Origin of the sequence: Blastococcus sp. HT6-4 (genome assembly GCF_039679125.1) — a bacterium.
In the GTDB taxonomy this organism is placed as follows: domain Bacteria; phylum Actinomycetota; class Actinomycetes; order Mycobacteriales; family Geodermatophilaceae; genus Blastococcus; species Blastococcus montanus.
On the sequence record NZ_CP155551.1, the window covers coordinates 2,270,340 to 2,382,977 of the forward strand.

109 protein-coding genes and 4 riboswitches (2 of these 113 running past the window's edge) are annotated in these 112,638 nt (G+C 75.0%); of the genes, 68 read left to right on the forward strand and 41 right to left on the reverse strand.

What is annotated here, in order from left to right; translation table 11 throughout:
- The 11 genes from ABDB74_RS10935 to galK all read left to right on the forward strand — a co-directional run.
- Positions 1 to 92, forward strand: the final stretch of a protein-coding gene (locus ABDB74_RS10935; protein ID WP_346618495.1) for an IclR family transcriptional regulator. The gene continues 736 nt to the left of window position 1, outside the view; 92 of the gene's 828 nt are visible here — the last part of the coding sequence; the start codon falls outside the window, past its left edge; it ends in the stop codon at positions 90 to 92.
- A gap of 135 nt (positions 93 to 227) precedes the next feature.
- A complete protein-coding gene (locus ABDB74_RS10940) occupies positions 228 to 1,208 on the forward strand; it encodes an alpha/beta hydrolase (protein ID WP_346618497.1) in 981 nt (326 codons plus the stop codon).
- Between the two features lie 7 nt (positions 1,209 to 1,215).
- Positions 1,216 to 1,770 (forward strand): antibiotic biosynthesis monooxygenase, encoded by a 555-nt coding sequence (locus ABDB74_RS10945; protein WP_346618499.1) that lies wholly within the window; start codon positions 1,216 to 1,218, stop codon positions 1,768 to 1,770.
- A 120-nt stretch (positions 1,771 to 1,890) separates the two neighbouring features.
- On the forward strand, positions 1,891 to 2,445 hold the full coding sequence (locus ABDB74_RS10950) for a quercetin 2,3-dioxygenase (protein WP_346618501.1): 555 nt from the start codon (positions 1,891 to 1,893) through the stop codon (positions 2,443 to 2,445).
- Positions 2,446 to 2,709: 264 nt separating this feature from the next.
- Entirely contained in the window at positions 2,710 to 3,636 is a 927-nt protein-coding gene (locus ABDB74_RS10955) for an alpha/beta hydrolase (RefSeq protein ID WP_346618503.1), read from the forward strand.
- Entirely contained in the window at positions 3,633 to 4,484 is an 852-nt protein-coding gene (locus tag ABDB74_RS10960; RefSeq protein WP_346618505.1) for a fumarylacetoacetate hydrolase family protein, read from the forward strand. The genes ABDB74_RS10955 and ABDB74_RS10960 overlap by 4 nt, the downstream gene beginning before the upstream one ends.
- A 2-nt stretch (positions 4,485 to 4,486) precedes the next feature.
- The gene (locus ABDB74_RS10965) at positions 4,487 to 5,740 is read left to right on the forward strand and encodes a DUF3500 domain-containing protein (protein WP_346618506.1); all 1,254 of its coding nucleotides are present in this window, start codon (positions 4,487 to 4,489) and stop codon (positions 5,738 to 5,740) included.
- A 187-nt stretch (positions 5,741 to 5,927) separates the two neighbouring features.
- The gene (locus ABDB74_RS10970; RefSeq protein WP_346618507.1) at positions 5,928 to 7,583 is read left to right on the forward strand and encodes an FAD-dependent monooxygenase; all 1,656 of its coding nucleotides are present in this window, start codon (positions 5,928 to 5,930) and stop codon (positions 7,581 to 7,583) included.
- On the forward strand, positions 7,580 to 8,761 hold the full coding sequence (locus ABDB74_RS10975) for a family 1 glycosylhydrolase (RefSeq protein ID WP_346618508.1): 1,182 nt from the start codon (positions 7,580 to 7,582) through the stop codon (positions 8,759 to 8,761). Before ABDB74_RS10970 ends, ABDB74_RS10975 begins: the two co-directional genes overlap by 4 nt.
- 4 nt (positions 8,762 to 8,765) lie before the next feature.
- Positions 8,766 to 9,779: a UDP-glucose--hexose-1-phosphate uridylyltransferase gene (locus ABDB74_RS10980; RefSeq protein ID WP_346618509.1), complete on the forward strand. Its 1,014-nt coding sequence runs from the start codon at positions 8,766 to 8,768 to the stop codon at positions 9,777 to 9,779.
- Positions 9,779 to 10,945 (forward strand): galactokinase, encoded by a 1,167-nt coding sequence (gene galK, locus ABDB74_RS10985; protein WP_346618510.1) that lies wholly within the window; start codon positions 9,779 to 9,781, stop codon positions 10,943 to 10,945. The genes ABDB74_RS10980 and galK overlap by 1 nt, the downstream gene beginning before the upstream one ends.
- Positions 10,946 to 10,955: 10 nt before the next feature.
- On the opposite strand, the gene ABDB74_RS10990 is transcribed toward galK, so the two are convergent.
- From ABDB74_RS10990 to ABDB74_RS11030, 9 genes are all read right to left on the reverse strand, one after another.
- Complete coding sequence (locus ABDB74_RS10990; protein WP_346618511.1) at positions 10,956 to 11,711, reverse strand: SDR family oxidoreductase; 756 nt, start codon at positions 11,709 to 11,711, stop codon at positions 10,956 to 10,958.
- Between the two features lie 202 nt (positions 11,712 to 11,913).
- Positions 11,914 to 13,383 (reverse strand): rhamnulokinase family protein, encoded by a 1,470-nt coding sequence (locus ABDB74_RS10995; RefSeq protein WP_346618512.1) that lies wholly within the window; start codon positions 13,381 to 13,383, stop codon positions 11,914 to 11,916.
- Positions 13,384 to 13,385: 2 nt separating this feature from the next.
- Complete coding sequence (locus ABDB74_RS11000; protein WP_346618513.1) at positions 13,386 to 15,422, reverse strand: bifunctional aldolase/short-chain dehydrogenase; 2,037 nt, start codon at positions 15,420 to 15,422, stop codon at positions 13,386 to 13,388.
- 49 nt (positions 15,423 to 15,471) lie between these two features.
- Complete coding sequence (rhaI, locus tag ABDB74_RS11005; protein ID WP_346618514.1) at positions 15,472 to 16,641, reverse strand: L-rhamnose isomerase; 1,170 nt, start codon at positions 16,639 to 16,641, stop codon at positions 15,472 to 15,474.
- The gene (locus tag ABDB74_RS11010; protein ID WP_346618516.1) at positions 16,638 to 17,021 is read right to left on the reverse strand and encodes an L-rhamnose mutarotase; all 384 of its coding nucleotides are present in this window, start codon (positions 17,019 to 17,021) and stop codon (positions 16,638 to 16,640) included. The genes rhaI and ABDB74_RS11010 overlap by 4 nt, the downstream gene beginning before the upstream one ends.
- A gap of 92 nt (positions 17,022 to 17,113) precedes the next feature.
- The gene (rhaS, locus tag ABDB74_RS11015) at positions 17,114 to 18,202 is read right to left on the reverse strand and encodes a rhamnose ABC transporter substrate-binding protein (protein WP_346618517.1); all 1,089 of its coding nucleotides are present in this window, start codon (positions 18,200 to 18,202) and stop codon (positions 17,114 to 17,116) included.
- Between the two features lie 88 nt (positions 18,203 to 18,290).
- On the reverse strand, positions 18,291 to 19,322 hold the full coding sequence (locus ABDB74_RS11020; protein ID WP_346618519.1) for an ABC transporter permease: 1,032 nt from the start codon (positions 19,320 to 19,322) through the stop codon (positions 18,291 to 18,293).
- Positions 19,312 to 20,376: an ABC transporter permease gene (locus ABDB74_RS11025; RefSeq protein WP_346618520.1), complete on the reverse strand. Its 1,065-nt coding sequence runs from the start codon at positions 20,374 to 20,376 to the stop codon at positions 19,312 to 19,314. The genes ABDB74_RS11020 and ABDB74_RS11025 overlap by 11 nt, the downstream gene beginning before the upstream one ends.
- Entirely contained in the window at positions 20,373 to 21,911 is a 1,539-nt protein-coding gene (locus ABDB74_RS11030) for a sugar ABC transporter ATP-binding protein (RefSeq protein WP_346618521.1), read from the reverse strand. The genes ABDB74_RS11025 and ABDB74_RS11030 overlap by 4 nt, the downstream gene beginning before the upstream one ends.
- Positions 21,912 to 22,071: 160 nt before the next feature.
- Between ABDB74_RS11030 and ABDB74_RS11035 the strand changes: the two genes are divergently transcribed.
- Genes ABDB74_RS11035 through ABDB74_RS11050 form a run of 4 tightly spaced genes read left to right on the forward strand, consistent with a single transcriptional unit; the run spans position 22,072 to position 26,031 of the window.
- Positions 22,072 to 23,178, forward strand: coding sequence for a LacI family DNA-binding transcriptional regulator (locus ABDB74_RS11035; protein WP_346618522.1), 1,107 nt, complete (start codon positions 22,072 to 22,074; stop codon positions 23,176 to 23,178).
- Complete coding sequence (locus tag ABDB74_RS11040) at positions 23,175 to 23,948, forward strand: (Fe-S)-binding protein (protein ID WP_346618524.1); 774 nt, start codon at positions 23,175 to 23,177, stop codon at positions 23,946 to 23,948. The genes ABDB74_RS11035 and ABDB74_RS11040 overlap by 4 nt, the downstream gene beginning before the upstream one ends.
- Entirely contained in the window at positions 23,945 to 25,405 is a 1,461-nt protein-coding gene (locus ABDB74_RS11045) for a LutB/LldF family L-lactate oxidation iron-sulfur protein (RefSeq protein WP_346618525.1), read from the forward strand. The genes ABDB74_RS11040 and ABDB74_RS11045 overlap by 4 nt, the downstream gene beginning before the upstream one ends.
- Entirely contained in the window at positions 25,402 to 26,031 is a 630-nt protein-coding gene (locus ABDB74_RS11050) for an LUD domain-containing protein (RefSeq protein ID WP_346618526.1), read from the forward strand. The genes ABDB74_RS11045 and ABDB74_RS11050 overlap by 4 nt, the downstream gene beginning before the upstream one ends.
- A gap of 7 nt (positions 26,032 to 26,038) precedes the next feature.
- Here the strand turns inward: ABDB74_RS11050 and ABDB74_RS11055 are convergent, their stop codons facing one another.
- Complete coding sequence (locus ABDB74_RS11055; RefSeq protein WP_346618528.1) at positions 26,039 to 26,548, reverse strand: MarR family transcriptional regulator; 510 nt, start codon at positions 26,546 to 26,548, stop codon at positions 26,039 to 26,041.
- Positions 26,549 to 26,622: 74 nt separating this feature from the next.
- Between ABDB74_RS11055 and ABDB74_RS11060 the strand changes: the two genes are divergently transcribed.
- Entirely contained in the window at positions 26,623 to 27,552 is a 930-nt protein-coding gene (locus ABDB74_RS11060) for an ABC transporter ATP-binding protein (protein ID WP_346618529.1), read from the forward strand.
- On the forward strand, positions 27,549 to 29,153 hold the full coding sequence (locus ABDB74_RS11065) for an ABC transporter permease (RefSeq protein ID WP_346618531.1): 1,605 nt from the start codon (positions 27,549 to 27,551) through the stop codon (positions 29,151 to 29,153). Before ABDB74_RS11060 ends, ABDB74_RS11065 begins: the two co-directional genes overlap by 4 nt.
- A gap of 46 nt (positions 29,154 to 29,199) precedes the next feature.
- On the opposite strand, the gene ABDB74_RS11070 is transcribed toward ABDB74_RS11065, so the two are convergent.
- The 4 genes from ABDB74_RS11070 to ABDB74_RS11085 all read right to left on the reverse strand — a co-directional run bounded on the left by ABDB74_RS11070 (position 29,200) and on the right by ABDB74_RS11085 (position 34,166).
- Entirely contained in the window at positions 29,200 to 30,255 is a 1,056-nt protein-coding gene (locus ABDB74_RS11070; protein ID WP_346618532.1) for an ABC transporter permease, read from the reverse strand.
- Complete coding sequence (locus ABDB74_RS11075; protein WP_346618533.1) at positions 30,252 to 31,856, reverse strand: sugar ABC transporter ATP-binding protein; 1,605 nt, start codon at positions 31,854 to 31,856, stop codon at positions 30,252 to 30,254. The genes ABDB74_RS11070 and ABDB74_RS11075 overlap by 4 nt, the downstream gene beginning before the upstream one ends.
- A 65-nt stretch (positions 31,857 to 31,921) precedes the next feature.
- Positions 31,922 to 33,085 carry a substrate-binding domain-containing protein gene (locus ABDB74_RS11080; protein WP_346618534.1) on the reverse strand — a complete coding sequence of 388 codons (1,164 nt, stop codon included), beginning with the start codon at positions 33,083 to 33,085 and terminating at the stop codon, positions 31,922 to 31,924.
- Positions 33,086 to 33,170: 85 nt separating this feature from the next.
- A complete protein-coding gene (locus ABDB74_RS11085; protein ID WP_346618535.1) occupies positions 33,171 to 34,166 on the reverse strand; it encodes a LysR family transcriptional regulator in 996 nt (331 codons plus the stop codon).
- A gap of 75 nt (positions 34,167 to 34,241) precedes the next feature.
- Here ABDB74_RS11085 and ABDB74_RS11090 point away from each other — a divergent pair, with 75 nt between their 5' ends.
- The 7 genes from ABDB74_RS11090 to ABDB74_RS11120 are packed head-to-tail and all read left to right on the forward strand — an operon-like array spanning position 34,242 to position 40,669.
- Complete coding sequence (locus ABDB74_RS11090) at positions 34,242 to 35,234, forward strand: cyclase family protein (RefSeq protein WP_346618536.1); 993 nt, start codon at positions 34,242 to 34,244, stop codon at positions 35,232 to 35,234.
- A 23-nt stretch (positions 35,235 to 35,257) separates the two neighbouring features.
- Positions 35,258 to 36,388 (forward strand): FAD-dependent oxidoreductase, encoded by a 1,131-nt coding sequence (locus ABDB74_RS11095; protein ID WP_346618537.1) that lies wholly within the window; start codon positions 35,258 to 35,260, stop codon positions 36,386 to 36,388.
- A gap of 29 nt (positions 36,389 to 36,417) precedes the next feature.
- On the forward strand, positions 36,418 to 37,356 hold the full coding sequence (locus ABDB74_RS11100; protein WP_346618539.1) for a VOC family protein: 939 nt from the start codon (positions 36,418 to 36,420) through the stop codon (positions 37,354 to 37,356).
- Positions 37,356 to 38,324 (forward strand): fumarylacetoacetate hydrolase family protein, encoded by a 969-nt coding sequence (locus tag ABDB74_RS11105; RefSeq protein WP_346618540.1) that lies wholly within the window; start codon positions 37,356 to 37,358, stop codon positions 38,322 to 38,324. The genes ABDB74_RS11100 and ABDB74_RS11105 overlap by 1 nt, the downstream gene beginning before the upstream one ends.
- Positions 38,321 to 39,079, forward strand: coding sequence for an SDR family oxidoreductase (locus ABDB74_RS11110; protein ID WP_346618541.1), 759 nt, complete (start codon positions 38,321 to 38,323; stop codon positions 39,077 to 39,079). The genes ABDB74_RS11105 and ABDB74_RS11110 overlap by 4 nt, the downstream gene beginning before the upstream one ends.
- A gap of 22 nt (positions 39,080 to 39,101) precedes the next feature.
- Positions 39,102 to 40,277 (forward strand): alpha/beta fold hydrolase, encoded by a 1,176-nt coding sequence (locus ABDB74_RS11115; protein ID WP_346618543.1) that lies wholly within the window; start codon positions 39,102 to 39,104, stop codon positions 40,275 to 40,277.
- Between the two features lie 11 nt (positions 40,278 to 40,288).
- Positions 40,289 to 40,669, forward strand: coding sequence for a VOC family protein (locus ABDB74_RS11120; RefSeq protein ID WP_346623873.1), 381 nt, complete (start codon positions 40,289 to 40,291; stop codon positions 40,667 to 40,669).
- Positions 40,670 to 40,880: 211 nt separating this feature from the next.
- Here the strand turns inward: ABDB74_RS11120 and ABDB74_RS11125 are convergent, their stop codons facing one another.
- Positions 40,881 to 41,711 carry an acyl-CoA thioesterase domain-containing protein gene (locus tag ABDB74_RS11125; protein ID WP_346618544.1) on the reverse strand — a complete coding sequence of 277 codons (831 nt, stop codon included), beginning with the start codon at positions 41,709 to 41,711 and terminating at the stop codon, positions 40,881 to 40,883.
- A gap of 180 nt (positions 41,712 to 41,891) precedes the next feature.
- Between ABDB74_RS11125 and ABDB74_RS11130 the strand changes: the two genes are divergently transcribed.
- The 8 genes from ABDB74_RS11130 to ABDB74_RS11165 all read left to right on the forward strand — a co-directional run bounded on the left by ABDB74_RS11130 (position 41,892) and on the right by ABDB74_RS11165 (position 49,204).
- The gene (locus tag ABDB74_RS11130) at positions 41,892 to 42,758 is read left to right on the forward strand and encodes a siderophore-interacting protein (RefSeq protein ID WP_346618545.1); all 867 of its coding nucleotides are present in this window, start codon (positions 41,892 to 41,894) and stop codon (positions 42,756 to 42,758) included.
- A gap of 34 nt (positions 42,759 to 42,792) precedes the next feature.
- Positions 42,793 to 43,263: a heme-degrading domain-containing protein gene (locus tag ABDB74_RS11135; protein ID WP_346618546.1), complete on the forward strand. Its 471-nt coding sequence runs from the start codon at positions 42,793 to 42,795 to the stop codon at positions 43,261 to 43,263.
- Positions 43,264 to 43,417: 154 nt separating this feature from the next.
- The gene (locus ABDB74_RS11140; protein WP_346618547.1) at positions 43,418 to 43,822 is read left to right on the forward strand and encodes a universal stress protein; all 405 of its coding nucleotides are present in this window, start codon (positions 43,418 to 43,420) and stop codon (positions 43,820 to 43,822) included.
- Between the two features lie 41 nt (positions 43,823 to 43,863).
- Positions 43,864 to 44,193 (forward strand): hypothetical protein, encoded by a 330-nt coding sequence (locus tag ABDB74_RS11145; RefSeq protein WP_346618548.1) that lies wholly within the window; start codon positions 43,864 to 43,866, stop codon positions 44,191 to 44,193.
- 106 nt (positions 44,194 to 44,299) lie between these two features.
- On the forward strand, positions 44,300 to 44,899 hold the full coding sequence (locus tag ABDB74_RS11150; RefSeq protein ID WP_346618550.1) for a helix-turn-helix domain-containing protein: 600 nt from the start codon (positions 44,300 to 44,302) through the stop codon (positions 44,897 to 44,899).
- 6 nt (positions 44,900 to 44,905) lie between these two features.
- On the forward strand, positions 44,906 to 47,104 hold the full coding sequence (locus tag ABDB74_RS11155) for an MMPL family transporter (protein ID WP_346618551.1): 2,199 nt from the start codon (positions 44,906 to 44,908) through the stop codon (positions 47,102 to 47,104).
- A gap of 250 nt (positions 47,105 to 47,354) precedes the next feature.
- A complete protein-coding gene (locus ABDB74_RS11160) occupies positions 47,355 to 47,696 on the forward strand; it encodes a WhiB family transcriptional regulator (RefSeq protein ID WP_346618553.1) in 342 nt (113 codons plus the stop codon).
- A 50-nt stretch (positions 47,697 to 47,746) separates the two neighbouring features.
- Positions 47,747 to 49,204 (forward strand): protein adenylyltransferase SelO, encoded by a 1,458-nt coding sequence (locus ABDB74_RS11165; protein ID WP_346618554.1) that lies wholly within the window; start codon positions 47,747 to 47,749, stop codon positions 49,202 to 49,204.
- Here ABDB74_RS11165 and ABDB74_RS11170 read toward each other — a convergent pair.
- The 3 genes from ABDB74_RS11170 to ABDB74_RS11180 form a co-directional block, all read right to left on the reverse strand.
- Positions 49,180 to 49,809 (reverse strand): AAA family ATPase, encoded by a 630-nt coding sequence (locus ABDB74_RS11170; protein WP_346618556.1) that lies wholly within the window; start codon positions 49,807 to 49,809, stop codon positions 49,180 to 49,182. The genes ABDB74_RS11165 and ABDB74_RS11170 overlap by 25 nt on opposite strands.
- A 112-nt stretch (positions 49,810 to 49,921) precedes the next feature.
- On the reverse strand, positions 49,922 to 50,797 hold the full coding sequence (locus ABDB74_RS11175) for an alpha/beta hydrolase (RefSeq protein WP_346618558.1): 876 nt from the start codon (positions 50,795 to 50,797) through the stop codon (positions 49,922 to 49,924).
- A gap of 169 nt (positions 50,798 to 50,966) precedes the next feature.
- Positions 50,967 to 51,566 carry a DsbA family protein gene (locus ABDB74_RS11180; protein WP_346618559.1) on the reverse strand — a complete coding sequence of 200 codons (600 nt, stop codon included), beginning with the start codon at positions 51,564 to 51,566 and terminating at the stop codon, positions 50,967 to 50,969.
- Between the two features lie 303 nt (positions 51,567 to 51,869).
- Between ABDB74_RS11180 and ABDB74_RS11185 the strand changes: the two genes are divergently transcribed.
- The 3 genes from ABDB74_RS11185 to ABDB74_RS11195 all read left to right on the forward strand — a co-directional run bounded on the left by ABDB74_RS11185 (position 51,870) and on the right by ABDB74_RS11195 (position 54,889).
- Entirely contained in the window at positions 51,870 to 53,657 is a 1,788-nt protein-coding gene (locus tag ABDB74_RS11185; RefSeq protein WP_346618560.1) for a helicase-related protein, read from the forward strand.
- A 69-nt stretch (positions 53,658 to 53,726) separates the two neighbouring features.
- Positions 53,727 to 54,665 (forward strand): acyl-CoA thioesterase II, encoded by a 939-nt coding sequence (locus tag ABDB74_RS11190; protein WP_346618561.1) that lies wholly within the window; start codon positions 53,727 to 53,729, stop codon positions 54,663 to 54,665.
- Between the two features lie 68 nt (positions 54,666 to 54,733).
- A complete protein-coding gene (locus ABDB74_RS11195) occupies positions 54,734 to 54,889 on the forward strand; it encodes a hypothetical protein (protein ID WP_346618562.1) in 156 nt (51 codons plus the stop codon).
- Positions 54,890 to 54,926: 37 nt separating this feature from the next.
- On the opposite strand, the gene ABDB74_RS11200 is transcribed toward ABDB74_RS11195, so the two are convergent.
- Positions 54,927 to 56,879, reverse strand: a complete 1,953-nt coding sequence (locus tag ABDB74_RS11200; RefSeq protein WP_346618564.1) for a protein kinase domain-containing protein — start codon at positions 56,877 to 56,879, stop codon at positions 54,927 to 54,929.
- Between the two features lie 151 nt (positions 56,880 to 57,030).
- Here ABDB74_RS11200 and ABDB74_RS11205 point away from each other — a divergent pair, with 151 nt between their 5' ends.
- Positions 57,031 to 57,348, forward strand: a complete 318-nt coding sequence (locus ABDB74_RS11205) for a hypothetical protein (RefSeq protein ID WP_346618566.1) — start codon at positions 57,031 to 57,033, stop codon at positions 57,346 to 57,348.
- A gap of 56 nt (positions 57,349 to 57,404) precedes the next feature.
- Here the strand turns inward: ABDB74_RS11205 and ABDB74_RS11210 are convergent, their stop codons facing one another.
- The 3 genes from ABDB74_RS11210 to ABDB74_RS11220 all read right to left on the reverse strand — a co-directional run bounded on the left by ABDB74_RS11210 (position 57,405) and on the right by ABDB74_RS11220 (position 61,139).
- A complete protein-coding gene (locus ABDB74_RS11210; RefSeq protein ID WP_346618567.1) occupies positions 57,405 to 58,313 on the reverse strand; it encodes a hypothetical protein in 909 nt (302 codons plus the stop codon).
- A gap of 268 nt (positions 58,314 to 58,581) precedes the next feature.
- Positions 58,582 to 58,731, reverse strand: a riboswitch (cyclic di-AMP (ydaO/yuaA leader).
- Between the two features lie 147 nt (positions 58,732 to 58,878).
- Positions 58,879 to 60,528: a bifunctional 3'-5' exonuclease/DNA polymerase gene (locus ABDB74_RS11215; protein WP_346623874.1), complete on the reverse strand. Its 1,650-nt coding sequence runs from the start codon at positions 60,526 to 60,528 to the stop codon at positions 58,879 to 58,881.
- 53 nt (positions 60,529 to 60,581) lie between these two features.
- A complete protein-coding gene (locus ABDB74_RS11220; RefSeq protein ID WP_346618569.1) occupies positions 60,582 to 61,139 on the reverse strand; it encodes a hypothetical protein in 558 nt (185 codons plus the stop codon).
- A 126-nt stretch (positions 61,140 to 61,265) separates the two neighbouring features.
- Here ABDB74_RS11220 and ABDB74_RS11225 point away from each other — a divergent pair, with 126 nt between their 5' ends.
- The 5 genes from ABDB74_RS11225 to ABDB74_RS11245 all read left to right on the forward strand — a co-directional run bounded on the left by ABDB74_RS11225 (position 61,266) and on the right by ABDB74_RS11245 (position 65,121).
- A complete protein-coding gene (locus tag ABDB74_RS11225; RefSeq protein WP_346618571.1) occupies positions 61,266 to 61,466 on the forward strand; it encodes a hypothetical protein in 201 nt (66 codons plus the stop codon).
- Positions 61,467 to 61,721 (forward strand): OsmC family protein, encoded by a 255-nt coding sequence (locus ABDB74_RS11230; protein ID WP_346623875.1) that lies wholly within the window; start codon positions 61,467 to 61,469, stop codon positions 61,719 to 61,721.
- 167 nt (positions 61,722 to 61,888) lie between these two features.
- The gene (locus ABDB74_RS11235; RefSeq protein ID WP_346618573.1) at positions 61,889 to 63,142 is read left to right on the forward strand and encodes a globin domain-containing protein; all 1,254 of its coding nucleotides are present in this window, start codon (positions 61,889 to 61,891) and stop codon (positions 63,140 to 63,142) included.
- Between the two features lie 72 nt (positions 63,143 to 63,214).
- A complete protein-coding gene (locus ABDB74_RS11240) occupies positions 63,215 to 64,354 on the forward strand; it encodes a globin domain-containing protein (protein ID WP_346618574.1) in 1,140 nt (379 codons plus the stop codon).
- On the forward strand, positions 64,351 to 65,121 hold the full coding sequence (locus ABDB74_RS11245) for a DivIVA domain-containing protein (protein WP_346618575.1): 771 nt from the start codon (positions 64,351 to 64,353) through the stop codon (positions 65,119 to 65,121). Before ABDB74_RS11240 ends, ABDB74_RS11245 begins: the two co-directional genes overlap by 4 nt.
- 45 nt (positions 65,122 to 65,166) lie before the next feature.
- Here the strand turns inward: ABDB74_RS11245 and ABDB74_RS11250 are convergent, their stop codons facing one another.
- Positions 65,167 to 66,399 (reverse strand): saccharopine dehydrogenase NADP-binding domain-containing protein, encoded by a 1,233-nt coding sequence (locus tag ABDB74_RS11250; protein ID WP_346618576.1) that lies wholly within the window; start codon positions 66,397 to 66,399, stop codon positions 65,167 to 65,169.
- Between the two features lie 135 nt (positions 66,400 to 66,534).
- On the opposite strand from ABDB74_RS11250, the gene ABDB74_RS11255 reads away from it, so the two are divergent.
- Entirely contained in the window at positions 66,535 to 68,166 is a 1,632-nt protein-coding gene (locus ABDB74_RS11255; RefSeq protein WP_346618577.1) for a glycoside hydrolase family 13 protein, read from the forward strand.
- 94 nt (positions 68,167 to 68,260) lie between these two features.
- Here the strand turns inward: ABDB74_RS11255 and ABDB74_RS11260 are convergent, their stop codons facing one another.
- Positions 68,261 to 69,094: a CoA ester lyase gene (locus tag ABDB74_RS11260; protein ID WP_346618578.1), complete on the reverse strand. Its 834-nt coding sequence runs from the start codon at positions 69,092 to 69,094 to the stop codon at positions 68,261 to 68,263.
- A 146-nt stretch (positions 69,095 to 69,240) separates the two neighbouring features.
- On the opposite strand from ABDB74_RS11260, the gene ABDB74_RS11265 reads away from it, so the two are divergent.
- Positions 69,241 to 69,459: a hypothetical protein gene (locus ABDB74_RS11265; RefSeq protein WP_346618579.1), complete on the forward strand. Its 219-nt coding sequence runs from the start codon at positions 69,241 to 69,243 to the stop codon at positions 69,457 to 69,459.
- Positions 69,460 to 69,506: 47 nt separating this feature from the next.
- Here the strand turns inward: ABDB74_RS11265 and ABDB74_RS11270 are convergent, their stop codons facing one another.
- The 3 genes from ABDB74_RS11270 to ABDB74_RS11280 form a co-directional block, all read right to left on the reverse strand.
- Positions 69,507 to 70,535, reverse strand: coding sequence for an Atu2307/SP_0267 family LLM class monooxygenase (locus ABDB74_RS11270; protein ID WP_346618580.1), 1,029 nt, complete (start codon positions 70,533 to 70,535; stop codon positions 69,507 to 69,509).
- A gap of 113 nt (positions 70,536 to 70,648) precedes the next feature.
- Entirely contained in the window at positions 70,649 to 71,266 is a 618-nt protein-coding gene (locus ABDB74_RS11275) for a hypothetical protein (RefSeq protein WP_346618582.1), read from the reverse strand.
- A gap of 113 nt (positions 71,267 to 71,379) precedes the next feature.
- Complete coding sequence (locus ABDB74_RS11280; protein WP_346618583.1) at positions 71,380 to 72,015, reverse strand: hypothetical protein; 636 nt, start codon at positions 72,013 to 72,015, stop codon at positions 71,380 to 71,382.
- A gap of 229 nt (positions 72,016 to 72,244) precedes the next feature.
- On the opposite strand from ABDB74_RS11280, the gene ABDB74_RS11285 reads away from it, so the two are divergent.
- Entirely contained in the window at positions 72,245 to 72,967 is a 723-nt protein-coding gene (locus ABDB74_RS11285; RefSeq protein ID WP_346618584.1) for a GAF and ANTAR domain-containing protein, read from the forward strand.
- Between the two features lie 159 nt (positions 72,968 to 73,126).
- Here the strand turns inward: ABDB74_RS11285 and ABDB74_RS11290 are convergent, their stop codons facing one another.
- A complete protein-coding gene (locus tag ABDB74_RS11290) occupies positions 73,127 to 73,615 on the reverse strand; it encodes an SRPBCC family protein (protein ID WP_346618585.1) in 489 nt (162 codons plus the stop codon).
- 59 nt (positions 73,616 to 73,674) lie between these two features.
- Here ABDB74_RS11290 and ABDB74_RS11295 point away from each other — a divergent pair, with 59 nt between their 5' ends.
- From ABDB74_RS11295 to egtD, 6 genes are all read left to right on the forward strand, one after another.
- The gene (locus ABDB74_RS11295) at positions 73,675 to 74,106 is read left to right on the forward strand and encodes a DUF1622 domain-containing protein (protein ID WP_346618587.1); all 432 of its coding nucleotides are present in this window, start codon (positions 73,675 to 73,677) and stop codon (positions 74,104 to 74,106) included.
- Positions 74,103 to 74,450, forward strand: coding sequence for a DUF1622 domain-containing protein (locus ABDB74_RS11300; RefSeq protein WP_346618588.1), 348 nt, complete (start codon positions 74,103 to 74,105; stop codon positions 74,448 to 74,450). The genes ABDB74_RS11295 and ABDB74_RS11300 overlap by 4 nt, the downstream gene beginning before the upstream one ends.
- Before the next feature lie 136 nt (positions 74,451 to 74,586).
- Positions 74,587 to 75,852 (forward strand): ergothioneine biosynthesis glutamate--cysteine ligase EgtA, encoded by a 1,266-nt coding sequence (egtA, locus tag ABDB74_RS11305; protein WP_346618589.1) that lies wholly within the window; start codon positions 74,587 to 74,589, stop codon positions 75,850 to 75,852.
- Positions 75,849 to 77,144: an ergothioneine biosynthesis protein EgtB gene (gene egtB / locus ABDB74_RS11310; RefSeq protein WP_346618590.1), complete on the forward strand. Its 1,296-nt coding sequence runs from the start codon at positions 75,849 to 75,851 to the stop codon at positions 77,142 to 77,144. The genes egtA and egtB overlap by 4 nt, the downstream gene beginning before the upstream one ends.
- Positions 77,145 to 77,146: 2 nt before the next feature.
- Positions 77,147 to 77,851, forward strand: coding sequence for an ergothioneine biosynthesis protein EgtC (gene egtC, locus ABDB74_RS11315; RefSeq protein WP_346618592.1), 705 nt, complete (start codon positions 77,147 to 77,149; stop codon positions 77,849 to 77,851).
- Complete coding sequence (gene egtD, locus ABDB74_RS11320; RefSeq protein WP_346618593.1) at positions 77,848 to 78,816, forward strand: L-histidine N(alpha)-methyltransferase; 969 nt, start codon at positions 77,848 to 77,850, stop codon at positions 78,814 to 78,816. Before egtC ends, egtD begins: the two co-directional genes overlap by 4 nt.
- 33 nt (positions 78,817 to 78,849) lie before the next feature.
- Here egtD and cobN read toward each other — a convergent pair whose 3' ends face one another.
- A complete protein-coding gene (gene cobN, locus ABDB74_RS11325; RefSeq protein ID WP_346618594.1) occupies positions 78,850 to 82,476 on the reverse strand; it encodes a cobaltochelatase subunit CobN in 3,627 nt (1,208 codons plus the stop codon).
- Positions 82,477 to 82,528: 52 nt separating this feature from the next.
- Positions 82,529 to 82,592: riboswitch (cobalamin riboswitch) on the reverse strand.
- Between the two features lie 134 nt (positions 82,593 to 82,726).
- Here cobN and ABDB74_RS11330 point away from each other — a divergent pair.
- The 4 genes from ABDB74_RS11330 (at position 82,727) to ABDB74_RS11345 (ending at position 87,777) form a co-directional block, all read left to right on the forward strand.
- A complete protein-coding gene (locus ABDB74_RS11330) occupies positions 82,727 to 83,515 on the forward strand; it encodes a DUF4383 domain-containing protein (RefSeq protein WP_346618595.1) in 789 nt (262 codons plus the stop codon).
- A 282-nt stretch (positions 83,516 to 83,797) separates the two neighbouring features.
- The gene (locus ABDB74_RS11335; RefSeq protein ID WP_346618597.1) at positions 83,798 to 85,144 is read left to right on the forward strand and encodes a reverse transcriptase family protein; all 1,347 of its coding nucleotides are present in this window, start codon (positions 83,798 to 83,800) and stop codon (positions 85,142 to 85,144) included.
- 54 nt (positions 85,145 to 85,198) lie between these two features.
- Positions 85,199 to 86,359 carry a precorrin-3B synthase gene (cobG, locus tag ABDB74_RS11340; protein WP_346618598.1) on the forward strand — a complete coding sequence of 387 codons (1,161 nt, stop codon included), beginning with the start codon at positions 85,199 to 85,201 and terminating at the stop codon, positions 86,357 to 86,359.
- Between the two features lie 188 nt (positions 86,360 to 86,547).
- Entirely contained in the window at positions 86,548 to 87,777 is a 1,230-nt protein-coding gene (locus ABDB74_RS11345) for a DUF222 domain-containing protein (RefSeq protein ID WP_346623877.1), read from the forward strand.
- 295 nt (positions 87,778 to 88,072) lie between these two features.
- Here the strand turns inward: ABDB74_RS11345 and ABDB74_RS11350 are convergent, their stop codons facing one another.
- The 4 genes from ABDB74_RS11350 to ABDB74_RS11365 form a co-directional block, all read right to left on the reverse strand.
- Positions 88,073 to 88,615 (reverse strand): hypothetical protein, encoded by a 543-nt coding sequence (locus ABDB74_RS11350; RefSeq protein ID WP_346618599.1) that lies wholly within the window; start codon positions 88,613 to 88,615, stop codon positions 88,073 to 88,075.
- A 186-nt stretch (positions 88,616 to 88,801) separates the two neighbouring features.
- Positions 88,802 to 89,356, reverse strand: a complete 555-nt coding sequence (locus ABDB74_RS11355; RefSeq protein WP_346618600.1) for a hypothetical protein — start codon at positions 89,354 to 89,356, stop codon at positions 88,802 to 88,804.
- A complete protein-coding gene (locus ABDB74_RS11360; RefSeq protein ID WP_346618601.1) occupies positions 89,353 to 89,871 on the reverse strand; it encodes a SigE family RNA polymerase sigma factor in 519 nt (172 codons plus the stop codon). Before ABDB74_RS11360 ends, ABDB74_RS11355 begins: the two co-directional genes overlap by 4 nt.
- A 332-nt stretch (positions 89,872 to 90,203) precedes the next feature.
- The gene (locus ABDB74_RS11365) at positions 90,204 to 90,581 is read right to left on the reverse strand and encodes a hypothetical protein (RefSeq protein WP_346618602.1); all 378 of its coding nucleotides are present in this window, start codon (positions 90,579 to 90,581) and stop codon (positions 90,204 to 90,206) included.
- A gap of 170 nt (positions 90,582 to 90,751) precedes the next feature.
- Between ABDB74_RS11365 and ABDB74_RS11370 the strand changes: the two genes are divergently transcribed.
- Genes ABDB74_RS11370 through ABDB74_RS11380 form a run of 3 tightly spaced genes read left to right on the forward strand, consistent with a single transcriptional unit; the run spans position 90,752 to position 94,157 of the window.
- Positions 90,752 to 91,372, forward strand: coding sequence for a precorrin-8X methylmutase (locus tag ABDB74_RS11370; protein ID WP_346618604.1), 621 nt, complete (start codon positions 90,752 to 90,754; stop codon positions 91,370 to 91,372).
- A gap of 5 nt (positions 91,373 to 91,377) precedes the next feature.
- Positions 91,378 to 92,886, forward strand: coding sequence for a precorrin-2 C(20)-methyltransferase (locus tag ABDB74_RS11375; protein ID WP_346618605.1), 1,509 nt, complete (start codon positions 91,378 to 91,380; stop codon positions 92,884 to 92,886).
- Positions 92,887 to 92,933: 47 nt separating this feature from the next.
- The gene (locus ABDB74_RS11380) at positions 92,934 to 94,157 is read left to right on the forward strand and encodes an MFS transporter (protein ID WP_346618607.1); all 1,224 of its coding nucleotides are present in this window, start codon (positions 92,934 to 92,936) and stop codon (positions 94,155 to 94,157) included.
- Positions 94,158 to 94,164: 7 nt separating this feature from the next.
- On the opposite strand, the gene ABDB74_RS11385 is transcribed toward ABDB74_RS11380, so the two are convergent.
- Both ABDB74_RS11385 and ABDB74_RS11390 read right to left on the reverse strand, forming a co-directional pair.
- The gene (locus tag ABDB74_RS11385; protein WP_346618608.1) at positions 94,165 to 94,530 is read right to left on the reverse strand and encodes a hypothetical protein; all 366 of its coding nucleotides are present in this window, start codon (positions 94,528 to 94,530) and stop codon (positions 94,165 to 94,167) included.
- A gap of 43 nt (positions 94,531 to 94,573) precedes the next feature.
- Positions 94,574 to 95,311: a cobalt-precorrin-6A reductase gene (locus ABDB74_RS11390; RefSeq protein ID WP_346618610.1), complete on the reverse strand. Its 738-nt coding sequence runs from the start codon at positions 95,309 to 95,311 to the stop codon at positions 94,574 to 94,576.
- Positions 95,312 to 95,337: 26 nt separating this feature from the next.
- On the opposite strand from ABDB74_RS11390, the gene ABDB74_RS11395 reads away from it, so the two are divergent.
- Positions 95,338 to 96,429, forward strand: a complete 1,092-nt coding sequence (locus ABDB74_RS11395; protein WP_346618611.1) for a cobalt-precorrin-5B (C(1))-methyltransferase — start codon at positions 95,338 to 95,340, stop codon at positions 96,427 to 96,429.
- On the opposite strand, the gene cobM is transcribed toward ABDB74_RS11395, so the two are convergent.
- The 4 genes from cobM to ABDB74_RS11415 all read right to left on the reverse strand — a co-directional run bounded on the left by cobM (position 96,426) and on the right by ABDB74_RS11415 (position 99,514).
- Complete coding sequence (gene cobM, locus ABDB74_RS11400) at positions 96,426 to 97,169, reverse strand: precorrin-4 C(11)-methyltransferase (RefSeq protein ID WP_346618612.1); 744 nt, start codon at positions 97,167 to 97,169, stop codon at positions 96,426 to 96,428. The genes ABDB74_RS11395 and cobM overlap by 4 nt on opposite strands.
- Positions 97,166 to 98,398 carry a precorrin-6y C5,15-methyltransferase (decarboxylating) subunit CbiE gene (gene cbiE / locus ABDB74_RS11405; protein ID WP_346618613.1) on the reverse strand — a complete coding sequence of 411 codons (1,233 nt, stop codon included), beginning with the start codon at positions 98,396 to 98,398 and terminating at the stop codon, positions 97,166 to 97,168. The genes cobM and cbiE overlap by 4 nt, the downstream gene beginning before the upstream one ends.
- Positions 98,399 to 98,481: 83 nt before the next feature.
- A complete protein-coding gene (locus ABDB74_RS11410; protein WP_346618615.1) occupies positions 98,482 to 98,919 on the reverse strand; it encodes a hypothetical protein in 438 nt (145 codons plus the stop codon).
- Positions 98,912 to 99,514: a TetR/AcrR family transcriptional regulator gene (locus tag ABDB74_RS11415; RefSeq protein WP_346618616.1), complete on the reverse strand. Its 603-nt coding sequence runs from the start codon at positions 99,512 to 99,514 to the stop codon at positions 98,912 to 98,914. The genes ABDB74_RS11410 and ABDB74_RS11415 overlap by 8 nt, the downstream gene beginning before the upstream one ends.
- Positions 99,515 to 99,649: 135 nt before the next feature.
- A riboswitch (cobalamin riboswitch) is annotated at positions 99,650 to 99,778 on the forward strand.
- Positions 99,779 to 99,850: 72 nt separating this feature from the next.
- Here ABDB74_RS11415 and ABDB74_RS11420 point away from each other — a divergent pair.
- The 10 genes from ABDB74_RS11420 to ABDB74_RS11465 all read left to right on the forward strand — a co-directional run bounded on the left by ABDB74_RS11420 (position 99,851) and on the right by ABDB74_RS11465 (position 111,184).
- Positions 99,851 to 101,956 carry a putative cobaltochelatase gene (locus ABDB74_RS11420; protein ID WP_346618617.1) on the forward strand — a complete coding sequence of 702 codons (2,106 nt, stop codon included), beginning with the start codon at positions 99,851 to 99,853 and terminating at the stop codon, positions 101,954 to 101,956.
- Complete coding sequence (gene cobO / locus ABDB74_RS11425) at positions 101,956 to 102,570, forward strand: cob(I)yrinic acid a,c-diamide adenosyltransferase (protein ID WP_346618618.1); 615 nt, start codon at positions 101,956 to 101,958, stop codon at positions 102,568 to 102,570. The genes ABDB74_RS11420 and cobO overlap by 1 nt, the downstream gene beginning before the upstream one ends.
- Positions 102,564 to 103,946, forward strand: coding sequence for a cobyrinate a,c-diamide synthase (locus ABDB74_RS11430; protein ID WP_346618619.1), 1,383 nt, complete (start codon positions 102,564 to 102,566; stop codon positions 103,944 to 103,946). Before cobO ends, ABDB74_RS11430 begins: the two co-directional genes overlap by 7 nt.
- The gene (locus ABDB74_RS11435) at positions 103,933 to 104,625 is read left to right on the forward strand and encodes an energy-coupling factor ABC transporter permease (RefSeq protein WP_346618621.1); all 693 of its coding nucleotides are present in this window, start codon (positions 103,933 to 103,935) and stop codon (positions 104,623 to 104,625) included. The genes ABDB74_RS11430 and ABDB74_RS11435 overlap by 14 nt, the downstream gene beginning before the upstream one ends.
- On the forward strand, positions 104,622 to 104,927 hold the full coding sequence (locus tag ABDB74_RS11440; RefSeq protein ID WP_346618622.1) for an energy-coupling factor ABC transporter substrate-binding protein: 306 nt from the start codon (positions 104,622 to 104,624) through the stop codon (positions 104,925 to 104,927). Before ABDB74_RS11435 ends, ABDB74_RS11440 begins: the two co-directional genes overlap by 4 nt.
- A complete protein-coding gene (cbiQ, locus tag ABDB74_RS11445) occupies positions 104,924 to 105,661 on the forward strand; it encodes a cobalt ECF transporter T component CbiQ (protein WP_346618623.1) in 738 nt (245 codons plus the stop codon). The genes ABDB74_RS11440 and cbiQ overlap by 4 nt, the downstream gene beginning before the upstream one ends.
- Complete coding sequence (locus ABDB74_RS11450) at positions 105,658 to 106,503, forward strand: ATP-binding cassette domain-containing protein (RefSeq protein ID WP_346618624.1); 846 nt, start codon at positions 105,658 to 105,660, stop codon at positions 106,501 to 106,503. The genes cbiQ and ABDB74_RS11450 overlap by 4 nt, the downstream gene beginning before the upstream one ends.
- The gene (cobA, locus tag ABDB74_RS11455; protein ID WP_346618625.1) at positions 106,500 to 108,131 is read left to right on the forward strand and encodes a uroporphyrinogen-III C-methyltransferase; all 1,632 of its coding nucleotides are present in this window, start codon (positions 106,500 to 106,502) and stop codon (positions 108,129 to 108,131) included. Before ABDB74_RS11450 ends, cobA begins: the two co-directional genes overlap by 4 nt.
- 155 nt (positions 108,132 to 108,286) lie before the next feature.
- Positions 108,287 to 108,429: riboswitch (cyclic di-AMP (ydaO/yuaA leader) on the forward strand.
- A 14-nt stretch (positions 108,430 to 108,443) separates the two neighbouring features.
- Entirely contained in the window at positions 108,444 to 109,706 is a 1,263-nt protein-coding gene (locus ABDB74_RS11460; RefSeq protein ID WP_346618626.1) for a C40 family peptidase, read from the forward strand.
- Between the two features lie 248 nt (positions 109,707 to 109,954).
- Positions 109,955 to 111,184 carry an MFS transporter gene (locus ABDB74_RS11465; RefSeq protein WP_346618627.1) on the forward strand — a complete coding sequence of 410 codons (1,230 nt, stop codon included), beginning with the start codon at positions 109,955 to 109,957 and terminating at the stop codon, positions 111,182 to 111,184.
- A gap of 7 nt (positions 111,185 to 111,191) precedes the next feature.
- Here ABDB74_RS11465 and ABDB74_RS11470 read toward each other — a convergent pair whose 3' ends face one another.
- Together ABDB74_RS11470 and ABDB74_RS11475 are read right to left on the reverse strand one after the other, a co-directional pair.
- On the reverse strand, positions 111,192 to 112,028 hold the full coding sequence (locus ABDB74_RS11470; RefSeq protein ID WP_346618628.1) for an ABC transporter permease: 837 nt from the start codon (positions 112,026 to 112,028) through the stop codon (positions 111,192 to 111,194).
- On the reverse strand, positions 112,025 to 112,638 hold the 3' portion of the coding sequence (locus ABDB74_RS11475; RefSeq protein ID WP_346618629.1) for an ATP-binding cassette domain-containing protein. 376 nt of this gene lie beyond the right edge of the window; the window shows 614 of its 990 coding nt (coding positions 377–990); the start codon falls outside the window, past its right edge; the stop codon is at positions 112,025 to 112,027. The genes ABDB74_RS11470 and ABDB74_RS11475 overlap by 4 nt, the downstream gene beginning before the upstream one ends.

The window sequence follows — 112,638 nt, forward strand, 5'->3', positions numbered from 1 at the left end:
CGGCCGTGCGGACCGCAGCCCGGTCGATCAGCCGAGGCCTCGGCGCGCGGCGGTCCATCGGGCACACCGGAGCACCCGCCCCCCGGACCTGAGCCGCCTGCCATTCAATGGCAGGGGTATGTGACCGCCGGTACCGGTCGGTGAGTCTCACGGAGCGCCCGTGGCGGGCGCGCCGATCGAGCCCGCCACGGATCGCCAGTCGTACCGGCCTGCCATCAGGAGCTCCCGTGCCCGTCCACCCCGCCGTAGCGTCGAAGTTCCACCTCCTGGAGGGCATCGAATCGTTCGAGGCCGGTCTGGCCGACCCGGCCACCCGCCGCCGCCTCGACGAGTTCATGTCGATCACCGACGCCCCGGCTCCCCCAGCGGTCGACCTCCGCGACGACAGCGCGCCCGGCCCGCACGGGCCCGTCCCGGTGCGTGTCTACACGCCGGCCGGCGGGGGCGTCGACCTCCCTTGCCTCATCTGGCTGCACGGCGGGGCCTTCCGCATGGGCGACCTCGACATGCCCGAGGCCGACTGGACCGCCCGGCAGATCAGCGACCGCGCCGGCGCGGTCGTGGTCAACGTCGACTACCGGCTCTGCGTCAACGGCGTCACCTACCCGGTCCCGCACGACGACGTGGTGGCCGCCGTCCGCTGGGTCCGCGACACGGCGGCCGATCTCGGCGTCGACGCCACGCGCATCTCGCTCGGCGGCGCCAGCGCCGGTGGCAACCTCGCCACCGGGGCCGCGCTGAAGCTGCGGGACGCGGACGCATGGCTGCCGGCCGCGCTGCTCCTCGCCTACACGACCTTCCACGCGGTCGTCCCGCCGGCGGCGCCGTCGCTGGCACCGCTCCTGGACGACATCCCGCGGATCCTGCGGTTCCTGCCCGAGGTCCGCCGGAGCATCACCCAGAACTACCTCGGCGGCCCGGCCAGCCGGGCCGACGGCTACGCGATGCCGGCCAACGCGGTCCTCGAGGGCCTCTGCCCGGTCGTGCTGATCAACTCCGAGTACGACGACCTGCGCGCCTCGGCCGAGGTCTTCGCCGGACAGCTCGCCGTGGCGGGCGTCGACGTCCGGCAGGTGCTGGCGCGCGGCATGCTGCACGGCTTCCTCAACCTGCACCCGGGGATCGGGCCCGTGGACGAGGCGCTCGAGCTGATGGCCGAGGTCGTCGCCCGGACCGGCCGCCCGGCCGTGGCCCCTCTCCCGAAATGACGCGCCGATGGCCATGACGGGTACCGACGGCATCACCGTCGTGGTGGCCCGTGAGGTGGCGCCCGGCCGCGAGGACGAGTTCCACCACTGGGTCGACGATCTCCTCGCGGCCGCGCAGCGATGCCCGGGCTTCCTCGGTTCGGGCCTCCTCGAGCCGGCGCCTGGTGGCGCCGTGTGGCACGTCGTCTACCGCTTCGACTCCCCCGAGCACCTGGCGGCGTGGGAGGGCTCGGCGGAGCGGGCGCGGCTGCTCGAGCACGGGGCGGAGTTCGTGCACACCGTCGCCGTCCGGCGGCTGGACGGCATGGACGCCTGGTTCGCCGCGCCCGCCGGACCACCCGCACGGCCACCGCGGTGGAAGACGTTCCTCATGACGGCGACCGTGATCCTCGTCCTCCAGTTCGTCCTGTCGTCCCTGCTCCGGCCGCTGGTCGGCGACTGGCCCCTGCTCCTCCGCACGGCGGCCGTGATCATCCCGCTGGTCGCGCTGATGACCTGGGTCGTCATGCCGCGGCTCTCGCACTGGCTCGCGGGGTGGCTCTACCGGTCGAGACCGTCCTGAGCGCAGGACGGCGAACCGCCCCGCGGATGATCGTTGCCGCTCAATGGCACAGGCGTGGGATCGGGTGACGCCGGTCACCGATGCTCGACCCGTCACCGTCGACCGCATCCGGGAGCAGCCATGAGCTTCGAGTACCTGATCGACCCCGCCAACGGCCCGCAGTGGAAGGACGCGCTCCCCGGCAAGCCGGTGCCCTACGTGCTCCGCAAGGGCGAGGGCGAGACCGCCATGCTCTTCCGCGACCTGTTCACCGTGCTGCTCTCGGGCGACGAGACGCAGAACCAGTTCGGGATCGTCACCGCCGACTCCCCCGCCGGCGACGTCATCCCGACCCACTCGCACAACGAGACCCACGAGACCTTCTACGTGCTCGAGGGCAAGGTGAAGCTCTTCTTCGAGGACGCCGAGGGGCAGAAGCAGTCGTCGCTGCTCACCCCCGGCGACTTCGGCTACGTGCCGGCCGGCTTCGCGCACGCCTACCAGATCGTCGAGGACGCCCGGATGATGGGCACCCTCTCCGGCGGCTTCGAGCGGTTCTTCCAGCACATGGGCACCCCGACCGACCACGCCACGACGGACCAGCCGCCGTTCATCCCCGACTTCCCGCGCATGCAGGCGGCGGCGCAGCAGCACAACATGCAGTTCATGCCGGATTACACGTGGCCGGACGCGTGATGACAGGGCCGGGAGCATCGCAGCGAGGAACGAGCGAGGAGCGGACCGGCCCGCGGAATCACGCCACGGACATCGCGTGATGACAGGGCCGGGAGCATCGCAGCGAGGAACGAGCGAGGAGCGGACCGGTCCGCGGAATCACGCCACGGACATCGCCTGATCCCGGCCGCGGCTCGGAGTTGATCATCGTCTCCGGGCACGCGACTCGGCCGGACACGCCGGCGCCATGCGCCCGCAGACGCTGATCAACTGCTGAGGAGAGCCGTGTCCACCCCTGCCCTTCCGCTGCCGCCCCCGGCGCACGAGCAGCCGCTGCCCCCGGCGCTGCCCGGCCCGGGCGGCATCCGGCTGCTCGTCGGCGTCCCGTACGCCGCGATGCCGGGCATCCGCCCGCTGGAGCTGGACCTGTACCTGCCCGCCGGCGCCGACATCTCGCCGGTCGTCGTCTTCCTGCACGGCGGCGGGTGGCGGCTGGGCAGCCGGCACGGCGCCGGCCCGATGTACCGGGACGCCTCCCCTACGCCGTTCGAGCGGGTCGCGCAGGCCGGGATCGCCGTCGCGAGCGTCGACTACCGGCTCTCCGGCGAGGCGACCTTCCCGACGCAGCTGCACGACGCGAAGGCCGCCGTCCGCTGGCTGCGTGCCAGGGCCGGCGAGCTCGGGGTCGACCCGGACCGGGTCGCCGCCTGGGGCGAGTCGGCCGGTGGGCACCTGGCGGAGCTGCTCGCCCTTACCGGGGACGCCGCCGCGCTGGAGGGGGACGTCGGATTTCCGGAGCCCTCGAGCCGGGTCAGCGCGGTCGCGGCCTGGTACGCGCCGAGCGACGTCGCCGCGGTGGCGACCGACACCGGTGCCGACCCGGGCGACCCGGACACCCGGGAGGCCCGGCTGCTCGGGGCGCCGGCCCGCGACGTCCCCGACCTCGCGGCCCTGGCGAGCCCGGTCACCCACGTCTCCCCCACCGCACCGCCGGCCCTGCTGCTGCACGGCCAGGACGACCGGTTCGTCCCGTGCGTGCAGAGCGAGCGGCTTCGCGACGCCCTGGCCGCCGCCGGAGCCGACGTCGAGCTGCACACCTACCCCGGCGCCGACCACATGTGGCTCGGTGCCCCCGACGCCGCGGCCGACGCGTTCGACCGCACCGCCGCGTTCCTGCGGCGGCACCTGATCGACGGAGGAGAACAGTCATGAGGATCGTCGGCATCCGCCGGGAGGGCGGGCCGGTCGAGGTCGCTTCGCTCTCGGACGACGGCACGCAGGTGACCGTCGTCGCCGGGCTGGACGAGTTCTGGTCCGACGCCGCCGGCCTCCTCTCCCGGGAGCCGGCCGGGCCGCCGGTGCGCGTGGACGCGGTGGAGCAGGTGCCCCCGGTCCTCCCCGGCGCCCGGGTCGTCTGCATCGGGCTGAACTACCTCAAGCACGTCGCGGAGGGCTCCTTCCGCGACCAGGAGATCCCGCCGTACCCGACGCTCTTCGCCCGGTGGACGCAGTCATTGACGGTCGGCGGTGCGGAGGTGCCGGTGCCGGCCGACGAGGACGGCCTGGACTGGGAGGGGGAGGTGATGGCGTACGTGGGCGCCCCCCTGGTCGACGCCACCCCGGACGAGGCGCTGGCCGCCGTCGTCGGCTACTCGACGTTCAACGACCTCACCTCCCGGCGGGCGCAGAAGCTCACCAGCCAGTGGATCCTCGGCAAGAACGGCGACCGCTCCGGCCCGCTCGGCCCGATGGTCCCCGCCGCGGAGGTCGGCGACCTGCGCGACGGGCTGCGGGTGCGCACGCGAGTCAACGGCGAGACCGTCCAGGACGCCCGGACCGACGAGATGGTCTACACGGTCGGCGACACCCTGGCGCACATCTCCCGCACGTTCACCCTGCGCCCGGGCGACCTGCTGGCCACCGGCACGCCGTCGGGCGTCGGGTACGCCCGCACGCCTCCCTGGCTGCTGCAGCCCGGCGACGTCGTCGAGGTCGAGGTCGACCGGCTCGGCGTGCTCCGCAACTCCGTGGTCGGCACCGAGGCGCGGAAGGCGGTCTGACGATGTCCGGCGAGTTCCGTCAGTACCTATTCCCGCACGACCACCCCCGGCTGGCCGAGGTGCGGGGCATGGACCCCTACGCCTACCGCGAGCACGCCCGGACGCCGGGCACGTTCACCGGAGGTCTGGTCGAGGGCTGGACCCCGCTCTACCGCAACGAGTTCCGCGGCGTCACCGAGGACGGCACGCTGCGGGAGGGGCTGTACCCGTTCGAGCCCGCCCGCCCGGGCGAGGAGGCGCCCGTCGAGGCGATGGTCGATGCCGCGCACGACCTGCTCGCCGTCCTGGACGACGAGGGCCGGGAGCGGATCAGCTTCGCCGTCGACGCCGTCGAGTGGCAGACCTGGGCCAACCCCGAGTTCATGCAGTTCGACACCGGGCTCCGGCTGGACCTGCAGCCCGAGGTCGTGCGCGAGAAGGCGCTGGCCCTGATGCGCGCCTCGCTCTCCCCCGAGGGCTACGAGCTCGCGCACGCCATGATGCTGATCAACGGGTTCCTCGGCGAGGTCGTCGACCTCGAGACGGTCCTCGACGAGTTCAGCTACAACATCGCCCTCTACGGCGTCCCGGACCTGCGGGCCCCGTGGGGCTGGCAGCTGTTCGGGCACCACTGCGCGGTCAACTGCCTGGTCGTCGAGGGCCGGATGGTGGTCTCCCCCGTCTTCCTCGGCGCCGAGCCGGACGAGATCGACGACGGTCCGCACGCCGGCCTCGCCTACGTCTTCGCCGACCGGATCTCCCTCGGTACCGACCTCATGGCCGCCCTGTCCGAGGAGCAACGCCGGGCGGCCACCGTCTACGAGCAGATGGTCGACCCGGCCATGCCCCCGGGCCGGGTGCACCCCGGCGACGAGCGGCACCTCGCCGGCGCCTTCCAGGACAACCGGGTGATCCCGTTCGAGGGCGTCCGGGTGGCCGACATGCCCGCCGAGGCGCAGGAGATCGCCCGCCGGATCGCCGAGGCGTTCGTGCGGTTGCTGCCCGAAGGCCCCCGGCGGGCCCGCATGCGGGAGATCGAGCAGCACCTCGACCGGACGTGGTTCTGCTGGATCGGCGGCTCCGCGCCCGGCGACGTCTTCTACTACCGCCTCCAGTCGCCGGTCCTGATCGCCGAGCTGGACCACCACTGCGGCGTCTTCCTGGACTACGACACCCCCCAGCCGTTCCACATCCACACCGTGCTGCGCACCCCGCACGGCAACGACTACGGCCGCGCCTGGCTGCGGCAGTGGCAGGAACGCGCCGCGGCACGGTGATCGCGGACCTCGCGGTCTCGCACTGCCGCTCAATGGCAACGGGGTACGTCGGCGTGACCGGCGCCACCGATCCTGGACGAGCGCCGGCCCCGCGCCCCGACCGGGGCGGCACCGCCGGGCCGACGCCCCGCTGCTCCCTCCGCACGTCCGCTCGCCGAACGAGCGGTGCCCCATGACAGGAGAACCGATGACCCCCGTGCCAGCCCGCGTCCCGGTGCTGATCGCCGGCGGTGGGCCCAGCGGCCTGGCCGCCGCCATCGAGCTCGGCCGCCGCGGCGTCGAGGTGCTCGTCGTGGAGCCGCGCACCGAGCTCGACCCGCTGCGTCCCCGGGCGAAGACGACCAGCGCGCGCACCATGGAGCACCTGCGCCGGTGGGGCATCGCCGACCGGTTGCGCTCGGTCGCGCCCCTGCCGGTCGGGCACGCCCAGGACGTCGTCTTCGTGACCGGCCTCTTCGGCCACGAGATCACCCGCTTCCCCGAGGCCTTCGGGCTCTGGGAGGGCAAGCGCGACCTGGCGGCCGAGGCCGGGCAGCAGGCGCCGCAGCCGCTGGTCGAAGAGGTCCTGCGCGAGGCGGCCGCCGCCCTGCCGAGCGTCACCCTGCTGACCGGCTGGCGGGTCGCGTCGGTCCTGGACGGACCCGACGAGGTCCACGCGGTCGTCGAGGACCCGTCCGGCGGACCGCACCGGATCTCCGCCGACTACCTGCTCGGCTGCGACGGCAGCGGCGGGATCACCCGCACGGCCATCGGCGCCCGGTACGACGGCTCCTCGGGCACGCTGCCCAACGTCAGCATCACCTTCCGCAGCCGGGCGCTGGAGGAGCGCGAGCTGTGCGCCCTCGGCGTGCACTACTGGGTGATCGGCGCCGAGTACGGCGGGCTCATGGGGCGGCTGGACCTCGACGGCACCTGGTGGGCGATCGTGCAGGGCGTCGACGGCCGGTCCGAGGCCCTCGACCCGGTGGCGCTCGTGCGGGCGCTGGCGGGTGCCGACATCGACGTCGAGGTGCTCGCCACCGATCCCTGGTCGGCGCGGATGCTGCTGGTCGACCGCTACCGCGGCTCCCGGGTCCTCCTCGTCGGCGACGCCGCGCACCTCAACCCCCCGTGGGGCGGGCACGGCTTCAACACCTGCGTCGGCGACGCGGTCAACCTCGGCTGGAAGCTCGCCGCCGTCCTGCAGGGCTGGGCGCCCCCGGCGCTGCTCGACAGCTACGAGGCGGAGCGCCGGCCGGTCGCGCTCCGGACCATCGGCGCCGCCGGGGAGCAGGAGTCCTTCCTCGCGCCGGCCTTCGCCGAGTCCGACCTGGACGACGAGGGAACGGCCGGGCAGCTCCTGCGCACCGGCCTGGCCCGCCGCCTCGAGGTCAAGGACAGCGAGTTCCACAGCCTCGGCCTAGTCCTGGGCTACGACTACGCCGGCTCCCCCGTCGTCGTCCCGGACGGCCGGCCGGTGCCCGGGCCGACGCTGCGGGACTACGCCGGCTCGGCCCATCCGGGCGCCCGGCTACCCCACGCCTGGCTGCCCGACGGGACATCGGTGTACGACCTGCTCGGCGACGGCTTCGCCCTCCTCCGGCTCGCGGGCGGCGGCGCCACGGCGGACCTGACTGCGGCGGCGGAGCGGCTGCGGATCCCGCTGCGCACCGTCGACCTGACCCACCTGCCGGAGCTGCGCCCGCGGTACGCCGCCGACCTGGTGCTCGTGCGGCCCGACCAGCACGTCGCCTGGCGCGGGGACCGGATCACGGACCCCGAGCACCTGCTGCACGTCGTCGTCGGGGACGGCGGCCGCACCCCCCTTCCCGTCCCTTCCGCGCTCGAGGAGCTCGCCCGATGACCGGTCCCTTCCCTGACGGCTTCCTCTGGGGCGCCGCCACCGCCGCCCACCAGGTCGAGGGCGGCAACGTCAACAACGACCACTGGGAGCTCGAGCACGCCGAGCACTCCCCCTTCGCCGAGCCGAGCGGTGACGCCTGCGACTCCTGGCACCGGTGGCCCGAGGACCTCGACCTCGTGGCCGGCGCCGGCCTGAACACCTACCGGTTCAGCCTCGAGTGGAGCCGCATCGAGCCGGCCGAGGGCGAGTTCTCCCGGGCGAACCTGGACCACTACCGGCGGATCCTCGACGGCTGCCGCGACCGCGGGCTGACCCCGATCGTCACGCTCGTCCACTTCACGATGCCCCGCTGGCTGCTGCACGACGGCGGCTGGACCGGCGCCCGGACCGGCGACCGGATCGCGCGGTTCACCGAGTACGTGGCCCCGGCCCTGCGCGACGCCGGCTACATCGCCACGATCAACGAGCCGAACCTCATGGCGGCCCAGCCGGTGATGGGCGCGATGGCGCGCCGCGGCGAGCCGATCAAGGGCCTCCCCCGCCCCGACCAGGGCGTCGCCGACGCGCTGCTCGAGCTGCACCGCCGCAGCACGGAGGTGCTGCGCGGCGCCGGCTCCCCGCCTGCCGGGATGACGCTGGTCGGACGCGAGCACCTCGCCGAGGACGGCGGCGAGGAGCGGATGCGCGAGGAGCGCGCGGCCTTCGAGGACCAGTTCTTCACCGCCGCGGCGGACGACGACTGGCTCGGCCTGCAGGTCTACACCTGCGCGCGCTTCGGCCCAGACGGGCTGGTCGCCCCTGCGCCGGAGCTGCAGACCCTGGCCCACGGCATGGAGCGCCGGCCGGAGGCGCTGGGCGCCGCGGTCCGGCGGGCGGCCGAGGTGCTGCCGGACCTGCCGCTGCTGGTGACCGAGAACGGCATCGCCACGGCCGACGACGAGGACCGGATCCGGTTCACCGACGAGGCGCTGCGCAGCCTGGCCGGAGCGATCGCCGACGGCGCCGACGTCCGCGGCTACGTGCACTGGAGCCTGCTGGACAACTTCGAGTGGATGCTGGGCTACCGGCCGACCTTCGGCCTCGTGTCCGTGGACCGGCAGACCTTCGCCCGGACGCCGAAGCCGAGCCTCGCGTGGCTGGGCGGGGTCGCCCGCCGCAACGGCCGCACGGCATGCTGACCAGGTGTTCGACACGACGCACCGGCGGCTGAACCGGCTCACCGGCGAGTGGGTGCTCGTCTCCCCGCACCGCACGGCGCGGCCGTGGCAGGGGCAGGTGGAGGACGCGCGGGTGCCCGAGCTGCCCGCCTACGACCCGGAGTGCTACCTCTGCCCGGGCAACGAACGCGCGGGCGGGCATCGCACCCCCGCCTACGACGGCACGTTCGTCTTCGACAACGACTTCGCCGCGCTGACCCCCGGCGTCGCGCAGGCGGTGTCGGACCGGGGTGGGCTGCTGGTCGCCGAGAGCGAGCGGGGCGTCTGCCGGGTGGTCTGCTACTCGCCGCGGCACGACCTCCCGCTCGGGCAGCTGCCGGTCGAGCGGATCCGCGCCGTGATGGACACCTGGGCCGACCAGTACACCGAGCTCGGCGGGCTCGACTGGGTGAGCTGGGTGCAGGTGTTCGAGAACCGCGGCGCGGCGATGGGCGCCAGCAACCCGCACCCGCACGGCCAGATCTGGGCCGAGGAACGGCTGCCCACCGAGGCCGTCCGCGAGCTCGCCGCGCAGGAGTCCGCCGCCGCGGCCGGGAGCTGCCTGCTGTGCGACTACCTGGCGGTCGAGGAGGCCGACGGCGCGCGGATAGTCCTCCAGGACGAGCACGTCACCGTGCTCGTCCCGTTCTGGGCGGTCTGGCCGTTCGAGACCCTGGTGCTGCCACGGGGCCACTGCGGCGCGCTGCCCGACCTCGACGGCGCCCGGCGGGACGCCCTCGCCGACGCCCTCCGGCGACTCTCGCGCCGGTACGACTCGCTCTTCGGCGTGCCGTTCCCGTACACGATGGGGCTGCACCAGCGCCCGACCGACGGCGGGGCGCACCCCGGGTGGCACCTGCACGGCCACTTCTACCCGCCGCTGCTCCGCTCGGCCACGGTGCGCAAGTTCATGGTCGGCTACGAGCTGCTGGCCCAGCCGCAGCGCGACATCACGCCGGAGAGCGCGGCGGAGCGGCTGCGCGCAGCGGTGGAGCGCTGATGACCGGGGCCACGCTGCGGGCGGAGTTCACCCGGCTGACCGGGGAACCACCGGCGCTCGTCGTCCGGTCGCCGGGCCGGGTGAACCTGATCGGCGAGCACACCGACTACAACGACGGCTTCGTCCTCCCGGTGGCGCTGGACCGGGGCACGGTCGTCGCGGCCCGTCGCCGACCGGACGGCCGGCTGCGGACGACGGCGCTGCGGATGGGCGGCACGGACGAGCGGTCGCTGACCGGCCTGGACCCGCGGGAGGGGCCGGACTGGTCCCGCTACGTGGCCGGCGCCGCCGCCGTTCTGCAGGAGAGCGGTCACGACGTGCCGGGCGCGGACCTGGTCGTGGACAGCGACCTCCCCATCGGCGCGGGGCTCTCGTCGTCGGCCTCCCTGGAGCTCGGCGTGCTGGTGGCGCTGCTCGCGCTGACCGGCGATGCGCTGGCGCCGGAGACGCTGGCCAGGCTGGGGCAGCGGGTCGAGAACGAGGTCATCGGCGTGCGCAGCGGCATCATGGACCAGCTCGCGGTCGCCTGCGGAACGGCCGGTCATGCGCTGCTGGTCGACTGCCGCACCCTCGGCACCCGGGCGGTGCCCGTGCCCGCCGGGACGAAGATCCTCGTCCTCGACAGCGCCGTCCCGCGCACCCTCGCCGGGTCGGCGTACAACCAGCGGCGCGCCGAGTGCGAGGCCGCCCTCGAGGCTCTTCGCGCGGTGGATCCCGGCCTGTCGGCGCTGCGCGACGTGACGCCGGAGCTGCTGGCGGCGCACGGGCACCTGCTCGACGACGTGCTGCTGCGCCGGGCCCGGCACGTCGTGACGGAGAACGCGCGGGTGCTCGCCGGCACGGCCGCGCTCGAAGGCGGCGACGCCGCGGCCTTCGGCGAGCTGATGGCGGGCTCGCACGCCTCGCTGCGCGACGACTACGAGGTGAGCGTGCCGCAGCTGGACACGCTGGTCGAGATCGCCGTCGGCACGCCCGGTGTGCTCGGCGCCCGGCTGACCGGCGCCGGCTTCGGCGGCTGCGCCGTGGCCCTGGCCACGGCCGACCGGGCGGTGGACGCCGCCGCCGAGATCACCACCCGGTACCGCGAGGCCACCGGCCGCCCGGGCGAGGCGACGGTCTGCGTCCCGTCGGACGGCACCGGGGTGGTCTGGCCGCCAGCTTTCTGAGCCGGTACCCCTACGGCCATCCCTGCTCGAGCAGCGGGGTGACGGTGACCTCGTTGAGCACCACGTCCGGTGGGGCGGCGGCGATCCAGCTGATCAGGTGGGCGACGTGATCGGCCGCCAATGCGTCGGCGGGCGGGGTCGGCTCAGCAGAGCCGGTCCGATGTTCGGGTGCCCATACGCCCCAGTTGGTGTCCATGGCACCGGGGAAGAGCACGCAGGCGCGGATGCGGTGCGGCCTGCCTTCGGCCGCGAGGGCCTGGGTGAGGCCGGTGAGCCCGAACTTGGCGGAGCAGTAGGCCGCGGCGTTCGCCCAACCGCGCCGTCCCGCCACCGACGACACGTTGAGGATGGTCCCGCCGCCGTTCTCGGTCATGTCCGGCCAGACCGCCTTGGCAAGCAGGAACGACGCGCGCAGGTTGACCGCGAGCACCCTGTCCCATGCCGCGACGTCGAGGTCGGCCACCGGACCGGGCACGTCGGTCCCGGCCGCGTTCACCAGGACGTCGACCCGGCCGAGCTCGGCGCGCACCTGGCCGACCGCCCGCTCGATCGCGTCGGCATCGGCGAGATCCACCACGACCGCGGTCGCGCGCACTCCGCGGGCACGGACCTGCTCGGCGGTTCGGTCCAGGTCGCTGGATCCGCGGGCCAGCACCGCGACGTCGGCGCCGTCCGCAGCCAGGGCCAGAGCCGTTGCTCGGCCCAGGCCGCTGCTGCCACCGGTCACCAGCGCGATCCGCCCGCGCAGCGCTCCCGACCCGCTCACTTCTGCCTCCGGTCCCGGCGTCACGGCCGCCGGGACCAGCCTGCCCGCTACGGGCGCCTGATGCCGGGTGGATCCCGAACGGTGTTCACCGTGACCGTCCGGATGCCGTCGACCCGAGGGGAGCCGACGGCATCCGTGGGCAGGGCACGGATGCCGTCGGTGACCCCGATCCGCCATGGCCGGCTCCCCGTCCGCATCGGTCTCAGCCCAGGCGGCGCTCGGCCGAGGCCCAGGCGTCGGCCGGACCCGACGGGCGGTAGGTGCGCATCTCCTGGGTCGCCCGCAGCAGCGACCGCAGCTCCGGCAGCCCGCCGGACACCACGCCGGTGGCCCGCGCCTGCACCAGGGCGTTGCCCAGCGCAGCGGCCTCGACCGGTCCGGCGACCACGGGCAGCCCGCACGCGTCCGCGGTGAGCTGGCACAGCAGCGCGTTGCGGGCGCCGCCCCCGACCAGGTGCACGACCTCGACGTCGCGGCCGGACAGCTCCGCGGCCCGCCGGACGCTGCGCCGGTAGGCCAGCGCGAGGCTGTCCAGGATGCAGCGGACCGTCTCGGCCTGGCTCTGCGGCGGCGTCTGCCCCGTCTCGGCGCACACCTGCGCGATGCGGGCCGGCATGTCCCCCGGCGGCAGGAACCGCGCGTCGTCCGGATCCACGACGGCGGTGAACGCCGGGACGTGCGCCGCCGCGGCGAGCAGGTCGGGCAGGTCGGCGGGCAGGCCGGCCGCCGCCCACGTCCGCAACGACTCCTGCAGCAGCCACAGGCCCATGACGTTGCGCAGGTACCGGACGGTGCCGTCGACGCCGAGCTCGTTGGTGAAGCCGGCGGCCCGGCTCTCCTCGGTGAGCACCGGCGCGTCCAGCTCCACGCCGACCAGCGACCAGGTGCCGCAGGAGATGTAGGCGAACCGGTCGGAGTCGGCCGGCACGCCCACCACCGCGGAGGCGGTGTCGTGGGAGCCCACCGCGGTCACCGGGACCGGCCCGGTCAGCCCCGTCTCTGTCAGCACCTCGGGGGTCAGCTCCCCCAACCGCTCCCCCGGCTGCCGCAGCGGCGGGAGGAGCCGCCGGTCGAGCCCGAGCCGGTCGACGACGTCCGCCGCCCACTCCCGGGTCGTGGCGTCGAGCACGCCGGTGGTGGAGGCGTTGGTGACCTCCGCGCCCACCGCACCGGTCAGCCAGTACGTCAGCAGGTCCGGGATGAGCAGCATCGTCCGCGCCGACGCCAGCTGCGCGGTCTCCCGGGCGGCCGCGAGCTGGAACACCGTGTTGAACGGCAGGTGCTGCAGCCCGGTGATCCGGTACAGCTCCTCGGGCGGGACGACCCCGTGCACGGCCGGCACCGCGGTGGCGTGCCGGGCGTCCCGGTAGTGCACCGGGTTGCCCAGCAGCGCCCCGTCGGCGTCGAGCAGGCCGACGTCGACCGCCCAGCTGTCGATGCCGACGCCGTCCACCCGCCCGGCCTCCCGGCCGGCGGCGCGCAGCCCGTCGAGCACGCCGGCGTAGAGGCCGAGCACGTCCCAGTGCAGGGTGCCCGCGGTGCGCACCGGCCGGTTGGGGAACCGGTGCACCTCCTGCAGGACCAGCCGGCCGGGGCCGACCCGCGCGGCCATCACCCGCCCGCTCGAGGCGCCGAGGTCGACCGCCGCGAAGACGGCCCCGTCCGTTCCCACGGTCAGCGCAGGAAGGCGCCGGCGACGCCGGAGTCGACCGGGACGTGCAGGCCGGTGGTGCGGGTCAGGTCGCCGCCGGTGAGGGCGAAGACGGCGTCGGCCACGTGGTCGGGCAGGACCTCGCGCTTGAGCAGGGTGCGCTGGGCGTAGAACTCGCCGAGCTTGTCCTCCTCGACGCCGTAGACCGCCGCCCGCTGAGCGCCCCACCCGCCGGCGAAGATGCCCGAGCCGCGGACCACGCCGTCGGGGTTGATCCCGTTCACCCGGATCTGGTGCGGGCCCAGCTCGGCCGCCAGCAGCCGCACCTGGTGCGCCTGGTCGGCCTTGGTGGCGCCGTAGGCCAGGTTGTTCGGCCCGGCGAACAGGCTGTTCTTGGAGGAGATGTAGACGATGTCCCCGCCCATCTCCTGCTCGATCATGAGCCGGGCCGCCTCGCGCGAGACGAGGAAGCTGCCCTTGGCCATGACGTCGTGCTGCAGGTCCCAGTCGGCCTCGGTGGTCTCCAGCAGCGGCTTGGAGATCGACAGGCCGGCGTTGTTGACCACCAGGTCGACCCCGCCGAAGGCCAGGCAGGCCGCGCGGAACGCGGCGGCCACCGCCTCGGCGTCGCTGACGTCGGCGGCCACGCCGATCGCGACGTCGGAGTTGCCGATCTCCGCTGCGGCGTCGGTCGCCTTCTGCAGGTCGAGGTCGGCGACGACGACGCAGGCGCCCTCGCGGGCCAGCCGCTCGGCGATGGCCTTGCCGATCCCGCTCGCCGCACCGGTGACCAGCGCGACGCGGGACGCCAGCGGCTTGGGCTTGGGCATCCGCTGGAGCTTGGCCTCCTCCAGCGACCAGTACTCGATCCGGAACTTCTCGCTCTCGTCGATGGGCGCGTAGCTGGACACCGCCTCGGCGCCGCGCATGACGTTGATGGCGTTGACGTAGAACTCGCCGGCCACGCGGGCGGTCTGCTTGTTGGCGCCGAAGCTGAACATGCCGACGCCGGGCACGAGCACGATCGCCGGGTCGGCACCGCGCATCGCCGGGCTCTGGGCGGTGGCGTGCCGGGAGTAGTAGGCCGCGTACTCGGCGCGGTACTCCGCGTGCAGCTCCTTCAGCCGCGCGACGACGTCCTCGACCGGCGCGGACGCCGGCAGGTCGACGACCATCGGCCGGACCTTGGTGCGCAGGAAGTGGTCGGGGCACGACGTGCCGAGCGCCGCCAGGGGCGTGAGCTTCTCGCGGGAGAGGAACTCCAGGACGACGTCGGAGTCGGTGAAGTGGCCGACCTGCGGCTTGTCGGTGGAGGCCAGCCCGCGGACCACCGGCGCGAGGGCGGCGGCCTTGATCCTGCGCTCCGCCTCGGGCAGCGGCTCGAAGCCGGGGACGACGGCGCCGAACGGCTCGGCCACACCCTTCTCGGCGAGGAAGGTCTCCGCGGTGCGGATGATGTCGAGGCTGTTGGCCTCGCACTCCTCGCTGGTGGCGCCCCACGCGGTGATGCCGTGGCCGCCGAGGATGCAGCCGATGGCCTGCGGGTTCTTCTCCTTGATCGCGGCGATGTCGAGCCCCAGCTGGAAGCCGGGTCGCCGCCAGGGCACCCAGACGACGCGGTCGCCGAAGCACTCCCGGGTCAGCGCCTCGCCGTCGGCCGCCGTCGCCAGGGCGATGCCGGAGTCGGGGTGCAGGTGGTCGACGTGCGCGGCGTCGACCAGGCCGTGCATCGCGGTGTCGATCGAGGGGGCGGCGCCGCCGCGGCCGTGCAGGCAGAAGTCGAAGGCGGCGACCATCTCGTCCTCGCGGTCGACGCCGGGGTAGACGTCGACGAGCGAGCGGAGCCGGTCCAGCCGCAGCACGGCCAGGCCCGCCTCCTTCAGGGTGCCCAGGTCACCCCCGGAGCCCTTCACCCAGAGGAGCTCGGCCGGCCGGCCGGTGACCGGGTCGGTCTCGGTGCCCTTGGCGGAGGTGTTGCCGCCGGCGTAGTTGGTGTTGCGCGGGTCGGCGCCGAGCCGGTTGCTGCGCTCGATCAGCTCGCTGACCACAGGGTTCGTCACGTTCGTTTCCTTCCGGGTGTCCGGTGTGTGGCGGGGTGGGGCGGTCGGGTCAGGCGCCCCAGCCGGCCTGCTGGCCGCCGACGCGCTCGCCTTCGATGCGTTCCTGGTAGCCGCTGCGGGCGAAGGCGGCGTAGGGGTCGGCGTCCAGCCCCTGCGACTCGCGGAACTCCCCAAGCAGCGGGCGGACGTCGGTGCTGAACGCATCCATCAGCACCGAGTGGGCGTCGAGGACCTCACCGCTGCGCTGGGCGGCCGCGAGCGCCTCCCGGTCGACCAACAGCGCCTTCGCCGTCGCCTCCTGCACGTTCATCACCGAGCGGATCTGCCCCGGGATCTTCTTCTCCAGGTTGTGGCACTGGTCGAGCATGAAGTTGACCCCCGACTCCGGCCGGTGCGCGCCCTGGGCGACGATCTCGTTCATGATCCGGAACAGCTGGAACGGGTCCGCCGAGCCGACGATCAGGTCGTCGTCGGCGTAGTTGCGGGAGTTGAAGTCGAACGCGCCGAGCCGGCCGACCCGCAGCAGCTGCATCACGATGAACTCGATGTTCGTGCCCGGCGCGTGGTGGCCGGTGTCGAGCACCACGGTCGCCTGGTCCCCGAGGGCCATGCAGTGCAGCAGCGAGGTGCCCCAGTCGGGGATGTCCATCGCGTAGAAGTGCGGCTCGAAGAACTTGTACTCGAGCAGGATGCGGTGCTCCGCGTCGAGCATTGCGTAGATCTGCTGCAGCGAGTCGGCCAGCCGCTCCTGCCGGGAGCGCAGGTCGTCCTGGCCGGGGTAGTTGGTCCCGTCGGGCAGCCAGATCTTCAGGTCGGTGGACCCGGTCTGCCGCATGACCTCGATGCACTGCGCGTGGTGCGCGACCGCCCGGCGCCGGATCTCCGGGTCGGCGTGGGTGAGCGAGCCGAGCTTGTACTCGTCGTCCTGGAACAGGTTCGAGTTGATCGCGCCGATCTGCACGCCGAGGTCGCGGGCGTGCGCCGCCAGCTTTCCGTAGTCGTCGACGAGGTCCCACGGGATGTGCAGCGAGACCCGCGGTGCCACGCCGGTGTAGCGGTGCACCTGGGCGGCGTCCTCGAGCTTCTCGTAGGGGTCGCGGGCGACGCCCGGCTGGCCGAACACCTTGAACCGGGTGCCGGAGTTGCCGAACGCCCAGGAGGGCAGCTCGATGGTCTGGGTGGCCAGCGCCGCGAGGGCGCCGGTGCGGAGGTCGGTCACGGGCGGGCTCCGTTCGAGTGCGGGGGTGGTGCCTGCTCGATCGCCGCGAGCTGGGCGTCGAGGTCGAAGACGAGGTCGAGCTGCTGCTTGGCGCGGCCATCCGACGACTCGCCGCCGCCGGGGAGGTCGAAGAAGGGCGCCATCTCGGCTTCCCACCGGGCGCTCACCCCGGTGGCGTCCATGGCCGCCTGCGCGGCGGCGAGGTCGTCGGCGACGACGGTGCCGACGAGCAGGCCGTCCTCGCGCAGGAAGAGCTGGTAGTCGTGCCATCCGGCGTCGCGCAGCGCGTGCAGCATCTCCGGCCAGACGGCGGCGTGCCGTTCCCGGTACTCGGCCAGCCGGTCGGGCCGGACCTGGAGGGTGAAGCAGACGCGGGGCACGGACGGGTTCCTCTCGGGTTCGGGCGCGTGGCCCGGGCCTGCCGCCGCCGGCCGGACGGGCGGCCGGCGGCGGCAGGCGGGGTGGGACCGACTCAGAAGTCGAACTCGCCGATGTTCTCGGCGGTGAAGACGGTGGGCTCGCCGAGGACGACGACCCCGCCCTCCTCGACGGTGTACTCGCCGAGCTCGCCGGCCTCGAAGGTCTCGCCCTCCTGGCCGGTGATCTGGCCGGCCGCCAGCGCGGCGCCGGCGTAGGAGGCCAGGTAGCCCAGCTCCTCCGGGTTCCACAGCGCGAACGCCTGGACGGTGCCGTCCTCGACGTACTCGCGCATCTGGTTCGGCGTGCCGAGCCCGGTCAGCGCGACCTCGCCCTTGTACTCGGAGCTGGACAGGTAGCGGGCCGCCGCGGCGATGCCGACCGTGGTCGGCGAGATGATGCCGTCGAGATCGGGGTAGGTGGCCAGGAGACCCTGGGTCTCCTGGAAGGACTTCTGGTCCTCGTCGTCGCCGTAGACGGTCGCCACGATCTCGATGCCGGGGTACTCCTCGGCGGCGTAGGACTCCATCATCTCGATCCAGGCGTTCTGGTTCGTGGCGTTGGCCGTCGCCGAGAGGAAGGCCACCTGGCCCTCGCCGCCGATCTGCTCGGCGATCAGGTCGATCTGGGTCTGCGCGATGCCCTCGGCCGTCGCCTGGTTGATGAACAGGTCGCGGCACTCCGGGTCGGTGTCGGAGTCGAAGGTGACGACGCTGGCGCCGGCCGAGCGGGCCTGGTCGAGTGCCCCGCAGATCGCGTTCGGGTCGTTGGCCGAGGTCAGGATGACGTCGGCGCCCTGCTGGGTGAGCGTGTTGATGTAGCTCACCTGCGAGGACGCGCTCGCCTCCGACGGCCCGGTGACCGTGAGCTCGCCGTCGAACTCGGAGACGGCGGCCTCCGCACCCTCGGCGGCGGTGTCGAAGTACGGGTTGTTGACCTGCTTGGGCAGGAAGGCGACGGCGAGGTCGGCCGGGATCTCGGCGTCCGGGTTTGCCTCGGCGGCCGCGCCGCCTCCACCGCCGGTGGTCTCCTCGTCGCCGCGGGTCGTGCCGCCGCAGGCGGCCGTCGCGAGGACGAGGGCGGCGACGGCGACACCCGTCATGCCGCCGCGCAGCGGCCGGCGGCTGGTCAGGAAGCTGGTCATCGGTTCCCTCTCTGGAGTGCGCCGGCGCCGGAGCGGCCGGAGTCGGTGGGACGGACGGGCACCCGTCGGTGGGTGCACGGAGGTGGGGTCACGCGGATCGGCTCCGGGCGGCGGCACGCCGCCGGACCCACGCGGTGACCTGGGGGGCGACCACGGCGGCGATGAGCAGCACGCCGGTCACGATGTTGAGGACGTCGGCGGGCACGCTGGCCAGGCGCAGCGCGTTGCGCACCGCACCGAGCAGGAGGGCCCCGGCGAGGACGCCGACCATCCCGCCCCGGCCGCCGAAGATCGAGACCCCGCCCAGCAGGATGGCCGCGACGACCTGGAGCTCGAGCCCGGTGGCGTTGTCGGCCCGGGCGCTGCCGTAGCGAAGGGTCCAGTAGATGCCGCCGAGCGCGGCGATCACACCGGTGACGACGAACAGCCAGAACTTCGTGCGGGCCACGTCGATGCCGCTGAACCGGGCGGCGTCCTCGCTGTTGCCGATCGCGTACAGCGACCGCCCGATCGGGGTGGCGTGCAGGACCACGCCGAAGACGAGGACCAGCACCGCGAGCGGGACGACCGCCACGGGGATGCCGGTGTCACCGATCGTGCTGATCGCCCAGCTGGTCCACGCCCGGGGGAAATCGGCCACCGCCTGGTCACCGAGCACGACGAACGCCAGGCCGCGGTACAGGGCGAGCGTGCCGATGGTGACCGCCAGCGACGGGAGGCCGAGCCGGGTGACCAGCAGGCCGTTGACCGCCCCCAGGACGGCGCCCAGGAGCAGGCACAGCGGGACGATCAGCTCCAGCGGGAGGCCGGCGATCCACAGCTGGCCCATCACGGCGCCGGTCAGCCCGACCGTGCTGGCGACCGACAGGTCGATCTCGCCGGTGATGATCACCATCGTCAGCGGCAGCGCGATCAGCACGATCACGACCACGTCGAGCAGCAGGAACCCGGTGTTGCGGGCGGTCGCGAAACCCTCCACCGCGAGGGAGGCCACCAGCACGAAGGCGACCAGCACCAGGGTGATCACGCCGTCGCCGGTACCGAGCAGCCGCATCCGGTCCGACAGCGTCCGCGGCGGCGCCTGGTCCTCGGCGGGCGGGGCGATGGTCTCAATGGCCACGGGAGCTCCTCCTCCGCAGGCGGCCGGCCAGGCGCAGCGCGAGCACCCGGTCCAGCGCGATGGCGGCGATGATCAGGGCGCCGACGGCGGCGTTGCGCCAGAACGGGTCGATGCCGAGCTGCGGCAGGGCGGTGCCGATGGTGGTCAGCAGCAGGGCGCCGAGCGCCGCGCCGACGACCGAGCCGCTCCCGCCGAAGATGGCCACGCCCCCGACGACCGCGGCGGCGACGACGGTCAGCTCGTACCCGCTGCCGGCGGTCGCGTCCAGCGTCTGGAAGCGGGCCGCGTACAGCACCCCGGCCAGCCCGGCCAGCGCCCCGTTGACCACGAAGGCGGTCAGCACGCGCCGGCCGACCGGGATGCCGGAGAGCCGCGCGGCCTCCGGGTCGGAGCCGATGCCGTACATCTCCCGGCCGCTGCGGTAGCTGCGCAGGTAGTAGCCCACGACGAGGACCACCAGGACGGCGACGAGGAAGAGCACGGGGATGCCGAGCAGCCGGGCGGTGCCCAGGGACTTGAACCCGGTGGGCAGGTCGGCGGCGTTGATCTGCAACCGGCCGCTGGTGCTGGCCCACAGCGCGTCGAGACCCCGGAAGACGTACAGCGTGCCCAGGGTGACCACCAGCGAGGGCACCTTGGCGACGGCGACGATCACGCCGTTGACCAGGCCGGCGACGGCGCCGACCGCCATGCCGACGAGGAGTGCCAGCAGGACCGGTGTACCCGGCTGGGTGGCCAGCAGCGTCCCGGTCGCGTAGGCCGACAGGCCGAGGGTCGAGCCGACGGACAGGTCGACGTTGCGGGTGATGATCACCATCGTCTGGCCCGCCGCCAGCACGGTCAGGATCGACGCGGAGAGCAGCAGGTCCCGGATGTTCTGCTGGGACAGGAACCGCGGCTGGACGACCACCGTCACGACGACGAGCAGCAGCAGCGCGGCGAGGATGCCGAACTCGCGGACGGCGAACAGCCGCTGCACCAGGGAAGCGCCGCCGGTGCCGCGGCCGGAGGTCTCCTCCGAGGCGGCGGGCGGCCGGGTCACCGCGGTGCTCACGAACCCACCGCCGTCCGGGTCGCCTGGCCGGTGGCCGCGAGCATCACGTTGCTCTCGTCGGCCCGGGCGCGGGGGATGTCGTCGACCAGCCGGCCCTCGTGCATGACGAGGACGCGGTCGGCCATGCCCAGCACCTCCGGGAGCTCGCTGGAGACCATGACCACCGCCAGGCCCTCGGCGGCGAGCTGGGACATCAGCCGGTGCACCTCGGACTTGGTGCCGACGTCGATGCCGCGGGTGGGCTCGTCGACGATCAGCACCTTCGGCCCGGTGGACAGCCACTTGGCCAGCACGACCTTCTGCTGGTTGCCGCCCGACAGGGTGGAGACCGGGTCGCTGAGCCTGCCGGCCTTGACCTGCATCCGCCGGGTCCAGTCCGCCGCGGTGTCCCGCTCGCGCCGGGCGGACAGCCAGCCCAGCCGCGACAGCGCCCACCGGCGGGTGAGCGTGGTGTTGCGCTCGACGGAGAGCTCCATGACCAGGCCCTGCTGACGGCGGTCCTCGGGCACCAGCGCGACGCCGGCGGCCATGGCGGCCGCGGGGCTGCCCCGGCGCAGCTCCTGGCCGGCGACCCGCACGCTGCCGGCGTCGTAGGGGTCGACGCCGAAGACGGCGCGCACGACCTCGCTGCGTCCGGCCCCGACCAGACCCGCCAGCGCGACGATCTCACCGGCGCGCACGTCGAAGGAGACGTCGGTGAAGACCCCTTCCCGGGTCAGCCCGCGGATCTCGAGCAGCACCTCACCGGGCTCGACGTCCTGCTTCGGGAAGAGGGTCGCGACCTCGCGGCCCACCATCGCGTGCACGACCCGGTCGACGGTCAGCTCCGAGGTGGGAGCGGTGGAGACCCACTCGCCGTCGCGCATGACGGTGATCCGGTCGCAGAGGTCGAACACCTCGTCGAACCGGTGGGAGATGAACAGCACGGCGGCACCGGCCTCCCGCAGGGCCCGGGCGACGGCGAACAGCCGCTCGACCTCCACGCCGGACAGCGCGGCGGTCGGCTCGTCCATGACCAGCACCCGCGCGTCGAACGACAACGCCTTGGCGATCTCGACCATCTGCTGGTCGGCGATCGAGAGGCCCCGCGCGGGTCGGTCGGGGTCCATGTCGACGCCGAGGCGGTCGAACAGCTCCCGGCACTGGGCGGCCATCGCCGAGCGGTCGATGCGCCGGCCGGAGGTCAGCGGCTGCCGCCCCATGAAGATGTTCTCCGCGACCGAGAGGTCGGGGAACAGGGTGGGCTCCTGGTAGATCACCGCGATGCCCGCGGCCCGCGCCGTCGCCGGGCTGTCCAGGCGGGTCGGCTCCCCGTCCAGGAGGACCCGTCCGCCGTCGGGGGCGTGCACCCCGGCGAGGATCTTCACCAGCGTCGACTTGCCCGCGCCGTTCTCGCCGACCAGGGCGTGCGCCTCACCGGCGCGCAGCTCCAGCCGGGCGCCGCGGAGCGCGGCGACCGCCCCGAAGGACTTGCTCACGTCCTCCAGCGCGAGGACGACGGCGCCGGTCGCCGCCGGCTCCCTCGTGTGGTCCACAGTGACCGCCTCCGTGTCCGTGTCGCCGCGCATGAATCGTTTCATCCGGGGTGTGACGGCCACCATAGGAACACCCCGAAAGGCGTGTCAACCACCACTCCGTACGGCGTGACCGCAGTGTGATCCGGGCGGGCGAGCCGCGGTTGACACGTTTCAGGCGGTGGCCGCATCATGGCCGGCACCGGGCCTCGGGCGAGGTCCGTCGACACGCGTCCGAGGAGGACCACTGACCGCCAGCATCCGGGACGTCGCCGGCCGGGCAGGCGTCTCGGTGGGTACGGTCAGCAACGTCCTCAACCGGCCGGACATGGTCAGCGCCGCGACGCGCGAGCGCGTGCTCACCGCGATCGCCGAGCTGGGCTTCGTCCGCAACGAGTCCGCCCGCCAGCTGCGGGCCGGCCACAGCCGCACGATCGGGCTGGTCGTCCTCGACATCGCCAACCCCTTCTTCACCGACGTCGCCCGCGGGGTCGAGGAGATCGCCAACGCCCAGGGGCTGGCGGTGATCCTGTGCAACTCCGACGACCTGCCGGCCAAGGAGTCGGCGCACCTCGAGGTCCTCGCCGAGCAGCGCGTGCAGGGAGTGCTCATCACGCCGACCGCCGAGTTGAGCCCCGGCCTGGACACGCTGCGCAACCGCGGGGTCCCCGTGGTGCTCCTCGACCGGCGGGCCCCGGGGCCCGACCAGTGCGCCGTCGCCGTCGACGACGTCCACGGCGGGCGGCTGGCCGCCGACCACCTGCTCGAGCGGGGCCACCGGCGGATCGCCTTCGTCGGGGGCGCGTCGGGCCTCCCGCAGATCCAGGAACGGCACCACGGGGTGGAGGAGGCCGTCCTCGACGCCTGCGGCTCCGACGACGCCCTCACCGTCTTCTCCCCCGCGAAGCTCACCGTGGCCGCCGGGCGCGAGGCGGCCGAGGCGATCATCGGCATGCCGGCCGCCCGCCGCCCGACCGCGGCGATCTGCGCCAACGACCTGCTGGCGCTCGGCATGCTGCAGGAGATGGTCCGCCACGGGGTGCGGGTCTCCGACGAGTTCGCCATCGTGGGCTACGACGACATCGACTTCGCCGCGGCCGCCGCCGTCCCGCTCTCGTCGGTGCGCAAGCCGCGGCAGGAGCTGGGGCGCCGCGCGGCGGAGCTGCTGCTGGACGAGGCGCGCAACCGCGAGCACCTGCACGAGCAGCAGCTGTTCGAGCCAACCCTCGTCGTCCGCGAGTCCAGCATGGCGCGCCGCCCGGCGGGCGCGCGGAAGGGAATCGCGTGAGGGTCGCCCTCTTCGCCACCTGCCTGGTCGACACGATGGTGCCGCAGGTCGCCCGCGCCACGGCGGTGCTGCTGCAGCGGCTCGGCCACGAGGTGGTCGTGCCCCCGGGCCAGAGCTGCTGCGGGCAGATGCACGTGAACACCGGCTACCGGCGGGAGGCGGTGCCCGTCGTCGCCAACCACGTGCGCGCGTTCGCCGGCGCGGAGGCGATCGTCGCGCCGTCGGGCTCCTGCGTCGCCTCGATCCACCACCAGCAGGCGGCCGTCGCCCGCCGGGCCGGCGAGCACGCCCTGGCCGACGAGGCCGCCGCGCTCGCCGAGCGCACCTACGAGCTCTCCCAGTTCCTGGTCGACGTCCTGGGCGTCACCGACGTGGGCGCGTACTACCCGCACCGGGTCACCTACCACCCGACGTGCCACTCGCTGCGCATGCTGAAGGTGGGCGACCGGCCGCTCCGGCTGCTCCGCGCCGTCCGCGGGCTCGACCTGGTGGAGCTGCCCGCCGCCGACCAGTGCTGCGGGTTCGGCGGCACGTTCGCGGTGAAGAACGCGGAGACCTCCACGGCGATGCTCACCGACAAGATGGCCAACGTGCTCTCGACGCACGCCGAGGTCTGCACCGCCGGCGACGCCTCCTGCCTGATGCACATCGGCGGCGGACTGTCCCGGCTGCGCTCGGGCACCCGCACCGTGCACCTCGCCGAGATCCTCGCCTCGACGGAGGACGCCGTGAGCCCGCACCAGGCAACCACCCCGGCGGTGTCCGCATGACCGCCGTCTTCCTCGGCATCCCGACCGCTCCCCCGGGCGTCGGCCACCTGCGCGGCGACCGGTCGTTCCCCGACGCCGCCCGCGACTCGCTGCGCGACGGGCAGCTGCGGGCCAACCTCGGCCACGCCACGGCGACGATCCGGGGCAAGCGGGCCGCCGTCGTCGGCGAAGTGCCCGACTGGGCGGAGCTCCGCGAGGCCGGCCGTGCCATCAAGGCGGCCACGATGGCTCGGCTGGACGAGCACCTGATCGCCCTCGAGGAGCAGGTCACCGCCCGCGGCGGAACGGTGCACTGGGCCCGGGACGCCACCGAGGCCAACGCGATCGTGACCCGGCTCGTGCAGGCGACCGGCGCCGACGAGGTGGTCAAGGTCAAGTCGATGGCCACCCAGGAGATCGGGCTCAACGAGGCGCTCGAGGCGGCCGGCATCGCGGCCCACGAGACCGACCTGGCCGAGCTGATCGTCCAGCTGGGCGAGGACACGCCGTCGCACATCCTGGTGCCGGCGATCCACAAGAACCGGGCCGAGATCCGCGAGATCTTCCTGCGCACCATGCCGGGCGTCGACCCGGAGCTCCCCGACGACCCGCGCCGGCTCGCCATGGCCGCCCGGGCGCACCTGCGCGAGCGGTTCCTCCGGGCGCGGGTGGCGATCAGCGGCGCGAACTTCGCCGTCGCCGAGACCGGCACGCTCGCCGTCGTGGAGTCCGAGGGCAACGGCCGGATGTGCCTGACGCTGCCGCAGACCCTCATCACGGTCATGGGCATCGAGAAGGTGGTGCCGACCTGGCGCGACCTCGAGGTGTACCTGCAGCTGCTCCCCCGCTCCTCCACCGGAGAGCGGATGAACCCCTACACCTCGCTGTGGGCCGGCGTCACGCCCGGCGACGGGCCACAGGACTTCCACCTGGTCCTGGTCGACAACGGGCGGACGGCGGTGCTCGCCGACGAGGTGGGTCGCGAGGCGCTGCACTGCATCCGCTGCTCGGCCTGCCTCAACGTCTGCCCGGTGTACGAGCGCGCGGGCGGGCACGCGTACGGCTCGGTCTACCCCGGGCCGATCGGCGCCGTGCTGTCGCCGCAGCTGACCGGGGTCGAGGACAACGCCTCGCTGCCGTACGCGTCGTCGCTGTGCGGCGCCTGCTACGACGTCTGCCCGGTGGCGATCGACATCCCGTCGATCCTGGTGCACCTGCGCGCCGAGCACGTCGAGGCCCAGACCCGGACGACGCCCGAGGCGCTGGCGTTCCGGGCGCTGTCGACGGCCATGTCGCATCCCCGGCTGTGGCGGCTGGCCCAGCGGGCCGCAGGCCTGGGCCGGTTCCTCGCGCGTGGGCGACCGACCCTCCCCGCCACGCTGCCCCCGCCGGCGTCGAGGTGGACCCGGTCGCGCGACCTGCCCACGCCACCGGCGGAGACCTTCACGCAGGCCTGGGCCCGGGAGCACGGCGGATGAACGCCCGCGAGGAGATCCTGGGCCGGATCCGGACCGCACTCGGTCCCGACCGTCCCGCACCGGCCGAGGTGCGGCGCGACTACCGGCTCGCCGACGGCCGACCGCCCGGCGACCCGGCCCTGCTGGACCTGCTGATCGACCGGCTCGAGGACTACAAGGCCTCGGTCGTGCGCTGCGCGCCGCCCGACGTCGCGGTCACCGTCGCCGGTGCGCTCCGGGGCGCGCTCGGCGAGCACTCCCCCGCCGGCGTCGTCGTCGCCCCCGGCGTGCCCTCGGGCTGGCGGCCGGACGGCGCGGTCGAGGACGACGGCCGCCCCGCCGTGGCCCTGGCCGAGCACGCTGCCACCCTCACCGGCGTCTCCGTGGCGATCGCCGAGACCGGCACGCTGGTCCTCGACGGCAGCCCGCTGTCGGGCCGGCGCGCCCTCTCGCTGCTGCCCGACTGCCTGGTCTGCGTCGTCGAGGCGGCCCAGGTCGTCGGGAGCGTCCCGGAGGGGCTCGCCCGGCTCGACCCGCTGGCTCCGCTGACGATGATCAGCGGGCCGTCGGCGACCAGTGACATCGAGCTGCAGCGCGTCGAGGGCGTGCACGGACCGCGCACCCTCGTCGTCGTCCTCGTCGGCTGACCGGAGGTCAGCCGGCCTCCCGGTCGGCCGCCCGGCGCGCCCGCTCCGCCGGCCAGCGGGCCACGGCGTCCGCGAGCTCGCCGTGCAGGAAGGCCATGAAGTCGCGGGTCTCGGCCAGACGGCGGCCGCCGGGGCGGTCGACGCCCAGCGCCGACACCCCCGACGCCACGGCGTCCCCGAACCGCTGCAGCGCCGCGAGCTCGGAGGCCATGAAGCGCGACCACAGATCGGTGTCGTCGAGCACATAGAGGTCGCTGCGCGTCCCGGGCTCCCGCTCGCGCACCAGGAGACCCACCTGGACGAGCTGACGCACGGCGCCGCTGATCGCGGCCGGACTCACCTGGAGCCCCTCGGCGAGATCGGTGGCGGTGTAGCGGTCGGCGTCGTCGGCCAGGGCGTAGGCCAGGACCCGGGCCGGCATCGGAGACATCCCCGACTCCCGCAGGACCAGGGCGAACCGCTCGACGAACCGCAGGAGGGCGGCTCGCTGGGTCTCCTCGTCGTCGACGCTGGTCACCCCGCCACGGTACCGGAGCGTTGCGTACGTAGGAAGCTTCACAACATTGTGAAAGCTGTGTACGTTCCGGGCTCGTGACCACAGCCATCTCCGTGTCCGGCCTGGTGAAGACCTTCGGCGCCACCCGCGCCATCGACGGCCTCGACCTCGAGGTCGCCTCGGGCGAGGTGCACGGCTTCCTCGGCCCGAACGGCTCCGGGAAGTCCACGACCATCCGCGTGCTGCTGGGCCTGCTGCGCCCGGATTCCGGCCACGCCGAGCTGCTCGGCGGTGATCCGTGGCGCGACGCCGTCGCGCTGCACCGGCGCCTCGCCTACGTCCCGGGCGACGTGACCCTGTGGCCGACCATCAGCGGCGGCGAGGCGATCGACCTGATCGGCGCGCTGCGCGGCGGCCTCGACCCGCGCCGGCGCGCGGAGCTGCTGGAGCGCTTCGACCTCGATCCGCGGAAGAAGGCGCGCACCTACTCGAAGGGCAACCGGCAGAAGGTCGCCCTGGTCGCGGCGCTCGCCTCCGACGCCGAGCTGCTCATCCTCGACGAACCCACCTCGGGTCTGGACCCGCTCATGGAGGCGGTGTTCCAGGAGTGCATCCGCGAGCTGCGCGCCGAGGGCCGCACGGTCCTGCTGTCCAGCCACATCCTCGCCGAGGCCGAGGTCCTGTGCGACCGGGTGAGCATCATCCGGCTCGGCCGCACCGTGCAGAGCGGAACGCTGGCCGAGCTGCGGCACCTCACGCGGATGTCCATGACGGTGGAGACCGAGCGGCCCGCCGACGGCCTGGACTCCCTGCCCGGGGTGCACGACCTGCGCCGCGAGGACGGCCGGGTGCACTTCGACGCCGACACCGACGCGCTGGACGACGTGCTCCGGCACCTCGCCCCCCTGGGCGTGCGCGGCCTGACCAGCACCCCGCCCACGCTGGAGGAGCTGTTCCTGCGCCACTACGGCGACGAGCTCGAGGCCGACGGCGTTCCGGTCGCCCAGGAGGCGGGGCGGTCATGAGCACCGGGTCGGGCACGCTCGCCGGCACCGGGCGGCTGTTCCGGTTCACCCTGCGCCGGGATCGGCTCCGCCTGCCGGTGTGGATCGCCGCCGGCACGTTCATGGTGGTGACCCAGTCGGTCGCCAGCCAGGCGCTGTACGAGACCCCCGCCGACCTCGCCGCCTACCGGGCGTCGGTGGGCAGCAACGCGGCGACGATCGCGCTGGCCGGCCCCCCGGTCGGGCTCGACACCGTCGCCGGCGCGGTCGCCTTCGAGATCTCCGCGACCGTCATGCTGATCGCCGCGCTGATGGCGATGTTCACCGTCACCCGGCACACCCGCGCCGACGAGGAGGCCGGGCGCACGGAGCTGCTCCGGTCGGCGCGGGTCGGGCGGCACGCGCCGCTCCTGGCCGCCGTCCTGCTCTCCTCGCTGGCGTGCGGCCTGCTGGCGCTGGCCATCGGCGCGGCGACGACGGCGACCGGGCTGCCGGCCGCCGGCTCGTTCGTGCTCGGCGCCGCGGTGGGCGCGTGCGGCCTCGTCTTCACCGGGGTCACCGCCGTCGCCGCGCAGGTGACGGGCTCCACCCGGTCCGTCTACGGCCTGGTCGGCGGGCTGTTCGCGGTCGCGTTCGTGCTCCGCGCGATCGGTGACATCCAGGGCAACTGGGTGGTCCGGACCTCTCCGATCGGCTGGGCGCAGGCCACGCATCCGTACACCGACGACGCCGTCGCCCCGCTGCTGCTGTGCCTGGTCGTGGCCGCCGTCCTGGTCGTCGCCGGTGTCGCGCTGCTCGACCGCCGCGACCTCGGCTCCGGGCTCGTCCAGCCGCGGCCCGGCCGGCCCGCCGCCCGACCGACCCTGCTCTCCCCGCTCGGCCTCGCCGTCCGGCTGCACCGCGGCGCGCTGACCGCCTGGACGGCCGGGCTGGCGCTGCTGGGCGTGGTCTACGGCACCCTCGCCGAGTCGGTCGAGACGCTGATCGGGGAGAACGAGCAGGCGCTGGCCATGTTCGGCGACCCGGACGTCGACCAGCTCGTCGACGCCTACCTGGGCACGACGTTCGCCGTCACCGCGCTGCTCGCCTCGGCCTACGCGGTCTCTGCGGTCCTGCGGGCCCGCAGCGAGGAGTCGGGCGACCGGGCCGAGGTGCTGCTGGCCACGGCGACCAGCCGCGCGTCCTGGCTGGGCAGCCACGTGCTGGTCGCCCTGCTCGGCTCGGCGCTGGCCATGGCCGTCGCCGGGGTCACCACCGGGCTGGTGCGGGTCGCGCAGACCGGCGAGGGCGCGGCGCTGGGCCGGATGGTCGGGGCCGCGGTGTCCTACGTCCCCGCCATCTGGGTCGTGGCCGGCGTGGCCGTCGCGCTGTTCGGGCTGCTCCCCCGCCTGGCGACGACGGTGGCGTGGACGGCGGTGGGCCTCTTCCTGCTGATCACCATGTTCGCCGAGTCGTTCGACTGGCCGGACTGGGTGAGCGACCTGTCGCCGATCAGCTGGATCCCGACCCTGCCGCTGGAGGAGTGGACGCTCGCCCCCCTGGCCGGGCTGGCCGCCGTCGCCGCCGTCCTCCTCGCCGCCGGCTTCACCGGGTTCCGGCGGCGGGACATCGCCCTCGGGTGACCCCGCCCCGGGGGCGTCCGCACCGTGCGGACGCCCGCGGGGTGGCTCAGCCGGTCCGCGCCCCCCGGTGACGGCCCAGGTAGTGCGACAGCCCGACGGCGACCAGCAGCGCGGCCCCGTTGAAGACCGGGCTGGCCCAGGCGCTGGCACCGGAGAGGGTCAGCCCGCTGACCGCCACCGAGACGAACAGCACCCCGATGATCGTGCCGACCGCGTTGAAGAATCCGGGCACGACGGCGGTGGCCCCGAGGAACGCGGCGGCCAGCGCGGGGAAGAGCAGGCTCGTGCCGTTGTCGGCCGTGGCACTGCCGGCCCGTGCCAGCGCGAGCACGCCGGTGACCCCGGCGAGGGCGCCGGCCAGGACGAACGTCGCCCACACCGACCGGTCGACCCGCACCCCGACCAGCCGGGCGGACCGGGGGTTCGACCCGATCGCGTAGAGGCTGCGGCCGAACGGGGTCTGGGACAGCAGGTACCAGAGGGCCACCGTGGCCAGCGCCACCACGAACACGACCCGCGGGAGCCCGAGCCAGGTGGAGCCGCCGAACCTCGGCAGCGCCGGGTCGATGCCGGCGAGGATCGTCTGCCCGCCGGTGTACCACTGGATCAGGCCGCCCAGCAGCGTCGCCATGCCGAGGGTCGTGACGAAGCTGTTGAGCCCGAACCGGGTCACCAACAGGCCGTTGATCCCGCCGATGACCGCGCCGACCCCCACGCCGACCGCGATCGCCACGCCCAGCGGCAGGCCGGAGAAGCTCATCAGCCCCGCGGTCAGGACGCTCGACGTCGCCGCGATGGCGCCGAGGGAGAAGTCGAAGTAGCCGGTGACCAGCGGCAGGATCACCGCCAGGGCGAGGAGGGCCACCACCGACTGGTTGCCGAGCAGGACGCCGGCGTTCTGCGTCGTGAAGAAGGTGTCCGAACTTCCGGGGTACAGCGCGAAGAAGGCGATGACCGCCAGCAGCAGCGCGAGCAGCGCGTTGCGTTCGGCGAACCCCTTGAGCCCGGACGAACGGGCCGCCGGCGGCTCCTCCACCGGTGCGGTCGCCCCCGGATCGGCCGGCGACCCGGTCTCGACGTGCTCGGTGTTGGTCAGGCTCATCGCTGGGCTCCTGGGGCCGGCGCGGGGCCGGGCGTCTCGTCGGTGCTCTGGGTCAGTTCGGTCAGCCGGTCGGCGGTCAGGTCCGCGCCGTGCACCTCGGCCGCGACGCGGCCGTCCCGCAGCACGAGCACGCGGTCGCACAGCGCGCACAGCTCCATCAGGTCGGAGGAGGCGACCAGCACCGCACAGCCGCCGGCGGCGGTCTCCCGGACGGTGCGGTAGATGTCGGCGCGGGACATCACGTCCACGCCCTGGGTCGGCTCGTCGAGCAGCAGCAGCGACGGCGACCGGCGCAGCCACCGGGCCAGCACGGCCTTCTGCTGGTTGCCGCCGGACAGCGCCGCGAACGGCACCTCCGGCGACGGCGCCTTGATGCCGTGCTCGCGGATGAGCTCGGCCGCCTCGGCGCGTTCCTGTCGGGCGGCCATGCCCCACGGCCGCCAGTACCGGCGCAGCACGGTGGCCGAGAGGTTGTGGCGGACGGTCAGGTCCGCGAAGGCGGCCTCCCCGCCACGGTCCTCCGGCACGTAGGCCACGCCGGCCGCGATCCGGCGGGGAGTGCCCTTGCCGGCGTCCGCACCGGCCGACCCCGAGGCGATCCGCAGGGTGCCCGCCTCCGGCTCGTGCTCGCCGAAGACGGTCTTCAGCAGGGAGGTGCGCCCGGAGCCCACGAGCCCGGTGACGCCGACGATCTCGCCCCGCCGGACCTGCAGGTCGACCCCGCGCAGCGGCCCCCCGGCCAGCCCCGCCACGTCGAGGACGACGTCGGAGTCGTCGCCGCGAGCAGCCGAGCCCGTCCGGGGACCCGGCCGCTCGGCCGCTGTCGCCGAGCCGGTCATGAGCGCGACCAGCTCGCGCTCGGTCGGCTGCGAGTCCACGACCGTGGCCACCGTGCGCCCGTCCCGGAACACGGTGAAGTCGTCGGACACCGCGAGCACCTCGGGCATCCGGTGGCTCACCATCAGGACGGTCTGGCCGTGGTCGGCCCGTCGGCGCACCGCCTCCAGGAGCACCTGGGACTCGTGCTGCGGCAGCGTGGCGGTGGGTTCGTCGAGGACGAGGACCAGGTGCCGGTCGCTCTCCTGGTCCTGCAGCGCCCGGGCGATCGCGACCAGGGTGCGCTGCGCCGGGCGCAGTGCCATGACCGGGGTCGTGGGCGCCGCGTCGATCTCGTAGTCCGCCAGCAGCCCGGCGACGCGCCGGTGCAGGGCGCGCCAGGAGACCCGCCCCGCCGTTCCCCGGGGGTAGCCCGCGTCGAGCGCGACGTTCTCCGCGACCGACAGCTCCGGGAACAGGCCGAGGTCCTGGTGGACGAAGCGGAGGCCGGCGGCCCGCCCGGCCCGCGCGTCGTAGTCGGCGGCCGTCCACGAGGAGCCGGCCACCTCGATGCGTCCGGCGTCGGCCCGGTGGACCCCGGCCAGCACCTTGATGGTCGTCGACTTGCCGCACCCGTTGCCGCCCACGAGGGCGTGCACGGTGCCGCGCCGCAGCGCCAGCTCGGCGCCGTCGAGGGCAAGGGTCGCCCCGAACCGCTTGGTCATGCCGGAGACGCGCAGGACGACGTCCGTCGCGGCCGCCGGCGGGGTCGCCGTCGTTGTCATGGAAGTCCTCTCACCGGTGGCCGCCCGGGACACGGGCGGCCACCGGTCTCGGCGGGAGAAGGGGGTCAGACCCCCCATGCCTCCTGGTAGGCGGCGCGGTAGTCGACCGGTTCGAAGTCCTGACCCTGGGGCGGCAGGTTGTGCTCCGCGTCCACGACCTGGAAGCCGTCGCCCTGCACGAGCGGCTCCTCGCCGTTGAGCACCCGGATGGCGGTGTCCACCGAGCCCCAGCCGCCCCACTGCGTCGGGTAGCCGACGATCGCGTCCTGGCCCCCGTCGCTGCGGATGAGCTCCATGTTGGCGACGTTGCCGAGGCCGCTGATGACGTCGAGGTCGGCCGAGCGGCCCGAGGACACGACCGCCTGGGCGAGACCGGCGGGCATCCAGCCGCCGAGCGGCACGAACACCGAGTCGACGTCGGGCGCCTGCAGCAGGGCGGTGGAGAACTTCTGCGGCAGCGCGCCGGTCATGACGTCGTTGTTGGAGACCTCGAGGGTGCCCACGATCTCGCAGCCGGCGCAGGTGGCCAGCTCCTCCTCGAAGCCCTCCGCCAGCCAGGGGCCCCACAGCGGGTCGGTGAAGACCAGGTGCAGCACCTTCGCCTCGCCACCGGTGGTGCCGATGAGCCAGTCGGCGGCGAGCTTGCCCTGGAGCTCGAAGTTGTCGCGGACGCTCATGCCCTCGAGCTGGATCCGCTCGCTGGCCCAGAGCGCCTCGCCCCCGACCTCGTCGCAGTCGGCGCCGCCACCGCCGATGACGGTCACGCCGGCGGCCTTCGCCTCCTGGAACGGCTGCTGGATGCTCGCGCAGTCGATCCCCACCGGGACGATCACGTCGGCGTCGGCGCTGATCGCCTGGCGGACGCAGTCGCCCCAGCCGTTGGGGTTGAGCTGGCCGTCGCACAGCCGCACGTCCCAGCCCACGGCCTCGGCCGCCTCCTGCACCGCGGCCGTCGGCGTCGAGCAGCTGGGGATCTGCTCACCGCAGGAGATCGCCCAGAGGGTCACGTCCTCCGGTGGCGTCGTCGCGGTGGTGGGCGGGGTGCCCATCCGCCCTTCGTAGGCGACCTGCAGCGCGTCCGCGGCGGCGGCGGAGCCGCTGTCGGCGGTGCTGGCGGGGCTCCCCGAGCTGACGGCGTCCTCGTCCGTGGACCCGCAGGCGGCCAGGCCCACGGTGGCGGCCAGCGTGAGGACGGCGGTCACGCCGAGCCGGCGCATGGAGTGGGTCATGAACTTCCCTTCGACGCAGACGCCCCTCATCGGTGACGGGCGTCACTGCCGCCGAAGTGTCAGCACCTGCACGCCGGAGCGGAAATCACTTCTCCTGGGGGTGATCATCACCGCTGTCGATAACGCCTGCGCCGAGGCCGGTCGACTGCCGCGTCGCGCGCAGCACGAGGTCCCGGAAGTAGATGTGGTCCGGGTCGTCGTCGAACACCGGGTGCCACCACATGGCCTCGACCAGCGGGCCGGCGTCGAAGGGGCACGGCAGGGCCCGGATGCCGATGTTGAGCGGCAGCAGCTCGACCAGGCGGCGCTGCAGCAGCGCGATCCGCCCACTGCCCGCGATCAGGCCCGGCACGGTCAGGAAGTTCTCGGTGACCACCTGCACCCGCGGCTCGATGCCGAGCATCCGCATCTGCCGGGCGGCCGGCGTGGAGGCGGTGGGGCCGTGGAACGTCACCACCCAGGGCATGGCCTCGAGATCGGCGACGGTCAGACCCCGCTCGACCAGCGGGCTGTCGGCGGAGACGACGCACACCCACTCGTCCCGGTACAGGTCCTGGTGCGACAGATCGGTGAGGAAGCCGTGCGGCAGCACCAGCAGGTCGGTGCTCAGCAGCACCTGGTCGGCGCGGTCGACCACGGTGGGGGTGTTCGCCGACAGCCGCAGCCGGGTGTGCGGGGCCTCCTCGGCCAGCAGTTCGGCGATCGTGTCGCCCAGCACCGCGACCCCGTAGTCGCTGACCACCACCGAGAACTCGCGCCGGGACGATGCCGGGTCGAAGACCGGCTGGGCGGTGAAGACCCGCTCCACCCCGGTGAGGGCCATCCGCGCCAGGTCCTTGAGCTGCACCGCCAGCGGGGTCAGGCGGTACTCGTTGCCCGCCCGGCTGAGCAGCTCGTCGTCGAAGTGGCGGCGCAGCCGGGCCAGCGACGCCGACAGCGCCGGCTGGCTCAACCCCATCTGGGCCGCGGCTCTGGTGACGCTGCGCTGCTGGAGCAGCGCATCGAGCGACACCAGCAGGTTGAGGTCCAGGCTCGCCAGGTTCACCCGGCGCACTGTATCGACGCCGTTGATGCCTGTCATCAGACATCTCGTCTTCCCGGGTGAGGGGTCGGTCCCGCAGCGTGATGCGCGTCGCAGTCCGAGGAGAGGACCCCCGTGCTCACGCCCGACCAGCTCGACCCGACCGACCCCGAGGGCGCCATCGCCGCTGCGGCGAAGCGCTGCTCGAACTGGGGACGCTGGGGCGCCGACGACGTGCTGGGCACGCTGAACTTCCTGACCGAGGACAAGCGCGTCGAGGGGGCCCGGCTGGTCCGCCGCGGGGTGAGCTTCTCGCTGTCCCAGCGCTTCGACATGGACGGCCCGCAGAAGGGCTGGCGGCGGCGCACCAACCCGGTGCACACCATGCTCGACACCGGTACCGACGCCGAACGCGGTCAGGGGTTCCCGCACGGCCTGGGCGGCGCCGACGACGTCATCGCCATGCCGCTGCAGTCCTCCACCCAGTGGGACGGGCTCGGCCACATCTTCGACCACGGCAACGCGTGGAACGGCCGGCGCGCCGGGAACGTCGTCACCAGCGCCGGCGACGCGGTCACCGGCATCGAGACCGTCGCCTCGCTGATCACCGGCCGCGGCGTGCTCCTCGACGTCGGCCGCGCCCTCGGGACCGACGGCGAGCTGCCCGACGGCTTCGCCATCACCGCCGAGCACCTGCAGGCCACCATCGCCGCGCAGGGCGACAGCGCCCGCGTCGGCCGCGGCGACCTCCTGCTGGTGCGCACCGGTCAGCTCACCCGCGCCCGCCGCGACATCGCCGAGGGCCGCGGGTGGGGCGAGTACGCCGGCGGCCCGGCCCCCGGCCTGTCGTTCACCACCGCCGACTGGCTGCACGGCACCGAGATCGCCGGCATCGCCACCGACACCTGGGGCTTCGAGGTGCGGCCCAACGAGTTCGAGGTCGCCTTCCAGCCGCTGCACCAGGTCGCCATCCCCCACATCGGCCTGTTCCTCGGCGAGATGTGGGACCTCGATGCACTGGCCGCCGACTGCGCCGACGACGGCGTCTGGGACTTCCTCCTCACCGCCGCGCCCCTGCCCGTGACCGGCGCCGTCGGCGCCCCGGTCAACCCCATCGCCGTCAAGTGACCACCGGACGAAGGAGTCCTGACATGCCCGCCGTCAACACCGTGCTCGTGGTCGGTGCCGGCCTCGCCGGCACCGCCACCGCCATCCGCCTGGCCGAGGCCGGTGTGGCCGTCGAGATCGCGGAGATCAAGCCCGACGTCGCCGCCATCGGCTCAGGCATCACCCTGCAGGGCAATGCCCTGCGCGAGCTGCGCACCCTCGGCGTCTGGGAGCAGGTCCAGGAGAAGGGGTACGCCTTCGACACCACCGGGATCCGGGCGCCGGACCCCAACGGGACCGTGGTCGCCGAGATCGCCGACGCCAAGACGGGCGGCCCCGACCTGCCCGCGGTCATGGGCATGCCCCGCCCGGAGCTGGCCCGCATCCTCTGCGAGCGGGCCACCGGGGTCGGCGTGAAGCTGCGGTACGGCACGACGCACACCGAGCTGCGCCAGGACGCGGACGGCGTGGACGTCACCTTCGCCGACGGCTCCACCGGCCGCTACGACCTGGTCGTCGGCGCCGACGGCATCCGCTCCTGGACCCGCCGCGCGCTGGGCATCGACCTGGAGACGAAGTCGGTCGGCATGGGGATCTGGCGGGCGTTCGGCCCCCGGCCGGCGAGCGTCACCCGCACCGACCTCTACTACGGCGGCCCGTCGTTCATCGCCGGCTACTGCCCGACCGGCGAGGACAGCCTCTACGCCTACATCGTCGAGCCCGCGCAGGACCGGTCGACGCTCACCCCGGACGAGCAGCTCGCCGTGATGAAGGAGCTGTCGCGGGCCTACCACGGCCCCTGGGACGAGATCCGCGAGACGCTGACCGACCCGGGCCGGGTCAACTACACCTGGTTCGGGACGCACATCCTGCCCGCGCCGTGGAACCGCGGTCGCGCGGTGCTGATCGGCGACGCCGCGCACACCTGCCCGCCCACGATCGCCCAGGGCGGCGCGCAGGCTCTGGAGGACGCCTTCGTCCTCACCGACCTGCTGCTCACCCGGGAGGCACTCGACCAGGACCTGTGGGACGCCTTACACGCCCGTCGCCTCGACCGGGCGACGGCCGTCGTCGACGCGTCGAACCAGCTGGCCCGGTGGCAGCTGGAGCACGTGCAGGGCGACGCCCCCGCCCTCTTCCGCTCGATCGCCCAGCTCACCAGCCGGCCCGCCTGACCCCTGCGACACCGACCGAGGACGCACCGATGACCCAGCGCCTGATCACCCACCTGCGGCACGTCGACCTGGCCGTGCCCGACTTCGCCAAGCAGCTCGACTTCTACTCCGGCACCTGGGGTCTGAAGACCGAGCACACCGACTCCGGCCTGGCGTTCCTCGCCGCCGAGGGCTCGCCGGAGCAGTACATCGTCCGGCTGCGCGAGGCCACCGACAAGCGGATCGACCTGATCTCGTTCGGTGCCGCGAGCGCGGCCGACGTCGACACCCTCGCCGGGCAGCTCGCGGCCGACGGCGTCCGGCTGGTCACCGAGCCCGGCACCCTGCAGACCCCCGGCGGCGGCTACGGGTTCCGGTTCTTCGACAACGAGGGGCGCACGATCGAGGTGAGCTCGGACGTCGAGGTGCGGCAGCACCGGAAGATCGAGGAGGGCGAGTCCATCCCGGTCCGGCTGTCCCACGTCGTCATCAACTCCGCCGACCCCGAGGGCGCCCTGGCCTTCTACGAGAAGCACCTCTCGTTCGCTCTCTCGGACACGCTCATGCACCCGCGGATGGGCAGCATGATGTGGTTCCTGCGGACCAACGCCTGGCACCACAGCATGGCCATCGCCCGGGGGCCGCACCCGTCGCTGCACCACGCCAGCTTCGAGATGCGCGGCATCGACGAGTACATGCGCGGCACCGGCCGGCTGCTGCGCCAGGGCGTGGAGAAGATCTGGGGCCCGGGCCGGCACATGGCCGGCAACAACACCTTCAGCTACTTCCTCGACCCGCACGGCAACACCGTCGAGTACACGACCGAGCTCGAGGTGCTGGACGAGGACACCTGGCACCCGAACGTCTACGACTTCAGCAACCCCGAGGTCTCCGACCAGTGGGGCACCGCCAACGCGATGAACGAGTTCGTCGCCCAGCGGTCGTTCAACGACCCGGACAAGGGCCTGTTCGTGGCCCCTCCCGTCTGATGCGGTTCGCCACCTGGGAGACCGAGGGCCGCGTGCAGGCCGGCGCAGTCGGGGTCGCGGGCCTGCACGCACTCCCCGGCGACCGCACGATCCTCGACCTCGTCCGCGCCGGGCTGCCCGCCGCGCTCGAGGCGGGTGCCGAGGCGCTGTCCGCCCCCGCCGTGCCGGTGGAGTCGGTGCGGCTGCTGCCGCCGCTGCAGGCACCCACCGTGCGCGACTTCGTCGCGTTCGAGGAGCACGTCGAGGGCGTGGTGAAGAGCGTCGGGGACGGCGCCGGCGTCGTGCCGGAGTGGTACGAGGCGCCCACCTTCTACTTCACCAACCCCTACGCCCTGGTCGGCGCGCACGACGACGTCGCCGTCCCACCGGGGTCGCACCTGCTGGACTTCGAGCTCGAGGTCGCCGTCGTCGTCGGGAAGGACGGCGCCTCGCTCACCCCCGAGCAGGCCCGCGACCACGTCTTCGGCTACACCGTGTTCAACGACTGGTCGGCCCGCGACCTCCAGCGCCGGGAGATGAAGGTCAACCTCGGCCCGGCCAAGGGCAAGGACTCCGCCACCACCCTCGGCCCGTGGCTGGTCACCGCAGACGAGCTGGAGCCCTACCGCGACCCCGACGGCTTCCTCGCCCTGGACATGCGCGTCTCGGTGAACGACGTCGAGATCGGCCAGGACCTGCTGTCGAACATGGGCTGGCCCTTCGAGGAGCTCATCTCCTACGCCTCCCGCGGCACCTGGCTCCGCGCCGGCGACGTGCTCGGCTCCGGCACCTGCGGCAACGGCGGCTGCCTGGCCGAGCTGTGGGGACGCCGCGGCGAGCAGACCCCTCCCCCGCTGCAGCCCGGCGACGTCGTCGAGATGACCGTCGAGGGCATCGGCACCATCCGCAACCGCGTCGTCCCCGGGCTGGACCTCCCGCCCGTCGCCCCGGCCCGTCCCCGGCCACGGGTCCGGAAGCGCACCGCGTGAGCGGCCGGGTCGCGGGGAAGGTCGTCGTCGTCACCGGTGGCGGCCAGGGGCAGGGGGCGGCCGCGGCCCGGTTGCTGGCCGCCGAAGGCGCGACCGCCATAGCTCTCGACCTCGGGGAGGCGCCCATCGAGGCCCTCCCCGGGGTCGAGTACCACCGGCTCGACGTCACCGACGCGGGCGGCTGGGCGGCGCTCGCCGCCGACCTGCGGGAACGCTTCGGCCGCGTGCACGGGCTCGTCGCCAACGCTGGCGTCACCTTGCGGGCACGGCTGGCCGACGTCGACCCCGCCGACCTGGCGCGGGTGTCGGAGGTCAACGTGACCGGCACCCTGCTGGGCATCCAGGCCCTCACCCCGCTGATGCCCGCAGGCGGCTCGGTCGTCGTCGTCGGCTCCGCCGCCGCCCTGACCGGCCACTTCCCCGTCGCGTACACGGCGAGCAAGTGGGCGCTGCGCGGGCTGGCGAAGGCCGCCTGCCTGGAGCTCGGGCCGCGGGGCATCCGGGTCAACACCGTGCATCCCGGCTACATCGAGACACCGATGACCGCCTCGGCGGCGCCGCCCTTCCGGGCGGCCAACGTCGCCGAGACGCCGCTCGGCCGGACCGGGACCGTCGGCGAGGTCGCCCCGCTGGTGCTCTTCCTCGTCAGCGACGAGGCCTCCTTCATCACCGGCGCGGAGATCCCCGTCGACGGCGGCATGACCGCGCACGGCGGCGTGAAGTCGATCAGCGACGCCGTCCGCACCGCTTCCTGAGAACGACCCGAGAGGACCACCTGTGTTCGAGTACTTCCCCACCGGCCCCTACACCTGGAACCTCGGCGTCGTCGCGACGCTGAACTCCGGCGGGCTGATCGACGAGGTCGACCGCGCCTGCCGGCCGATCAAGGAGGCCGCGAACGCCGGCGAGGACGCCGGGACGCCGGACTTCCTGCGCGCCTGGCGGGCGCTGACCGACCAGCTGGTCGGCCAGGCCGAGGCGGCGGAGAAGGCCGGGCACGTCCGCACCGCGGGGCAGCTGTGGTTCCGGGCCAGCAACTACCTCGCCCAGGCCGAGCGGATGCTCGCCCACTCCGACCCGAACCGGGTGCCCACCTACCGGCGGATGCTGGAGCTGGCGCAGAAGGCCTTCGACACCCACAGCCCGCGCGTCTCCCGCGTCGAGATCCCCTACGAGGGCACCACGCTGCCGGCCTACTTCAGCCAGGCGCCGGCCACCGACGACGGCCCCGCTCCGGTCGTCGTGCTGGTCAACGGGCTGGACTCCACCAAGGAGCACATGTACGCCTCCAACCACTGGGAGGAGCTCGCCGCCCGCGGCATCTCCTGCCTGATGCTCGACCAGCCCGGCACCGGTGAGGCGCTCCGGCTGCAGGGGCTGACCGCCCGCATCGACACCGAGGTCTGGGCCGGCGCTGCCGTCGACTGGCTGGAGACCCGCGACGACGTCGACGCCTCCCGGATCGGCATCGTCGGCTGGTCGCTGGGCGGCTACTACGCCCCCCGCGCCGCCGCGTTCGAGAAGCGGTTCGCGCTCTGCGTCGCCTGGGGCGCCAACCACGACTGGGGCGCGGTGCAGCGCCGCCGCAAGGAGCGCGAGGGCGAGCGTCCGGTCCCCCACTACTGGGAGCACGTCCTCTGGGTGTGGGGCCAGGAGGGCGACGAGAAGAACCTCGACGCGTTCCTCGACTTCGCCGACGCCGTGAACCTCGAGGGCGTCGTCGAGCAGATCACCGTCCCGTTCCTGATCGCGCACGGCGCCAACGACCGGCAGATCCCGCTGGAGATGGCGCACCGCTCCTACGACCAGGCGGTCAACTCGCCCAAGCGCGAGCTCCGGGTCTTCACCCCCGAGGAGGGCGCCACCGAGCACATCGGGCTGGACCACCTCTCCTACGTCAGCACGTTCATCGCCGACTGGGTGAGCGACACCTTCGCCGAGCTGAAGAGCTGACCGCCGTGCCCATGCTGTTCGTGACGCTGCCGGTGCGAGACCTGCCGGCGTCGAGGGATTTCTACGAGGCTCTCGGCTTCAGCATCAACCAGCACTCCTCCGACGAGCACACCACGGCGGTGGTCATCGACGACAACATCGTGGTGAAGCTGCTGACGCGGGACTCGTTCCCCGTTCCGCCGGGCGACCCCGCGGCCGGTCCGACGGTCGTCAACTGCCTGACCGTCGAGGGCCGGACGGAGGTCGACGACCTCGTCGGGAAGGCGCTCGCCTCGGGCGGGAACCCACTCCCCGTCCGGGACGATGCGTCGACCTACTCCGGGTGCTTCGCCGATCCCGACGGTCACGTCTGGCAGGTCAGGTGGATGGACCAGCTGCACGTGGTCGACTGACCGGCTCGCTCGCACCCCTCGATGGCAGCCGACCCGCGGTCGACCGCTCGAGGGGGCGGGTGCGTGGCCGGGGCTCGGCAGGACAACTCGAGCGCCGCCGGCGTCCGCCCGGTGGACTGCCCAGGAGGCGTCGCATCCAGCGGCGGTGCCGCCCTGCTCGCCCACCTGCACCGACGCCTCGACGACGGCGCGGGCGACGTGCGGCGTGGGGCTATCCGCGCTCGGGGCGGAAGGGGTTCCTGCCCGGCCGGAAGAGGGTCTCCTGCACGAAGCTCGCCGCCAGCGCGCCGGCCGGCGTGAAGATCGACCCGGTGTACCAACCACGTCCGGCGGCGACGGTGCGCGGGGTCATGTCCATGAGCACCCAGTCGTCGAGCCGGGCGTGGCGGTGGAACCAGACCGCGTGGTCGAGGCTCGGCCCCGGGCTGGCCTCGTCCTCGGGGAGCGCGGAGAGCCCGGTGCCGATGTCGGACAGGTAGGCCAGCACGCAGGCGTGCACGAGCGGGTCCTCGGGCAGCGGCACCGTCGCGCGCGCCCAGAACCGGGTGGGCCAGTGCCCCGACGGGAAGGGCTGTGGCGGACGCCGGCTCTCCATGGAGAACAGCCGGGGCATCTCGAGGTCCGCGGACTCGTCCGGCGGCTCGGCGCCGGGCGCCTCCTGCACCTGCAGGTCCGGGCCCGGGCCCGCGACGTGGAAGGAGGCGGACATGCTGAAGATGACCTCGCCGCCCTGGAGGGCGACCACGCGGCGGGCGGAGAACGAACCGCCGTCCCGGTCCCGGTCCACGCGGAAGACCGTGGGCCGCGCCGCGTCACCGCTGCGCAGGAAGTAGCCGTGCAGCGAGTGCGGCAGGCGGTCGGGGCCGACGGTCCGGCCCGCGGCGTGCAGGGCCTGGGCGGGGACCTGGCCCCCGTAGAGCGGGAACGGATCGGCGAACACCAGGGTGCTGCGGTAGAGATCGCGGTCGATCTCCTCGAGCGTCAGGACGTCGAGGACGGTCGGCTCTCGCCCTTCGTCGATGCCGGGAGCCGCGGTCTGCACCTCGGGAATCTAGCCCGCGCCGGTCGGGCAGCCGCGCCCCGGCCGGGCGTGGTCCCGAGACGTGCGAGCACTGGTGACGCACCTCTCACGTGATCACGCGGCGATCTCCCCGGATACTCGGCGCACACCCAGAGACGTCGAGACGGCGGTCGACGCGCACGACCGGAGAGCGGAGCACGGATGAGCGAGCCACGACGGAACGGCGACGGGCGACCGCCGCGCAAGCGGACGCCGCGGGTGGGTGAGGTCGTCCGCACCTCGTGGATCACCCCGCACATGGTCCGCGTCGTGCTCGGGGGCGAGGGCCTGGCGACCTTCCCCACCGGAGAGTTCACCGACCGCTACGTCAAGCTGCTCTTCCCGCCGGCCGGCGCGTCGTACGGCGTGCCCTACGACGTCGAGCAGGTGCGGGCCGAGCTGCCGCCGGACCAGTGGCCGGTCACCCGCACCTACACCGTGCGCGCCTGGGACCCGGTGGCCGGCGAGCTGACCATCGACTTCGTGCACCACGGCGACGAGGGGCTGGCCGGTCCCTGGGCGGCCGCCGCCCGTCCGGGCGACCGCATCCAGTTCATGGGCCCGGGCGGTGCGTACGCACCCCGGCCGGACGCCGACTGGCACCTGCTGGCCGGCGACGAGGCGGCGCTCCCGGCGATCGCGGCCACGCTCGAGCAGCTCCCGGCCGGCGCGCGCGTCCTGGCGTTCGTCGAGGTGGCCGGACCCGAGGAGGAGCAGCACGACGTCGTCGCCGGCCCGGGCGTCGAGCTGCGCTGGCTGCACCGGGGCGACGCCGCGCCCGGCGAGGCCCTGGTCGAGGCCGTGCGGGGCGTACCCCTCCCGGCCGGCAACGGGCACGTCTTCGTCCACGGCGAGGCGCACGCCGTCCGCGAGCTGCGCCGGCACCTGCGGGCCGAGCGCGGGCTCGACCCGGAGTGGACGTCGGTCTCCGGCTACTGGCGGCGCGGGGACACCGAGGACCGCTGGCAGTCGGGCAAGCGCGAGTGGAACGCCGCCATCGAGGCCGAGGAGTCCGCCGCCGCACGGTGAGCGGGTCCGGGGCGGCCCACGGTAGGAAGGGGCCATGCCCGAGTCGTTCCCGCCCCTCGCCGAGCTCGCCGCGGACGAGGACGAGCTGCAGTTCACCTCCTTCACCAACGACGACGCCTGGGAACTGGGCTGCGCGCTGGTCGCCGCCGCCCGCCGGGACGCCGCGCCGGTCGCCGTCGAGATCAGCCGCAACCACCACCGGCTGTTCTCGGCGGCGCTGACCGGCGCCACCCCGGACAACGCGTCGTGGATCGAGCGCAAGTCCCGCGTCGTGCACCGCTTCGGGCACAGCTCCCTCTACGTGCGGCAGGACAGCATCGCGCGGGGCACGACGTTCGAGGAGGAGTTCGGGCTGGACCCGTCCCGGTACGCCGCGCACGGCGGCGCCTTCCCGCTGCTGGTGCGCGACGTCGGCCCGGTCGGCGTCGTCGCGGTGTCCGGGCTGCCCCAGGTCGACGACCACCGCATGCTCGTCGGCGTCCTCCGTCAGCACCTGGGCCGCTGAGCCCCGTCGCTCACGGCCGCGATCCGGCGCCGGCGGCACCGATCTCTGGCACGCTGCTGGGCGTGGTCCGGCCGGCCCCGGTTCTCCCGGCGATCGGCACCGCACTCCCCCGCCGGCGATCCGCCGAGCACCCGAGCGACACCGAGGAGCTGTCATGACGGTCCTGGTCGGTTACGTCCCCACCCCGGAGGGCGAGGCAGCGTTCACCGCGGCCCTCGTCGAGGCGCGGCGGCGGTCCGAGGGGCTCGTGGTGCTCAACACCGCCCGCAGCGGCGCGGCGGTGAGCGTCGACGTCGCGCCCGAGGACGCGATTCGCGAGATCACCGAGCGCGCGGCAGGCGAGGGTGTGGAGCTGGACCTGCGCCAGACGTCGCACGGCGGTGACGCCGCCGACGAGGTCCTGCGGGTGGCCCGGCAGGTCGACGCGTCGGTGATCGTGATCGGCCTGCGCCGGCGCTCCCCGGTCGGCAAGCTGCTCATGGGCAGCAGCGCCCAGCGCATCCTGCTCGAGGCCGACCGGCCGGTGCTCGCGGTCAAGCCCGTGCAGCGCGGCGGCTGACGGGCGTTCCACCGGGCGTGTGACGTGCCGATGAGGGAGGCATGCGCCCCCGCCACGTCGCCACCGCCCTCGCCGCATTGACCGCCGGGATCGCCGCCGGCGCGGCCCTGCACCGCCGCGCCGGCGGGGACCGCCCCGGGACCACCGCCACCCCGGTACGCCCCGCCCCCGCACGCCCCGCCCCGGTCGACGCGCGCACCGACGCCGTCGTCCTGCCTTTCGTCCGCCCGGGCGCCGGCGCGCCCGCGGACCGCCGGCCCGACGCCCCGGCCCGGTGCGGCGACAGCGGGGGCCGGACGAAGGCGGGCGCCCCGTGCGCGGCGCGGGCCGCGACGAGCGGCCGCTGCCACCACCACCCGCTGGCGGCCTGAGCCCGACCCGCACCTCGCGGCCGCAACCGTCCGGTGTGACCAACGCTACCGACCGAATCGGTCGGTGGGCCTACCGATCCGGTCGGCGGCTCGTACCCTTGTCCGCGTGACGCGACCGTTCCGGCAGCAGATCGACGAGGGCATCCTCGATCGGGCCGCAGCACTGTTCGCCCGGCGTGGCTTCGGAAAGACGTCGGTGCAGGACATCGCCGACGCCGTCGGCCTGTCCAAGGCGGGCCTCCTGCACCACTTCCCCAGCAAGGACGCCCTCTACGAGGCCGTGCTCGCCCAGGCCGGCACGCTCGGGCAGCGCGTGCTCGACCAGGTCGCCGCGCTCCCCCTCGGCCCGGAGCGCGACCGGCGGGCCCTCGACGTGCTCGTCGACGTCGCCCTGGCCCACCCCGGCACCGTCGCCCTGCTCCTGGCCCCCCTGACCCAGGGCGGCGCCGACGCCGGGCCGACCGAGCTGGACGCCGCCGGCGCCACGGCGCTGCAGGCGTTCGGCGTCGACCTCGGGGCGCCCGTCACCGACCGCACCATCCGCGCCGTCGGGGCGCTGTCGGCGCTCGCCGTCCTCACCCTCGCCGCGCACTGCCAGGACGAGCCCGCCACCTGGCGCGCCGCCATCGTCGCGACCTGCTTCGACGCCCTCGGTCATCGCCGTCCGGGCGCTGCTCTTCCCCGTTCCGTCCAGGTGGAGGCCTGATCCCGCATGGCTGTCTTGTTGTCCCGCATCGGTGCCTTCTCGCACCGGCACCGGCTGACCGTGGTCGCCGTCTGGCTGATCCTCCTCGTCGGTGGCGGGGTGGGTGCGGCCACGCTGGCGGGCGAGACCTCGAGCACCTTCTCCATCCCCGGCCAGGAGTCGACCACCGCGCTCGAGCGGATCGGCGAGGAGTTCGGCGGCGTCGGTGACGGGGCCACCGCCCGCGTCGTCGTGCAGGCACCGGACGGGGAGACCGTCACGACGCCGGAGAACGCCGCGGCCCTGGTCGGGCTGGTCGCCGAGCTGGAGCAGCTGCCCGGCGTCGCCTCCGCCAGCAACCCCCTCGACCCGACCGCGCCGGCGGTCAACCCGGAGCTGACCACCGCCTACAGCACGGTCACCTACGACTCCGCCCCCGGCGAGGTCACCCCCGAGCAGCAGGAGGCTCTGCTGGAGACGGTCGAGGAGGCCGGCGCCGGCGACCTCACCGTCGAGGTGTCCGGCCAGGCGACCCAGGAGGCCCCGCACGTCGGCGGGGCGAGCGAGGTCATCGGCGTCGTCGTCGCCCTCGTGGTCCTGGCGGTCACCTACGGCTCGCTCGCCGTGGCCGGCATGAACCTGCTCACCGCGGTCGTCGGCGTGGGCATCGGCGTGCTGGGCGTGACCATCGCGACCGGCTTCATCGACCTGTCCTCGACCACGCCCACCCTCGCCGCGATGCTCGGCCTTGCCGTCGGCATCGACTACGCGCTGTTCATCGTCACCCGGTACCGGCAGGAGCTGCGCAGCGGCGCCGACGTCCCGACGGCGATCGGCACGGCCGTGGGCACCGCCGGCTCGGCCGTGGTCACCGCCGGCCTCACCGTCGTCATCGCGCTCACCGGCCTCTTCGTCGTCGGGATCCCCTTCCTGACCCAGATGGGTGTGGCCGCCGCGTTGACCGTCGTCATCGCCGTGCTGGTCGCGCTCACCCTGGTGCCCGCCGCGCTGAGCTTCCTGGGCCACCGGGCGCTGCCCCGCAAGCAGCGTGCCGCCGCCAAGGAGGCGACCGCCGGCACCGCGGCCCCGGCCGGCGGCCGTGGCTTCCTCGCAGGCTGGGGGACGACGGTCACGCACCGCCGCGTGCTGTCCCTGCTGCTGACGATCGTGGCCCTGGGCGTCATCTCGATCCCGTTCTTCTCGATGCAGACCACGCTGGTGCAGAACCCGCCGGAGGGCTCCACCCAGGCCCGCGCGGAGCAGCTCCTCGCCGAGGGCTTCGGCGCGGGGGTCAACGGCCCGATCACCGTCCTGTTCGAGGGCGACGGCGCTCCCGCGGCGGCCGCGGCGGCCACCGGCGCGATCACCGGGCTCGATGACGTCGCCCTGGTGACCCCGCCGGTGCCCAACGCCGACGGCAGCGCGGCCCTGCTCACGGTCATCCCCGAGTCGGGCCCCACCGACCCGGCGACCGAGCAGCTGGTGGCCGACATGCGCGCCGAGCTCGCCGACCTGGACGGCGTCGAGGCGTCCGTCACCGGCGCCACCGCGGTCAGCGTCGACGTCGCGCAGAGCCTCGAGGAGGCGCTGCCGGTCTACCTCGCCCTGGTCGTGGGCCTGGCACTGGTGCTGCTGGTGCTCGTCTTCCGGTCGCTGCTGGTGCCGCTGGTCGGCGTGCTGGGCTTCCTGCTCACCATCGGCGCCTCACTCGGCGCCACGGTGGCGGTGTTCCAGTGGGGCTGGCTCGCCGGCCTGGTCAACCTGGACACCACCGGACCGCTGATCAGCCTCACCCCGATCCTGGTGATCGGCATCCTGTTCGGGCTGGCGATGGACTACCAGATCTTCCTGGTGTCCCGGATGCACGAGGCGCACAGCCACGGTGCCGCTCCGCTGGAGTCCATCCGCACCGGTTTCCGCCAGGCGGCCCCGGTCGTCGTCGCGGCCGCGCTGATCATGTTCTCGGTGTTCGCCGGCTTCGTGCCGGCGGGCGAGGCGACCATCAAGTCGATCGCCTTCGCCCTCGCCGCCGGCATCCTCTTCGACGCCTTCGTCGTCCGGATGGTGCTCGTGCCGGCCGCCCTCGCGCTCCTGGGCGAGCGCGCCTGGTGGCTGCCGCGCTGGCTGCGCTGGCTGCCCACCCTCGACGTCGAGGGCGCCGCCCTCGAGAAGGCGGCACCGGCCGGCAGCGGTTCCCGCGAACCGGTCGGCGCCCCTCGGCGCTGACCGGGGCGCGGCCCGGCCGCCCGCCCCGGCACGACCGCGCGGCCCGCCTCCGGGAGGCGGGCCGCGCCGTACGGCGCACACCGGCGCACGCGAGGTCGATACGTCGACACATCACACCAAGGAACCGGTCGGTTTCGTTCACTTTCTGCCAGTGCCCGCCGGGCGTCGGTGCCCGTAACGTCACGGTGAGCAATCGCGTCTTTCCGGCAGGTCATGTCGGCGCACCGCACGCCTACTCGAGGAGCCTCCCGTGTCGTCCCTGCCCCGCCCGTCCCTGACCCTGCTCACGGAGTTCGGGCCCGCCTCGCCGGCGCCGCGGCCCGTCCCCGCCCCCGAGTGGCCGGAGGCGTTCGCCCCCGACGACGAGTGGCGGCTCGACGCCCTCTGCGCCGAGACCGACCCCGAGGCCTTCTTCCCCGAGAAGGGCGGCTCCACCCGCGACGCCAAGCGCGTCTGCGCCGGGTGCCCCGTGCGGGACGAGTGCCTCGAGTACGCCCTCGCCTCCGACGAGCGGTTCGGCATCTGGGGCGGGCTGTCCGAGCGCGAGCGTCGCCGGGTGCGCCTGCAGCGACGGGACGCGATCAGCGCCTGACCCCGGCCGCACACGGGCCGGCCGCCGGTTCCGCTCGTACCCTCGGACGGGTGGACCTCGCACCGGCACCCGTGCTCGGCAACAGCTTCGCCCGGGACGTCCCCGAGATGGCCCTGCCTTGGCAGGCCGACGACGCTCCCGAGCCGCGCCTGCTGGCGCTCAACGAGCCCCTCGCCGCCGAGCTCGGGCTCGACGCCGCGGCGCTGCGCAGCCCCGGAGGGCTGCGCCTCCTCGTGGGCACCGCCGTCCCCGACGGCGCCACCCCGGTGGCCCAGGCCTACGCGGGCCACCAGTTCGGCGGGTTCGTCCCCCGGCTCGGTGACGGGCGCGCACTCCTGCTCGGCGAGGTCGCCGACGCCGACGGCCGGCTGCGCGACCTGGCCCTGAAGGGCTCCGGGCGCACACCGTTCGCCCGGGGCGGCGACGGGCTGGCCGCCGTCGGCCCCATGCTCCGCGAGTACGTGATCAGCGAGGCGATGCACGCCCTCGGCATCCCCACCACCCGCTCGCTCAGCGTGGTGGCGACCGGGCGGCCCGTGCGCCGGGAGACCCTGCTGCCCGGAGCGGTGCTCGCCCGCGTCGCCAGCAGCCACCTGCGGGTCGGCAGCTTCCAGTACGCCCGCGCCACCGGCGACGCCGACCTGCTCCGCCGGCTCGCCGACCACGCCATCACGCGGCACCACCCGGCCGCCGCGGACGCGGAGCGGCCCGCCCTCGCCCTGTACGAGGCCGTCGTGGCCGCGCAGGCGTCGCTGGTGGCCCGGTGGATGCTGGTCGGCTTCGTGCACGGCGTCATGAACACCGACAACATGACGATCTCCGGCGAGACCATCGACTACGGGCCGTGCGCCTTCATGGACGCCTACGACCCGGCCACCGTCTACAGCTCGATCGACACCGGCGGGCGCTACGCCTACGGCAACCAGCCGGTGGTGGCCCAGTGGGACCTCGCGCGGCTCGCCGAGGCCCTCCTCCCCCTCCTGCACGAGGACGAGGAGCAGGCCGTCCCCCTGGCGGTCGAGGCGCTCGGCGCCTTCGCCCCGCAGTACGAGGCCGCGTGGACCGCCGGGATGCGCGCCAAGCTCGGCCTGCCCGACGACGTCGACGACGCCGCCGTCCGGGCGCTGGCCGAGCAACTGCTCGCCCTGCTGCACAGCGGCCACGTCGACCTCACCTCGGCGTTCCGGCTGCTCGGCGGGGCGGCCCGCGACGACGCCGAGCCCGTCCGCCGCCTGGTGCTCGACCTCGCGGCGTTCGACGACTGGCTGGCGCGCTGGCGCGCCCTGGGCCCGGACCCAGGCCTGATGGACCGGGTGAACCCGGTGTACGTCCCGCGCAACCACCTCGTCGAGGAGGCCCTCGAGGCGGCCACCGACGGCGACCTGGCGCCGTTCGACCGGCTGCTCGACGCCGTCACCTCGCCGTACGTGGTCCGGCCCGGCCTCGAGCGCTACGCCGCCCCGGCCCCGCAGGACTTCGGGGTCTACCGCACCTTCTGCGGCACCTGACCGCTCACTGTCGGCAGCTCGGCGAGGATGTCGGCCAGGGTGAGCCGGCGGGCCGCTGCCCGGTCGACGGCGAGCACGTCCGCGGTGCCCCGTCCGCCGCCGGTCCCCGCCGGGCCGGCGAGCAGCGCCGCCCAGCGTGCGGCGTGCCGCTCCATGCGGCGTTCGGAGATGCACCGCCCCCGGGCCTCCTGCCCGCGCACCGCCTCCCCGGGTGAGACCTCGAGCAGCACCACGCGCACCGATCGGGAGGCCCGCCGGGCGGCCCGCAGCACCGCCGCCCGCCACCGGGGACCGGTCCACGGATCGGTGAGGACGACCACCGGCGTCGAGCCGGCGACCGCCCGCAGCACCCGCCACCGGTGCCAGAGGTGCACCGCGGGCCGCAGCAGGCGGTAGGGGGCGCGTACCCCGGCGGCCCGCACCCGCGCGGCCACCTGCTCGGAGTCCACCCCCGTCATCCCGGGCACGCGCTCGGCCGACAGCCGCCGCAGCAGGGTCGTCTTGCCACTGCCGGGCAGCCCGGCGACGACGACCAGGACCGCGCCACGGTCGGCGCGGGCCGGCCGGACCCGGCGCTCGCCCGCGGGCGGCGATGCGACGGCCATGCGGACCTCCTCTGCGTCGGGACCGACATTCCACGCCGATCCTGCCGCTCCCGTGCCCGCACGCTGGGAGGTTGCTGTGCGCGCCCCTCGACGGCCGAGCGCCTCCGGGGGCTCAGCCGGCCGTCGGCACCACCCGGTCCAGCCAGGCGAGCAGGTCGGCGACGACCTCGTCCCGGTTGGTCTCGTTGAAGACCTCGTGCCGGGCACCGGCGTAGGCCTGCAGCGTCACGTCCTGGAGACCGGCCTGTCGCAGCCGGTCGACCAGCGCGTGCACGAGGGCGAGCTGCCCGTTGAGCGGGTCGGCGTCGCCCACCGCGATGTAGACCGGGAGGTCGCCCCGGAGCCCGCGCAGCCGGTCGGCGTCGGCCAGTTCCCGCCCGGAGACGAACATCTGCCGGCTGTCCTCGGTGGCCAGGCCGAAGCCGCAGCGCGGATCGGCGACGTAGGCATCCACCTGCGCCGGGTCGCGCGAGAGCCAGTCGTACTCGGTCCGGGCCGGCTCGAACGGGGCGTTGAACGCCGACAGATCCGTCGGACCGTCGAGGTCGACCGCAGGCTCGAGGAGGTCCAGCAGCGTCGTCCCGGTGAGCACCAGCCCGGCGAGCTCCGCGCTGTGGTCCAGGACGTACTGCTGGGCGGCGAAGGAGCCCATGCTGTGGCCGAGCAGCACCAGCGGCAGGTCCGGGTGGTCGCCGCGCACGGCAGCGCTCAGCCGGCCGATGTCGCGGACCAGCTCGCCCCACCCGCCCGGGCCCAGCTCGCCCCACCGCCCGTCCTGCACGGTCGCGCCGTGGCCTCGGTGGTCCTGCCCGACCACGAGGAACCCCGCGCCGGTGAGCGCGGTGGCCAGCGGCTCGTAGCGCAGCAGGTGCTCCCCCATCCCGTGGGTCAGCTGCACGATCCCGCGCGGCCGGCCGGCCGGCTCCCAGCGGTAGGCGGTGACGGCGACCCCGTGGGCGGAGGAGATCTCGAACGTCTGCGTCGGCATGGCGGCACGCTACGACGTCCGGCTCCGCGGTGTCCCGGCAGACGCCCGGGCGGCGTCCGCCCTCGGCCCAGGTCCGGCGACGACGCGCGCCGGCCTCTCGATGGCACCGGTCGGAGGACGACGGCCGGGCGGGGAACCCCAGCGTGCCCGCGTGTCGCCGGGCGGCGGGTCAGCCGGTGCCCCGGGCGCCCTTGAGCTCGCTGAACCCCGGCACCGAGGTCACGAGCGCCAGCCCGTCGAAGAGCCGGAGCGCGTCCTCCCCCGCCGGTGTGTCGTCCACGATCGGGCCGAAGAAGCCCCGTCGGTCGGCGAAGGCGGTGATCGGCGACCCCGATTCCGTGCCCACCCGGTCCTGGCCCTCGGCGTGCGAGGCCTCGACCGCCGCCTGGTGGGTGTCATCGTCCCCGGCGGCGGCGAGGTCGGCCGGGAGCCCGGCGGCGGCCAGCGCCTCCCGGTGGAGCCCGGTGTCGACGTCCCGCCCCTGCTCGTGCAGGCGGTCGCCGAACTCGGTGTACAGCCGGGCCAGGGCGTCCGGTCCGTGCTCGGTGGCCACGGCCGCGAAGAGCCGGGTGGTGACCAGCCCCTGGGCGCGCCGCCGGCGGATGTCCTCGGGGGCCTCCTTGCCGGCGTTGAGCACCGCCAGGCTCATGAGGTGCCAGTGCACCGGGACGCCGCGCTCGGCGGCGGCCGACACCAGCCAGCGGCTGGTGCGCCAGGTGAAGGGGCAGGACGGGTCGAACCAGAAGTCGACGTGGTCGGGAGCGGTCACGGCGATGTCCTTCCAGGGTCGGGGCTTCCAGGATCGGGGTCTGCGGTGGGGTCGGCACGGCGGCCGGACCATCGGTACCGGCGTAGGGGGAAACCTGGACCGCCAGCCCACCACGCGGGCGGACCTGCCGTCACCGGCCCGCCGGTGGGCTCGGCGGAGGGCTGGACGAAGAGCCGGGCGCCGAGCGGGGGCGGACCCCGAGGGCATGGATCACGGACCCGCGGTGTTGTCTGTGTGACGGTCCGCCTCCGCAGGGGCGTCGACCCGCCCCAGCCCCCGGCCATCGAAGGACGCAGCTTGCCCGTGCCCCACTCCCAGCCCGCTCCCTCCCCGCGTCGCCGCGAACGATCCGCGGCCCGCCAGTCGACGGCGCAGCAGGCCGCACGCGAGGAGAGCCGGGCCCAGCAGAGCTGGGTCGAGGGTGCGGCGCCCGCCCTGCCGGTCCGGGCGACCCCGCCCGCCGAGGTGGTGTTCCACCTCGGGCCGACGAACTCCGGCAAGACCTACGAGTCCCTGCAGGCGCTGGCCGCCACCGGCTCCGGCGTCTACGCCGCCCCCCTGCGGCAGCTCGCCCACGAGGCCTACGCCAAGCTCTCGGCGCAGCTGCCGGAGGGCACCGTGGGCCTGTCGACGGGCGAGGAGGAGATCGACCCGTTCGCGCCCATCGTCTGCTGCACCGTGGAGAAGGCCCCCGACCGCGGCCAGATGCTGGTGCTCGACGAGGCCCACTGGGTCACCGACCCCGACCGCGGCCACCACTGGGCCCGCCTCCTGCTCACCGGCGAGTACCGCCAGATGCACCTGATCTCCGCCGCCGAGGCGTACCTGGTGCTCAAGCCGCTGGTCTCCGACGCCGAGCACGTGGAGGTCGTCAACCACAAGCGGCTGTCCCGGCTCGACGTGCTCCGGGCCCCCGTGCGACCGGCGAACGTGCGGCCGCAGACTCTCGTCGTCGCCTTCTCCCGCAAGGCCGTCTACGCCGTCGCCGCCGAGCTCGACCAGCACCGGCCCGGCAAGGTCGGCGTCCTCTACGGCGCGCTCCCCCCGGCCACGCGGCGCGAGGTCATCGAGCGGTTCACCAGAGGTGACCTCGACGTGCTGGTCACCACCGACGTCATCGGTCACGGCATCAACGTGCCGGCCACCACGGTGCTGTTCGCCGAGACGACCAAGTTCGACGGCCAGGAGATGCGGCCGCTGCGCACCTGGGAGACCGCGCAGATCGCCGGGCGGGCCGGGCGCTACGGCCTCACCGGGCACGGCGCGGTCGGCATCCTGATCGGCGTCAGCGGGCTCAAGCCGGTCGCGTCCCTGGTCGGAGCCGGCGCCGCCGTCGCCCGCGGCGACGAGATGAGCGACCTGCCCAAGCGCGCGCCCCGGCTGCGCCCGGAGCTCGAGGACCTGGGCGCGATGGAGGCGGTCGACCTGCCCGAGGCCCTGACCCGGTGGATGGCGTGGGCGCGGGCCGCCACCCGAGACGAGGCCATGACCGCCGACGACGTCACCAGTCTCGTGCTGCGGGTCCACGCGCTGCTGCCGCTGCTGCGCGGACCGCTCGGGGCGGCCGGCGACCTGGACACCGTCTGGCGGCTGGTCAACCTGGCCATCGACTACAACCCGCCCCGGCGCACCCGCTGGCTCGTCCTCGCCAAGGCCGCGCTGCAGCACGCCGTGGGCCTGCCGGTGCCGCCGGAGACGGTGCTGCCCGACGTGCCTCGCGGGGGCAGCGTCGAGGAGTACGAGCAGGCCGCCGCCGCGGCCCGCGACGCGCAGACGCTGCTCCGCCAGTTCCCGGGCGTCGCCGGCCTGGACGCCGACGACGCCGCCTGGGTCGAGGAGGAGTGCGCGGAGATGATCACCGAGCTGCTCCCCGACGCCATCGCGCTGGGACGCTCCGGGAAGTGCGTCGAGTGCGGCAGCGCGATCGCCCCCTGGTTCACCACCTGCCGGCCGTGCAGCGCTCCGGCCGGACGCCGCGGCGACGAGCGGGACCGCCGTCCCGCCGGTGGCCGCCGGACGGCCGGCCGCGCCGCCGGCCGCGCGCTCGGCGGACGGCAGGGCGGGCCGCGCGGACGGGCCCGCCGCGGCTGATCCGCCCGGTCGCCGGCGGCTCCCGGTCCACGTGCCCGTACATCGAGGGTGCTTGAATCCACCGGTCCGGTGACGGCGGCGCGAGAGGGCGGGGCACGCATGCAGGTCGGCGACGTCCCGGCGACGGGGACCGCGGCAGCCGCGGCCGGGCCCACCGGCCTGGCCGCCCTGTTCGACCTGACCCGGCTCGAGGAGACCCTCTTCCGCTCCGGGCCGCGAAGCACGGTGGCCGAGCACGCCTTCGGCGGCGCCGTGGCGGCGCAGTCGCTGCTCGCCGCCGGCCGCACGGTGCCACCGGAACGGGCCGTCCACTCCATCCACGCCCACTTCCTGCGGCCCGGCGACACCACCGCGCCGACCGACTTCCGGGTGACCCCGGTCCGCGACGGCGCCAGCTACACGAGCCGCCAGGTCACGGCGGAACAGCGTGGCAAGGCCATGTTCGTGCTGACGGCGTCGTTCCAGGCGCCCGAGGAGGGCTGGGCGCACCAGCTGCCCGAGCTCGACGCGCCCGCCCCCGAGGAGCTCCCCCGGCTCGAGGACGCGGTCACCGTGACCGAGGGGCCGGTGCGGCAGTGGCTCGACTGGCTCGCCGGGCGCCACGCGTTCGACTTCCGGTTCGCCGGGGAGCTGCCCCGGGTCGCCGCCGCCCGTGGCGAGCGCACCCAGCCGCGCCAGCGGTTCTGGCTGCGCAGCCGTGACGACCTCCCCGACGAGCCGCTCCTGCACAGCTGCGCCGCCGCGTACGCCTCCGACATGCTGCTGCTGTCGACGGCCCTCGCGCCGCACGCGACGGTCATCGGCTCCCCCGGCGTCGCGGCGGCGAGCCTCGACCACGCCGTCTGGTTCCACGAGCCGATCCGCGCCGACGAGTGGCTCTTCTACGACCAGGAGAGCAGCTGGGCGGGCGGCGGGCGGACGCTCTGTCACGGCCGGCTGTTCGACCGGTCCGGCCGGCTGCTGCTCACCGTCGCGCAGGAAGGGATGATCCGCCGGCGTCCGCGCTGACAGCCGGGCCGGTATCCGCGGGGTGCCGGACGGCGTTCATCCGGCGCCCCACGGGTAGGGCCAGGGGCGTGCCGCGCGAGATGGACCCCAAGGACCCCGACACCCTCTACGCAGAAGGACCCGTCGCCGAGGAGCCCCCGGGCGAGGACCTGCCCGACTCCTCGCCGCTGCGTGATTCCGGAGGCACCGGCCCGGGCCCGGACGACCTCGACCGGCTGCTCTGAGGCCCTCTCGGCCGCCGGCGCCGGACGGGCCCGGTGGTCACACCCGTTCGGCGGGCCCCTGCCGGTTGCCGCCGCCGCGCTGCTCGCCGACCTCGGGACGGTTGCCGCCGCCGCGCTGCTCGCCGACCTCGGGACGGTTGCCGCCGCCGCGCTGCTCGCCGACCTCGGGACGGTTGCCGCCGCCGCGCTGCTCGCCGACCTCGGGACGGTTGCCGCCGCCGCGCTGCTCGCCGACCTCCGGCCGGTTGCCGCCACCGGGCCGCTCGCCGGATCCGGTCGCGCTCCGCCCCGGCGCGGTCGAGGGGTCGTCGCCGTCCCCGCGGCCGTCCTGGGGGCGGTCGGCAGGGCGATCCGTTCCGGTCGCGTCGCCGTCCTCGGTCGGGCCGTCGGTCGGGTCGCTGTCCTCCGTCGGTCCGGCGGGGACCTCTGGGACGGTCGGGTCGCTGTCCTCCGTGGGACCGGCGGGGACCTCCGGGACGGTCGGGTCGCTGTCCTCCGCCGGTTCGGCCGGAACCTCCGGGCCGGTCGGCTCGCCGGTCGGGTCGTCGTCCTGCGCCGGGCCGGCCGGAGCGCTGGGCGCCACCGGCGCCGCGACGTCCACGTCCGGCTCGGGCTCTGGCTCGGGCTCGGGCTCGGCCGGCGGGACGCCGGCGGGGGGTGGCGGCTGGGTGCCGGGCTCGGAGACCGGACGGGTCACCGGCTCCGGCGGGTCCTGCTCGCCCGGGACCTCCACGCGAGCCGCTGCGACGTGGAGGAGCACCTGGTCACCGCGTACCAGCCGGGTGCCCGCCGGCTCCAGCCGCGTCACCGTGCCCGCGGGGCCGGTGGAGGTCGTGTCGAGCTGCTGCCGCACGTCGAGACCCAGGGCCCCGAGTTCGATGACGACGTCCCCGACGGGGCGCCCCACGTAGTCCTCGGCGTCGAGCACCACGCCGGTGCCGGCCACCACGGCCGCGGAGCCGGCCGCCTGCCCGCTGTCGGAGGGGTCGTCCACGAGCACCGCCCCCACCCCGAACAGCGCGAGCACCAGCATCGGCACGAGCACCCACCCGGCCCGCCGGGGTGCCGGCGGGGCGCTGGTCGTCGGGTGCGCCCCGGCCGGACGGGCCGGCGCCGCGGGCGGGAGCGGACGGGCGAACGGCGCGGTGCCGTCCGGCTGCCGGCGCGTCTCCTCGACCGCGTGCAGGAAGGCGTCGCCGTCGCGCAGCCGGACCTCGGGGTCCTTCACCAGGGCGGCGTCGATCAGCGCGCGCACCTGGTGCGGGAGCTCCGCCGGCAGCGGCTCGGGGTGCTCGCGCACCTGCTTGAGCGCGACGGTCACCGGGTTGTCACCTTCGAAGGCGGCATGGCCGGTCAGCGACTCGTATCCGACCAGCCCGAGCGCGTAGACGTCGCTGGCCGGGCCGACCCGCTCGCCCATCGCCTGCTCGGGAGACATGTACTGGGCCGTGCCGATGACCTGGCCGGTCCGGGTCAGGGCCACGTCACCGGCCGACCACGAGATGCCGAAGTCGGTCAGCTTCACCGTGCCGTCGGGCGCCACCAGGATGTTCGCCGGCTTGACGTCCCGGTGGACGACGCCCGCGCGGTGCGCCTCGGCCAGGCCGGCCGCCGCCTGCTCGAGCACCGACAGGGTGGCGTCGATGTCGAGCCGGCCCTCGGAGATGCGGGCGGACAGCGGCGCGCCCTCGACCAGCTCCATCACCAGGTATGCCAGCTGCTGGCCGTGCTTGCCCGCCGTCTCGCCGTAGTCGAGGACCGCCGCGATGTTGGGATGGCTGAGGCTCGCCGCGTGCCGGGCCTCCGAGCGGAACCGCGCGATGAAGGTCGGGTCGCCGGCGCACTCCTCGCGGAGCACCTTGACCGCCACCGGGCGGTCCAGGACCACGTCACGCCCCCGCCAGACCAGCCCCATACCGCCGACGGCGATCAGATCCTGCAGCTCGTAGCGGTCACCCAGGATCTCCCGGCCGGTGTCGGCGGTCGTCACTCCTGGTCCTCCCGTGCCGCGAGGTCGATCCTCGCTCGTCGTCGGTCTGCGGGGTCCGGAGGCAACCGGTCCGCAGGCGTGCGCCATCCAGGAGGGTGCCCATCTGAGGCCGTCCTGAACCCCTGTCCGCCGATCGGGTCAGACTGGGGCGGTGACCAGCTCGTACGCCCAGGGCGACCCGGCAGTGCGTGGCGTCGTCCGCCTGCTGAACACCGCGGACGGGCGCGTGCTGTGCCTGGCCGGCGACGTCGATGCCGCCGTCGTCGACTCGTTCCTGCGGCGCTACGGCCGGGAACCGGTGCGCGTCGACGCGATCGACGCCGGCTCGGTGACCGCGCTGTCGGCCGCCGGCCGGGACCTCCTGCTCGACCACGTCGACCTCGCCGCGCGGTCGGGCCGGCGGCTCCCCCTGCGCCGGTCCCCCGGGCTGGACCGCGCGCTCGCGGACCCCGCGGACGACCGGCCCTGAGCCCGTGCCGTCGTCCCGGCTGCAGGACGGCCCGGCCGGCCCCTCGCCGCCGACTCCTAGCGGTAGTTCACGTGGACGTGGTCGAAGTGGTTGGCGGTCACGCCGCCACGGTTCTCCATCGCCTTCCACGACCCACCGGGTGAGGAGAGCATCCGCTGCTGCCAGATCAGGTAGTCGACGCCCAGCTCGTCCCAGTGCGCCCGGTGGTAGGCCACGATCGCGTCCCCGAGGGCGGCGTCGGTGAGCACCATGTAGTCCAGCGCCAGGCCGGACGGGTGGCCTCCCGGGTCCGCCGCGCTCGGGCGCGTGCCGCCCAGGGTGATCCGGCCGGCCCCCGGCACGTTGCTGACCACGGCGTCGGCGGCGGCCTGGACCTGCGGCCGGACGGCCCCGGAGCTGTTGGTGATGCGCGCGACCGCCGTGGCCGCCACCGAGGCGGCCGCCGTGGCGGACTCCCGGGCGCGCTGCTGCGTGGTGGGCGCGGCGGGAGCGGCCGGCGTCCGCGCCTGGGCCTCAGCCTCGACCTGAGCTCGAGCCTCCGCCGCGGCCTGGGCCTCGGCCTGCGCCCGGGCCTCCTCCTCCGCGCGGGCCGCGGCCTCCGCCTCGGCCCGCTGCCGGTCGAGCGCGGCCTGGTCGGCGGCGGCCTGGGCCTGCTGGGCGGCGGTCTGCTCCGCCTCGCGGGTGCTGCGGCTGGCCGTGAGGTCCTGCAGCGGCTGGAGGTCCTCGGTGACGTCGACCGGACCGGAGGAGGCGCTCAGCCCGAGCTGCTCGGCGACGCTGACCGACTCGGTCGCGGCCGGCTCGGCCTGGGCGGCCGGGTCCACGCCGACGAGCGCGTTGACCAGGACGGCGCCGGCGGCGGCCACCCCGAGGTAGAGCCCGGGGCGGCGGACCGCGGTCGGCGGGCGGCGGCGCGGAGCGGTGACCCGGCCGCGACGGCCGGAGACGGTGGTGCGGGGATCCATGGGTGCAGGTGCTCCGTGAGTGTGGTGCGCAGCGCGGCCAGGGGCGGCTGCAGCGGGGTGCGGTCGGCGGGGCCCGGGCGTCGAGGCGCCTGCGGAGGGCCACCGGGGACGGCGATCGGCCGGTCGAGCGGAGGTGCTCGGGGTGGTGGTCCAGCGGGCGGGCGGCGGCCGGGGCGGGCGCTCAGCTGCGCGGGCAGGCCCGGACGCGGCGGCTACGGGCGGAGCAGGGGCGTGCGAGGGTGCAGGGGCGCGCCATGCGGCGGCTCTCCGTTTCTTCCATGGCCGCCTACCGAGTTAGCTGACGGATTCGGGCGGGAAGCGGCCCTACCCGCACCGGGACGTGCCCGGCGCGCGATTCACCCCAGTGCTGCGGTGGGTCCCCGGCCCGCCCCGGAGGGCGGCTCGGCGGCGTCCGCCCGGACTCCCCCGGGTGGGGGCGTGGCGACCGGGCTGACCGAGCCACGGTAACCGCCGTTATGCGTCCGTGACAATCAGAAGTCGGTCATTTCCGAGCCGTGACGTGTGTCGCGGTGCCCTGCCCGGCAGCTCCGTGTACAAGGCGACGTCAGCCGGCGTCACCCCACGACCCGACGACGGCGACGTCGAGCGGGAAGTCGACCGGGAAGGACCCGAACAGCAGCCGTCCCGCGGTGGCCGCCGCGGCCTGCACCTCCGCGACGACGGCGTCCGCCAGGTGCTCGGGGGCGTGCACCACCACCTCGTCGTGGAGGAAGAAGGCCAGGTGCGGGCGGCGGCCGAGCGCGCCGGCGCCGCCCAGCCGCCACAGCCGGTTGCGCAGGTCGGCCAGCCAGCACAGGGCCCACTCGGCGCCGGTGCCCTGGACGACGAAGTTGCGGGTGAAACGGCCCCACGCCCGCCGCGCCCGATCGCGGTCCTCGGCGGATCCGCCGTCGTCGGGCGGCTCGCCGGGATCCACCGGCCGCCGCGCCCACCCACCGGCGGGCAGCGGGGAGCCGCGGCCGAGCAGTGTGTGCACCACCTCACCGCGCTCGCCCGCGCGGGCGGCCTCCTCCACCAGCCCGATGGCCCGCGGATAGCGACGGGCCAGCCGGGGCATCATCCGGCCGCTCTCGCCGCGCGTACCGCCGTACATCGCGCCGAGGATGCCGACCTTGGCCTCGGCACGCGCCGCGACTGCGCCGCCGGCCACCATGCCCTGGTACAGGTCGGTCGCCCGCGCCGCCTCCGCCATGGCGGCGTCGGCGCTCATGCCCGCGAGCACCCGTGGCTCCAGCTGGGCGACGTCGGCGACCACGAACCGCCAGCCCTCGTCGGCGACGGCGGCGGGACGGATCTGCGTCGGCACCGAGAGCGCACCACCCCCCGAGGACGCCCACCGCCCGGTCACCACGCCACCGGGCAGGAAGGTCGGCCGGAAGCGGCCGTCCCGCACCCAGGTCTCCAGCCAGGTCCAGCCGTTGGCCTGCAGCAGCCGCGACAGCTTCTTGTACTCCAGCAGCGCCGGCACGGCGGGGTGGTCGAGCTGCTCCAGCGACCAGGAGCGGGTGTCGGTCACCGGCAGCCCGGCGGTCCGCAGCGCGCGCAGCAGCTCCCCGGGCGAGTCCGGGTTCAGCAGAGGGGCGCCGAGCGCCGCACGGATCTCGCCGAGCAGCCGCTCGAGCACCGGCGGCCGCCCGCCGGCCGACGACCGGGGGCCGAGCAGTCCGGTCAGCAGACGCTCGTGGACGTCGGCCCGCCAGGGCAGGCCGGTGTGGGTCATCTCGGCGGCCACGAGGGCTCCGGAGGACTCCGCAGCGAGCAGCAGCGCGAGCCGCTGCGCGTGCACCGACGCGGCGAGGGCCACCTGCTGCCGCTCGTGCTCGGCGACCGGGTCGAGCCGGTCGGCCGGATCGGCGACCGGGAACAGCGCGGGGTCGGCGGCCGTCACCGGCTGGAGGGCGTCCCACCCGGCGGTCTGCTCACCGGCCAGCAGGGACTGGTCGACGAACGGCGAGCGCCGGAGAACGGCGTGGGCCAGCCGCAGATCGGTGCAGCGCTCGATCCGGACCCCGCCCTCGAGGAGCGCGGGGTACCAGCGCGTGGTGTCGTCCCAGACCCAGCGGACCGGCGCACGCTCCCGGCCGGCGACGAATGCCGCGAACCGGTCCGCCGGCACGAGCGTGCCGGCCACCGTCGTCCCGTCGTCGGCCAGTTCCCGCGCCTGCACGGCGCCCTCGGCGCGCCGGACCACCATCCGGTTCACGCCGCGCAGTCTCGCCGAACCCGCCGACACCCCGGAGAGGCGACCTACCCGCCGAGCAGCCGGCGCAGGAAGCGTGCCTGCTCCCGCACCGACCAGAGCGCCACCCGGGCGGGCGCGGACGCCACCGCGCGTGCCACGTGCACGCCCAGGCGCAGCAGGTCCGCGTAGTCAGGCGGCCGGACCTCGTGCCCCGCGGCCGGAGCGTCAGGAGCGGGGGCCGCCGGAGCCTGAACCTCGACGTGAGGTCGAACCCGGGGCGGGGACACGGGCGCCGGGCGCGGTGCCCCGGGGACGAGCAGGTCGACGGCCGTCCGGCGGCGGGGCGCGCGAAGCGAGTCGAAGGACGGGATCGCCGGCGCGGCCGGCGACTCCTCGTCGTCGGGGTGGCGCGGGCCGGCCGGCGCAGCGGCCGACCGCGGCAGCGTCGCAGGTGGCTCGGGGACGACGGCGCGGATCGCCGCGACCAGCCCCGGCCCGAGGCCGGGGACCGCGCTCAGCTCGCGGCCGGTCAGCCCCGCGAGGACGGCGGGGTCGGTGATCCCGGCGCGGGTCAGCGCCGTCACCGCGCGCCCGGGCAGACCGAGCTCCCGGATCGTGCTCACGGGCTGTTCCGGTGACCTGATCGGCATGACGGCCCACCCTAGCGCCGGCCGTCACCCGCTCGGGAGGTGCCGTCCGGCATCAACTGCGAAGGTGGCAGGACGCACCCGCAACGGCAGGAGGACCCGGTGGCAGAGATCGCCTACGTCTCGGACGTCCGTGTGGAGCGCCTGGGAGGACCGCTGCGCGCGGCCCACCTCCCGGGCGAGGAGGAACCGACGGTCTACGGCATGCACGGGGCCATCGCCGAGCACTACGGCATGGAGCCGGGCACCGCGCCCAGCCACGCCAGCACCATCGACCACGTGGTCGGCGCCGCCGCCGGTTAGCTGACGGGGACGTTCGCCGGGGCCCTGACGGCCCGGCGGATCGACCCCACCGGTCTGGTGGGGCACGCGCGCGGCGAGGTTGAGCTCGAGGGCAAGGTGCTGGTGCTCAAGCGCATCGAGGTCACCTACACCGGCCTGGACGTCCCCGAGCAGGACGCCGAGAAGGTCCAACGGGTGCTCGCCGTCCACGCCGACGGCTGCCCGGTCGCCCGGAGCCTGCGGGGAGCCATCGAGATCACCACGCGCCTCGGGTGAGGGTGGGGGCGCGGGGTCCCGCGCTCTCACCCGGACAGCAGGAACGACCGGCCGGCGACACGCCCGGCGGAAACGACATGCCTCAATCCCCGGCGAGCGGGTAGCGGACGCTGAGCGGAACGTGACCGCGCCAGCGCGGGTTGGTGGACAACTGGCAAGGAGGACACGTGCTCTCGGATCGATCCCGGCCCGTCATCGAGGCGACGCTCCCCGTCGTCGGCGAGAACATCGAGGAGATCGCCACCAGGTTCTACGCGCACCTGTTCGGCGAGCACCCCGGGCTCTTCGACGGGGTGTTCAACCGCGGGAACCAGGCCGAGAAGACCCAGCAGATGGCGCTCGCCGGGTCGGTGGCCGTCTTCGCCTCCTCGCTGCTGAAGGTCCCCGAGCAGCTCCCCGAGCACCTGCTCTCGCGGATCGCCCACAAGCACGCCTCGCTGGGCATCACCCCGGCGCAGTACGACGTCGTCCACGAGCACCTCTTCTGGGCGATCGCGGACGTGCTCGGTGACGCGGTCACCCCGGAGGTGGCCGCCGCCTGGGACGAGGTCTACTGGCTCATGGCCTACGCGCTGATCAACCAGGAGCGCGGCCTCTACAGCGCCCGCGGGGTGCGCCCGGAGACGGTGTGGCGCGAGTGGGAGGTCGCCGAGCGGATCCAGGAGACCGCGGACGTCGTCACCTTCCGGATGCGGAAGGTCGACGACCGCCTGGTGAAGACCTCGCTGCCCGGTCAGTACGTGACCGTCCAGGTGCCGATGCCCGACGGCGTGCGCCAGCCCCGGCAGTACAGCCTCACGAAGGCCGACGACGGCGAGCACCGCCAGTTCTCGGTGAAGCGGGTGCACGGCGGCGGCAAGCCCGACGGCGAGGTCTCGAACCTCCTCTGCGACCAGGTGCAGGTCGGTGACCGGCTGACGATGTCGGTGCCCTTCGGGGACGTCGTGCTCGACGACTCGGGCCGCCCCGTCGTGTTCGCCAGCGCCGGCATCGGCGTGACCCCGATGGCCGGCATGCTCTCCCACCTGGTGGCGGCGGGGTCGCACCTGCCGATCACGCTCCTGCACGCCGACTCCGACGAGGAGTCCTTCGCCCTGCGCGAGCAGGTGCTCGAGGACCTCCGGTCGCTGGAGTCCGGATCGGCGCACGTCTGGTACGAGGGCGGCGCCGCGAGCAGCCTCCCCGTGGAGGTCCACGCCGGGACGATGGACCTCCGCGAGGTCGCGCTGCCCGACGACGCCGTCTACTACCTGTGCGGCCCGCTGCCGTTCATGCAGGGCGTGCGCAGCGCGCTGATCGAGCGCGGGGTGCCCGCGCGCGACATCCAGTACGAGGTGTTCGGACCCGACCTCTGGCAGGCCGACCTCGCCACGGAGTCCACCCCGGGGGCATCGGACGAGCGGGTCGCCGTGGGCGCCTGACCGCCTGTCCCCACCGCCGGTCCGGCTCGCGTGCCGCGGGACACCGGACGCCACCCCCTTGAGGAGACGCTCGTGGACATCCCCGCGATGCGGGCCAACTTCGCCAAAGCAGCTGCCACGGGGGACGAGGCCCCGCTGTACTTCTACTCGCACCTGTTCCTGAGCCACCCGGAGACGCGGCAGATGTTCCCCGTCTCGATGGCACACCAGCGGGACCGATTCTTCACCGCTCTCGGCGAGGTGGTCACCCGGGTCGACGACCTCGAGGCGCTGGTCCCCATCCTGCAGCAGCTCGGGCGCGACCACCGGAAGTTCGGGGTGCTCCCCGCGCACTACCCCGCCGCCGGGGCGAGCCTGCTGGCGACCCTCGAGCACTTCGACGACGAGTGGACGCCCGAGCTCGCCAAGACCTGGGCCGAGGCCTACGACGTCGTGGCGAACGTGATGATCCAGGCCGCCGAGGAGGCCGAGGGGCAGCCGGCGTGGTGGGACGCCGACGTGGTGGGCCACGAGCGCCGCGCCCTGGACGTCGCCGTCCTCCGGATCCGCCCCCGGGCGCGGTACGACTACCTCCCGGGGCAGTCGCTGTCCCTGGAGACCGAGCTGCGCCCCCGGTTGTGGCGGTACTACTCCCCCGCCAACGCCCCCCGGTCGGACGGGCTGGTGGAGCTGCACGTCAAGGCGCGGGACGGCGGTCCGGTCAGCTCCGCCCTGGTGCGCAGCGTCGGGGTCGGCGACGTCCTGCGGCTGGGGCCACCGATGGGCGACCTGACCGTGGGCCAGGACTCCGACCGCGACCTGCTGCTGATCGCCGGCGGCATGGGTCTGGCCCCGCTGAAGGCGATGGTCGACCAGGTGGCCCGCCAGGGTCCGCCCCGGCGGGTCGACCTGTTCGCCGGGTTCCGCACCGAGGACCAGATCTACGACCGGGCCGACCTCGAGCAGCTGGCCCGGGAGCACCCCTGGCTCAACGTCACCTTCGCCGTCTCCGACGACGCCATCTCGTCCCTGGTGCACGGCGAGATCGGGGACGTGGTGCGACGCTCCGGCCCGTGGTCGAGCCGGGAGGTGCGCATCGCCGGCCCCGAGCCCATGGTGACCAGCACCGTGGCCGGCCTCCGGCAGGATGGCGTCCCGGAGCACCGCATGTCCAGCGAGGTCTTCGCCCCCAGCCGACCGGGGCCCAGTGTTGACGGAGAGGTGACCGAATGACCAGCGCACCGACGAGCGGGCCCGGGAACGCCGACCGGGGGCTCACCCCCGCCGACCTGCGGAACGTGCGGTTCACCCGCGCCCCGATGCTGCGCCCCGGCTACGTCGAGTCCGAGGTCGACCGGGTCCTGCACCGGGCCGCCGAGGAGCTCGCGCGGCACGTCGCCGAGAAGGCGCAGCTCCGCGAGCAGGTGCGCACCCTGCAGGCCCAGTTGAACGGCGCGCCCGCGCACGAGCCGCCCAGCGAGCAGGCCGTGCGCATCCTGGCCAGCGCCCAGCAGACGGCGGACAACTACGTGGCCGAGGCGGAGCAGTTCAGCCGGCAGGTGACCGGCGAGGCCCGCGCCGAGTACGAGGACGCGCTGCGCCTGGCCCGCGAGAACGCCGGGGCGATCATCCAGGCCGCCCAGGAGGCGGCCGCCCGGCTAACCGGACCGGCCCCCGACGGCCCCGATCAGGGCGGGCCCGACCGGGGTGGCCGCAGCGTGGCGGAGCTCGAGGAGCAGGTCGCCTACCTGAAGGCGTTCGGCCAGGCGTGCCGGGTGCAGCTGCGTTCCTACCTGGAGGCGCTCCTCAGCGACGTCGAGAACGAGTGGGGCCGCGCCGATCCGGGCGCCCTGCCGGCACCGCCGCGGCCACCGGCCCGGCGCACCGGCGAGGACGACCCGGAGCGGTCGACGACCTTCGTGTCCAACACCGCCGCGGAGGACCAGGCCGACGAGCCCGCCGATGGTGTGCCGGCGGGGACCGGGAACCGCCCGTCGTAGGTCCGTGCCCGGCCGGGCCGGGTCCACCGGCCCGGCCGTCGCGGCTCAGACCGCCGCGACCTCGTAGGTGTGCCCGGCCGCGCGCAGCCGCTCGACGAGCACCTCGCCCAGGGCGGTCGCCGGCGTGAGGGAGCCCGCCCGGTCGGGCAGCCGGTCGCCGTCCAGCGCCAGCGCGAGAGCGGCCTCGCCGAGCATGACGGCGGTCGCCGCGTACCCGGGGTCGCCCTTCCCCGCGGCGGTCGCCCGGTAGCGGCGGCCGTCCTCGGTCCCGGCATCGACGACCATCCGGAACCAGCCCTTCGCCCGGGTGGCCTCGCCGGGTCCGGTGCCCGGCGCCGGCAGCACCCGGTCGAGGACCGCACGGGTCGGCGCCAGGTTCATGGCGGACACCGTGGCGACCAGCGCGGCCGTGACCCCGGCCGCGGTCACGGCACCCAGTGGCCCGCGTCCGACGCCCATGACCTCGCCGTAGCGCAGGCCCCGCCCGTAGGCCCACCCCTGCAGCGCGTTGCTGCGCCGCACGATGCGGGTGTTGAAGGGCGCCATGACGAAGGCGGCCGTCCATCGCCCGTCGTCGGTCCGGCTCGGCAGAGCGCCGTCGCGGGGCTGCGGAGTGTCGGGCTCGGCAGCCCGGTCCGGGCTCAGCGCGAACGGGTCGCCGAAGACGCGGCGCAGCGACGGGTCCTCCTGCATCGCCTCGACCTGGGCCCGCATCGAGTCGATCGTGCCGCCGCTGAGCCCACCCCGGGCCGTGGCGACCAGCTGGACGTCGCGGAGGCCGCCCGCACCGTCGGCCTCGGCCCGTCGGGCCAGCAGCATCGTGCTCAGGTCGGACGGGATGGAGTCGTAGCCGCAGGCGTGCATGATCCGGGCGCCGGTGTCCCGCGCCACGGCGTCGTAGCGCGCGATGGCGTCGCGGACGAAGAGCACCTCACCGGTCAGGTCGGCGTAGTGCGTGCCCGCCCGGGCGCAGGCCTCGACGACCGGCAACCCGTAGCGGGCGTACGGCCCCACCGTCGTGGCCAGCACGCGGGTGCTCCCGGCGAGCGCCCGCAGCGAGTCCGGGTCGGTGGAGTCGGCCTCGATGAGGGGCCAGTCCCGCCCGGCCGGGGGCAGCGCGGCCCGGACCTCCTCCAGGCGGGCCCGCGAGCGCCCGGCGAGCGCGATCCGGGTCCCCTCCGGCGCGTGCTCGGCCAGGTAGCCGGCGAGCAACCTGCCGACGAAGCCGGTGGCTCCGTAGACGACGAGGTCGTGGGTCCGTGCGTCTTCTGCTGCCATACCGACATCCTGGCCCGACCCGGGACGGCCGGCAGGCGCCGGGCTCACCTCACGGAGTGGTAACGACGGGTCACACCGACCACTCGACGCCCCAGCAGACGCAAGTCGCGGGCCGCTCCTGCCGATGGTGGTCGCATGGCAGTGCGGCTCGCAACGGTGCGGACCGCGACCGAGCACCAGGTCGCGGCCCAGTCGGCGTCCCCGTGGTGGCGGACGGCGGTGGTCTACCAGGTCTACCTGCGCTCGTTCGCCGATGCCAACGGCGACGGGATCGGCGACCTGGCCGGCCTCCGCTCGCGGCTGCCGTACCTGTCGTGGCTCGGCGTGGACGCGGTGTGGATCAACCCGCACTACCCCTCCGGTGGCGCCGACGGGGGGTACGACATCAGCGACTACCGCGCGGTCGACCCCGACTACGGTGACGTCGCCGACCTGGAGGCGCTGGTCGCCGACGCCCGCGAGCTGGGGCTGCGGGTCGTGCTGGACGTCGTCCCCAACCACACGTCCGACCAGCACCCCTGGTTCCAGGCCGCCCTCGCCGACCCGGACTCCCCCGAGGCGGCCCGGTACCACTTCGCCCCGGCTTCGGAGGAACCGCCGAACAACTGGCAGTCCCTGTTCGGCGGGCCGGCCTGGTCGCGCACCCCCGACGGCCGCTGGTACCTGCACCTGTTCGCCCCCGAGCAGCCCGACCTCAACTGGCGCGACCCCGCCGTCGCCGCCGACTTCGAGAAGACGCTGCGGTTCTGGCTCGACCGCGGGGTGAGCGGGTTCCGCGTCGACGTCGCCTACGGGCTGTTCAAGGACGCCGGGCTGCGGGACAACCCGGGCGCCTACTCCCCCACCCTCTTCGGGCACGGGCCCGAGCAGGCCATGACGTGGAACCAGCCGGAGGTCCACGACGTCTGGCGCCGCTGGCGGTCGATCTGCGACGAGTACCCCGACACGATGCTGGTCGGCGAGGTCTGCCTGGCCGACCCGACGGAGGTCGCGCTCTACTCCCGGCCCGACGAGCTGCACCAGTCCTTCTCGTTCCGGCTGCTGAAGTCCCCGTGGTCCACGGAGTCCTTCGCCGACGGCGTGCGCAGCGCGCTGGACGCGTTCGGGAAGGTCGGGGCCCCGGTCTCCTGGGTGCTGGGCAACCACGACAAGGACCGGCAGGTCACCCGGTTCGGCGGCGGCGAGGTGGGCCTCGCCCGGGCCCGCGCCGCCGCGCTGCTGATGCTGTCGCTGCCCGGCTCGGCGTACGTCTACGCCGGCGACGAGCTCGGCCTGCCGCAGGCCGACGTCCCGGACGAGGTCAAGCGCGACCCGATCTTCTTCCGCAGCGGCGGCGCCCGCAGCGGCCGCGACGGCTGCCGGGTTCCCATGCCGTGGAACACCACCCCCGGCGTCGGCTTCTCCCCCCGGGGAGCGGACCGGCCGTGGCTGCCGGTGCCCGAGGAGTGGGAGCGGTACGCCGTGTCCCGCCAGTCGCGGGACGGTGGATCGATGCTCACCCTCTACCGGCGCGCGCTCGCCCTGCGGGAGGCCCACCGGGCGCTCGGCTCGGGCGAGGCGACGGTGAGCACGCGCGGCGACGTTCTCACGGTGCGGTGCACCGCGCCGGACGGCAGCGTCGTGCGGTGCGTGGTCAACATGGGATCGGGGACGGCGCTGGTCCGCTCCCGCGGCACGGTGCTGATCGCCTCGAGCACCAGCGTGCGCCGCTCGGCCGCCAGCGTGGCCCTGCCCCCGGACACCGCGGTCTGGCTCGCCGACAGCTGAGCGGGGACCGCGCCGTCGGCCTGGTCCGACCCCGTCCGCCGGCTCGCCGAGGAGGTCGGGCGAGCCGGACGGAGGGGCCGGCGGGACGGAAGGATCAGGAGGGCTCGACGCCGAACACCTGGGCGAGCCGTTCGATCTTGCGGGCCCGGCCCAGCCGGGGCAGGTCGCTGCCGTCCCGGATGACCTGCCCACGCGCGTCGAAGTCGGCGAGGAAGTCCCGCGCCCAGGCGACGTCGGACGGCGTGGGGCTGATGACCTCGTTGATCACCGGCAGCTGGTCCATGTCGAGGCAGAGCTTGCCCGTGAGCCCCAGGGAGACGGTGACGGCGGTCTGCTCGCGCAGCACCGGGTGGCTGCTGCTCACCGTCGGGCCGTCGATGGGGCCGGGGAGCCCGCCGATGCGGCTGGCCACCACCAGCCGGGACCGCGGATAGGCCATGGCGAGGTCGTCGGCACTGGTGCCGGTGTCCCGGCGGTAGTCGCCGCTGCCGAAAGCCAGCCGGAAGGCGCCGCGGGCGCGCGCGATCCGGACCGCCTCCTCGATGCCGAGGGCCGACTCGACGAGGGCCAGCACGGGGCTGGAGCCGCCGAGCCGGTCGAAGGTCTCGGTGACGTGCTCGGCCGCCTCGGCCTTGGCCAGCATGACGCCGAGCAGGCCGGGCAGGCCCGCCAGACCGGCGACGTCGTCGGCCCAGTAGGGCGTCGAGTGGTCGTTGATCCGCACCCAGGCGCTGCGGTCCTCACCGGACAGCCACTGGATGACCCCCTCGCGGGCCTCCGCCTTGCGCGCGGGGTCCACGGCGTCCTCGATGTCGAGCACCACCTGGTCCGCCCGCGACCCGTGGGCCACGTCGAACAGCTCCGTGCGGGCACCGTTCACCAACAGCCACGAGCGCGCGTGCTCCGGCTCTACCTTGCGTCGTCTCACCACGGGGCCATCCTCGTACGGATCCGCCGGCCACACCCATCGGCGCGCCCTTCCGGACCGGTTTCGATCACCTGACCGATGCGTGCGACGCGATGCGCCGGGTAGGGCCGTCAGGACCTGACCGCGCACCACCGGAAGGAGCAGACGTGAGCGAACGAGACCTCGAGGAGACCGGGACCGGTGACGCCGCCAAGCGCATCGGCCAGGCCCCCACGACCACCGACGTGACCGACCCGGAGCGCTCCTCGCGGAACACCGCCGCGGGCTCCGGCTCGAAGCCCGGCGAGGGCCCCGTCCAGCCGGCCGCCGACGAGGGCGTGGACCCCTCGGCGAGCATCGAGCCCCACAACGAGGGGCTGGCCTGACCGGCTCCTGACGATCGCGCGGCTGAGCCGGGGCGCCGAGCCCCGGCTCAGCCGGCCGCGACCTGCGGGGCGACCTCGGTACCCAGCAGCTCGATGCCGCGCAGGAGGTCCTCGTGGGCCAGCCGCGGGTTGGTCATCTGCAGGGCCACCCGGTCCACCCCGCCGAGCTGTTCGGAGACGCGACGGAGCTTGGCGGCCACCGTGTCGGGGTCGCCCATGAAGAAGGCGCCGTCCGGCCCGCTCGTCGCGTCGAACTGGGCCCGGGTGGGCGCGGCGAAGCCCCGCTCGCGGGAGACCTTCGTGAACAGCTCGTGCCACCCGGGGTAGATGGTGTCGGCGGCGGCCCGGGTGCTCTCCGCGACGAACCCGAACACGTGCAGCCCCACCTGCAGCTTCTCGGGCGCGTGCCCGGCGTGCGCGCCGGCCCGTCGGTAGAGGTCCACCAGCGGGGCGAACTGCCGGGGCTCGCCACCGATGATCGCCACCATCAGCGGCAGACCCAGCAGCCCGGCCCGGGCGAACGACTCCGGCGTCCCTCCGACGCCGACCCAGATGGGGAGCGGGTCCTGCAGCGGCCGCGGGTAGACCCCCTGCCCGGACAACGGCGGGCGGTGCTTGCCCGACCAGGTGACGTGCTCGGACTCCCGGATCCGCAGCAGCAGGTCCAGCTTCTCGGCGAACAGCTCGTCGTAGTCGGCCAGGGACAGCCCGAAAAGCGGGAACGCCTCGGTGAACGAGCCGCGCCCGACCACGAGGTCGATGCGGCCCTTCGAGATGAGGTCCAGGGTCGCGAACTGCTGGAACACCCGGACGGGATCGGCGGCGCTGAGCACCGCCACCGCGCTCCCGAGGCGGATGCGGGAGGTGCGGGCCGCCGCCGCGGCGAGGATCACCGGCGGCGCGGAGTCGTAGTACTCGCTGCGGTGGTGCTCGCCGATGCCGAACGAGTACAGCCCCACCCGGTCGGCCAGCTCGATCTCCTCGAGCAGGTGGGCCATCCGCTCCTCGGGGCCGATCAGGCGCTCGGTCCGGGGATCGGTGACCGCCGAGACGAAGCTGTCGACGCCGAGGTGCATGCGGGTCCTCCGGTGCTCGCGGGCGGGCCCGGCCGGACCCGTGGGCCAGTCAACACCGGTGGCCGGCCGGCAGGCGACCCGAGCGGCACCGCCGCCCGGGTCCGTGCCCGCGGTCAGTCCGCCGGCGCCTCCTCCGTGCTCGCCTCCTCGTCGGACGACCCGGAGCCGCCCTCCTCGGCCGTCCGCGGGCCGCGGCGACCGTGGCCGTCGCCACCCCTGGCGGGAACCGCGGTCTCCACGCGCTCGGTCACCCGTTCCGCCAGGCCGGCCAGCCGCTGGTCGGCCGCCTCCTGGGTGAGCCGGCCCGCTGCGACCGCCGCGGCGATGCGCTCCTCCTGCGCCTCCACCAGGGCGTCGACCAGCGTGTCGACGGCGACGCCCTGCTGCTCGGCGACGTCGGCCAGGGTGGTGCCCTCCGTGCGCAGCGCCGTCCGCAGCTCCTCCTCGGTCGTGCCGAGCGCTGTCGCGGCGGCGGACAGGTCCATCCGGCCACCGTGCCCACCGCGCCCGCCGATACCGGCGTCGGCGAGCGTCCGCGCCACCTCGTCGGCCTGGTCCTGGGTGAGCGAACCGTCGTCGACCAGCCCGGCCAGGGCCTCGGTGATGCGGTCGACGGACGACGACGCTGCCGCGACCGTCCCCGGCGGTGCGGCGATGGCCGGCACGGCCACCGCCAGGCCGGTCAGGCTCAGCGCGCCGGCCGTCGTCGCGATGATCATCTTCCTGCGCATGGGACCTCCTCGTGTGCGACCGGGGTCCCCCGGCCGTCGCCGAGAGCCTCGGCGGCCGGCCTGTGGCGGCGCTGTGAGCCGCCCGTGGCGTCGCTGTGGACCGGTGGCCGCGGTCAGGCGTCGACGGCCTCGTGCGTGTTGACGCCGGGGATCCGCCGCACCGACCCCCACCCGACGCGGGCCCACGCCACCAGCAGCGCCGCGCCGGCCAGCGACCCGAGGGTGTCGCGGACCAGGTCGCCGTTGGTGTCGTCGTTGCCCTCCGACAGGGCGGTGCCGAACCAGGCGTCGGACCGCCACTCGTAGACCTCCCAGAGGGCCCCGACCGTGATGCCGAGGGCGGCCGTGACGACGGCGATGCCGACGTAGTGTCGCAGATGCGTCTCGTCGCGCGGGTCCGGGACGACGTCGAGCCGGGCAAGGGCGATGTACACGACCGGTGCGGTCAGCATGGGCAGCGTGACATGCACGAGGTCGTCGAAGCGCACGTACCGGTCGTAGAGCCCCCAGACCTCGCCGAAGCCCTGCAGCGCCATCCCGAGCGTCACCGACAGGTCGTAGACCCGGGGCAGGTTCACCGCCCGCGCGACGAGCGTGACCGCGCCCATCACGGCCAGCACCGCGGCCGCGCCCGGGTCCCCGCGCAGCGCGTAGACGACCGCGCCGCCGAGGATCACCAGCCGCAGCACGTCGATGCCGTCGCGGACGATCGGGTTCCAGTCCCCCAGCACGAGCCTGCGCGTGTCCACGCACCGCCGCTACCCGGTGGTGACGGTCCTCGCGCATCCGTCCAGGTGACGTCACGTCCCCACGGGCGGTGCCGCCGTCCGCAGCCCACCGAGGTGTAGCGTCGGTCCCGAGACGCGGGATGCTCCCGTGTGCCGATGATGCGTCAGACAAGCGGCGTGTGTCGTCCCGGGCCCACGCGGCTCGGCGACCGAGGTCCCCGCCCCGGTGTAACGACCGGAGGCCCGGCGCATGGCCCGCACCGAGAACCCGCCACCCACATCTGCCGCCGAGGCGCTCGAGCAACTCGGCCGGTTGTCGCTGCGCGAGCACTCGATGGAGTCGGTGCTCCAGACCGTCGCGGACCTGACCAGCGCCGTGATGCCGGGCGCGACCGACGTCTCCATCAGCCTGCTCGTCGACGACAAACCGGAAACGCCGGTCTACAGCGGCCGGCTCGCGCTCGAACTCGACGAGAGCCAGTACAGCCGGGGCTACGGGCCCTGCCTGCACGCGGCCGGTACCGGTGAATGGGTGCAGGTCGACGACGCGCGAGCCGACGACCGATGGCCGGAGTACATGGAACGCGCCGTCGCGGCCGGCAGCCTGAGCTCGCTGTCCATGCCGCTCCCGATCGCCGAGGGCCTCTGCGGGGCGCTCAACATCTACGGCCGCGAGGCCCACGCGTTCTCCGCGGAGAGCCGCTCGGTGGCCGAGCAGCTGGCGCCCTACGCCGCGGTCGCCGCCGGGAACATGCACGCCTACGCCAGCGCCCAGGACCTGGCCGACAACCTGCAGATCGCCCTGGAGTCGCGGGCCGTCATCGACCAGGCGAAGGGCATCCTGATCGAGCGGTACAAACTGACCCCCGACCAGGCGTTCCAGCTCCTGGCCCAGGCGTCGATGGAGACGAACCGGAAGGTGCGCGCCGTCGCCGAGCACCTGGTCCGCACCGGCGAACTGCTCGTCCGGTAGCCCTGGAAGAACTGCGCCGACGGTCCGGATGCGGCCACGCCCGCGAGCCCGGACCCTTCAGACAGCCGCCTGTGGCCCCCGGGGACCTCTGGCGGTCAGGCCCCACCGCTCCAGACACGGGGGCGGTGGGGCCGCCCCCCGGCCGGGCCGGGTGCCCGGTCAGCCGTCGCCGCGGCCGACCCCCGGCCCCGACTCGGCGATCCGCTTGATCGCCGCGAGGCTGGCCGGGATGCTCGCGTGCGCCGCCCGGGTGCGGTCGGCGATCTCGTCCTGGGCGGCGTCCCCGTAGCGCTCGGCGAACAGCGCCAGCCCGTCGGGCAGGAACGCCCAGGACTCGGCGAGCTCCGTGCCGCCGTCGACCGCGGTGAAGGTGTACCCCCAGCGCACGTAGGACCCGCCGACCACGAAGGCGAACTCCCGGCCGCGGTCGGCCGCCACCACCCGGGAGCGGGTCTCCCAGGTGCGTCCCGGGGTGACGTTGCGGCCGGTGAACCAGTCGCCCACCCGTGCCGAGGCGCCCTCGTCCCACCAGCAGGCCGTGCAGATCGGGCTCCACTCGCCGGTGCGGGTCACGTCGGAGACGAGGTCGTACAGCACCTCCGGCGGCACGGCGACGGTGATCGACCCGGAGTGGCGCAGCTCGCTCATCCGCGCAGTGTCGCAGTGGCGATGCGTGGCGGCGCAGCGGCCGGGGGTATGCGCGCCCCGTGGAGGAGCTGCTGCAGGAAGTCGTCGACGTCCTGATCGTCATCGTGGAGGCCTGCGGCGCCGTCGTCATCATCATCGGCGCCGTCTGGGCGTTCATCCGTTTCGCCTGGGCCGGGCTCGTCCACCGGAGCGCCGGCGCCTTCGTGCCCGTCCGGCTGACGCTGGGCCGGTTCCTGGCCCTAGGTCTGGAGTTCCAGCTCGCCGGTGACGTCCTCCGGACCGCCGTGGCCCCCAGCTGGGACGAGATCGGCCAGCTCGCCGCGATCGCCCCGATCCGCACGGTGCTGAACTACTTCCTCGGCAAGGAGATCGCCGAGGAACGGCGCGAGATCGAGGAGGACGAGGAGAAGGAACGCCCGGCCGGCGGATCGGAGCGGGCCGGCGCCGGGCACCCGGCGTCGTCGGAGCTGCGAGCCGGGCGACAGGTGTGAGCACGGCGCTGACCGCCGTCACCGGCACCGCCGCGCAGCTGGTCGCCGGCGTCGCGCTGCTGACGGGCGTGTGGACCCTGGCGATCACCCGCCGGCCGGCGCTCGCGCTCGGGATCCTCCTCGACCTGCTCGTGGCCGCCGGCGTGCTCCGGCTGGCCGGCGACCCGAGCTGGGAGGCGATCGCCACCGCGGCGACCGTCGTGGCGATCCGGCACCTGGTCGGGTACGGGCTGCGCATCGGCGCCCGGTCCTGGGAGGCGACGCGTGGCCGCCGGCCGGGCCGGCCGCCCCGGCGGTACGACCGGACCGTCCGGCACCTGCTCCGGCCGGCATGGCACCGATGAGCCGGTGGCGCCCCGACTTGCCATGGACCCCCCGAGCGGGATGATGGGCAGCGCACGTGGACGGTGGCCACCGAGTCGCCCCCGCACCGACCCGCGGTCGACGTCGACCGGTCCGGACCTGGAGGGGGTGGACGGCGTGGGCGCTGCACCGGCACCGCCCACGGCCGGCCTCGACGTCGACGCGGTGACCCACCGGATCACCCGGACGGCGCTCCGTCCCGGTCCGGTCGGCTCGGTCGGGCTGGAACTCGAGGCTCTCCTCGTCGAGCGGGCCCATCCCGGCCGGCGTGTGCCCTGGGACCGCGTCACGGACCTCCTCGCCGGCGTGGGGCCGCTGCCCGGCGGCAGCCGGATCACGCTGGAGCCGGGTGGCCAGGTGGAGCTCTCCGGACCGCCCGCCGACGGCGTGGCGACAGCGGTGGCGGCGCTGCGCGCCGACCGTGCGCTCCTCGCGGATGCCCTGGCTGCCGACGGACTGGCCCTCGCTCTGCTCGGCAGCGACCCGCTGCGCCCTCCGCAGCGGCTCAGCCCTGCCCACCGCTACGCGGCGATGGAGGAGCACTTCACGGTTGCCGGGTGCCGGGACGCCGGGCTCAGCATGATGACCGGCACGGCGTCGGTGCAGGTCAACCTGGAGGCCGGCCCCGCCGACGGCTGGGCGGCGCGGGTTGCCCTGGCCCACCGTCTGGGCCCGGTCCTCGTCGCGGTCTCGGCGTGCTCGCCCGCGGCCGCCGGCCGTCCCGGCGGCTGGCGGTCCTGCCGCCAGCAGATCTGGGGCGATCTGGACCAGGCGCGGTGCGGACCGGTGCTGACCGGGGACGACCCCGTCGGGGAGTGGGCCGCCTACGCGCTGGCCGCTCCGGTGATGCTGGTGCGCGACCCCACGACCGGCCGATCCGAGCCGGTGCGCACTCGGACGTCGCTGCGGGACTGGGCGGCCGGCATCACCCCGCTGGGCGGCCGTGCGCCGACCGCCGACGACGTCGACTACCACCTGACCACCCTCTTCCCGCCCGTCCGCCCGCGCGGCTACCTCGAGATCCGGTACCTCGACGTCGCGCCGGAGCCGTGGTGGCCGGCGCTCGCCGCGGTGACCGCCACGCTCCTGGACGACCCGGTCGCCGCCGACCGGGCCGCCGCGGCCAGCGCTCCGGTGGCCGGCCGGTGGAGCGACGCCGCCTGTCTCGGCCTGGCCGACGCCGCGCTGCGCACGGCTGCGGTCGGCTGCCTGTCCGCGGCACTCGACGCGGTGCCCGACGGCCTCCGCGACGACGTCGCCGGCCTGCTCGCCCTGGCGGAGCAGGGACGGAGCCCCGGCGATGCGGTGCTCGCAGCAGCGGGGACCGCGGACCCGCTCGCCGTCCTCTGTGCCGCCATCGACCTTCCGGAGGCATCCCGATGACCCCCGTCCCGACGCCGTCGGCACTGCGCGAACGCCTGGCGGGCGACCTGGCGGCCGCGCGAGCCCGGACCCTGCTGCTCACCGACCACGACGAGCCGGAGCTGGTGCGCCAGCACACCCCCCTGCTCAGCCCGCTGGTGTGGGACCTCGCGCACATCGGCCAGCAGGAGGAGCTGTGGCTGCTGCGCGCGGGCGATCCCCACCGGGCGAGCCTGCTGCCCGCGGACGTGGAGGCGCTGTACGACGCGTTCACCCATCCGAGGGCCGGCCGGGCGAGGCTGCCGCTGCTGCCGCCTGTCGAGGCGCGCGGCTTCTGCTCGGAGGTGCGCGGTCGGGTCCTGGACCGGCTCGACCGCCTGGGAGACGGCGACGACCCGTTCGACTTCGCGATGGTCGTCAGCCACGAGCAGCAGCACGACGAGACCATGCTGCAGGCGCTGAACGTGCGGACGGGTCGACCGCTGCTCGGCGCCGGATCCCCGCTGCCGCCCGGGCGTCCCGGGCTGGCCGGCACGTCGGTCCTGGTCCCGGGTGGCTCCTTCGTACTGGGCGTGGACCCGGCCGACGAGCCGTTCTCGCTGGACAACGAGCGGCCGGCCCACCGGGTCGACGTACCGGCCTTCCGGATCGGGCGGGTGCCGGTGACCAACGCGGAGTACGCGGAGTTCATCGCCGACGACGGCTACCGGAACTCCCGGTGGTGGTCGGCCCGCGGCTGGGAGCACCGGACCTCGGCGGGCCTGGAGCGCCCGCAGTTCTGGGGGCAGGACGGCACCCGCACCCGCTTCGGGGTGGTCGAGGACCTGCCGCCCGACGAGCCGGTGCAGCACGTCACCTTCTTCGAGGCCGAGGCCTACGCCGCCTGGGCCGGAGCCCGGCTGCCCACCGAGGTGGAGTGGGAGAAGGCCGCCGTCTGGGACCCGTCGGCCGGCCGACGGCGGCGGTTCCCGTGGGGCGCGGCCGAGCCGTCGCCGGCTCTCGCGAACCTGGGCGGGACGGCGCTGCGCCCGGCGCCGGTCGGCGCATACCCCGCCGGCGCCTCCGCGTACGGGGTGGAGCAGCTGGTGGGCGACGTCTGGGAGTGGACGTCCTCGTCCTTCGAGCCGTGGCCCGGCTTCCGGCCGATGCTGTACGTCGACTACTCGGCCCCGTTCTTCGGCGGGGACTACCGGGTGCTGCGCGGGGGCGCGTGGTCGGTGGGTTCCTCGATCATCCGGCCGAGCTTCCGCAACTGGGACCACCCGATCCGCCGGCAGATCTTCAGCGGCTTCCGGCTGGCCTGGGACGTCTGACCGTGTGCCGTCACCTGGGCTGGCTGGGACAGCCGCGGTCGCTGGCCGAGCTCGTCCTCGAGCCGCCGTCCTCGCTGCTGGTGCAGTCGTGGGCACCGCGGCGGCAGCGCTACGGCACGGTCAACGCCGACGGGTGGGGCGTGGGCTTCTGGGCTCCCGGATCCGACGGTCCGGTGCGGTGGCGGTCCCCCCGGCCGCTGTGGGCCGACCCCTCCTTCGCGTCGGTCGCGCCGGTGCTGCGCTCGGGCTGCGTCGTGGCCGCGGTGCGCTCGGCCACCGTCGGCATGCCGCTGGAGGAGAGCGCGGCGGCGCCGTTCACCGATGGGCGGGCGCTGGTGTCGCACAACGGCCGGGTGGACCGTGCGGCGCTGCCCGCGGTGCGGGACGCGGAGTCCACCGTCGACAGCGCGCTGCTGGCCGCGCTGGTGTTCGACCGCGGGCTGGACGCCCTGGCGGACGTCGTCCGGGAGGTGGCCGGGCGCGACCCGGCGGCCCGGCTGAACCTGCTCGCCGCCGACGGCGCACGGTTGCTCGCCACCACCTGGGGCGACACCCTGTCGGTGCTGGTCACGCCCACCGGCACGGCGCTGGCCAGCGAACCGTGGGACGACGACCCGTCGTGGACCGACGTCCCCGATCGCCATCTCGTGGAGGTGACGCCGGACGGCGTCGCGCTCGTCCCCCTCGACCCACCGGAGTCCGCGTGACACTGTCCCTCATCGACCACTTGGGTCTGGTCGACGCCTCGGCCGCCCTGCGCGCGGACGCCCTCGCCGGGCTGACCGCACGGCCGAAGTCCCTGCCGCCACGGTGGTTCTACGACGAGCGCGGCAGCGTCCTGTTCGACGAGATCACCCGGCTGCCCGAGTACTACCCGACGCGGGCCGAACGCGCGGTGCTCGGGGCGCGGGCCGTCGAGATCGCCGCGGCGTCCGGCGCCGACACGCTCGTCGAGCTCGGCAGCGGGACGTCGGAGAAGACCCGTCTCCTGCTGACCGCACTGCGCGATGCCGGCACGCTGCGCCGGTTCGTGCCCTTCGACGTCGATCCCAGCGTGCTGCACGCCGCCGGCGCGGCCATCACCGCCGAGTACCCGGCGGTCGACGTGCTGGCGGTGGTCGGTGACTTCACCCGCCACCTCGGGGAACTGCCCCGCGACGGCCGACGGATGGTCGCCTTCCTCGGTTCCACGATCGGCAACCTCGAGCCCGGCCCCCGGACCGCGTTCCTCCGGGACCTCGCCGGCACCCTGAACCCCGGCGACACCTTCCTGCTCGGCACCGACCTGGTGAAGGACCCCGATCGGCTCGTGCGCGCCTACGACGACGCCGCCGGGGTCACCGCCGAGTTCAACCGGAACGTCCTCGCCGTGCTGAACCGGGAACTGGACGCCGCCTTCGACCCGGACCTGTTCGACCACGTGGCCCGGTGGGATCCCGCCGAGGAGTGGATCGAGATGCGGCTCCGGTCGCGCGTCGACCAGCGGGTGCGGGTCGGCGCGCTCGAGCTCGACGTCCCCTTCGCCGGCGGTGAGGAGATGCGCACCGAGGTCTCGGCCAAGTTCCGCCGTGCCGGGGTCGAGGCCGAACTGGCCGCCGCCGGGCTGCGGCTGACCCGCTGGTGGACCGACCCGGACGGCGACTTCGGGGTCACCCTCTCGACCCCCGTCTGACGCCCGGCCGCCCCTCTCGACGCCGGCGCCCGCTCAGGGGCGGCCCGCGTCGGCGGCCGCCGGCGTCTCCCCGCCCTCCAGGTCGCCCTCCGTGTCGAGGTAGGCCTGCTGGAGCTCGGCGAGCAGCGCCGGGTCCGGCTCGGCCCACATCTGCCGGTCGACGGCCTCGAGCAGCCGCTCGGCGATGCCGTGCAGCGCCCACGGGTTGCTCTTCTCCATGAACTCCCGGTTCTCCGGGTCGAGCACGTAGGTCTGGGCGAGCTTCTCGTACATCCAGTCGGCGACGACGCCGGTCGTAGCGTCGTAGCCGAACAGGTAGTCGACGGTCGCGGCCAGCTCGAAGGCGCCCTTGTAGCCGTGCCGGCGCATGGCGGCGAGCCACTTGGGGTTCACCACGCGGGCGCGGAACACCCGGGAGGTCTCCTCGGTCAGCGACCGGGTGCGCACCTGCTCCGGCCGGGTCGAGTCGCCGATGTAGGCCGCCGGCGACGAGCCCGTCAGCGCGCGGACGGTCGCGACCATGCCGCCGTGGTACTGGAAGTAGTCGTCGGAGTCGGCGATGTCGTGCTCGCGGGTGTCGACGTTCTTGGCGGCCACCGCGATCCGCTTGTACGCCGTCTCCATGTCCGGTCGGGCCTCGATGCCGTCCAGGTCCCGGCCGTAGGCGTAGCCACCCCAGACGGCGTAGACCTCGGCGAGGTCGGCGTCCCCGCGCCAGTTCCGGCTGTCGATCAGCGAGAGCAGCCCCGCCCCGTACGCGCCGGGCTTGGAGCCGAACACGCGGGTGGTGGCTCGCCGGCGGTCGCCGTGGGTCGCGAGGTCCGCGTCGACGTGGGCCTTGACGTAGTTCTCCTCGTCGGACTCCGACTCCAGCGAGGCGGCGAGGGTCACCGCGTCGTCGAGCATGGTGACCACGTGCGGGAAGGCGTCGCGGAAGAAGCCGCTGATCCGCACGGTGACGTCGATCCGCGGCCGGCCCAGCTCGTCGAGCGGGATCGGTTCCAGCGCGGTGACCCGCCGCGACGCCTCGTCCCACACCGGGCGGACGCCGAGCAGCGCCAGCACCTCCGCGATGTCGTCGCCCGAGGTGCGCATGGCCGAGGTGCCCCAGACCGACAGCCCGACCGACCGGGGGTACTCGCCGGTGTCGGCGCGGTACCGGTCGACCAGCGACTCGGCCATCGCCTGCCCCGTCTCCCAGGCGAGGCGGGAGGGCACCGCGCGCGGGTCGACGGAGTAGAAGTTCCGGCCGGTCGGCAGCACGTTGACCAGCCCGCGCAGCGGTGACCCCGACGGCCCGGCCGGCACGTAGCCGCCGTCCAGGGCGTGCAGCGTGGCGTCGAGCTCGTCGGTCGTGCGCTCCAGCCGGGGCACCACCTCGGCGACGGCGAACCGCAGGACGGCGGCGACGCCCTCGTCGTCCCGGCCGAGCACCTCGCGCACGACGTCGTCCACCGCGCCGGCGGTCCAGCCGCGCTCCTCCATGCCCCCGACCAGCGCGTCGGCCAGCGCCTCGACGGCGTCGGTGGCCGTGAGCCCGGCGGTGCCGTCCTCCACGAGGCCGAGCGCCTCGCGGAGGCCCGGGAGGGCGACCGAGCCGCCCCAGATCTGCCGTGCCCGGAGCATCGCCACCACGAGGTCGACCCGGTTGCGGCCCGACGGCGGCGTGCCGAGCACGTGCAGGCCGTCGCGGATCTGGGAGTCCTTGATCTCGCAGAGCCAGCCGTCGACGTGCAGGATCATCTCGTCGAAGTGGTCGTCCTCGGGCCGCTCGTTGAGGCCGAGGTCGTGGTCCAGCTTGGCCGCCTGCAGCAGGGTCCAGATCTGCGCGCGGACGGCGGGCAGCTTGCCCGGGTCCATCGCCGCGATGTTGGCGTGCTCGTCGAGCAGCTGCTCCAGCCGGGCGATGTCGCCGTAGGAGTCGGCGCGCGCCATCGGCGGCACCATGTGGTCGATCAGCGTGGCGTGCGCCCGGCGCTTGGCCTGGCTGCCCTCGCCCGGGTCGTTGACCAGGAACGGGTAGATCAGCGGCAGGTCGCCGATCGCGGCGTCCGGCCCGCAGGAGGCGGACAGGCCCACGGTCTTGCCGGGCAGCCACTCCATGTTGCCGTGCTTGCCGACGTGCACCAGCGCGTGCGCGCCGAACACCGACCGCAGCCACCAGTACGCGGCCAGGTAGTGGTGCGAGGGCGGCAGGTCGGGGTCGTGGTAGATCGCGATCGGGTTCTCCCCGAAGCCGCGCGGCGGCTGCACCATCAGCACGACGTTGCCCGCGCGCAGGGCGGCGAAGACGATCGCGCCGTCGGACTCGTCGACGAACAGCGACCCGGGCGCCGGGCCCCAGTGCTCCTCCATCGACTCCCGCAGGTCGGCCGGCAGCGTCTCGAAGAACGCCCGGTACTCGGCGGCGGGGATGCGGACCGGGTTGCCGCTGAGCTGCTCCTGGGTCAGCCAGTCGGCGTCCTGGCCGCCGGCGGCGATCAGCGCGTGCACCAGCGCGTCGCCGTCGAGGTCGGCCACCCCGGGCAGGGCGTCCGGACCGTCGAAGGGCCCGATGTCGTAGCCCTGCCCGGCCATCGCGGCCAGCAGCCGGACGACCGAGGCGGGGGTGTCCAGGCCGACGGCGTTGCCGATGCGGGCGTGCTTGGTCGGGTAGGCGGACAGCATCACCACGATCCGGCGCTCCTCCGGCGGGGTGTGCCGCAGCCGGGCGTGGGCGACGGCGGTGCCGGCCACGCGGGCCGCCCGCTCCGGGTCGGCGACGTAGGAGGTCAGCCCGTCCTCGTCGGTCTCCTTGAAGGAGAACGGCACGCTGATCAGCCGGCCGTCGAACTCGGGGATCGCCACCTGGTTGCCGACGTCGAGCGGGGAGAGCCCGTCGTCGTCGGCCAGCCACTCCGCGCGGGACCGGGTGAGGCACAGCCCCTGGATCACCGGCAGGTCGAGGGCCGCGAGCTCGCCGACGTCCCAGGCGCCGTCGTCCCCGCCGGCCTGCGCGGTGGCCGGCCGGGAGCCGCCGGCCGCCAGCACGGTGACGACCATGGCGTCGGCGGTGCGCAGCGTCTCCAGCAGCCCGGGGTCGACGGTGCGCAGGCTGGCGGTGAAGACCGGCAGCGCCTGTCCCCCGGCCGCCTCGATCGCGGTGCAGAGGTCCTCGACGAACGCGGTGTTCCCCGCCAGGTGGTGCGCCCGGTAGTAGAGGACGGCGACCCGCGGGCCGGTCGTCGTCGCGGGGGTGCGGTCGAGCACCCCCCAGTCCGGGGCGACCGACGGCGGCTCGAACCCCTCTCCGGTGAGCAGCACGGTGTCGGAGAGGAAGCGGTGCAGCTGGACGAGGTTGTCCGGGCCGCCCTGCGCCAGGTAGCCGTGGGCCTCGGTGGCCACGCCCATCGGCACGGTGGAGAGCTCCATCAGCTCGGCGTCGGGCACCTGCTCGCCCCCGAGGACGACGACCGGCACCGGCCCGGCGAGCAGCGGCGCGAGCATCTCCTCGTACTGCCGCCGCACCCCGAGGATGCGGACGACGACCAGCGCGCTGCCCTCCACCGCGGCGGTGATGCCCGCGTCGTCGAGCCGGGCCGGGTTGCCCAGGCGCCACTCCGCGCCGCTGGCCCGGGCCGACAGCAGGTCGGTGTCGCTGGTGGAGAGCAGGGTGAACACGCGTTCCGCCTCCCTGGGGGTCCGCGCCCCGGGTCGCTGGGCACGGCAGCCGGAGTGTCTGGCTCGCCCGGAGGCTCACAGTGGCGGGACCGCGCCGGGTTCGCACCGGCTTCCTCGCTGCACTGCCGTGTTGTGCTCCGGACGCTACCGGGGTGCGTGCGCTGCGCGAACCGGTACCCACCGTCCGCATCCGGACGGCGCCCCGGAGGGGAAGGACGGGTATCGACCGGTTCGCCCCGAAGGAGTCGTCATGGCACTGCGTCCGCACCTCCGCCGCACGCGCACCACCCCCGAGGCGCCACCGGGTCCCTCGGGACCGGCCGCCCCGCCGGCCCGTGCCGCCGAGCCGGCGGGCTCCGGCCCTCCGGAGCCGGGGGGCTCCCCGGCCGCCAGCCCGGTGCCGGCCGTGCACCGGATCGGCGCGGTGGTCGTCGCGGCGGTGATCGCCGTGTTCGGCATCCTCGGCTTCGCCGACGGGCTGGACTTCTTCTCGACCGACGGCGAGCGGATCCTGGGCCTGTCGTCGAACGGCCTGCTCTCGACCATCTCGGTCGTCACCGCCGCCGTGCTCGTCGCCGCCGCCGTGAAGGGGCCGCGCATCGCGTCGACGGTCATAATCGTCGTCGGGGCGCTCTTCCTGGTCTCGGCGCTGGCCAACCTCGCCGTCCTGCAGACCGAGCTGAACTTCCTGGCGTTCCGCTTCGCCAACGTCGTGTTCTCCGTCGTCGCGGGCCTGGTCCTGCTGCTCCTCGGGGCCTACGGCCGGGTCAGCGGGAACCTGCCGCCCGAGAGCCCCTACGCCCACCCCGCCGAGGACGAGGCGGTCGGCGACCGCAGCCACGAGTACCCCTCGACGTCGGCGGAGTTCGCCGCCGAGCGGGCGATGCGGGACGCGGAGGTCGCGGTGGTCCAGCACACCGCCAGCGCTGACCAGCGGCGCCGGGTGGAGGCGATGTCCCACCACCGCAGCCGGGCCGACCGCCGTCGGGCGTGGATGTCCTTCGACGAGCCCGCCGGGGGGCCGGCGGTCAGGCCGTAGGTCTGGCGGTTCGCCTTTCCGACGGGCGGTCGAGGCCACCCTCGACGTCCGGGAGCCCGGCACATCGGACCTGGCCAGGACCGGATCGACCCCCTACCGTGGCCCGGTGCGGCGGGGAGGGCAGGACGACCGGCGAGGAGCCGGTTCCTCCGGGGCAACCCCGGGGCCTCGCACCAGAGCTGGACGATGCACCACCCGCCGGACGGCGCGCTCCGCGCACGTCCCGGCGCCTCCGTCACGGAGCGGCTGCCCTCCCCGCCGTCCCCTCCCGGCTCCCGGGACGTGACCACCGCGCGCCGGGCCGAGGTCCTCGCGACCGGCATCGCGACCGCGCTGCTGGCCGGGCGGTGGCGGCGGCCGCCGATGGTCCGCCGGGTCGCCGTCGCCCTGGGGTACCGCCGGGCCCCCCGCTGGGTGGGCACGCTGGTCGGTGAGGTGCTCGAGGCCTACTGGCAACCGCCGGCCGACCGCCCGCGGGAGCTGGCCGGGTTCATCCGCACGACGGCGGGCTGGGCGCGCGGCCAGGAGGCCGACGTGCCGCCGAGGGTGGTGCGCTGGGAGCCGGTCCCCACCTCCGTGGTCCGCCCCCGGCTCCCCACGGTGGAGCTGTCGGACCTGAGCGTCCTGGCCCGGCTGCTCGACCTGGACCAGGGCGAGCTGGCCTGGTTCGCCGACGCCCGCACCCTGGAGCGCACGGCGGCGGAGCCGCTGCGCCACTACCGCTGGCGAGCGGTGGACCGCCCGGCCGGAGTGCGGCTCCTGGCCGCGCCCAAGCCCCGACTGAAGGAGATCCAGCGCCGGTTGCTGCGGCACGTGCTCGACCCGGTTCCGGTACACGATGCCGCGCACGGGTGCGTCCGCGGCCGGTCGGTGCGGACGGCGGCCGCACCGCACGCGCGCGCCGCCGTCGTCCTGCGGATGGACCTGGAGCACTTCTTCGCGGGCATTCCCGCGCCCCGGGTCCACGGGCTGCTGCTGGGCCAGGCCGGGCTGCCCGAGCCGGTCGCGCACGCGGTGACCGGCCTGGTGACGACGGTGCTCCCCGCCGCCGTGTGGCGGCGCATCCCGCTGCCGGACGACCTCACGGCGCGGGAACGGCACCGGCGGCTCGGTGCCGGGCTGGCGGTGCCGCACCTGCCGCAGGGCGCACCCACCTCGCCCGCGCTGGCCAACCTGGTCTGCTACCGACTGGACCGCCGGCTGGCTGCGCTCGCCGCGTCGTTCGACGCCACCTACACCCGCTACGTGGACGACCTGACCTTCAGCGGCGGCAGCCGGGTGGGCCGCGGCCGGCTCGCCGAGCTGGTGGGCGACATCGCGCGTGAGGAGGGCTTCCGGGTGAACACCGCCAAGACCCGCACGATCAGCGCGGCCCGGCGGCAGGACGTGCTCGGCGTCGTGGTCAACGACCATCCGGCGCTGCCCCGCCGCGACCGCGACGCGCTGCGCGCGCTGCTGCACAACTGCGCCACCCGGGGGTGGACCACCCAGCTCCGCGGACGCGACCCCGCCGGCTTCCGCGACCACGTGCTGGGCCGGGTGGCCTGGGCCGCATCGGTCGATCCGGCGTTCGGCGCCCGGCTGCACGCGATGGCCGACCGCATCGACTGGAGCATCGACGGGAGCTGAGCCCCGACGGCCCGCGGTAGGGACACCGGCCGGGGACGTAGCCTCGCGGGCGCCATGACCGCTATTCCCCGAGCCCGCGCCGACGCCTGCCCCGGTGCGCTGCAGACCCACGCCGCAGCCGACGGTGCCCTGGCCCGGGTGCGGGTGCCCGGCGGCGCGCTCACGGTGGCCCAGCTCCGGGTCCTCGCCGCCGCCGCCCGGGAGCTCGGGGACGGGGCGCTGGAGCTGACCAGCCGCGGCAACGTCCAGCTGCGCGGGCTCCGGCCGGGCGCGGAGCCGGAGCTGGGCGACCGGCTGGCGGCGGCCGGGCTGCTGCCGAGCGCCACCCACGAGACCGCGCGCAACGTGCTGGCCAGCGTGCTCAGCGGCCGGGCCGGCGGACTGCTGGACGTGCGCCCCTGGGTGCCGGCCTTCGACGCCGCCCTGTGCGCCGATCCCGCCCTGGCCGAGCTGCCCGGCCGCTTCCTGGCCGCGTTCGACGACGGCCGTGGCGACGTCGCGGGGCAGGCGCCGGACGTCGGGCTGCTGGCCCTCGACGCTGGCACGGTGGCGCTGCTGCTGGCCGGGGCCGACACCGGCCTGCGCGCCGCCCCGGGGGACGCCGTCGCGCTGGCGCTGGCCGCCACGCGCGCCTTCGTGAGCGAGCGCGCGGCCCAGGGCGGCACCGCCTGGCGGGTGGCCGAGCTGACCGAGGGCCCGGCCCGCATCGCGGCCGCCCTGGACGCCCCGACCGGACCGCTCGTCGACGTCCCGGCTCCCCCGCGCACCGGGCCGGCCGGTGCGGTGCGGCAGGACGACGGGCGGACGGCGGTGGTCGCCGTCGTGCCGCTCGGCCGGCTGACGGCGGAGCAGGCGGGGCTGCTGGCGGACACGGCCCCGGCCGGGCTGCAGCTGACCCCGTGGCGCAGCGTCGTCGTCCCCGACCTCCCGGACGCCTCGGCCGCCGACGTGCTCGCGGCGGCCGGGCTGGTGCTCGACGCCGGCAGCCCGTGGCTGCAGGTGACGGCCTGCGCGGGGCGGCCCGGCTGCGCGAAGTCGCTCGCCGACGTGCGCACCGACGCGGCCTCGGCCGTCGCGGCCGGCACGCTGCCCGCCGGCGGCGCTCGGCAGCACTGGGCCGGGTGCGAGCGCCGCTGCGGCCGCCCGTCCGGCGAGGTGGTCGACGTCGTCGCCACCGGCGCCGGCTACCGGGTCGGCGGCACCGGTCGCGGCTGATCCGCGGAGGAGCGCACGCCGCTGCCAGGCCCGCACGACGCCGAGCCGTTCGTGATCGGTCCCTGCGGCCGCGCTGTCAAGACTACCGGGGTCAGCCTGCATCGACAACCCGAAAGCGCAGGTCAGACGCCTGTCCACAGATCTGCGGGAAATCTTCGTACATGTGTTCGACAGCTGCGGGTGATGCGCTGGACCGGTTGACGGCCGCGCTGGACGACCTCGCGGCCGAGGACCTGTCCGGCCGGTTCGGCCCGCAGCTGCTCGACCGGCTGCGGCCGCTGCTGGTGGCGAGCAACCGGCTGGCCGCGGAGGTCATCCGCACCGTGCGGGAGTGCGAGGTCACCTCCGCCGCCGAGCACGACGGGCAGAAGGCGATGGCGTCCTGGCTGCGCGGGCACGCCCGGCTCTCCCCGGCGGCGGCGTCGCGGATGGTGCGCTCCGGGCGGGCGCTGGCGCAGCTGCCGGCGGTGGCCGAGGCCGCCACCGCGGGTGCGATCACCGCCGAAGCGGTCGCGGTGATCGCCCCGGTAGCCGCGCCGGGGAACGTGGCCGCCGCCGAGGCCCAGCAGGTCGACCTCGCCGGGGTGGACACCACGCTGGCCGAGGTCGCCGCGAGCCGCCCGCACGCCGAACTGCGCCAGGTCGTGGACCACTACCTGGCCCGGCTCGACCCCGACGGGCCCGAACCCGACCCGACCGAGGGCCGGTCACTGGTGTTCGTCACCCACGCAGATGGCAGCGTCGGATTCCGCGGCGAGCTCGACGCCGTCGGCGGGGAGAAGTTCCAGGCCGCGGTCGAATCCATCGTCCAGGCATCCCGCCCGGCCGGGGACATGCGCACCCGCGCCCAGCAGTCCGCCGACGCCCTGGTCCAGCTGGCCGACAACCAGCTCGCCTCCGGGCAGCTGCCGGTCCTGCGCACCGTGAAGCCGCACGTCATCGTCCGGATCGACCTCACCGACCTGGTCGACCCCGCCACCGGACCCGGCGCGGCCACCACCGGGCTCGGCGCGACCATCTCCGCCGCCCGCGCCCGCTGGCTGGCCTGCGACGGCAACGTGAGCCGGATCGTCATCGGCCCCGACGGCGAGCTCCTGGACCTGGGCCGCCGGCACCGGGTGGTCCCGCCGCCGCTGCGCCGGGCGGTGGAGTACCGCGACCGGGGATGCGTGTTCGCCGGCTGCGACGCCCCGGCCTCCTGGTGCGACGTCCACCACCTCGTGCACTGGGCCGACGGCGGAGAAACCTCGCTGGAGAACTCCGCGCTGCTGTGCGAACGCCACCACACCAAGGTCCACCACGGCTTCCGCGTCGAACGAGATACCAGCGGCCGATGGCACACCTACCGGCCCGACGGAACCGAGATCCTCATCCTCCCCCGCAGCACCGCAGAACCCGAACGCTCACGCACGGGCTGACCACGTCAGACCCGGTCGGCCGCCACGTGAACTGGAGCAGTCGTCCGTACGCGCCTGTTCGCGAGGCACTGACACGCCGGTCCGACGTCCTAGAGCCGCATCCCAGGCGGGCTCGACCTCTCCGACGTCGATGACGAAGAGTGGGTACTCGCTGACCCACGTGCCGAGACCACCCAGCAACGACAAGAGCCCCCACCGTCCAGATGACGGTGGGGCTCTCTGCACGGCGCGTAGCCGGGGCTCACTGCCGTGGGATACGGCAGCGTCAGTCAGTCGGTGTCACGGCGTGCCTCGTTCACCCTGATGCCGGGACGACGCCTCCAATCTTGAGGTACAGCGGGTAGTTGCTGTCGATGCCGTGCGCCTTGAGGGCCGCCTCGGCGCTGCCCACGGCGTCCACGGCGTCGGTCGACACCAGCACGTCCACACCGTCCCCGGAGGGCCTCGCGCCCGCGGCCTGCACGATCGGAGCGTGGTCACGGACCAGTCGCTGAGCCTCGGCTCGGAGCTCGCCGGTCGGGTACTCGGTCGGCTGTAGGACGACGTCGAAGGGTGCGTCGGCGTACTCGTCGAGCAGCTCCTGCAGGGCCGCGGGGGGCCGTCCGTGCCAGCGAACCACCACGTGGGTGCGGTCCAGGCTGATCTCCGGGAATCCGAAGTCCGGCGAACCGTCGAACTGTCTGCTCAGCCGCTCCAGCAGCTCGTGCATCTGCGCGGGCACGGGAGGATAGGACAGATACTCACCGAGTCCCAGCCCGTCGGCACGGGGCGGCACCTTCTCGGGGACAGCCTGCAGCGGCTCGAGTTCGAATCCGGGCGGGAACGTGTGGAGTGCCATCGGCGGCACGACATCGGGCGTCGGGTCCCCGGCCTGCGGGGACGCGGCGCAGGCGACGAGAGCCCCGGTGAGCAGGCCGACGCAGCCGGCGAGCAGCCACGGGCGGGCGCTCGCCCACCGGCCGCCAGTCGATGCCTGGCGGAACTGCCTCGCTCGATGGGTCTGGTGGGCAGCCACGGGTCGGACCTAGTTGATGATCCGGTCCTCGTCGGCGGGGACGCCGACGAGGGCCGGGTCGATCGGGTAGCTGACGTCGCAGATGTACTCCGCGCGGTGGAAGGCGGCGAGCTCAGCGTTCGGGATCGCGTAGTGACCTTCCTCAGTCGGCGCGTAGCCGTGCTCCGCCATGCACGCCGTTACCAGCGCCTCCTTCTGCTCCGGCCTCACCAGTGCGATGACCGGCACGTCCGGCGGGTCGGTGATGCCGAACATCTCGGCTGCATCCGCGCGCTGCTGCTCCAGGCTGGGCGTGGTCGGCTCTGCCGCAGCCGGCGCGGGGGCGTCGGCCGCGGCGTTGGCCGGTGCGGCCACGTTCCCGCCGGCGGGCTGGTCGAGCAGCACACCGCCGACGGGGATGGCGGCCACTACGAGCGCCACCCCGAGAGTGGAGGCCACGACGCCGGTCCGACGACGGTTGCTCCGCCGGCGCAGGTCCTCGACCCGCTCCAGCAGGTCACTGGGCGGCTCACCGACGAGTTCGGCGTCGCGGCGCAGCGCGTCGCGCAGGTCGCTGCTGTTCATCGCATTTCCTCTCGCTGCAGGGTGTTCTCGGTGGATGGAGCGAGTACGGAGCGCAGGCGTGCCAGTCCACGGGATGCCTGGCTCTTCACAGAGCCGATCGAGCAGCCCAGCGCCGCGGCGGTCTCGGCCTCGGACAGGTCCTCGTAGTAGCGAAGGACAATTACCGCTCGCATCCGGGATGGCAGCGCCTCCAGCGCCGCCACTGCTCGGCCCGGGACGGCCGCCGGGTCGCCGTAAGGCGAGTGGTCATCGGGCGGCTGGTCGATGAGTACCTCAGTGACCCGCCGGCGGCGGAGCCAGCTGGCCTGGGTGGTGACCAGCACCCGGCGCACGTAGGGGTAGGCGGCTTGGTGGTCGGCGATCTTCGACCAGCGCCGGGATGTCTTCAGCAGGGCAGCCTGCAGCAGGTCCTCGGCCGACCAGCGGTCACCGGTGAGCAGGTAGGCCACCCGCAGCAGCGCCGGAGACCACTGCGCGACGAAGTCGGCGAAGTCGGCCTCGCTCTCCCTGACCACAGCACCCCCCGGTCCGGCACCCCGGCCGGGTGCGCTCTCACCTGTACACACGCCCGACCCGCCGGAAAGGTTGAGAGGACAGCCAGCTTCTTTCAGCCAGGTCCTCCGACCGGGTGAGTCGGCGGTCGGCCCCGGCCCCGGCCCGGGCCCGGGCCCGGGCCCCGGCCCCGGCCACGTGGCATTCCGCGTGGGACAGGGCTCAGGGTGTCGGCGTAGAGTCCGGAGTGCCGCAGCCGACGCGGCGTGTTTCCCACCCAGAACAACGCTTGCTGCCGAACTTGGAGTGAGCGGAGTACGGCTCATGAGGGTGACGGCATGGGTCCATTGCTGGGTCAGCTCCCGCCGGCCTCGGTGCCCTGGTGGTAGACGGCACGCCAGTTGTCGGTCGTCCGCTCCCAGATGGTCGCGCGACGGGTGACTCGGGATCCCTGGCGCAGCAGGTACGTCAGCAGATGGGTGTGGGCGCCCAGGGGTCGGCAGGCGAAGTCGCTGGTCTCCCACTCCTCCGGCGCCCCTTCCGCATAGCGCTGCTCGAGCACGGACCAGACGAACTCGTGGTCGTAGCAGGTTCCGGACGCGCCGACCTCCCAGAAGTCCTCGGCGGTCATCGCCTCGAACGACGCCCGCGAGGTGCCGAACTCGGTCCGGTGGAACAGCGGCTCCCGGGCCATCAACTGGTGCAGGACGTCGGCGTTCTCCGGCGCGCTCATGGCGATCACTGTGCGCGGTCGCCCGGCCGCCGCTCCTGCGGGATGAACCCATCCATCACCCTCCCGGACTGTCCGGTCGTCGCCGGCCCGCATGTCGCGGCGGCCGGTCGGAGCCCCGGCCACCGTTCCCCCGGACGGCCGTCGCGGCGCGGGCCGTAGCCTCCGTGCCGATGTACGACTACGAGAAGGACGGCGCCGAGATCTACCGGCGCTCGTTCGCCACGATCCGCGCCGAGGCCGACCTCGCGAGCCTGCCCGCCGACGTCGCCCAGGTGGCGGTCCGGATGATCCACGCCTGCGGGCAGGTCGACCTGGTGGGCGACATCGCCTACTCCCCCACCGTGGTTACCCGCGCCCGGGAGGCCCTGCGCGCGGGCGCGCCGGTGCTCTGCGACGCCCAGATGGTCGCCAGCGGGGTCACCCGCCGCCGGCTGCCCGCGGGCAACGACGTCGTCTGCACCCTGAACGACCCCCGCACCCCCGGCCTCGCGGCCGAGCTGGGCACCACCCGCACCGCCGCGGCGCTCGAGCTGTGGCGCGACCGGCTCGACGGCGCCGTGGTGGCCATCGGCAACGCCCCGACCGCCCTGTTCCACCTGCTGGAGATGGTGGCCGCGGGCGCGCCGCGGCCGGCCGCCGTCGTCGGCATCCCGGTGGGGTTCATCGGCGCGGTCGAGTCCAAGGACGCGCTCGCGGAGTCCGACCTCGAGTTCCTGGTGGTCCGGGGCCGCCGCGGTGGCAGCGCGATCACCGCGGCCGCCGTCAACGCGATCGCGAGCACGGAGGAGTGAGCGCGGTGGACGGTTCCTCCCCCGGCCGGCTCTACGGGGTCGGGCTGGGCCCCGGCGATCCCGAGCTGGTCACGGTCAAGGCCGCCCGGCTGATCGGCGCCGCCGACGTCGTCGCCTTCCACGCCGCCCGGCACGGCCGTTCGGTCGCCCGCGCGCTGGCCGAGCCCTACCTGCGCGAGGGCCAGGTCGAGGAGCTGCTGGTCTACCCGGTCACCACCGAGACGACCGACCACCCCGGCGGCTACCAGGGCGCCATCGACGAGTTCTACGAAGCCGCCGCGGCCCGGCTCGCCGCCCACCTCGACGCCGGGCGCGACGTCGTCGTGCTCGCCGAGGGCGACCCCCTCTTCTACGGCTCGTACATGCACATGCACAAGCGGCTGGCGCACCGCTACCCCACCGAGGTCGTCCCCGGGGTCACCAGCATCACGGCCGCGGCCGCCGCCGTCGGCCGCCCCCTGGTCGAGCGCGACGAGGTGCTCACCGTCCTGCCCGGGACGCTGCCGGCCGAGCAGCTCGCCGAGCGGCTCGCGGCCACCGACTCCGCCGCGGTGATGAAGCTCGGCCGCACCTTCCCACAGGTGCGGGAAGCGTTCGAGCGGGCCGGCGTCCTCGACCGGGCCCTATACGTCGAGCGTGCCACCACCGACCGCCAGCGGTGCATGCCGCTGGCCGACGTCGACCCGGCGAGCGTGCCCTACTTCTCCCTGGCCCTGCTGCCCAGCCCGCTCACGCCGCAGCTCGTCGAGCCGGCGCGCCCGACCGAGCGGCCGGCCACGACCGGCGAGGTGGTGGTCGTCGGGCTCGGGCCCGGCGCCCGCGCCTGGACGACGCCGGAGGCCGCCGAGGCCCTCGCCGCCGCCGACGACCTGGTCGGCTACGGGCCCTACCTCGACCGCGTCGAGGTCAACCCGCGCCAGGCCCGCCACCCCAGCGACAACCGCGTGGAGGCCGACCGCGCCGCGCACGCGCTCGAGCTGGCGCGCTCGGGCCGGCGGGTCGCCGTCGTCTCCAGCGGCGACCCCGGGGTCTTCGCCATGGCCGCCGCCGTCCTCGAGGTCGCCGCCCGGCCCGAGTTCGCCGGCGTCCCGGTGCGGGTCGTCCCCGGCCTCACCGCCGCGCAGGCCGTCGCCTCCCGCGTCGGCGCCCCGCTGGGCCACGACTTCTGCATCCTGTCGCTCTCCGACGTCCTCAAGCCCTGGGACGTGATCGTCGACCGGCTCCGCCACGCCGCAGCCGCCGACCTGGTGATCGCCCTCTACAACCCGCGGTCCCGGCACCGCCCGCACCAACTGGGCGAGGCCCTGCAGGTGCTGCGGGAGATCCGCGCCCCCGGCACGGTGGTGGTCGTCGGCCGCGACGTCGGCGGGCCGCAGGAGTCGGTCACCGTCACCACGCTCGGCGACCTGGACCCGGAGACGGTGGACATGCGCTGCCTGGTGCTGATCGGCTCGTCGCAGACCCGGGTCACGCCGTCGGGGGCCGTCTACACCTCGCGCACCTACCCGGGGTGACACGCCGGGCGGGAATGTCCGGCAGATCGTTGTCCTTCCCCACCATCGTGGTTCCCCCGACGCTCTCCAGGACGCCCGCGTTCTGGTCGACCGCGGGCATCCTCCTGCTGGTGCTGGCGGCGTCCGGCGTCCCGACGCCGCTCTACCGCGTCTACCAGGAGCAGTTCGGCTTCGGCCCCGGGATGCTGACGACGGTCTTCGGCATCTACGCCCTGGCCCTGCTGGCCGCGCTCCTCGTCGTGGGCGGGCTCTCCGACCACGTCGGCCGCCGGCCCGTGCTCGTCGGCGGGCTGCTGCTGCAGGCCGTCTCGATGGGCGTCTTCCTCGGGGCCGACAGCGTCGGGTGGCTGCTCACCGCCCGCGTGCTGCAGGGCCTGTCGATGGGTGCGCTCACCGGCACCCTGGGCGCGATGCTGCTGGACACCCAGCGGCCCGACCGGCCGCTCGGCCCGCTGGCGAACAGCGCCGGGCCCGGCATCGGCCTCTCGCTCGGCGCGGTCGGCGCCGGCCTCACCGTCGAGTACGTCGCCACGCCCACCCGGTGGGTGTTCGCCGTGCTCGCCGTCGTCCTCCTGCTCTGCGCCGCCCTGGTCGCCCTGCTCCCCGAGACGTCCCCGCGCGCCCCCGGCGCGCTGCGGTCGCTGCGCCCGGCCGTGCGGGTACCCCGGCCGCAGCGGACGGCGTTCCTCACCGCCCTGCCGGCGATCGTGGCCGCCTGGGCCCTGGGCGGGCTCTACCTCTCCCTCGGCCCGTCGCTGGTCGCCTCCGTCTTCGGCATCGACGACCACCTCGTCGGGGGCCTGCTGGTGCTCGCCATGCAGGGGACGGCCGCGGCCGCCGCGGTGCTGGGCCGCTCGCTCGCCCCCGAGCGGGCCATGGTCACCGGCGCATCGGTGTTCGCCGCGGGGGTGGCGGGCACGATCGCCGCCCTGGTCAGCGGGAGCGTCGCCGTCCTCTTCGGCTCCGCCGTCGTCTCCGGGCTCGGGTTCGGCCTGGCGTTCCTGGGCGCGGTCGCCACCGCGAGCGCCGGTGTCGCGCCCGCCGAGCGCGCCGGGCTCCTGTCGAGCGTCTTCGTCGCCGGCTACCTCAGCTTCAGCGTGCCCGCGGTCGCCGCGGGCATCGCCGCGGGCATCGTGGGCCTGGAGACGGTCACCGAGGTCTACGCCGCCGTGCTCGTGGTCCTGGCGCTCGGCGCCGTCGCCGGCGTGCGGCTGCGCCGCCGGGCGACCCGCGCCGGCCGAGCGCCGGCACCGGAGTCGCTGGCGGCCTGACCGGCCCTCAGCTCCCCGGGTACGGGGTGGCCCGCAGCGCCCGCGCCAGGTGCGCGGCGTTCTCGGCCAGGGTCGCCGTCGTGGAGGCGACCGCCTCGGGGGTCTCGTCGAGGTCCATGTAGTCGCGGCTGCCCATCGCCTCGTCGTTCCAGTAGGTGCCGCCCTGGGACGGGATGGTGAACCCGATGTCGTTGAGCCCCTGGAACAGGTCGGCGGTGATCTTGTGCGCGCCGCGCACGACGTCCCCGGTGACCCCGTGCTTGCCCGGCTCGTCGAGCACCTGGCGGGCGATCAGGTCGCTGCTCGACGGTGCGGGCGAGGGCTTGAGGCTGCAGACGAGGGCAAGGGCACGGAGGGACGCGGTCTCGGTCATGCCCGTGGACTGCCGCGCCGCCCCGCTGCATCACACATGGCAATCAGATTGCGCGCGATCGGATCCACTCCAGGGCCGCATCGACCGTGGCCGCCACCGGGATGCCGGGCGGCAGCGGCGGACGGCGGACCAGCACGACCGGCACCCCCAGCTCTCGGGCGGCGGTGAGCTTGGCCGCCGTCATCGACCCGCCGCTGTCCTTGGTGACGACGACCTCGACCCCGTGCGCCCGCATCAGCGCCCGCTCGCCGGCCACGTCGAAGGGCCCCCGGGCGAGCACCACGGTCGCCCGGCGCGGCAGCGGCGGCTCCGGCGGATCGACCGAGCGCACCAGGCACTGCCCGGGCACGCCGGCGAACGCGGCCAGCCCCTGCCGCCCGGTCGTGACGAACACCGACCCGAATCCGGCCACCGCTGCGGCCGCCTCGTCCAGCGAGTCCACCCAGCGCCAGTCGTCCCCCGGCCCGGCCGTCCAGCCCGGTCGCTGCAGCCGCAGCAGCGGGATACCGGTGATCGCCGCCGCCTCCACCGCCGCCGCCGTCATCCCGGCCGCGAACGGGTGCGTCGCGTCGACGATCGCGCGCACCGGGCCCTCCGCCAGCCAGCCGGCCAGGCCCTCGGCACCCCCGAAGCCGCCGATGCGCACCTCGCCCGGTGGCAGCAGCGGATCGGCGACCCGCCCGGCGAGCGAGCTCAGCACGTCGACCCCCCGGTCGACCAGCGCCGCCGCCATCCGCCGGGCCTCCCCCGTGCCCCCGAGGACGAGCACCCGGCCGGTCATCCGGACCGGCCAGGCATGCTGAGTGCGTGACGACGGCGGGCCGCGAGCGCAGCACCGGGCTGCGCTACGGGTGGACGACCGGCGCCTGCGCGACCGCGGCGACCACCGCCGCCCACACCGCGCTGCTCACCGGCGAGTTCCCCGACCCCGTCCGGATCGACCTTCCGGGCGACAAGCACCCGTCGTTCGCCCTGGCGACGGAGCTGCTCGAGGACGGCGCCGCGACCGCGGGCATCGTGAAGGACGCGGGCGACGACCCGGACGTCACGCACGGCGCCCTCGTGTCCGCCCGCGTGACCGTCGGCGGGCCGGGGACCGGGGTCACCTTCCGCGCCGGGTCCGGCGTCGGGACGGTGACCAAGCCCGGTCTGCCCCTCCCGGTCGGCGAGCCGGCGATCAACCCGATGCCGCGGCAGTTCATCCGCGCGCACGTCGCCGCGGTCGCCGCCCGCCACGGGGGCACCGGCGACGTCGTCGTCGAGATCTCCGTGGAGCACGGCGAGGAGCTGGCGCGGAAGACCTGGAACCCCCGGCTCGGCATCCTCGGGGGCCTGTCGATCCTGGGCACCACCGGCGTCGTCGTCCCGTACTCGTGCTCGTCGTGGATCGACTCCATCCGCCGCGGCATCGACGTGGCGCGGGCCGCCGGCCACGAGCACGTCGCCGGGTGCACGGGGAGCACGAGCGAGCGGGTGGTCACCGAGCTGCACGGCCTGCCCGAGGACGCGCTGCTGGACATGGGCGACTTCGCCGGCGCCGTCCTCAAGTACCTGCGCCGCCACCCGGTGCCCCGGCTGACGATCGCCGGCGGCATCGGCAAGCTGGCGAAGCTCGCCGACGGCCACCTCGACCTGCACTCCGGCCGCTCGCAGGTGTCGACCGAGTCGCTGGCCGCGCGGGTGCGGGCGGCCGGCGGCCCACCGGATCTGGTCGAGGGGGTGCGGGGTGCCAACACGGCGCTCGACGCGCTGCAGCAGTGCCAGGCGGCCGGCCTCCCCCTGGGCGACCTGGTGGCCGCCGGCGCCCGCGAGACGGCGCTCGGCGTGCTCCGCGGCGCCCCGGTCGAGGTCGACGTCGTGGTGATCGACCGCGGCGGCACGATCGTCGGTCGCGCCTAGGGGCGGCATCGGCTGGTCGAGTACAGGTGGCTGTCGGGGAACTCCCCGGCGGTGAGCACCGAGCCGACGATCACCACCGCGGTCCGCCGCACCCCGGCCGCCTCGACCTGCCCGGCGATGTCGGCCAGCGTGCCCCGGAGGACCAACTCGTCGTCCCGGCTGGCCCGCGCGACGACGGCGACCGGGCAGTCGGCCCCGTAGGAGGGCACCAGCTCGGGCACCAGCTCGGCGATCCGCTGCACCGCCAGGTGCAGCACCAGGGTGGCCCGGGAGGCGCCGAGGGTGGCCAGGTCCTCCCCCGGCGGCATGGGCGTCGACCGCGCCGAGGTGCGGGTGAGGATCACCGTCTGCCCGACGCCGGGCACGGTCAGCTCCCGCTTCAGCGACGCGGCCGCGGCGGCGAACGCGGGCACCCCGGGGACGACGTCGTAGGGCACGCCGGCCGCGTCGAGCCGGCGCATCTGCTCGGCCATCGCGCTGTAGACCGACGGGTCGCCGGAGTGCAGCCGGGCGACGTCGTGGCCGGCCTCGTGCGCGGCGACCAGCTCGGCGGTGATCCGGTCGAGGTCGAGGTTCGCGGTGTCGACCAGCCGGGCGCCCGCCGGCGCGGTGTCGAGCAGCTCGCGCGGCACGAGCGCGCCCGCGTAGAGGCAGACCGGGGCGGTGGCGATGATCCGGGCGGCGCGGACCGTGACCAGGTCCGCCGCTCCCGGGCCGGCCCCGATGAAGTGCACCGTCATGGCTTGACTCCCGACCAGATCGTCACGGGCATGGCCGCCTTCCAGCCGGTGAAACCGCCGACCGGTGTGCCGTGGGCGACGCCGAGCCGCACCAGCTCGCCACCGGAGCGCGCGTACCGGTCGGCGAGCACCGCCTCGCTCTCCAGCGTGACGGCGTTGACCACCAGCCGGCCACCGGCGGGCAGGGCGTCCCAGCAGGCGTCGAGCACGCCGGGTGCCGTGGCGCCGCCCCCGACGAAGACCGCGTCCGGGGCGGGCAGGCCGGCCAGGGCCTCCGGCGCGCGCCCCTCCACCACGTCCAGGCCGGGTACGCCGAGCCGGACGGCGTTGCGGCGCACCCGCGCGGCGCGGTCCGGGTGGGCCTCGATCGCCACCGCGCCGCAGGACGGGTGGGTGCGCAGCCACTCGATCCCGATGGAGCCGGCGCCCGCGCCGACGTCCCACAGCAGCTGCCCGGGCAGCGGGGCCAGCCGCGCCAGGGTCACCGCGCGCACGTCGCGCTTGGTGAGCTGGCCGTCGTGCTCGTAGGCGTCGTCGGGCAGCCCGGGAACCGTCGGCAGCGGCACGGTGCCGGGGTCGGCCACCACCTCCACGGCGGTGATCACCAGCGGATCGGTCTCCGGGTACGGCCAGCCGGCCGCCGTACCGGTGACGGCGCGCTCGGCCGGGCCGCCGAGCTGGGCGAGCGCCGTGAGCCGGCTGGCGCCCAGGCCGTGTTCCGCCAGCAGTGCCGCGACGGCTGCCGGCGTCGAGCCGTCGGAGCCCAGCACCAGCACCCGCCGCCCGGGGGTGGCGTGCGGGACGACGAGCTCCACCGGGCGGCCGACGACGGAGACCACCTGCGTCTCCTCGACCGCCCAGCCGAGCCGGGCGCACGCCAGCGTCACCGACGACGGGTGCGGGACGACGTCGACCGCGCCGGGGCCCAGCAGCCGGACCAGCGACGTGCCGATCCCCGAGAGCATCGGGTCGCCGCTGGCCAGCACCACGACCCGGCGGCCAGGGTGCGCACCGGGGAGCGCCCGCAGCGCGGGGGCCAGCGGCGAGGGCCAGGGCACCCGCTCGGCGGCCACCCCGGGCGGCACCAGCGCCAGCTGCCGGGCGCTCCCGCGCAGCACGTCGGCGGCCTCGATCGACCGGCGCGCGGCCGGGGAGAGCCCGTCCCAGCCGTCCGCGCCGATGCCGACGACCACGATCGGGCCGGCGGCGGGGGCATCGGGCTCTGGCACGGGCGCCGATCCTAGGGAGCACTCCGGAGAGCTCCCGGTGCACGGGTACCGGGAGGGCGCCGGCAGGCCCGGCGGCGGCGGGTTCAGGCAGGTGCCGGACCGGCGACTTGCAGCCGTCGTTTGGCGACCGCGATGGGGAGCTGACCCACGACTGCGGGCAGCACCCAGAACACCGGGTTGCCCGTCTCGGCGACCAGGAGCGCGGTCACCAGGGCGATGTAGGAGCCGCCGAGCAGGTGCGGCTGCAGCGTGGCCCAGTGACGCCATCCCCGCCGACGGGCGAGCGCGCCCGCGACGGCGAGGATCTCGGTCATGACGGCGACCGGCAGGAGCCAGAGCAGGCCGGGCGACGTCGCCGCCAGGATCCCGCCGGTGGCGGCGACGAGGGCGACGGCGGCCTGGTAGCCGACCGCCGGCCACCGGCCTCCCCGCCCCGCGCGACGGGCCACCAGCCACACCGGCCCGAGGAGCAGCCCGACGGTGCCGGCGACGACGTGGACGTCGAGCAGCGCTTCATGCACGTCCAGCACCCCCTCCGGGTGAGCCGTACAGCATGCCGGTCGCCCGCCGGGCGAGATCGAGCAGCGCGTCCTCGCCCGTGTCGGGGGCGAGCCCGGCTCCAGCGAGGTTCCCGGTGGCCGCGAGGCCGGCGAATCCGTGGACCAGCGACCAGGCGGCCACGACGGCGGTCCGGGCGTCGTCCACCCGGCCGGCCGAGGACAGCGCGTCCACCCCGCCCTGCAGCACCGCGAACGTCCGGGCCCGGGCGGCGGAGAGCTCACCGTCGGCCGGATCGAGGACGTCAGGGGTGAACATCACCACGAAGTGGCCGGGGTGGTCGCGGGCGAAGCGCACGTAGGCCACACCGACCTCGCGGAAGTCCGTGCCGGCCGCCTCCTCGAGAGCCCGGGCGAGGAGCCGGTGGCCTTCGGCGGCCAGGGCCGTCAGCAGGCCCACTCGAGACGAGAAGTGGTGGCGATGCGCGGCGTGCGAGACCCCCACCGCCCGGGCCAGCGCCCGGATGGACACCGCGCCGACCCCGGAGCGCGCCGCCACCTCGGCCGCCGAGCGCAGCAACGCGGCGCGCAGGTCGGCATCTCTCCGGAGCTCGCCCACGGGCACAGCTTGTCACTGGCAAGTTGTCACTGGCAAGTAGGTGGGGCGCCGGCAGCGGCGGATCCGTCCGGCCCGGGGGCTGTCGGCCCCGTGACCGGGTGTGGTCTGATGACGCCGCCACACGCGACGGCAGCGGAGGAAGCCCGGTGAGAATCCGGCGCGGTCCCGCCACTGTGACCGGGGAGCCCGTCCCCACGCTCGGCCACTGCTCCCCCGGGAGCGGGAAGGTCGGGGACGGGCGTCGAGCCGGGAGCCAGGAGACTCCAGCCGTCGTCCCTGCCACCTCCGGGCGTGGACACCCGGGGAGAGGACGCGTGCCATGCGCGGGTACCCCGCATGAGTTTCCCCTTCACCGCCGTCGTCGGCATGGACGACCTGCGGCTGGCCCTGCTGCTCAACGCCGTCTCGCCCGCCGTCGGTGGCGTTCTGGTGCGGGGTGAGAAGGGCACCGCCAAGTCGACCAGCGTCCGTGCCCTCGCCGCCGTCCTGCCGCCGGTCGCGGTGGTGGCCGGCTGCCGGTTCGGCTGCGACCCGGCCGCCCCCGACCCCGCCTGCCCCGACGGCCCGCACGAGCCCGGCACCGCCGCCCGCACCCGGCCGGCCCGGCTCGTCGAGCTGCCCGTCGGCGCCTCGGAGGACCGGCTGGTCGGGTCGCTGGACCTGGAGCGGGCGCTGACCGAGGGCGTCAAGGCCTACGAGCCGGGCCTGCTCGCCGCCGCGCACCGCGGCGTCCTCTACGTCGACGAGGTCAACCTGCTGCACGACCACCTCGTCGACCTGCTGCTCGACGCCGCGGCGCTGGGCACCGCCTACGTCGAGCGGGAAGGCATCTCGGTGCGGCACGCCGCCCGCTTCCTCCTCGTCGGCACGATGAACCCGGAGGAGGGCGAGCTCCGGCCCCAGCTGCTCGACCGCTTCGGGCTGACCGTCGAGGTCGCCGCGCCGCGCGACCCGGCCGTGCGCGCCGAGGTCGTCCGCCGCCGGTTCGCCTCCGACGCCAACCCGACCGGGTTCGCCGCGGCGTGGGCGGACGACGAGACCGCGCTGGCCGAACGGATCGCCGCCGCCCGCGCCCGCCTGCCGCACGTCGTGCTCTCCGACGGTGCGCTGCGCCAGGTCACCGCCGTCTGCGCCGCCTTCGACGTCGACGGGCTGCGGGCCGACCTGGTCACCGCCCGCGCCGCCATTGCGCACGCCGCCTGGTGCGGGCGCGAGGAGGTCACCGAGGACGACGTCCGCGTCGCCGCCCGGCTCGCGCTGCCGCACCGCCGGCGGCGCAACCCGTTCGACGCCCCCGGCCTCGACGACGACACCCTCGACCAGGCGCTCAACGACTCCCGCCCCGACGACGGCCCCGACGACGAGCCGCCGACGGACCCCACCGACGACGGCGGCGGCCCGAACGACGGCGGCGGCCCGAACGACGGCGGCAGCCCGAACGACGGCGGCAGCCCGGACGACGGCGGCCCAGGCATAGGAGGCAATGCCTACGAATCGGGCGCAGAAACGCAGGCAGAGCCTCCTATGCCTGAGGACGGCGACGACCGCGAGCCGACGACGGCGCCGCGCGGCGAGGGCGGCGGGCAGGCCGAGGCGGCGCCCGCTCCCGAGCGCTCCGCCGTCGCCCCGGCGGACCCGTTCCGCACCCGCCGGCTGGAGGTCCCCGGCATCGGCGCGGGGGCGGCCGGGCGCCGCTCCCGCGCCCGGGCCGAGCGCGGCCGGGTGGTGGGCTCGACCCACCCGGCCGGCGCCGTCACCCGGCTGCACCTGCCCGCCACCGTGCTCGCCGCCGCCCCGCACCAGCTGGCCCGCGGGCGCACCGGCCCCGGACTCCGCGTGGTCCGGGACGACCTCCGCCAGGCCACGCTCGAGGGGCGCGAGGGCAACCTCGTCCTCTTCGTCGTCGACGCCAGCGGCTCCATGGGCTCCCGGGCCCGGATGACGGCGGTGAAGGGCGCGGTCCTGTCCCTGCTCCTCGACGCCTACCAGCGCCGGGACAAGGTCGGCCTGATCACCTTCCGCGAGGCCGGCGCCGAGCTGGCCCTGCCGCCCACCTGGTCGGTGGAGGCCGCCGCCGCCCGGCTGACCGGGCTGCCCACCGGCGGGCGCACGCCGCTGGCCGCCGGGCTGCTGCGGGCCGCCGAGGTGCTCCGGGTCGAACGGGTGCGCGATCCGCGGCGCCGGCCGCTGCTCGTCGTCGTCACCGACGGCCGGGCCACCGGCGCACGCGGGGGCGACCACCTCGGCGACGCCCGCCGGGCGGCCGGCCTCCTCGCGGCGGCGGACGTCGCCGCCGTGGTCGTCGACTGCGAGTCGGGGCCGGTGCGGCTCGGGCTGGCCGGCGGGCTCGGGGCCGCCCTCGGCGCGCAGACGCTGCGCCTGGAGGAGCTGGCCGCGGACTCGCTGGCGGCGACCGTCCGCAGCGCCCGGGCGGCGGCCTGATGCCCCGGGGACAGGTCGAGGTGGTCCCCGCCGACGGGCTGACCACGCGGCAGCGACGCAACCGCCCCCTGCTCGCCGTGCACACCGGCGAGATGAAGGGCAAGTCCACCGCCGCGTTCGGCATGGCCATGCGGGCGTGGAACCAGGGCTGGTCGATCGCGGTCTACCAGTTCGTCAAGAGCGCGAAGTGGAAGGTCGGCGAGGAGAACGCCCTGACCGCGCTCGGCCGGGTGCACGCCGAGACGGGTGAGGGCGGCCCCGTGGTGTGGCACAAGATGGGCTCGGGCTGGTCGTGGTCGCGCAAGCACGGCGAGGAGACCGACCACGCCGCCGACGCCGCCGAGGGCTGGGCGCAGATCAAGCGCGAGCTCGCCGCCGAGGCGCACCGGTTCTACGTGCTCGACGAGTTCACCTACCCGCTGAAGTGGGGCTGGGTGGACGTCGACGACGTGGTGGAGACGCTGACCGCCCGGCCCGGCAGCCAGCACGTCGTCATCACCGGGCGGGACGCACCGCCGGCGCTGGTCGAGGCCGCGGACCTGGTCGTGGAGATGACCAAGGTGAAGCACCCGATGGACGCCGGCCAGAAGGGTCAGCGAGGCATCGAATGGTGACCGTGCCGCGGATCGTGGTCGCCGCGCCCAGCAGCAACGCGGGCAAGACGTCGATCACCACCGGGCTGATCGCCGCCCTCACGGCCCGGGGGCTGACGGTCTCCCCGCACAAGGTCGGCCCGGACTACATCGACCCGGGGTACCACGGGCTCGCCGCCGGGCGCCCCGGCCGCAACCTGGACATGTGGCTGGTCGGCGACGACCGGATCACGCCGCTGTTCCTGCACGGGTCCCGAGGGGCCGACGTCGCGGTCGTCGAGGGCGTGATGGGGCTGTTCGACGGCGCCGCGCACGCCAGCGTCGAACCCGGCTACGGCTCCACCGCCCAGGTCGCCGCGCACCTGCGGGCCCCCGTGGTGCTGGTCGTCGACGCGGCGTCGCAGGCGCGCAGCGTCGCCGCGCTGGTGCACGGCTTCGCCACCTTCGACCCGACGGTGCGGATCGGCGGCGTGGTGCTCAACCGGGTCGGCAGCGACCGGCACGAGGCGATCCTGCGCGAGGCGCTCGGCTCGGCCGGGGTGCCGGTGCTCGGTGCGGTCCGCCGGATCGAGGCGCTCGCCACCCCGTCCCGGCACCTGGGCCTGGTGCCCGCGGCCGAGAGGTCGGCGGAGGCGGTGCGCACGGTGCGCGCGCTGGGCGCGGTGGTGGAATCCAGCATCGACCTGGACGCCGTCCTGCGGCTGGCCCGCACCGCACCGGACCTGGCCGGTGAGCCGTGGGACCCGGCCGCCGAGGTGACCCCGGTCGCGGGCCGGCCTGTGGTCGCCGTCGCCGGTGGCCCGGCGTTCACCTTCGGCTACGCCGAGACCGCGGAGCTGCTCACCGCGGCCGGCGCCGAGGTGGTGACCGTCGACCCGCTGCGGGACGGCGCGCTTCCCGAGGGCGCCCGGGCGCTGGTCGTCGGCGGCGGCTTCCCCGAGGTGCACGCGAGCGCGCTGAGCGCGAACGTCGGCCTGCGGACGGCGATCGCCGACCTCGCCGCCCGCGGCGGCCCGATCGCCGCGGAGTGCGCCGGGCTGCTGTACCTCTCCGGGGAGCTGGACGGCGAGCCGATGTGCGGCGTCCTGCCGACGACGACGGCGATGCACCCCCGGCTCACGCTGGGCTACCGCGCCGCGGTGGCGCTCACCGACAGCGTGCTGGCCCCGGCGGGCACCCGGGTGCGCGGGCACGAGTTCCACCGCACGCAGGCATCGCCCGCCGCCGGGGCGACCCCGGCCTGGCAGTGGAACGCCGACGGGCCGGAGGGCTTCGTGAGCGCGAACGTGCACGCCAGCTACCTGCACCTGAACTGGGCCGGTTCCCCCGGGATGGCCACCCGATTCGTCGCCGCCGCCGCGCGGCTCCCCCAGGAGGTCGGCCGTGCACATCGCTGAAGGATTCCTGCCGGCCGGGCACGCCCTCGGCTGGACGGTCGCCGCCGCGCCGTTCGTCGTGCACGGCGCCCGGGCGGTGGTGAAGGAGGTGCGGGATAACCCGGAGTCGACGCTGCTCCTGGGCGCGGCCGGGGCGTTCACCTTCGTGCTGAGCGCGATCAAGCTGCCCTCCATCACCGGCAGCTCCAGCCACCCGACCGGGACAGGCCCGGGGGCGATCCTGTTCCGGCCGCCGGTGATGGCGCTGCTCGGCACCGTCGTCCTGCTCTTCCAGGCGCTGCTGCTCGCGCACGGGGGGCTCACCACCCTGGGCGCCAACGCCTTCGCCTTCGCCGTGGTGGGCCCGTGGACCGGGTACCTGGTCTACCGGCTGACCCGCGGGGCCGGCGCCGGCCTGCTCCCGGCGGTCTTCGCCGGGGTCGCCATGGCCGACCTCGCCACCTACGTCACCACGTCGCTGCAGCTGGCGCTGGCCTTCCCCGACGCCAGCACCGGGTTCGTCGGCGCGCTCGTCAAGTTCCTCGGGGTCTTCGCGCTCACCCAGATCCCGCTGGCCATCGGCGAGGGCATCCTCGGGGTGCTGCTCTTCCGCGTGCTGACCGTCAACGCCCGGCCCGAGCTCGAGCGGCTGGGCGTCCTCCGGCCCGCTCCGCTCGTCCCCACCGGAGGTGCCGCGTGACCCGGCGCACGCTCGTCAACGCGCTGCTCGTCCTCGCCGTCGTCGCGCTGTTCGCCGTGCCGCTGCTGGTCGACGGCGGCGCCTCCGAGTACGGCGGGACGGACGCCGCCGTCACCGAAGAGCTGGCCGCCGGCGGGTACGAGCCCTGGTTCGAGTCGGTGTTCAGCCCCGCGGGCGAGGTCGAGTCGGGGCTGTTCGCGCTGCAGGCGGCGCTCGGGGGCGGCGTGCTCGGGTACGTCCTCGGCCGGCTGCACGGCCGCCGCACGGCCCGGCCGAGCGCCGCGGCGGCCGATCCCCGGTGACCGGCCTGGCCGTCGACGACGCCGCGTGGGCCAGCGCATGGCGCCGCCGGGCGCCCGGCGACAAGCTGCTCCTCTGCGCCGGGCTGGTCCTCTGCGCGCTGCTGCTGCCCGCCTGGCCGGCGGCCGTGCTGGTGACGACGACCGCGGTGGTGCTCGCCCTCGGCCCGGCCCGGGTTCCCGCGCGGACCTTCGGTCGGGCGGTGCGGTGGCCGCTGGCGTTCATCGCGGTCGGCGCGGTGACGGCGGTGGTCACGGTGGACGGCGGCGGTCTCGGCTGGGCCCCGGACGCCGTCGCCCGGGCGTTCTCGCTGGTCGGCCGCGCGGTCGCCGGCAGCTGCGCGGTGCTCCTGCTCGCCACCACCACCCCGATGTCGGACCTGCTGCCCGCCCTGCGCCGGCTGCGCGTGCCCGCCGCGGTCGTGGAGGTCGCCGAGGTCACCTACCGGCTGCTGTTCGTGCTGCTCGACAGCCTGCGCACCATCCGCGAGGCGCAGACCGCGCGGATGGGCTGGTCCACACCCGGGCGGTCGTACCGGTCGGCGGGGATGCTGGCCGCCGCCGTGCTCACCCGGTCCTGGGACCGCGCCCGCCGGATGCAGGAGGGGCTGGCCGGCCGGGGGATGGAGACCGGCCTGCGAGGGCTGCCCGAGGAGCGGCCGTCGTCCCGCCCGTTCCTCGCCCTCGGCCTGGCCCTGCCCGCCGGGATCACGGTGCTCACCCTGGTGGCGCGGTGAGCCACCGGTCGCTGGCCGCCACGGGGCTGGTCGCGGGCTACCCGGGGGCGGCCCCGGTCCTCGACGGCGCCGCGGTCACCGTGCCCGCGGGACGGCGGCTGGCGCTGCTGGGCGCCAACGGCTCGGGGAAGACGACGCTGCTGCGCTGCCTGTCCGGAGCCCTGCGCCCGGCCGCCGGCACGGTGACCGTCGACGGCGCGCCGTTGGTGCACACCCGCCGCGGGTTGCGGGACCACCGGCAGACGGTCCAGCTGGTGCTGCAGGACCCCGACGACCAGCTGTTCAGCGCGTCGGTGACCCAGGACGTCTCGTTCGGGCCGCTGAACCTCGGGCTCGCCGAGGACGAGGTGCGGGCCCGGGTGGCCGAGGCGCTGGACCTCCTGGGGGTCGCCGACCTGGCCGCGCGGCCCACGCACCAGCTCTCCTACGGCGAGCGCAAGCGGGTGGCGATCGCCGGCGCGGTGGCGATGCGCCCCTGCGTGGTCCTCCTGGACGAGCCGACGGCCGGGCTGGACCCGACCGCGGTCGCCGACACCCTCGCCGCGCTCGCGCGGTTGCAGGAGCACGACTCCACCGTGGTCATGAGCACCCACGACGTCGACCTCGCGCTGGGCTGGGCCGACGAGGTCGCCGTCGTCGTCGACCGCACCGTGGTGCAGGGCGCACCCCGCGAGGTGCTCGGTGACGGCGCCCTGCTCGGCCGCGCCCGGCTGGCCCGGCCGTGGGCGCTCGTGGTCGGCGCCCGGCTGCACGCGCTGGGCCTGCTCCCCGACGGGCCGTTGCCGCGCGACGCGGGCGAGCTGCTCGCCGCGCTGCCGGACCGCCCCGGGGTGCGCGCATGAGGACCGTGGGCATCGGGCTGGCCTCCGGCGTGAGCGCCACCGAGGTGCTGGCCGCCGTGGACGCCGTCCTCCCGCCCGGGAGCGGGCCGGTGCGGCTGGCCACCCTGGACAGCCGCGTCACCGAGCCGGGGCTCGTGGCGGCCGCCGAGCGCCGCGGCTGGCCGCTCACCGGCCATCCGGCCGAGGCGCTGGCCCGTGTCCCGGTGCCGTCGCCGTCCGGGGCGGTCGCGGCCCGCGTCGGCACCCCGTCGGTGGCCGAGGCCGCGGCGCTGCTCGGCGGTGGCGCGCTCGTCGTCGGCAAGACGGTGCACGGCCGGATCACCGTCGCCGTCGCCCGGCGGGCAGCCGACGTCCCGGCGCGGCCCGGCACCCACGACCGAGGAGGACCCCTGACCACCGACCGCGCTCCCGAGGTGCTGCACCCCGTCGGGCTCCGGCTGGCCGGCCGCCGCGTGGTCGTCGTCGGCGGCGGCGCGGCGGCGCACCGCGGGGTGGCCGGGGTGCTGGCGGCCGGCGCGCTCGTCACCGTCGTCAGCCCGGAGGTGACCCCGGCGCTGGAGTCGCTGGCGTCCTCGGGGCGGGTGACCTGGCAGCCGCGGGCGTACCGGGCCGGTGACCTGAACGGCGCCTGGTTGGCGCTGGCGGCGACCGGCGACGCGGACGTCGACGCGGCGGTCGCCCGGGACGCCGAGCTCGGCCGGATCTTCTGCACCCGGGCCGACCAACCGGAGCTGGCCAGCGCCGCCCTGCCGGTCACCGGCCGGGCCGGCGACCTCGTGGTCGCGGTGCACGGCCCGGACGGTCCCCGTGCGGTCGGTGTGCGGGACGCCGTCGTCGCGGGGCTCGGCGACGGCAGCCTGCCCGTCCGGGCCCCGGAGCAGCCGGGCGGCGGCAGCGTCGTCCTCGTGGGCGGTGGCCCCGGCGACCCCGGCCTGATCACCGTCCGCGGCCGGCAGGCCCTGGCCACCGCCGACGTCGTCGTCGCCGACCACCTCGCCCCCCAGGCCCTGCTCGCCTCCCTGCCCCCCGAGGTCGAGATCATCGACGCCGCCAAACTCCCCCGCGGCCGCTCCATGGCCCAGGAACGCATCAACGAACTCCTCGTCGAACACGCCCGCGCCGGCCGCCGCGTCGTCCGCCTCAAGGGCGGAGACCCCTACGTCTTCGGCCGCGGCCTCGAAGAACTCCAGGCCTGCACCGCCGCCGGCATCCCCGTCGAGGTCGTCCCCGGCATCACCAGCGCCATCGCCGTCCCCGCCCTGGCCGGCATCCCCGTCACCCACCGCGGCCTCACCCACGAGTTCGTCGTCGTCTCCGGCCACCTCCCACCCGGCCACCCCCAGTCCCTCGTCGACTGGCCCGCCCTGGGCCGGCTGCGCGGCACCGTCGTCGTCCTCATGGGCGTCGACACCGCCCCCGCCATCGCCGCGGCACTGGTGGAACACGGCCGCGCCCCCGACACCCCCGTCGCCGTCGTCGCCGACGGCTCCACCGCCACCCAGCACTCCGTCCGCACCACCCTCGCCGACCTCCCCCGCACCCTCGCCGAGGAAGGCATCCGCCCCCCGGCCGTCTGGGTCGTCGGCGAGGTCGTGGCCGTGGCCGGATCGGTCGCGGCGCGTCGATGACGGTCGGTGACCGACCGGCACGGCTGACGCGAAAGTTCCGGCCGAATGCGTCCGACCGCATGGTGGCGCGCCGGATCGGGCCCTAGCGTGGGGCGGTCCGGACGGCCCCGCCCGTCGCTCACCGGTGACAGCCGCCCGGACGCCGCCGAACCACCCGCCGGCACCCGCCGGCACCCGGACCGGGGACCCACCGCACCACCGGGGTGAAGCGACCGGTGACCTCACCAGGTCACCGGACGCCGGGCGCCTTCCCGCCCGAACCCGTCAGCTAACCCGGTAGGCGGCCGTGGAAGAAAGGACAACCCGCCGAACATGGCGAGTTCGCTCAGCCCTGCCCACCGACGGATCACCGGCCGCCGGACCCTCCTGGCCCTCGTCGCCGTCGGCGGCGTCGTCCTGACGCCGCTCCCCGCGACCGCCGCTCCCGAGCCGGAGACCTCGCAGGAGGCCGCCGCGCTGGTCGCCGCCCGCGCCCACGACCTGGAGGTCCTCGCCGAGCGGTTCAACGAGACGCGGGAGCACCTGGCGGCCGCCCGGCTGGCCGCCGAACAGGCCACCGAGGAGCTCGCCGCCGCCGAGGCCGCGCTCGCGGCGGCCCGTGAGCAGGTCCGCACGGTGGCCCGCAGCGCCTACACCGGGTCCCGGCTCGGTGCGATCGAGGCGATGCTCACCAGCGAGTCCGCCGCGGACATGGTCGACCGGGTCGGCCTCCTCGGCACGATCGCCGACCACAACAACGGCGTGCTGGGCGAGGCCCGGGCGGCCGGTGAGGACGCCGACCGGGCGCAGGCCGCCGCCGACCGGGCCGCAGCGGACGCCGAAGCGCAGGTCGACCGGGTCACGGCCCAGCGGGCGCTGCTGGACGAGCAGATCGCCGTGTACCAGGCTCAGTACGACCGGCTCAGCGCCGAGGAGCAGCGCGCGTCCCGTGCCGAGGCCGAGCGGCACGCGGCCGAGGTCGAGCGGCACGCGGCCGAGGCGGCGGCGGCTGCCGCCGCGCCGGCGGAGGACACACCGGCGGACGACGCACCGGCCCAGGCGGCCGTACCCCGTGCGGCTCCGGCACCCGCCCCGGCGCCCGCACCCCGCGCGGCTCCCGCACCCGCACCCGCACCCGCTCCTGCGCGCGCTGCGGCACCCGCACCCACGCCCGCGCCGGCTCCCGCACCGCCTCCGGCGCCCGCTCCCGCACCGGCGCCTGCCCCGGTCGCCGGCGGCAGCGGCGCCGCCCAGACGGCGGTGAGCACGGCGCTGGCCCAGGTGGGTGACCCCTACGTCTGGGCGGCGGCCGGGCCGAACGCGTTCGACTGCTCCGGCCTGGTGCAGTACGCCTACGCCGCGGCCGGCATCAGGCTGCCGCACTCGAGCCGGATGCAGTCGACGATGGGCACCCCGGTGTCCCGGTCGGCCCTGCAGCCCGGTGACCTGCTGTTCTTCTACAGCCCGGTGAGCCACGTCGGCATCTACGTCGGCAACGGGCAGATGGTGCACGCCTCCACCAGCGGCGTGCCGGTGAAGGTCGCCTCGATCGACTCGATGGGCAACTTCACCAGCGCCCGGCGGATCGCCGGCTGACAGCCTCGGGAGCATCGCAGCGAGGAACGAGCGAGGAGCGGACCGAGGCGCGGAAGCCGGCCAGAGCCACAGCCGGCTGACAGCCTCGGGAGCATCGCAGCGAGGAACGAGCGAGGAGCGGACCGAGGCGCGGAAGCCGGCCGGAGCCACAGCCGGCTGAAAGCCTCGGGAGCATCGCACCGGCGCGCGGGGTGACCACACGCCCCGCGCGCCGGTGGCCATCGGGCGGCGTGCGACCATCGCGACCCGTGCGGGTCGGGACACGGGGAGACCTCCCCCGCGAGGTCAAGGTCCTGGCGGTCATCGCCTTCGTCGTCGCCCTGGGCTTCGGCATCGTGGCCCCGGCGATCCCGCTGTTCGCCCGGTCGTTCGGCGTCGGGACCACGGCCGTCGGGTTGGCGGTGAGCGCCTTCGCCTTCTTCCGCTTCGTCTCGGCGTTCAGCGGCGGCACGCTGGTCGAGCGGTTCGGCGAGCGCCTGGTGCTCGCCTCCGGGCTGGTGATCGTCGCCGTCACCACCGGTGTGGCCGGGCTGGCCGGCTCGTTCCCGCTCTTCCTCGGGCTCCGCGCGGCCGGGGGCATCGGCAGCGCCATGTTCACCGTGGCCGCGCTCTCCCTCCTGCTGCGGGTCGCACCCCCGTCGCACCGGGGCCGGGCCGCCGCGACCTGGCAGGGCGGCTTCATCCTCGGGGGCATCGCGGGCCCGGCCGCCGGCGGGCTGCTGGCCGAGCTCTCCCCCCGGCTGCCGTTCTTCCTCTACGCCGGCTTCCTGCTGGTGGCCGGCGGCGTGGGCATGCTGATGCTGCGCTCGGCCGAGCCGGACCCCGCCGCCCCCGACCCGGACGACACGGCCGGCCCCGACCTGAGCGCCGGGCCGGTGCGGCTGGCCACCGCGCTGCGCTCCCGGGTCTACCTGGCCGCGCTGGTGGCCAACTTCGGCGTCGGGTGGGTGCTCTTCGGCGTCCGCAACTCGCTCGTGCCGCTGTACGTGACCGAGGAGCTCGGCCGGACGGTCGCCTGGGCCGGCGCCGGCCTGCTCGCCGGGTCGGCCGCGCAGGCGCTCGGCCTGCTGCGCTCGGGCCGGCTGGTCGACGGCTGGGGACGGCGGCCCTCGCTGATCCTGGGCGCCGCGCTGGCCACTGGTTCGATGGCGATCCTGATCCTGCCGCCGGCCATCGCCGCGTTCCTGGTGTCCATGGCGCTCTTCGGGCTCGCCGCGTCGCTGCTCGCCAGCGCCCCGGCGGCGCTGGTCGGCGACATCAGCTCCGGGCGCGGCGGGCGCGTCGTGGCGGTGTTCCAGATGTCGGCCGACCTCGGCGCCATCGCGGGGCCCCTGGTCGCCGGCTGGCTGACCGACGTCGCCGGCTTCCAGGTGGCGTTCGCGGTGAGCACCGGCGTCCTCGCGGCGGGCCTCGCCGGCGGCCTGCTGATGCCCCGGCAGGCGGACCGCACGGCCGCCAGCGCGACCTCCCCCGTCTGACCGGCGGTCAGCGGCTCCGGTAGAGCCGGGTGGTCAGCGGGAGGAACACCGCGGCCAGCAGCGCGGCCACGGCCAGGGAGACGACGACGGCCCCGACGTCGGGCTCCCCCGCCATGAGCGACCGCGACGCCGTCGCCAGGATCGAGATCGGGTTGACGTCGACGAACGCGGCCAGCGGCCCGGGCAGCGTGGTGGGCGGGACGAAGACGTTGGACAGGAACGTCAGCGGGAAGATGCCCATGAAACCGGCGTTCATGACCGCGTTCGGGCTCCGCAGCAGCAGCCCCAGGACCGAGAACACCCACGAGAGCCCGAACGAGAACACCACGACCAGCGCGAGGGCCGACACCGCCCCCGCTGCGCCACCCTCGGGCCGGAAGCCGAGGATCACCCCGAGCACGATGATCACCGTGCCGGCCAGCACGTAGCGGACGCTGTCGCCCAGCAGGGCGCCCAGCAACGGCGCCGGCCGCCAGATCGGCAGCGAGCGGAACCGGTCGACGACGCCCTTGGTCACGTCGGTGTTCAGCGACACCCCCGAGTAGACGGTGGTGAACAGCACCGACATCACGAGGATGCCGGGCAGCAGGTAGTCCAGGTAGGCGCTGGTCGAGCCGGCGATCGCCCCACCGAACAGGTACGTGAACATCAGCACGAACATCACCGGGGTCACCGTGACGTCGAGCAGCTGCTCGGGCACGTGCTTGACCTTGAGCATCCCGCGCCAACCGAAGGTGAGGGCCGCCGACAGCGGGCCCGGCCGCGGAGGCCGGGCCGTGGAAGCGATCGCCCGGCGGACGGCGGCGGTGTCGGTGGCGTCGGTGACGACGGAGGCGGCGCTCATGACGGCTGCTCCTCGAGGGTCGGGGCGGCACCGGGCGGGTCCTCGGCCGGGCGGCCGGTCAGGGCCAGGAAGACCTCGTCCAGGCTGGGCTGGTCGAGCGAGAAGTGGGCGAGGCCGATGCCGGTCCGGGCCAGCTCACCGACACCGACGGCCGCCTGCGCGGAGTCCGGGCACTGCGCCGACAGCGCCGCCGGGTCGGGTTCCAGCACCGTGGTCCCCACCGCGCGTTCGAGGACGGCCGCGGCCTCCGGCCGCCGGGCCGGGTCGAGCAGCCGGACGTGCAGCGCGCCGGTGCCGACCGAGGCCTTGAGCTGACCGGGGGTCCCCTCGGCGATGACCCGCCCGTGGTCGATGACCGCGATGCCGTCGGCCAGCTGGTCGGCCTCCTCCAGGTACTGGGTGCAGAGCAGGATCGTCGTGCCCCCGGCGACGAGAGCGCGGACGATCTCCCACACCTGGTTGCGCGACCGCGGGTCGAGGCCGGTGGTCGGCTCGTCCAGGAACATGAGCCGCGGGGTGACGACGATGCTCGCGGCGATGTCCAGACGGCGCCGCATGCCACCGGAGTAGTGCTTGACCAGCTTGCCCGCGGCGGCGGAGATGCCGAACG

Bases quoted from the DNA above. Each gene is read 5' to 3' on its own strand.
- ABDB74_RS11285 (WP_346618584.1), top strand. From the start codon at position 72,245: ATGGCCCGCACCGAGAACCCGCCACCCACATCTGCCGCCGAGGCGCTC.
- ABDB74_RS10950 (WP_346618501.1), top strand. From the start codon at position 1,891: ATGAGCTTCGAGTACCTGATCGACCCCGCCAACGGCCCGCAGTGGAAG.
- ABDB74_RS11045 (WP_346618525.1), top strand. From the start codon at position 23,945: ATGACCGCCGTCTTCCTCGGCATCCCGACCGCTCCCCCGGGCGTCGGC.
- ABDB74_RS11390 (WP_346618610.1), bottom strand. From the start codon at position 95,311: ATGACCGGCCGGGTGCTCGTCCTCGGGGGCACGGGGGAGGCCCGGCGG.
- ABDB74_RS11215 (WP_346623874.1), bottom strand. From the start codon at position 60,528: ATGGTGGTCCGGCGCGCCGAGGGCGCCGTGCAGGCGCGGGAACTGGCC.
- galK (WP_346618510.1), top strand. From the start codon at position 9,779: ATGACCGGGGCCACGCTGCGGGCGGAGTTCACCCGGCTGACCGGGGAA.
- ABDB74_RS11095 (WP_346618537.1), top strand. From the start codon at position 35,258: ATGCCCGCCGTCAACACCGTGCTCGTGGTCGGTGCCGGCCTCGCCGGC.
- ABDB74_RS11355 (WP_346618600.1), bottom strand. From the start codon at position 89,356: ATGAACAGCAGCGACCTGCGCGACGCGCTGCGCCGCGACGCCGAACTC.
- ABDB74_RS11370 (WP_346618604.1), top strand. From the start codon at position 90,752: ATGTACGACTACGAGAAGGACGGCGCCGAGATCTACCGGCGCTCGTTC.
- ABDB74_RS11255 (WP_346618577.1), top strand. From the start codon at position 66,535: ATGGCAGTGCGGCTCGCAACGGTGCGGACCGCGACCGAGCACCAGGTC.
- ABDB74_RS11100 (WP_346618539.1), top strand. From the start codon at position 36,418: ATGACCCAGCGCCTGATCACCCACCTGCGGCACGTCGACCTGGCCGTG.
- ABDB74_RS11290 (WP_346618585.1), bottom strand. From the start codon at position 73,615: ATGAGCGAGCTGCGCCACTCCGGGTCGATCACCGTCGCCGTGCCGCCG.
- ABDB74_RS11250 (WP_346618576.1), bottom strand. From the start codon at position 66,399: ATGGCAGCAGAAGACGCACGGACCCACGACCTCGTCGTCTACGGAGCC.
- ABDB74_RS11385 (WP_346618608.1), bottom strand. From the start codon at position 94,530: ATGACCGAGACCGCGTCCCTCCGTGCCCTTGCCCTCGTCTGCAGCCTC.
- cobG (WP_346618598.1), top strand. From the start codon at position 85,199: ATGACCGCTATTCCCCGAGCCCGCGCCGACGCCTGCCCCGGTGCGCTG.
- ABDB74_RS11135 (WP_346618546.1), top strand. From the start codon at position 42,793: ATGCCCGAGTCGTTCCCGCCCCTCGCCGAGCTCGCCGCGGACGAGGAC.
- ABDB74_RS11470 (WP_346618628.1), bottom strand. From the start codon at position 112,028: ATGAGCGCCGCCTCCGTCGTCACCGACGCCACCGACACCGCCGCCGTC.
- ABDB74_RS11420 (WP_346618617.1), top strand. From the start codon at position 99,851: ATGAGTTTCCCCTTCACCGCCGTCGTCGGCATGGACGACCTGCGGCTG.
- cobA (WP_346618625.1), top strand. From the start codon at position 106,500: ATGAGGACCGTGGGCATCGGGCTGGCCTCCGGCGTGAGCGCCACCGAG.
- ABDB74_RS11120 (WP_346623873.1), top strand. From the start codon at position 40,289: ATGCTGTTCGTGACGCTGCCGGTGCGAGACCTGCCGGCGTCGAGGGAT.
- ABDB74_RS11245 (WP_346618575.1), top strand. From the start codon at position 64,351: ATGACCAGCGCACCGACGAGCGGGCCCGGGAACGCCGACCGGGGGCTC.
- ABDB74_RS11145 (WP_346618548.1), top strand. From the start codon at position 43,864: ATGCGCCCCCGCCACGTCGCCACCGCCCTCGCCGCATTGACCGCCGGG.
- ABDB74_RS10945 (WP_346618499.1), top strand. From the start codon at position 1,216: ATGGCCATGACGGGTACCGACGGCATCACCGTCGTGGTGGCCCGTGAG.
- ABDB74_RS11140 (WP_346618547.1), top strand. From the start codon at position 43,418: ATGACGGTCCTGGTCGGTTACGTCCCCACCCCGGAGGGCGAGGCAGCG.
- ABDB74_RS11130 (WP_346618545.1), top strand. From the start codon at position 41,892: ATGAGCGAGCCACGACGGAACGGCGACGGGCGACCGCCGCGCAAGCGG.
- ABDB74_RS11070 (WP_346618532.1), bottom strand. From the start codon at position 30,255: ATGAGCCTGACCAACACCGAGCACGTCGAGACCGGGTCGCCGGCCGAT.
- ABDB74_RS11105 (WP_346618540.1), top strand. From the start codon at position 37,356: ATGCGGTTCGCCACCTGGGAGACCGAGGGCCGCGTGCAGGCCGGCGCA.
- ABDB74_RS11175 (WP_346618558.1), bottom strand. From the start codon at position 50,797: ATGCCGACGCAGACGTTCGAGATCTCCTCCGCCCACGGGGTCGCCGTC.
- ABDB74_RS10965 (WP_346618506.1), top strand. From the start codon at position 4,487: ATGTCCGGCGAGTTCCGTCAGTACCTATTCCCGCACGACCACCCCCGG.
- ABDB74_RS10975 (WP_346618508.1), top strand. From the start codon at position 7,580: ATGACCGGTCCCTTCCCTGACGGCTTCCTCTGGGGCGCCGCCACCGCC.
- ABDB74_RS11270 (WP_346618580.1), bottom strand. From the start codon at position 70,535: ATGCACCTCGGCGTCGACAGCTTCGTCTCGGCGGTCACCGATCCCCGG.
- cobM (WP_346618612.1), bottom strand. From the start codon at position 97,169: ATGACGGTGCACTTCATCGGGGCCGGCCCGGGAGCGGCGGACCTGGTC.
- cobO (WP_346618618.1), top strand. From the start codon at position 101,956: ATGCCCCGGGGACAGGTCGAGGTGGTCCCCGCCGACGGGCTGACCACG.
- ABDB74_RS11050 (WP_346618526.1), top strand. From the start codon at position 25,402: ATGAACGCCCGCGAGGAGATCCTGGGCCGGATCCGGACCGCACTCGGT.
- egtB (WP_346618590.1), top strand. From the start codon at position 75,849: ATGACCCCCGTCCCGACGCCGTCGGCACTGCGCGAACGCCTGGCGGGC.
- rhaS (WP_346618517.1), bottom strand. From the start codon at position 18,202: ATGACCAGCTTCCTGACCAGCCGCCGGCCGCTGCGCGGCGGCATGACG.
- ABDB74_RS11170 (WP_346618556.1), bottom strand. From the start codon at position 49,809: ATGGCCGTCGCATCGCCGCCCGCGGGCGAGCGCCGGGTCCGGCCGGCC.
- ABDB74_RS11365 (WP_346618602.1), bottom strand. From the start codon at position 90,581: ATGAGCGCGCCGGAGAACGCCGACGTCCTGCACCAGTTGATGGCCCGG.
- ABDB74_RS11155 (WP_346618551.1), top strand. From the start codon at position 44,906: ATGGCTGTCTTGTTGTCCCGCATCGGTGCCTTCTCGCACCGGCACCGG.
- ABDB74_RS11075 (WP_346618533.1), bottom strand. From the start codon at position 31,856: ATGACAACGACGGCGACCCCGCCGGCGGCCGCGACGGACGTCGTCCTG.
- ABDB74_RS11065 (WP_346618531.1), top strand. From the start codon at position 27,549: ATGAGCACCGGGTCGGGCACGCTCGCCGGCACCGGGCGGCTGTTCCGG.
- ABDB74_RS11275 (WP_346618582.1), bottom strand. From the start codon at position 71,266: ATGCGCAGGAAGATGATCATCGCGACGACGGCCGGCGCGCTGAGCCTG.
- ABDB74_RS10970 (WP_346618507.1), top strand. From the start codon at position 5,928: ATGACCCCCGTGCCAGCCCGCGTCCCGGTGCTGATCGCCGGCGGTGGG.
- ABDB74_RS11085 (WP_346618535.1), bottom strand. From the start codon at position 34,166: ATGACAGGCATCAACGGCGTCGATACAGTGCGCCGGGTGAACCTGGCG.
- ABDB74_RS11460 (WP_346618626.1), top strand. From the start codon at position 108,444: ATGGCGAGTTCGCTCAGCCCTGCCCACCGACGGATCACCGGCCGCCGG.
- ABDB74_RS11330 (WP_346618595.1), top strand. From the start codon at position 82,727: ATGGCACTGCGTCCGCACCTCCGCCGCACGCGCACCACCCCCGAGGCG.
- ABDB74_RS11350 (WP_346618599.1), bottom strand. From the start codon at position 88,615: ATGGCACTCCACACGTTCCCGCCCGGATTCGAACTCGAGCCGCTGCAG.
- ABDB74_RS11210 (WP_346618567.1), bottom strand. From the start codon at position 58,313: ATGGATCCCCGCACCACCGTCTCCGGCCGTCGCGGCCGGGTCACCGCT.
- ABDB74_RS11080 (WP_346618534.1), bottom strand. From the start codon at position 33,085: ATGACCCACTCCATGCGCCGGCTCGGCGTGACCGCCGTCCTCACGCTG.
- ABDB74_RS11430 (WP_346618619.1), top strand. From the start codon at position 102,564: ATGGTGACCGTGCCGCGGATCGTGGTCGCCGCGCCCAGCAGCAACGCG.
- ABDB74_RS10960 (WP_346618505.1), top strand. From the start codon at position 3,633: ATGAGGATCGTCGGCATCCGCCGGGAGGGCGGGCCGGTCGAGGTCGCT.